Genomic DNA, 115,343 nt, shown 5'->3' on the forward strand with positions numbered 1-115,343 from the left:
GCCTAGAAACTTCCATAAACTCATATCTAGCAAGCATAAAAGAGGACATACCAACGCTAGAATATGAGTCATTTGTATGCTCTGGTGTGGCAAATATCTCGTGTGCTACGCACTATATCGCACTAGCTGGCGAAGTGCAAGCTAGAGAAGTTTCTCTAGGATTTGGCTCACTTGGGGACAAAAAGCGACTAAATGCGTGGATAGAAACAAAAGAAGTAGAATTTATCAAAGACACGAGCACGCATTCGCTACTAAGGGTGTTTTTTGCGCTGCCAAAGGTAGATTTGAGTGATATTTTGTTCCCCACTTACGGACTATGTGAGCTAGAAAATATCTTGCTAGATTCTAGTGATTTTAAAGTCGCTAAAACAGAACAAAACACCCCCATACAAAATCCAAAGATAGACTCTCGCACACATATCACACACATCGCCAAATGCAACCTAAAAGCCCAAAATATGAACTACACCTTTAAAGCCCAAGCCGAGCAAAGCCTAGAACCAAATCAAAGCCTAGACACGCAAAGCATAAAAGACATACTCCTAGAAATATATGATTCTTACACGACCACGCCAAATGCTTTTATGGAGGAATCTAGGATATGGATAGATAGCATAAGCCTAAATCTCAAGCCAAACAAGCTAGATTCTACCATAGCACAATGGCTAGAAAAACTAGAGTATGGCAAATCCCCAAATGAAAAATCCACAAAAGAGCAAGCAAAAGCCCTAAAAGAGCGATTTGATAAAGCCATAACAGAGAGTGCAAATATCGCAACTTATACATTTTCTTTTGTCAGCTCCAATAAAGACACGCGCAGAGCGATAATGGAGGGCGTAAATAGCTTTAGCAACCTTTTGCAAGGAGAAAGCACAGAAGTGAGATATGAGCTACTTCCAAAACACACACGATATTTCCGCTTAAGCGACTTAGTAAGCGCACCAAGTGCAGTGCTAAACCTAGCAAACTTCGCGCTAAAAGTAGAACAAACTCAAAAACCAAAAGAGCAAAAAGCTACGAAAGATTCTAATGATTCTAGCGATTCTAGCAAAATCACTCCACAAAAGTAGCAAATCCCTAAGCGCAAAAACCATAGCAAACACAAAAATACACACAAAAACTTAAAGGAAGCAACAATGTCAAAACACCAAAAAAAACTCCAAAAACGCAATCACAAAAAAGGACGAACAGGACTTAAGCGCATACTAAATGCTGCGAAATACTCACAAGATGGCTTCATAAGTGCGTGGAAAGAAGAAGAAGGATTTCGCCAAGTAAGTGTGCTTTTTGTGCTTTCACTTGGGCTTGGGCTCTGGCTTGGCGAGGGGTTTTGCCAAAAGATATTGCTTGTTTTTAGTGGCACTCTTTGCGTGCTTGTAGAGCTATTTAACACCGCGATAGAAAACGCTATCGACCACACAAGCCTAAAGCCCCACCCTTTTGCCAAAAAGGCAAAAGATATGGGTAGTGCAGCACAGCTTTTAAGCCTACTATTTTTTGCACTTGTGTGGGGGGTATTTGTCTATGAGCATTTTGCTAGCTAGATTTGGTTACAAAATCTAAAAATCTATACGACAAACAAATCTCACCACATAGCAAGACACGCTATGCAAATTTATTTTTAATTCCCCTTTTTGGAGTATTGCTCGATTTCTTGCTTGGTTAGCACGATAAAGTCTGTGCCTGAATTGTGCCTAGATTTTCGCGCTACTTCTATTAGCTGATTTGGATTGCTACGAATAGTTGGGTCTATGTAGCCCTGCTCTATCACGCTTGAATTGATATGTGAGATAAACTCCCCATCAGTCTTTGCGATAACGACTTTATTTTCCTTTGACATTGTCATTATCTCGATTTTTAGGGCTAGCTCGACTTTGAAATTTGTCGTATATATCAAAAACAGCTTTTCGTGGGATTTCATATATCGCTGATAGAAGTTATATCCTGCTTTTTCTGCATCAGATATTTTGCTTTTGTCAAGTCGCTTTAGATACTGCCAATAAAATGTCATCGTGCAATAAGGGCTATTGACATCGTGGCGAAAAAATCCATTATGCACCGAGACAGATTCCATACCGATTTTCCACATTTTGTTATCAAGGTGCGTGGCGATGAGATTTAGTGCGTTTCTTACTTTGTCTACTAGCTCTACGCGAACTGCTTGAAACGAGCCTACAAAGTCATTCATATAGCTTGCCTTAAAATTCTTTGTAAGCGATTCTAATCTCTCTTGGGAAGCATAGAGGGTTTTTGCTTCCTCCTCTGCTTTTGCTGCGATTTTGGTTTGGGTGTCGATTTTGGCTGGAAGTGTGGGGTCTGCTTTGTTGATTTCTAGCTGTGCACGGAGCTTTCGCGCTTCGTTGTTTGAAAATTTTGCTTTATTATTTAGCTGCATTATTTGTTCTTTTATGTTTGAAATCGCCTTTGTCGCGCCTTTGTAATGCAGCTGCTTATCCAAAAACACATCTGTGTAGATATTTTCTGGCTTTGTCATCGCACTTTGAGCAAGCTCTTTGAAAGAATACTCTAGCCCACGAATCTTTTGTAGCTCAATAGCAAACATATCTGAAGTGATTTTTTTATCACAAAAAACAAGAAAATCCATAGCCTTTACCAAAAACCGCTTGATAGCCAAATAGTTTAGCTGGTCTTCTTGGGGAATCTCCTCTACCTCATCTAGAGCAAATTTTACCGAATTTGCCTCCGCTGCAAAATGCTCTCTCACGCACTCTTCCGCACCTTTTGAAATGCTGATAGATTTCATATTTAGATAATCTGTCTTTTCAAAAATCTCTTCGGCTTGCTTGTTTAGCCTATCAGATTCGATTGCCTTTAGCTCCTCATCGGTATTTGTTTTCCAAAAATCGATTTCTTTTAGCAGTGAGTCCTCGCCGAAGTCTTGAAATTTGGAGCTATGCGCATCGACAATATGCCCTCCATCATCAAGCCTAAACTCCACAAACATACCCGATACGGGCAAAAACTTCCTATCCTGCCAATTTTCTTTGCGTAGCTCAAAGATTTTTTTGGAATAATTTACTATCACTCCTGACTCTGTCGCCATTGAATACCGCGTGATTCTGCCGTGCATTTGTCGCCCCTTTTTGTGTTGTAAATGCGCTATGATATACTATTTTTTAGAAATTTTCTCTTAAATGCGCGATTTATGCGGGCGAATTTTTGTGATTTTTGCGCAAAGATTTTTGCCAAATCTGCTTAATGCCACATTTTATGAAATGTATAAAAAAGCGGATTTTGATATACCTGATATGCTTTAAGTGATGATAATTTTGAATAGCTAGGATTTTGCTAGCCACTTTTTACTCCTAGCCACTACCTCATTGCAAGAATGCAAGACAAGTGCAACAAATTCCCATTAAGCACTTTTCTATCATCATTTTTTATCATTTTTATCATTGTTTTTTACTACTTCTCTTTATCATCGCGATAGTAAAATCCAAAATACCTAGCCCATTAAATTCCCATTTATGCTTTATTTTTGAGAGTATCCATTCTCATTATACCTTTCTTTTTGATAACTTTTAGAAATAATTACCATTTTGTAAAAAATTAAGATTTTTTTAAGAGTTTTTGCATTATTATCGCGTTCGTTTTTTAGCCCCACTAGGGCAAATATCTAACCAAAAAGGACACCAAATGCAAACACGCAAACTATCTGCAAGCATACTTGCAAGCCTCCCTCCACATTTACCCATACAGCCACTTGGCAATCCACTTAAAAATCAAATCCACTCACGCAAGCCACTTACACAAGCAACTTTTAAGCGAAATATCGCTATATCAGCCATAGCTTTTCTAAGTCTATCTAGCGTGCTAAGTTCCAACCCAAATGAGATTAACTTACAGGGGGGGGGGCACAAAATACAACACAAAATGTATTAGAAAAAAATAGCACTAAAGAGCATTCCACTCAAACCACCTCGCAAAATTCTCAAACCACTTTGCAAGATTCCACCCAAAATCCTATCTCTACAAATCAAAGCGATTATCAAGCAAACTCCTCCCAAGATATGCAAGATACGCTAGATATGCAGTCTCCACCTCCTATCAAAAACAAAAAAGATAAACAACACAAAAAATCCTACAAGGAAATAAAACACGAAAGCAAATATGACGACCTCCAAGCAAAGCAGCTTGATAGAGTGGTAGTAACCGCAGGTGGCTATGAGCAAGACATAAAAAACGCTCCCGCTTCAGTTAGCATTATCCCAAAAGAAGAGATTCTCACGCGCCCAGTGCGTGATATTGGCGAAGCGGTGCAAGATGTGCCCGGCGTGTATGTGGAGAGTGATAAGACAGGGTTTAACAAAATTTCAATGCGTGGGCTTAGCTCTGCTTATACGCTTATTTTGATTGATGGCAAACGCCAAAATGTCGCGCAGGGCTTTAGCTCTAATGGTTTTGGTGAGGCACTAAATGCCAATATGCCTCCTCCTTCTATGATTGAGCGAATCGAGGTTATTCGCGGTCCTGCTTCTACGCTCTATGGTAGCGATGCTATGGGTGGGGTAATCAACATTATCACCAAAAAACACAGCGATAGGGTAAGTGCGGGAATCCAGCTTGATAGCAGAATCTCTAATCACAGAGAAGTGTTTGGCGACCAGCACGGTGCAAATGGCTATGTAACTGTGCCAATCATTAAAGACACGCTTTCTATAAATGTGCGAGGCGGGTTTAGAGACGGTGGGCAAAATGCCTTTTATAAACCCGGATTTAACTCTGGCTATACGGGGGCAAATGTGCAACGATTTACCACTGCGCCAAAATATCAACCCATACTATGGGCACAGCTCCACTGCTTATACGAATTGGAATGCGGGATTTAGGCTGAATTACACGCCAAATACGCACAACTTCATATACCTAGATAGTGAGGTTATGTTTGTCCGTGCGGGGAGCTTAAATACAGCGAGCGAAAACTACACAAGTGTGAGGGATTTTTATAAAATCAATAATGTGCTAAGCTATGATACAAACTATGATTGGGGCAAAATAAGCTCTTATGTGCAATACTCCGCTACGCTGTGGGCACAGCATTATGATGACTACCGCAAATCTCAAGGCTGGAATGGCTTGCTTCCGGGCTCATATAAAGGTAGCGGTGTGGATTGGAGCGACCCAACGCGCAATCAAGACATAGTGCTTCAAAGCGCGTATAACAACGACTTTGATTTGGGCAAAGCGGGTGCTATCATCTTTAATGGCGGGGTGTATTATTTGTTTGAACATATACACGGAGGGAGCAATAACTCTAGCTACACAGGACCTGCCAAGTCGCTAGGAATGCACCAAGCTGCGATTTTTGCCGAAGGAGAATACCTCATCAATGACTATGTCTCTACAACTCTAGGCTTAAGGCTCAATTACAGCGATAAGTTTGATTCATTTGTCGTGCCAAACCCGCGCTTTTATGTAAATCTCAATCCTACGCAGTGGCTTACCCTAAAGGGCGGTATAGCAAGCGGTGTCTTAGCCCCTACGCTAAGCTATGTCTATGATGGCACGATGATAAACACAAGAAATAACACCACTATTTATGGCAATACAAACCTTAAGCCTGAGCAAAGCTGGAACTATGAGCTAAGCGCGATATTGGACTTAGAGCCTACTATGCTTATTTTGACAGGTTTTTACACAGATTATAGCAACAAAATCGTTACAGATTCTACCATAGCAAGCGGACAAGTAGTAGATGGCGTGCAATGCTCTCCACTTGCAGGGACTACGGGGTGCACATTCTATCGTAATGCCGATAAGGCAGAAATCTATGGAGCGGAGCTTACTTTTAAGCTTAAGCCCGTGTGGTTTGTGGGATTTGATGCGAGCTATGGATACACGCATTCTAAAACCATTAGCGGTAGTGGTGCGGGCGAGCCTATAAACGCCGTGCCCGAGCATAGATTTACCCTTAAGCCAAGCCTTAGAATCTGGAATTTTGATTTTTATGTGCGATACAGCGGGAACTTTAGGACACCTATCATCACACAAAGCACGCGAACAACGCTAGGTAGAAGTTTTTATAAAGACTATCAGCTTGTAGATTTAGCCCTTACTTATAAGTTTTTGAAAAACTATTCGGCTACATTTGCGGTAAATAATTTGCTTGATGTCAAAACTTACACAGAATTTGTTGCTAACACCAACATATATCAACGAATCCTGCCAAGCAGAAACTTTTGGCTAAGCATCAAGGCGGATTTTTGAGATTATGACAAATCACACACCCCTTCATTGCGAGAATTTGTGTTAGCATATTTGTAGTAATCCACCACGCCCCCACCCCATCATTGCGAGGCGAATCACAGAGTCGCGCAAAGCAATCCCACGAATCGTCATTGCGAGCGAACGAAGTGAGCGTGGCAATCCACAGATTTCAAAAATAGATTGCCACGACTTGACTTTGTCAAGTCTCGCAATGACGGATAAAAGCGCGTGGATTACTAAAGAAACTTCGGCTTAGCCTTGTTTTCTAAAGAAACTGCGCTTCGCTTGTTTTGCCACGCTCGCTTCGCTCGCTCGCAATGACGATTGGTGTATGGATTGCAAAAAAACTTTGGTTTCATTATAGATTGCCACGCATTTGGAATGCTAACGATTCCAAATGCTCACAATGACGAAGCCTTAAAGCCTAAAAATCCAAAATCCACTAAGCCACCCTCCATATCAAATGGTTACCCACCCCCTTTATCCCCCTCCGCAAGGGAAGGGGAAATAATTTGCTTGTCCTCATTCGCAATGGAGGGAGAAATAAGTAGAATCGCTACCTGCAAGGGATGGGAATTATGGTGTTGCCTTCCTTAAATCCAAATTATAGATTGCCACGAATCGCTTTGCGATTCTCGCAATGACGGACAAAGATATAGATTATCGCAAAAATCCTTGCGGATTTTTGCGCAATGACAAATTACTTTATAGCTTTTAGTGCGGATATTATGGCTTTTGGATAGATAGTGTATTCTAGCGCGTGGATTCTTTTTTCAAAATCCTCCATACTCTCGCCTTTGATTTTAGGCAATCTCTCTTGCAAGATTATTTCCCCTGAATCTAGTTCTTTACTTACCCAATGCACGCTAACGCCACCAAAATCCTCGCTTGAGAAGTAACTATCTTTTATAGCGTTTGCGCCTTTGTGGAGTGGCAAAAACGATGGGTGGATATTTATAGCGTGGATTTTAGATACTATCTCTTCTCCCAAAATCCGCATAAATCCTGCCAAAATCACTAAGTCTATCTCTTTTTTATGCAAAATATCTAGTAGTGCTCTATCAAACTCCAAGCGAGTGGCAAAATCCTTGTGAGATAAAATCTCACATTCTAGTCCTAGATTTTGACAGCGCGTGATGCCAAAGGCTTCTTTTTTGTTGCAGATAGCAAGTGTGAAATTTGCTTGGATTTTTAGGCTTTCTAGCTCGCTTTTTATACTATCTTGGCGAAAATATCTAACAATATTTTCAAGGTTGCTACCATTGCCACTAAAAAGCAATGCTATATTGATATTTCTTGCCAAATCCGCACTAGAATCTTTATGTATTTTTTTCATCACTATTTTTTGTATCGGTGTGGCTAGGATTTCGCATTTTTACGCGCTTATAGGTAGTTTACTAGCGACATTTGATTTATGCGACTTGTGGAGTTCATCACCGCGCTTAGATTTGTGGTTAGGTTGCTAAATTTATTATAAGTTTCGGCAATGTCTGTGCCGATATTTTGTCCTTTTAGCCCCTCTATTTGTGTTTTTAGCACTTCGTGGCGGTGGATTACATTGTCAAATGTCCTGCCACGCGAGCCATTTAGCGCGATTAGTTTTTCGATATGGTCGCTTAGGTGGTCAAATGAAGCGATAGCGTTTTGTATGCCTTTGTTGCGCAAGTCTCTATTGTAAGTGTCTTTTGCTCCTGCGCGGTAGATTCCCTTGCGCACGGCGTCTATGATTTCATTTATCTCTTGGAAATAATTTACTTCAGGAGAATCAATAATAAGCGCGTTGTTTGCATTTAAGCGGATAGAATCCACATCGCGATAGAGTTTGTCCTCTGAAAAATCACTGCTACTAGAATCATAAAAAGACATATTCATTCGCGTGATAGAGCGGAGTTTGTCTTGGATTTGGATTTTGCCATCGGGCGACATTTTTAGCTCTACCATATTTTTTGCTCTCTCTAGTAGCTCAGTGTAGGCGTCCTTTGTATCTTGGACTACGCCACCTCTTGGTGGCTCGATAGCTCGCAGTGAGGGCTCATCTATATTTGAGTAGATAAGCGCAATACTCATCGCATCCATAAGCTGCCTATAAGTAATGTCATCTGCTTTTGTTATGGATACAGGCTCATCTGCAGGGTCAAATAGTGGAATCGTATAATCTCGTCCGCCTGTATGGTGTGGCAAAAGCATATATGCACCCGCTGGGTCAAATACGATACGAGATTCTACCATTACACCATTTATGTCATTTAGTTTCATTACATAGCTTTGTCCTTCTATGCTAGCACCCGTTACTTGAGATAACCTTGTATCAGCAGTGGCATATCCTCCGACATTTGCTAGCACTTGAGATACGCTAGAAGTGAGCTTTGAGCCCTCTACTTTGAAAAATGTCCTATCATATTCGCTTCCATAATCGCTAGCGATTCCGCTTACTTCCGCACCTTTTTCATCAAGCGTAGTAAGCGAGATAGAAAATCCGTGCTCCCCATCAAAAGGCGGGTCTTTAAAGTCGCTAGATTTATTTCGCACATTGTTATCCACGACATACAACCGCCCTTTAGAGATTCCCACATCTATATCCCCACCGAAGTGTTTTTTTATCGCTCGGGCTAAATCCGCTGCGTTTGCCCCTGCTATGTCAAATCTCAAAGGCTCTAGCGGATTTTCCTCATCATTATTTATCGTGCCATCAGCATTGTTTGGACGAGTGCCCTCTATGAGTAGGGTAGATACATTTGGTGGGAAAACATCTTCTAGCTTGGTGGTTGCTTCTGCGGCTTTGTTGTCTTTTGTGATAAATGCAGTAGGAAGCGTGGTAAATCTAAAATCTGCATTGCTTGTTACGCCACTAACGCTAGAGTGTGTTCTCTCTGTGATAAAATCGCTTTGGATATAGTTTGTTACCCTTGCTCCCATATTTGCTAGCTCATCGACATTATCCACATCGACATCGCTAGAGATGAGATGAAAATCTATGCTAGATTTTCCAGCTTCTAAGTCTTTGATTTCGATTTGTCCCCATTGATTTAGGCTGACTTCGACAACCTTATTTATCGCACTATTGCCAAACTCTTTGCCGATTCTATCAAGCAAATCTTGCACTTTTGTCGCTCTCTCTTCGTTTTCGTAGGCTTTATCAAGGGCAAATTTCGCTTTAAACACCGAGCCATCAGAGCGCACACCGCGCATATAAAAATATTCTGGGCTATCATTGCTTGTATCTGTATCGTTATCGCCGATTAAATCACGCAGTGTGTCATTTGCCGTGATATAGACTTCCTCGCTTATATTTTTGCGATTTGAGCTATCCATCATCGCAGGGTTTAGCTTGGATTGATTTAGCATTTTTATATTTGTAGTGATGATTTTGTGCTTGTCAGAATCCCGCCCATAAAAAAGCTCACTTCCTGTGATATTAAATGGCACTAGATTATCCGCACTCACTAGCACACTTAGCTTCTCATCATTGCCATAGTAGTTTCCTTTGACATCAAAGGGCGGTCTATCTGTCCTGCTTCCCCCAAAGATAAATTTCCCACCGATAGAAGTGTTTGCAAGTCGCAAAAAGTGGTCGCGCAAGCTCTCCAAATCATTTGCCAAAGCCTCTCTAGAAGTGGTGTTGTGAATGTCATTTGCCGCGTGGATAAGTTTGGTTTTAAACTGCACCATTGTCTCTGAAAGGTCTGAAAGCGTTTTGTCTGTGTTTAGCGTGGCAGTGCGGGCGTGCTCGGCTAAATCCACGCCTTGAGCTAGGTTATTTACTTCTTTTTCAAATTTTAGATTTTGGTTATATACGCTTGCATCTTGGTAACCGTATTGGATTTTTAGTCCTGAAGCGATTTGGGCATTTTTGTCATTTAGCTTGCGCTGCAAATGCCCTTGGTCCCCCATCATTTGATTGTATTTTGTGCCAAATGTGATGCGCATCATCGTGTCCTTAAAATCTCTAATCTATCTTGCAAATATTTGCAAAATCTAGGCATATTTTGCGACTTTTTCGCCACTTTTTGTAGTAAAAATAAAGCAAAAATAATGCCAAATAGCCACCAAGCAAATTCCAAATAAAGAATCAAAAAGAAAAACTAGCCAAAATTTACAAGACTAAAAAATCAGCATATATTCTTTAAGTCTTGTGGATTTTTGCAGGAAAACGCTTGCAAAATATTGGCTTATAAGCAAATCTACGAATTGAAATCGGCGTTTTTCGTGTTTTTTGCGTATTTTATTGTGTGTTTATCACTAGGTTTTGTGCTAGATTTTGCGCTTCGTATTTTTGGTGTGGTTAAGAGAAATGCAAAAAATATTAGATATACTCATACATTTTTTAATTATGCGTTTTAAGGATTTGGTGCTTTTATGCAAGATTTTGCTTTAGATTTGTGTCGTGTGCGATGCGCAAAGATAGCGCAAAAATAACAAAAGGAGTTTATATGAGCTGGAGTGTCCTTAAGAGCTGGAGTGTCATTTTTGGTGGAGTGAGTTTTGAGCACGAGATTAGCATTGTGAGTGCTATTAGCCTAAAAAAAGTGTTGGGCGATAAAATCAAGCATTTTATTTTTTTGGATTCTAGCCATAGTTTTTATGACATTGCACCTGAAAAAATGCAGGCAAAAACATTTGCCTCTGGCGAGTATAAATCGTGCAAAAAACTTTTTCTAGGGCTTGGTGGATTTTATGAAAAAGGATTTTTAGGAGCGCAAAAACCACTAAGTGATTTGGGAGTCGCACTAAACCTCATACACGGAGCAGACGGCGAAGATGGCACGCTAGCAAGTATATTTGATTTTTACAAAATCCCTTTTATCGGTCCTAGAATCGAAGCAAGCGTTATTAGCTTTAATAAAATCCTAACCAAAATCTATGTCGATTCGCTAGATAAATCTCGTGTAAAAACCCTGCCTTTTTGTCGCTACCATAGAGATGAGTTGCCCTATATTTTGGATGGGAGTAAGCCTATTGCATTTCCATATCCTTTCATCATCAAGCCCGCAAGACTTGGTAGCTCCATAGGCATAGCCATAGTCAATAAACAAAGCGAGGTAGAATACGCGCTAGATTCTGCATTTGAGCTTGATGATAGTGTGATTGTCGAGCCGTTTTATAAAGGCGTGAGAGAGTATAATCTAGCAGGATTTTTGGGAATAAAAGACGGGCAAAAAAATACTTTTATCTTTTCTCAAGTCGAAGAGCCAAGCAAAAAAGATTTGCTAGATTTTAACGATAAATATTTGGATTTTTCTCGCACAGATAATGCCCCCAAAGCCCAAATAGATTCTAAGCTAGAATCCCGCTTGCAAGAGGCATTTAAAATTATCTATGGAAAAGTATTTGAGGGGGCATTGATTCGGTGTGATTTTTTTGTGATAGATGATGAAATCTATCTAAATGAGATAAACCCAATCCCCGGAAGTCTAGCAAACTATCTCTTTGACAATCTAGAAAAAGCACTAGAATCTATCCACTTACCTAGAAACAAAAATATCCCAATAACTTACGCCTATGTCGAGCATATCCGCAAGACTAAAGGCAAATAATCAAAATCTAAAAGCAGTTAAGCAAAAACGCAAAAAGGGCAGAAATGGCATTGCGCGAAGTGGTGTATAATGGAGTAAAGTTTGGCATAAGCTATGAAAAAATCCCTGCCAAAATCCACACAAATGAAAAACCAAACACGCAATCAAATACAAATCCCAACACACATTTCACAACTTCCACACAAGATTTTACACAAGAATCTAAAGAATCCAAAAATATCATTTTTTTGCACGGCTGGGGAAGCAACAAAGAGCTAATGAAAAAAGCCTTTGAAAATGCGTTTTTGGAATACAATCATTTCTATATAGATTTGCCCGGCTTTGGCAAAAGCCCAAATGAAGTGCTGCTAAGCACGCACGATTATGCAAAGATTGTGTCTTTATTTACGCACTCGCTAGATATTGTCCCTCATATTGTTGTGGGGCACAGCTATGGTGGCAAAGTCGCGGTATTACTTGAAGAAGCGTGTGAGATTATCTTGCTTAGCTCGGCTGGAATCATTGTGCCAAAGCCACTAAAAGTGCGCACAAAAATCGCCCTTGCCAAACTAGCAAAAATCGCTCATATTCGCCTGCCATTTTTGCGCTCAAAAGATGCACAAAATCTAAGCCCCATAATGTATGAAATCTTTAAAAATATCGTAAATGAGGACTTTAGCGAGATATTTCGCAAGTGTGAGAAGCCTACAAGTATTTTTTGGGGTGATGAGGATAGTGCTACGCCACTTTCAAGCGGGCGCAAAATCCACTCGCTTATGAAAAATAGCAAGTTTTGTGTCTGCAAAGGAGGGCATTATTTTTTCCTAGCACAAAATCCAAACGCTCATAATCAAGCCAAAAATCAGGCAAGGACTATCCAAACAATGTATAATATGCACAAAATGATGAGAGAATCTGTAAGAGTGCAATCTCAAAATGAGGAACAAATGAAAATTTTACACATCATCGCACAGGGCAAGGTGCAGGGCGTGGGCTATCGCAAATTTGCCAAAGCAAGCGCGGATAAAATAGGCATAATCGGTAGCACCCAAAACCTAGAAAATGGCGAAGTAGAAAACTACGCACTAGGCGATGAAGAGAGATTGCTAGAGTTTGTGGGCGAGCTATGGAGCGGACCTGCTAGAGGCGAGGTAGAAAACCTAGTCATTAGCGAAGTAGATAGCACAAAGTGGGCGCAACAAGAACAAAAAATTTTGGAGTTTTTGGATTTGTCAAAAGATAATTTGACAAAAGATTTTACAAATAATGCAAATTCTCTTGCTCATTCTGCACAATCGCAAATTGCACAATCGCAATCCACGCAACCACAAAAAGAGCTAGAATTCACACAGGCACAGAAGCAAGCAAAATCCACTCTATCTACTCTGCAAGATTTTGTGATTTTGCGATGAGGTGCGGACTTGGAAGTGCTTGAGGCATAAAAGAGTATAAAAAGACACAAAATAAAAGGACATAAAAATGATTGATTTTACGCCACAAAGATAAAACCTATACACAAACTAAACAAAAAATTGGCAAAATTACATAAAATTACATAATGAAATCACACAAAAATTAGGAGTATAAATGTTGTTTGATATTTTGGATTTTATCTCTAGAGTGTTGTTTATCCTTGCTATTTTTTATTATTCTATTTCTTTGCTTCAGTGGTATAACTACAACCCTTGGCGAGTGCTTACTAAGCACCACAGATTTAGCTGGCATTTGAAGTATTTTGTCTTGCCCATTGTGGCATTTATCGTGTGTTTTCATTTCGGGCAGAAGCTGATTTTTTATATTTATTTGTATGTGGTGTATTTGCCTATGCTTATTTATTGGGCTAGTAGGCTTGATAAGCGCGTGGTTTTTACTCGCAGGGTGTGGCGTTCGTTTATCATTACTGCGGCTTTTGCAGGGCTAAATGAAGTTCTTTTTTATATCTATAATGACGAGCTATATTTCTTGTGGCTTATGCCACTTGTGTTTTCATTTGTGATTTGTGAGGTGTATGAAGCAGTGCTTATGCGCAACTTTGTCGCTCTAGCAAAAGAGAAACTCTCAATGATGAGCGGGATTAAAATCGTAATGATAACAGCGAGCTTTGGCAAGACGAGTATCAAAAACTTTCTTTTTCAGATTTTGCAATCCCAATACAACACCTACTGCACACCTCGAAGCGTGAATACCTTTAAGGGTATCGTTATGGATATAAACCAAAATCTAGCCTTTGGCACAGATGTCTATATCGCTGAAGCAGGTGCTAGACAAAAGGGCGACATTTCTCAAATCGCTACCTTTCTAAATCCACAATACGGAATCATAGGCGAAATCGGCAAGGCACATATTGAGTATTTTAAAACCATAGAGCAAGTGGCAAAAACCAAGTATGAATTGTTAGAATCCGAGCGATTGCGCAAAGTATTTATCTACCAAAAAAACGAACTACCAAAGCTAGATGCGAGGCTAAAGCGTATCGTGCAGACATATCCACCCAAAGTGCGAAATATCGAGGCTACTTTGGAAAATACAAAGTTTGAGCTAGAAATCGATGGAGAGTGGGTAAACTTCAAAACCAATATTTTGGGGAGGTTTAATGTCGATAATATCGCTGCGGCGATTTTGCTAGCTAGGGAGTTTTCTATCAATGTTGATTCTCTAAAAAAACTTGTAAAAACACTAACCCCTATCGAGCATAGGCTAAATCTATCTATCTCAAATGGCAAAACAATCATTGATGATGGGTTTAATGGAAATCTAAATGGAATTTTGGAGGGAATCTATCTTTGCTCACAATACAAAGGGCGCAAAGTCATCGTTACGCCCGGGCTCATAGAAAGCGATGAGGAGTCAAATATCACTCTAGCAAAGGCGATAGATTCTACATTTGACTTAGCAATAATAACAGGCGAGCAAAACTCTAGGCTTATCGCCTCATATCTCCACCACACGCGCAAAGTCCAACTACGAGAAAAGACACAGCTAGAAAATGTGCTAAAAGGAATGGTAGGCGAGGGAGATTTGGTGTATTTTGCTAATGACGCTCCAAGCTATGTGTAAAATTGCGTTTTTTGCGTTTCTAAGGCATTTTTTTTATATAAAGTGTGGATTTTTGGGATTTTATTTTAAGATTTTTATGCTTTAGGATTTTGCGTTAGGCACAAAATCCTAGAATCAAACTAGAACGAAGCATTTTATTTTAGTAGCAAAAATTCTCTAGCTTTTTCTTTTGGATATGGCAGGATTTCATAAATCCCTTCGCCTATTTTGACTTTTTGCGCGTTTTTGTTTTGGGTTTGATTTTGTGGTAGTGATACTTCATCGTTATTTTCTTTATTTTGCGCGTTTTTATCATTTTTGGCATAGCCTAGAGTTATGCGAGCGGCTAGGATTTTATCCTCTTTGCTCGCGTCTTTTTCTACTAGCCCTAGAGGTCCTATGGATTCTAGCAGGATTATTTTTTCCATAGCGGGATTTGGCTCATCTAGCTTTGTGTTTTCGCTCTCATTGCGCCCGATGATAGCACGAGCACCATTTGGCAAAACCATATACCGCCCGACTTTGACTATGGTGCTATCTTGGAGTAGCATTTTTCTATGTGTGCTTAAGTCTTTTAGCTTTTTTGCCACACTTATGTCTGTAAGCAAACAGCCCCCACCCGGATTCTCATAGTATTTCCACCCCCATTTTTTTACCATTTCTAGCTGTCTAGTGCGTCCTCTCCCGCTTATATCTAGTAGCTTTTCTCTATCTACCCAGCCTGCCTTTTCAGGAAAGCTAGGTGGCAGTAGCTTTGCGCTCATCGGGCGCAAAAGTAGCTCATCTAGCGATTTTGGTTTATTTACCCCATCGCCTTTTGTATCCAAAATCTTATCAAATCGTCCGCTAGATTTTCCCTCTCTATCATCTGTGCTACCACTGCTCTTGCTATCTTTTTTGCCCACTTCGCGCACGAGGCTTCTCACTTGGTCTAGTGCTTGTTTGCGCTGTGATTTTGGTCGCTGTCCTAGCACCTCTCCACTTACTACAAAGCTCGCCCCAAAAGATTCTAGCAGATAAAACGCATTGGCAAACATATTTGCGTGGCAGTCTATGCAGGGGTTGAAGTATTTGCCATAGCCGTATTTGGGAGTGAAAAGCACTTCATCAAAAAACTGCTTTCTTATATCCACTACTTCTAGTCTAGCCCCTACTTGTGCACTTGCGTTGCGTAAGTATTCTAGTTTGTCTTTGTTGCCACCAAAGCCTATGTTGAAATGAAGTGCGATGACTTCTATGCCCTGCATAGTAAGTAGTTTCATAGAAATGAGGCTATCACAGCCACCGCTAAATAGTGCCAATGCTCTCATTGCCTAAAATCCTCCTTTATTTTTGCTCTAAACATTGATAGATTCTACTCTTGCAGATTCTAGTTTTGTGGGAATTTGCTTTATTAGATTTTCATATCGTTTGTAGCTCGCCTTTATTTAGCTTGGCGATTTTGCTCCTTAGCCGTGTGATAAGCGATATATCTGTGGCTAGCTTTAGCTCTCGCTCCAAATATCGCCTAATAAAATATTTTAGCTCTTCTTCAAAACCTTTCCCCTCATCATCATTTCGCAAAGGCAAAGGGTCTAGCGCGATTCCTAGAAGCAGTGGGTGATTTTTGTTATCCGCGCACAATGCTTCAAAAGCCTCTCTATAATCCACAAAAATCCGCACATCAATAAAATCTAGCGCACGATTTAGCAAACTCTCATTTTCTAGCATATAGCGCAGTATGAGCCGCTCTAGCCTATCTCCGCTAGATTCTAGCACGGCGGTGTTTTTGTAGATTTTGGATTTTGTGTTTTGGAGATTGATTAGTGCGCTTTTGTCATACTTGGTAGTGATAAGTCGCTGTGGGATATGCAAAAGATTTGCTAAAAATCCTACATATTCTTCTTGCATTAGTGGGCTAAGTGAGTGCAAAAACTCACTAGATTCTTTGAGAGCGTCCTCTTTTTGAAGTGGGTTTTTTTCTATGTCGTGCGCTTCTATGATATGCCTGAAGCAAAACTCTATAAAAGGCGCAGGCGAAGCAAAAATCTGCTCTAGCTCGCTTATCCTGCCTTGTGCTACCATATCAGCAGGGTCTGCACCATCTGGGAAAATCACTACTCCGCCCTTTTTGCTAAGCGGGGCAAGCAGCTTAGAAGCTTTAAAGGCAGCATTTATCCCTGCTTTGTCGCCATCAAAGCCTAGTATGATTTCGGGCGAACCTTTATCAAGCAGTGGTATATGCTCTTTTGTGAGTGCTGTGCCAAGCGTGGCTACGGCGTTTGTGATACCTGCTTTGTGCAGCATTATCGTATCTAGATAGCCCTCTGTGATAATGATTTGCTTGCGCTTAAAAATCGCGCTTTTTGCGATATGGTAGCCATATAGTAGCTTTGATTTATTAAAAATCGTGCTTTGAGGGGAATTGATATATTTACCTATCTTTCCCTCTTTGACTGCGTTGTCATTTAGCGTGCGCCCGCCAAATCCTACGATTTTGCCATTTGGCGAGTGTATAGGAAAAATCACTCTATCACTAAATCTCGCATACATTCGCTCATTTGCTCTTAGCCCTGCATTTGTCTTTAGTCCTGCGCTATTTTGCACGCTTGCGTAGCTTGAACTGCTAGAATCTTGCCTTTTGCCTAGCACGCCATATTCTAGCAATTCCCTAAAATCCAATCCATTTGCGTTTGCAAAACCTAGATTTTGTGCACTTGTAGGGCAGTAGCCCAAGCAAAAAGTTTTGATTAGATTTTCATCTATCCCGCGTTGTTTTAGGTAGTCTAGGTGCAAAGGCGATTTGGATAGATTTTGAGCGTAAAATTGCGCGATTTTCTCTAGCGTGTCGTTTTTTTTGACTTCTTTTTTGTTGTCGTATTCTAGGGTAAATCCACACATATCAGCGATTTTCTCAATCGCTTCTTTGTAGCCTAAGTGCTCATACTCCATTACAAAACTTATAGCATCTCCGCCTTTTGAACACGCTCCATAGCAAAAATATATGCCCTTTTGTGGCGATACCTTGAAGCTAGGGGTTTTTTCGCTATGAAAGGGGCATAATGCCTTAAACCCACTGCCATCAGGCACTAGCTCAATATAGCTGCCGATGATTTCGACAATGTCTATGTAGTTTTTTAGATTTTGTATGCTTGCTTGACTTATCACGCCTCACCTTTTGGAATACTTTGGGACTTTTTGTATTGTCTTTTGTGTTTTTGCAAAATTATAGCACAAGTATTTTTCTTAAAGAAAATGTCATTTATTTAGGAATGTATTTTGCTTTTTGAATTTTTGTAGAAAAATCTTGGATAAAAGTTTTTGACAAAACCGAAAATACAATACAAAATAGCGGAGAATCTCGTGCGTGCTTACAACTTGCAACATATCGCTACATTTTTCCTAAATCTTTTTAGGCAGATTTTTTCAAAGCCACAAAAACTACGATTTGGACTAAAACTTGGCTTAGTCTCTAGCCTAGCTCACGCTGTGGGCTTTGCTACGCTATTTATGCTTGGTTTTAGTGGTTGTTCGGGGAATTTTGTGCAAATGCAATATCTCTCATCAAAAGAGCATAATTATCTTTTCAATCTGCACGCACCCACGATTATCGCTTATCAAAAGGGAGATTTGCTTGCCGCTTCGTATGTGCCTTTTGTAATGGAGGAGCTATCTAAACAAGGCTTTACTGCACTATATGCACAAGGACAGCTTCCGCGCAAAAAGGCTAGAAATATTGTATTTATAAGCCTTACAAAACTTACCAAAACCATACCCACTTCAAGCGTGTCTTATCTGCCCTCAAAAATGATAGACCAATCATCGTGCGTGAATTATGACGGAATGTATTATTGTAGGGAGGAGACTTATCCTATTATCACGGATTATACAACTAGCTTGGAAGTAAGCTCGGGGTATCATTTTATTATGGATTGGTATGATTTACCGACAAAAAAGCGGATTTTTTACATTGACGGAAGTATAGATGATAGTCCGTGCGTGTTTGAGGGGATTTACAAGGATTTGATTTATCAGACGATTGCGCGGATAGATATTTCGCGTGGCGAAGTGTATAGCTATCCCACCACGCTATCATACTATGATGCAAGCTGTCTGCTCGCACAGACAAAAAAACTTGGCGTAAAAAGATAGAATCAAATCTAAAGCTATTTTTTGGTTTTTTAGATTTTAGGCTTGCGCTTTTCTTTGCTCTTTTTATGGTTTTGCTTGACAAAAATTCTACAAAACTTTATAAAATTCCACAAAAATACTAAAAATATTTAGAAAATCACACATAAAATTGTTATTTTTGGCGCACTTTTAGGGCATTTTGCACATTTTGGAATCAATTTTGCAACAGTATAAGCAAACTTTTGGCATAAATTAAGGCTTTTTCAAGCCAAGCTAGGTTATAATGCCAAACATTTTTTAAGATTAAGAGGTTAAGATGTTAAAAATCCTAGATGATGTCGAAGATAACGGAGAATTTGCAAGACTGCTTGAAGAGAGTGAAAAAAAAGAAGAAAAAGGACAAATAAAAATCGGCAAGGTTATCGCCGTGCGCGAAGATGGGGTGCTTGTCGATGTGGGAGAGAAAGTAGAGGGCTTTTTAGGTTTGGGCGAAGTGGCTGACACTTCGGGGACTATCAGCCTAAAAAAAGGCGATGAAATAGAAGTGTTTGTATCCTCTAGCAGAGGGGAGCGACCCAATATCTCGCACAAAAAAGCAGTTAAGATTGGCAAAATCCAAGCCAAGATAAAACAGCTAGGAGAGAATTTCAAAGATAGCGTTGTCGATGGCAAAATCACACGCAAAAACAAGGGTGGTTTCATCGTAGAATCCGATGGTATAGACTATTTTATGCCAAAATACGCTTCTGCGTTTAGAGACCCTGCTAAAGCAGTGGGGCAAAGAGTGAGGGTGTGTATAACCGATGTGCGACCAAACGAGAATAGCATACTTGTATCTCGCAAGAGATTTTTTGAAATTGATGACGCAAGACAGACAGAGGGCTTACAAAAACTAAAAGACCACGACAAAGTCTATGAGGGGATTATCCGTTCTATCACTAGCTTTGGTATGTTTGTCGAAGTAGAGGGGGTAAAGGGGCTAGTGCATTATAGTGAGATAAGCCATAGAGGACCTGTAAATCCCTCCAAACTCTACAAAGAGGGCGATAAAGTTTCTGTAAAAGTTGTCCAATTTGACGAGGAAAAAAAGCGTTTATCTTTTTCTATAAAAGCTGTTAGCCAAGACCCGTGGCAAGAAGTGCAAAAAGAATTGCAAAAAGGCTATGCTATCAAGGTTGTGGTTACAAATATTGAGCCTTATGGCGCGTTTGTAGACATTGGCAATGATGTAGAGGGCTTTTTGCATATCTCCGAAATCTCTTGGGACAAGAGCATCAAGCACCCTGAAGAGCAGCTAAAAGTAGGGCAAGAAATTGATGTCGAAATCATAGAGATAGATACCAAATCACGCAGACTTCGCGTTTCTCTTAAAAATCTACTACCAAAGCCATTTGCTAATTTTGCGAAATCACACAAGGTAAATGACATTATCAAGGGCAAAGTTGCTACTATTACGGATTTTGGTGCGTTTATCAGTCTTGGCGAGGTTGATGGACTTTTGCATAATGAAGACTTCTCTTGGGAAAAGGGCTCAAAATGCAAGGAGCATTTAAAAGTGGGCGATGAAGTCGAAGTCTGCATAATCAAAATAGACACCGCAAATGAGCGTGTAACGCTTAGCAAAAAAGCCCTAGAAGAATCCCCTGCACAAAACTTTGCCAAAAAGCACAAAATTGATGAGGTTTTAAAAGGCAAAGTGATTGATATTAAGGATTTTGGTGTGTTTATCCAAGTAGATGGTATGGACGCGCTTATCAAAAACGAGGATTTGTATCCTATCAAAAAAGAAGAGTTAAAGGTTGGCGATGAGATTGAGGGAGTGCTTTTGCCTATCGACAAAAATAGAATCCGAGTGTCTGTCAAAAAGCTAGATAGACAAAAACAAAAAGATGAACTAAAGGCTTTCAATGCTAATAGTGCCAATGATGACAAAATGACACTAGGCGATAAGCTAAAAAACAAAATACAAGGAAAATAAAAGCCCCAAATTTTGCGATAGGGGCACAAGTGCATAAAAGTTATGAGATTTGCTAGCTTTTATGACAACATAGCAAAAAGGGGAGAGTGATGAAAGGTAGATATGTCTTAGGTGGGATTGCGCTCATAGGGACTATCGTGGGCGGCTCTCTAGCGTGGCTATCCCACTACAAAGAAAATCTATCAAAAAATGGCATTGTGCTTAAGTTTTTCAACGAAGCACCTATCGCAAAATCCCCCGAAGACACTTCTGAGCATTGGTTTGATAATGCCAAAAACTTTAGAAAATCCTACACTTACCCCGCACAAGAATTTGAAGTGTTTGTAGATTTTGTAAATCCAGACATACCCCCCGTGCCTCAAAAACTCCTAATCACTGCGATAAACCCCTACTATTTAGCTTGCCTAAATGAAGTTTTCAAAGCGCAAAATATACACTTTGCATATAGCAAAAACCATAACTCCACCGACATAATCGTCTATTTACCAAAAGAACACAAAAAAGCGACAAATCTCATACAAGAGTTGCGATATTATGAGATTCCATTCACTTATCAATAGTTCTACCAAATCCACCACAAAACCACAAAAGGAGAATCTAAAATGAGCAAATACAAAATCGCTGTATGCGACCATATCCACGAAAAAGGCTTGCAGCTACTATCAAATGAAAGCGACATAGAAATGCTAAATCTAGCTAGCTTGCCAAAAGATGAGCTACTAAAACATCTAAGCGAAGCAGATGTAGCTATCACTAGGAGTTCTACGGGTGTGGGCGATGCGTTTTTAAGCAGTGTGCCAAACCTAAAAGCTATCGTGCGAGCGGGCGTGGGTGTGGATAATGTAGACATAGAAGCCTGCTCTTATAAAGGTATCGTAGTGATGAATGTCCCCACTGCAAATACAATCGCAGCAGTTGAGCTAACGATGACTCATATCCTAAGTGCGATTCGCAATTTCCCAAGTGCAAATCATCAGCTAAAAGATGAGCGCAAATGGAAGCGTGAGGATTGGTATGGCACAGAGCTAAAGGGCAAAAAAGTGGGAATCATAGGTTTTGGGAATATCGGCTCACGCGTGGGAATCCGCACCAAAGCATTTGAAGCGGAAGTCATCACTTACGACCCATATATATTGCCATCAAAAGCTACAGATTTGGGAATCAAATACACAAAAGATTTTAATGAGATTCTCTCTTGCGACATTATCACTATCCACACCCCCAAAAATGCCGAAACAAAAAATATGATAACGGCAAAAGAAATCGCCAAAATGAAAGACGGCGTAGTGCTAATAAACTGCGCTAGAGGCGGGCTATACAACGAAGATGATTTGTATGCTGGGTGTGAGAGTGGCAAAATCCGCTGGGCTGGAATCGATGTCTTTGACAAAGAGCCCGGCACTACTTGCAAGCTACTAGATTTGCCAAATGTCTATGTAACGCCACATATCGGTGCAAACACACTAGAATCCCAAGAGCAAATCGCTATCCAAGCAGCACAAGCTGCTATGCAAGCTGCGCGAGGAGCTGCATATCCAAACGCGCTAAACCTCCCCACAAAAGGCGCAAATGTCCCTGATTTTGCTGCGTGCTATGCCGAGCTTATGCAAAAAATGGGATTTTTGATAGCCCAAATCGACAAAGGAGCGATAACCTCGCTAAAAATTACTACACAAGGCGAGATTAGTAGCCATATTGACGCGCTAGAGACTTATGCGATAGTGGGTGCGCTAAAACCATCTCTTGATAACAAAATCAACTATGTAAATGCGCCATTTATCGCCAAAGAGCGCGGTATAGAAGTGATAAAATCCACCAAAGAATCATCTACTTCTTATAAAAATCTAATAACCCTCACTGCTAGCACTAGCAAAGGTAGCCTAAGCGTGAGTGGAACGGTGTTTGAGGACAAAATCGTCCGCCTTAGCGAGATAGATGGATTTGAGATTCTCTTTGAGCCAAAGGGGCGAATGATATTTTTCAAAAACACCGATGTGCCCGGTGTAGTGGGAAGTGTAGGGCAAATACTAGGCAATCACGGAATCAATATTGGAGATTTTCGTATGGCTAGAAATGCAAAAGGCGAAGCACTCGCTGTAATCCTTATTGATGAAGAAGCTCCCAAATCCGTAATGGAGGAAATATCTAAGATTCCAGCCTGCATATCGCTAAATGCTGCGGTAATTTAGCAATTCTTAAAGGGGGTTTTATTTTTTGTTGCCTTTTTAGATTTTACCCCGTTATTTGAGTGAATACGGGGTAATCTTGTTTTTTTTTTTTTTTTTTGAGCTTATAAATTTTGCAGTTGTTTTATAGTCCACTTTACCTGCCATAGATTTAAAAAATACGCTTTTTGCAATAAAAAAAGCAATAAAAATTTTATAGATATTTTTTTGACTTCATAAACTCTTTCAAGTTTTTGTATTCATCTTTGCTAAAAAAGCGAGATTTGCCAACGGGCAAGGCATTTAGATGGACAAATCCAAATCGAACGCGCCGCAAGTCTAGCACCTTAGCATCAAAATGCGCAAAAAATCGCCTAAGTTCTCTATTTTGTCCCTCATTTATCACTACTTTTAGTCGCGAAAAAGTGTGTGTATTTTTGATAATCTGCACGCTAGAAAATGGTGCAAAATCCATAGAAATAATCTTACTAAGTCGATGTCCACCTGCTTTTGCGTTTTTTAGGCTTAGTCCATTTTGCATAGCTTCTAGCATTTTTGGTGAGATTTTAGAATCGATTTTTAGGATATATTCTCGCTCCAAATCACTACCAATTAGTGCGTTTACCACGCCTTTTGAGTCGCTTAGGATTAGTAGCCCCTCACTTGCAAAATCTAGTCTGCCAACAGGTGTAAAATGCCTAAATTTCTCTCCTAATCCATCATAAACCACGCGTCTACCGCGAGAATCCACCCTGCTTACTAGCTCGCCTTTTGGCTTGTGATAGACTATCGCGCTAAAGTGTGCTTCGCTTTTTTCGCGCACCAAATTCCCATCGACAAACACTCTTTCCCCACCTGCTAGCACTTCTCCTAGTGTGGCAATCTTGCGCCCTATTTTTACGCGCCCGCTAGTGATGACTTCATCTGCTTGTCGCCTAGAGTAATGGCAATGTCGCGCTATGTAGGCATTTAGTCGAATTGCCTTTTGTTCTTTTTGCGATTTTGTTTCTACGCTAGATTTTGCGTGCGATTTTGCGCCAAATTTTTTGCTAGATTTTTTTTCAGTTTTTTTGCTAGATTTTGCGTTGCTAGATTTCGCGTTTGATTTTTTGTTTTTTGTCATTTTTTAGTTTTATTCTAGATTTTGGATTTTGCTAGCATTTGTGCGACTTCTTTTGCGTGATAAGAGATGATGATGTCTGCCCCCGCTCGCTTAAATCCCACAAGCGTTTCTAACACGATTTTATCATAATCAATTACGCCTGCGTTTTTGCCCGCCTGCATTAAAGCATATTCGCCACTGACATTATACACAGCTAGTGGTAGCAGTGTGCGCTCCCTCACATCTCGCACAATGTCTAAAAACGCCAATGCTGGCTTTATCATCAAAATATCCGCTCCCTCCGCTTCATCGGTTAGACTTTCATTGATTGCTTCTTTGCGGTTGGCTATGTCTTGTTGGTAGGATTTCCTATCTCCAAAGCTAGGGGCAGACTGCGCCACATCACGAAATGGTCCATAATACGCGCTTGCAAATTTCGTAGAATAGCTCATAATAGGTGTATTTGCAAAGTCAGCACTATCTAACCCTACTCGAATAGAGCGCACCATTCCGTCCATTGAAGCACTTGGGGCGATGATGTCCGCTCCTGCACTTGCTAGATTGATAGCTTGCTTGGCTAAAATCTCTAAAGTTTTGTCATTATCCACGCTTATATTTTGACTTGGGTTTTGGCTTTGATTTGATTCTAGGATTCCGCAATGTCCGTGGCTAGTGTATTCACAAAAGCACAAATCCACACTTACCAAAAAATGTGGATATGCTTTTTTGATAGCCCTCACACTTTCACACACAATATTTTGCGGGTTTAGGGCTTGGTTACCTACTTCATCTTTTTGCTTTACAATCCCAAAAAGTAGCACCTTATGAAGCCCTAGCAAATCTAGCTCTTTGCATTCTTTTAGCAGTGTATCTAAACTCATTTGATACACCCCCTGCATAGAGGCTATTTCATTTTTTATCCCCTCTCCTTCTACCACAAAAAGCGGATAGATAAAATCCCCCACTCTCAAATGCGTCTCACGCACCAAATCACGCAATATCTCTCTACTTCTTAGCCTGCGAAACCGCTTAAAATCTAACTCCGCCATTTGTTTTTGTGTGTTTTGCGTCATTTTCTCTCCTTAAAGCTACTTAGATTGCACGAGATTTTGCAGCTACTTCAAGTCTGCAAAAGCCTTGCAAAAATCTACAAAAGCCAAAAATATCGTAGAAATATAGCATTTATTTGATAAAATTTTGGTTATTTTTATACCAAATGCAATGTGCTAGCCTTTTTGCACAAATAAAATCCTTTACGCGCTTAAAAGCAAAATCTATAAGGAAAAAAATGCTATCAAGCCACGACTTAAATCTAATGACTTCTTATCTCAAATCCAAAGGCTACACGAAAGAGCAAATCGCTTCAATGAATGATAAGCAAATCTTGCGCGACTATGAGGAAAAAACCAAAGAGTTTCTCTACCAAGCAAAAAAGCAAATCGACATTATTCCTCAAACTCCCAAAGAAGTGCAAAGAAAGGATTTGCAACACCTCCAAATCCCATTAGAGCTTGCCCAAATTATCGAGCAAGATAATGTCAAAATCTATGAAATGCTTGATGAATACATAGAAAATTATAGCGTGCGAGAAGTCGCAGAAGTGATTTTTATGAAAACAAAGCACACCAAAATCGCTAAGCTAGAAAAAATGATGAGAATTAAGCGAAGTCAGCTCCAAGAGCTATGGCTAGAAGCCCTAGAGCGAAATCTAAGCACACTTCCTACGGAGGAAGCGCAAACGCTACTGAAATTTTACTACGACAAAAAAGATAATCTAATCGAGCTAAAAGACATATACACCCGCTCAAACGACAAAAAATACTTAAGCCAAATTTATGAAATTGCGTGTATGAAGCTACATATCGTGCGGGACTATATGCCTAAAGAATTAGAAGAAACTTATCGTGTGTATTATGATAATAGTCAAGAAAAAATTGAGCTTATTAAGCAGATTTTGAATATTTCAAATGGCTTTGAAAAAGGCTATCTTTTGGGGCTTTCTATGCACGATTTGGGAGAGCTACTTATCCAAATTCAAGAAGAGCTACAAAAAAAGAAAAAAGAGGAAGAAGAAGTCAAAATGTATTTTGATGAGTTCAAAGACGCGCTTCATAGCACAAAAGAAGAAATGTTTTTGGAAGTCTGTATAGATGCTGCTAGCGCACTCTCACGCGAGAGATTCCAAGAGCTGTGTGCCAATCTTGCCAAAAAGTTTAAAACCTTTCGGCATAGATTTACTGATATAGCTAGACATCACAAAGAAATAAGCAACTTGCAAATTGTGTTTTAGGCGTTTTATAAATTGTGTGTTTTTTAGATTTTAGGATTTGTTGGGTAAAAATCGTATTACTTGCTTTTTTGAAAAATCATTTTTTTACAAAAATAGAAAACATTACAAAAAATGGATTTTATGTAATGTTCGTGTAAAAATCACTTTTGCGATGATTTTTGCATAGAGAGGCTAAAGTATTCGTTTATTTCCTCTCTAGGATTGGATAAGTATTCTATTTTTTGAGGGAATCTATCTTTTAGATACATCCAATGCGTGCGCTTGTTTTCGCTAGTATTTAGCGTCATATCTGCAAACGCGACAAAGCCATATTCACTAGGCTCGATATGCTCGATTTCTATGCCATTTGCACGAGCATAGTCCCATAGCTTAGCATTGTGGTAGTTTATATCATCAACCACTTCATAAAATCCTATTTCGCCAAATTCTCGCTTTAGCCTTGCGATTTCGACTTCATCAAAAGAAATGTGGATAATGCACCGCTCGCAATGCACGATAAACGCCTGCATATTTTGTGGTGTTGCAGTGGTATTTGGTTGTGGTTTTTTGCGTAGTTGTGTTTGCTTTGTGGTTTGCTTGGCAGTGGCGAAATCCACAGCACAAAAAGAAGCCAAAAAAATAGCAAAAAAAATGTTTTTCATAGAATCTAAGCCTTTTATTTATTTAACCTTTGCTTGCAAAAAATCTCGCTAAAATGTTTGCCAAAATCTTATTTGTAGAATTTACTTTGCTTTTTTCTTGTTAGCTCGCTTAGTGGTTGCTTTGGTAGGACTTGAGCTAGGATTTTGGCTAGAAGCATTTGCTCTTTTTATGCCTTTAGATATTTCTTTTATCGCAGAGTCCATAGCCTTGCGCACTAGATATGCTTTGTCCTTTGGCTCTATACTTACGCGCTTGCCGATTTCTAGCACTTTTTTGCTTTTGATTTCCATTTGTGCATTTGCTCTCGCACTAAACCGCTTTCGTTCGCCATTGAAAAAATCAGGGATAAATTCTAGCTCTAGCTTTACACTAGCTTGTTTTATGCTTGTAGCGACAAATGTCCCCTTAGAAGTGCTCTCTGCCAAATCGCTTCCATATCGCAGGCTTACTACATACATTTCCTCTAACTCTTGGCATAAGTCATTTAGCCCTGCTAGAAGTGCTTGCTCTGCTTCATCTTGTGTGATTTCTAGCTCATTGTTAGTGGGGTTTGGCTCACTCTGGCTAGACTCATCTGTGTTTGATTCTTGCGCTGGTTTTTTGGACTTTTTAGAATCTTTTGTGGATAGTGGCTTTTCTAGCTCTTTTATGCCGTCTTTTTGGGCGCAGTCTTCACAAGGAGTGTCATCTAAAAGCCCGATTACTATTTGCTGGACTTTTGGACACTTCTGTGGAGTGGGATTTTCAGGGGGATTTTTTACACTTGGTAGTGCTTTGTATCCAAAGCACCCACTAAGTCCAAAAACGCTTACAAATACTATGGTAAGCATTAGTTTTGTTTGGTTTGTGTATGAAGTTTTTTGCGAAGTTTGATAGGATTGTTTTGCTAGTTTTGTTTGCAGATTTTTCATCGCCATTTTTTGCCTTTTTGGAGATTTTGAAGTGTTTTTGTGGTTTTATATTTTGCCATTTTTATGCAAAATCTTTTTTAGAGATTTTGCACGCCACCACATTATACACAAAAACTTTAAGGATTTTATTTTTGCATTGATTTTGCATATATTTTACTTGGATTTTGTTTCTTGGTGTTTTTGGAGTTGTTCGCAGGCTTGTTTATCGCCGTTTTGACACATAGAGTCTAGCATTTGTCGTATTTGCTCTAGATACTGCTCTTGCTCTTTTTGCTTTTGTTGAGTGGCTTCTTTTTGTGCTTTTTTTTGGGCTTGCTCCTCTTGTATGGAGGCAAATTGCCATTTATACACAAAGTATAATATGACACACATTATTATCATAAAAATAAAATCCGTGCTACGCACTTTTAGCTTTTTGCAAAAATTACACCACGCCATTTTGTCTCCTTAGAGCATTTTTATTTTTTACGCTTTTTTAAACAAAATCAAATTTTACTCCAAAAAATCAAAAATACGCAAATACTATTGTATAATACGCGTTTTTGCATTTGACTATTTTGGATTCCAAGCAATTAGATACCAAGCAAGCATTTTAGATTTTGTGGGATTTAGTCATTTTGCAAATGTTTTTTTGCACGGAGTATGGCGCAGCCTGATTAGCGCGCACCCTTGGGGTGGGTGAGGTCGTGGGTTTGAATCCCGCTACTCCGACCACTGATGATAAGCCACTATGTTTATCAAATCGTTTTAAGATTTTGCTTGATAGAATCTCATAAGTTTTTTTTCACATTTTCCCCACATTTTTTCCGCATTTTTTTTTGCAATTTTTTGCAAAAACTCTTTCCGCAAAAATTTTCCATAACTTCCACAAACTCACACAAAACTTCACACTACAAAAAACCCAAACAAAATATAAAACTCCTTGCAATTTTTATCCGCTTTTTTATCTGCCAATTTTTCTGCAATATCTATCTTTGTAAAATCTTTTTTTACCTTAATTTGCTTGTGTTTTTATTTTTTTTGATTTTTTTATCTTTTTTTGCAAAATCTAGCTTAGATATTTACATATTTTTTTGATAAAATTTTTCCGTAGCCAAAGGGCTACCAACTCTTAGAACTCCATTACGATTGCTTTGTATGAGGCGTGTCAAATGCCATAATATCAGCATTTGTAACTTCTGCCAAAAGCCTTAGGCAAAGCCACCCACTTAAGAACTTATGTGGATATGCGACTTTTTACACGACTTCTTATCAAAGCATTGTTAGGATTCTTTACTTTTGCCAAAAACGGCGAATGAGAAAACAAAGGAACGACAATGGATTTTGTAAATACAAGTTTCATAATGCTGTGCTCACTTTTAGTCTTGCTGATGACGCCTGCGCTGGCGATGTTTTATTCTGGTATGGTTGGCACAAAAAATACGCTCAATACCATTATGAACGGCTTCATCGTCTTTGGCGTGATTACTTTGCAGTGGATTATCGTGGGCTTTAGTTTGAGTTTTAGCGGTGATAATGCGGGCATTATCGGGGATTTTGCCAATTTCGCGCTCGCTGGTATCGCTGGCTATAACGATGATGGCGTGCCAAACATTTTGTTTATGCTCTTTCAAATGATGTTTGCGCTCATTGCTTCAGCGATTATCACAGGCTCGCTTGTAGGGCGCGTGAAGCTCGGCGTGCTTGTGGTGTTTTTACTTTTTTGGAGCACGATAGTGTATGACACGCTAGCGCATATGGTTTGGGGCGGCGGATTTCTAGAATCTAGAGGTAGCCTAGATTTCGCAGGCGGTGGCGTGGTGCATATCAGCTCTGGCGTGGCTGGGCTAGTTGGTGCGCTGCTCGTAGGTGCGCGCAAAACCCCTGCTTCTACGAGTGGAGCGCACTCTGTGCCTTATGCGTTTTTGGGCGCGATTTTGCTTTTCATCGGTTGGCTAGGATTCAACGCTGGGAGTGCTGGCGCAGTCAATGAAATCGCGGTAAATGCTTTTATCGTAACGATTATTTCAGCGGCAAGCGGATTTTTAATCTGGGTGCTCCTAGAGTGGGTAAAGCACAAAAAACCAACCGTGCTAGGTGGTTTGAGCGGACTTGTGGCTGGGCTTGTTGGAATTACCCCGGGTGCAGGATTTGTAAGCATTTGGGCGAGCGTGCTTATCGGTATGATAAGTGCGCTGGTGTGCTACTTTGGGCTGTTTTATATCAAATACAAACTCAAATGGGACGATAGCCTTGATGCGTTCTCACTACACGGAATCGGCGGAATCTGGGGTGGCGTAGCTGTGGGGCTTTTTGCCTCTGGCGAGGTAAATCCCGCAGTAGTAGAGCAGGGTGCGCTAGGCGAGGGACTGCTTATTGGCGGTTCTTATGAGCTCTTTTTTGAACAGATTTTTGCTATCGTGGTGTGTGTAGCACTCTCTGGCATTGCAAGTTTTGTGATTTTTAAGGGCATTGGCTTGATTACGGATTTGCGCGTCAAAGAGGAAGTAGAGCAAGAGGGGCTAGACTTGCGCTTACACGGCGAAAAAGCCTACGATATGAAAGAATAAAATAGAGTAGGTAAAATTCTCCACAAAGCACAAAAAGCAAAAAATCTAAAATGGAGTAGCACGATGACAAAACATAGTGGCATAAAATCTATTTTTGTTTGCGCTATGTGCTGCTCTATGGCTTATGCGGGAGCGGTATGCGATTATAAAATTGACAAAGCAATGGAGGGGGTGCGCTCCTATCAAGCCTACAAAAATAGCAAAAAATTTGATGAAAATAAGCTAAAAGAAGCAAAATCTAAGCTTGACTCTCTCCTAAAATCCTGTGATGATGAGGCAGTGCTAAAGGAAATGGAGGAATACATAGCCAAAACAAAAAAGCGATATGAGGTAGCAAAGCAAAATCTAGCGATTTTGGATTCTAGCAAAAATCCTCATCAAATCACTCAAGCAAAGCTAGAATGCAAAATCGCCCACATAGAATATATAGCTGCTAAGCAAGAGGAGCTACGACTAAAAGATTTGCAAAAATCTAATCGCTAGAATTTAGATTTTGCTTTGATATGATTTGTTTTAATCGCTAGATTTTGTAGCTATGCAAAATGCCAAGTATAAATAGGTTTTTTGTTTGGATTTATTTTGTGGGGAGGTTAAAATTTATTAAAATCGTTTGCGGATTGATTTTAGTATTTTAGAGTTTTTGTAGCGATTGAAATAAGTAGAGTTTTAGCTCATTGAGGTTTTTGCGTGTGATTGCAGAGATGGGCAGGATAAAGGCTGGGGGAGATTGCAAAGAGTTGGCAAAATCGCTTAATTGCGCGATTTGTGGCGCGATTTGGGCTTCATCTTGCAAGGCGTCAATCTTGCTAAGCACTATTCCAAAAGGGCGCGTAGCTAGCGTGCTTGAGTAGGATTGCAGCTCATTCCTTAGGGTGCAAAACTGCTCTTTAAGGCTTAGCCCCACCTCAAATTCTAAGTGTGCAAGCTCTAAATGCCCAAACTCCAAACGCGTGCAATCAAGCACAAAAAGCAAAAACTTCGTGCGCTCAATGTGTCGCAAAAACTGCAAGCCAAGCCCTTTGCCCTCACTCGCCCCCTCTATAATCCCCGGAATATCCGCCATTACAAACGATTCTCCAAAGCCTTTAAGCCCGTTTGCCCCATTTTGCGTGCTTTCTACCACGCCCAAATGTGGCGTAAGCGTGGTAAATTCATAATTTGCCACTTCGGGCTTGGCGTTTGAGAGCGTAGAAATAAGCGTAGATTTCCCCACATTTGGATAGCCCACAAGCCCCACATCTGCGATGAGTTTTAGCTCCAGCCTTATGTGGAGCGACTCGCCTGCTATGCCTTTTTGCGCGTAAGTTGGGGCTTGGTTTGTCGCGGTTTTAAAATGTGCATTGCCTAGTCCGCCTTTGCCACCCTTTAGCGCGACAAAGCGCGTATCTGCCATTTTAGAATCCTTGCAATCTATGCCAAAATCGTGCAAAACCCCCCCGCTCTCAATGTCTAAAATCTGCGTGCCAAGCGGGACTTTGATAACGCAGTTTGCGCCACTTTTGCCCGCGCACCGCTTTGGCTTGCCAGCCTCGCCATTGCCCGCTTTGTGGTGCTTTTTGCCACGAAAGTTTGCGAGCGTGTGGGCGTTGTTATCCACTTCAAAGATGACATCGCCGCCCCTGCCGCCATCTCCGCCATCAGGTCCGCCCTGAATGACAAACTTTTCGCGCCGAAAGCTCACGCACCCAGCACCGCCACTGCCCGAAGTGATAAAAATATCTACGCTATCAACAAACATTTGTGTAAGGCTTTGTGGCTTTGCATTTTAGATGAGTAAATCTATTGTTGCAAAATCGCTTGGAATTTTTCTTGGAATACGGGGAGGTGCTTTTGGAGGATTTGTATCATTATGGGCGTTAAATCCTCATTTACCATTGAGAATTGCATTTTGGCGAGTTTTTTACCTAGTGGCGTTTGGTAAAATTTCGTAAGTTCTTGTAAGTCGCTAAGAGAGAGATATTTTTTATACACACTTGGCATTATCGCCATCATATCGTTGTATGCGCCGTTTATGTATTCTTGGTAGGCTTTGGCGATTTGCTGTTTTTGTTTGTTGCTTAGTTTGTTGCCATATTCTTTATACAGCGCGTCAAGGGCTTGTTTGTCATTTAGAAGTTGATTAAGCGCGGCATTAGTTTGTGAGGTTTCCAAAAACTTCTCTAAGGCTTTTTGATACTCATCAGCCAAAGCCACGCCAAAGCAAAACACACCAAGCAATGCACCAAAACTAAGCGCACGCAAGGCACTTTTTACGCTGAAGTGTTTTAGCCTTTTCATCGCCCCTTGCCCTTGCCTAGCTTTTGGTTGCTTCTTTAGAGATTCTTTATGCTTTGCTTAAGCCTTTTGCGCTTTTGTCGCTTTTGCGCTTGACTTTGTTGTGCTTTTTTGCGCTGTCGCAGTCTTTGCGCTCTTTGCTTGCTTTGGGCTAGCTTGTGCTACAAGCTCGCCTTGTGCGATGACAGAGACTTTTTTGCGGAGTTTTGATTTTTGGGTAAATTTCACCACGCCATCGATGAGCGCGAAAATCGTATGGTCTTTGCCAATGCCTACATTATCGCCTGCGTGGATTTTTGTCCCGCGCTGACGAACGATGATATTGCCCGCTCGCACAAATTGTGAGCCAAATTTTTTGATTCCTAGTCGGCGTCCTGCTGAGTCTCGGTTATTTTGGGTGCTACCCTGTCCCTTTTTGTGTGCCATTTTTGCTCCTTTTAGTGTATTTGCCTTGATTGCGCTTTTTAAGGTCTCTTAAAAGCCTCCCATAAGGCTTTGCAAAAACCCTAAGATTTTGCTTTGTTTGCCTTTATGTTCTCTAGATTCTAGAGATTTTGCCCTGCATAAGTTTTCTATGAACTAACTTTTACAAACTTTTATGCGACAAAATCCAATCGCAAGAATCTACCCCGCAATGCTTAGGATTCGCACGCGTGTGAAATCTCGCCTAAATCCGCGCTTTGTCTTGCTGTCTTTGCGTCTGCGCTTTTTAAACGCGATGACTTTCTTGCCTCTGCCCTCGTTTATGACTTCTGCTTGCACTTTCGCGCCTTTAAGGAAAGGCGTGCCAATGCTTAGCTCCTTGCCATTATGCAAGGCTAGCACTTCGTCAAATTCTAGCTTTTCTTTTGGCTCTTTGCCTAGTTTGTCAAGTAGCAAAATATCGCCTTGCGCGACTTTATACTGCTTACCACCATTTTTAAATATCGCGTAATTTTCACTCATCGCGTATCCTTAAAATTTGGAAATAAAAAATGGCTATTTTACCTCAAAAATATTTAATTTAGACTTTATTTGGCAAGTTTTTCGCATTATGCTGATAGATTTTGGCTTAAAATTTTAAAAAATTTATCAAAAAATTTCACAAAATCCCTTGACTGATAGTTGCTATCAGGTTTTATAATTGCGTTTTTAGATTTTATGAATATGGAATGCGTCAAATAACAAAAACCACGCACAATAAAGCCACGCATAGAATCTAAAAAATCTAAAAACTCACTAAAAGGAGACACAATGTTACTTCAATCAAATCTAACCGAAGCCAAAGAGGGCAAGCGAATCAGCGCAAAAGGCTTTGCAGTCGCGCACAAAAGCGATACATTTAAGCCTTTTGAGTTTTCACGCCACGCGCTAGGGGAGGGCGACATACTCATAGAGATACTCTATGCGGGAATCTGCCACAGCGACATACACAGCGCACGAAGCGAGTGGCACGATGGCATCTACCCTATGGTGCCCGGGCACGAAATCGCAGGGCGCGTAGTCGCAGTGGGTAGCGAGGTGCGTAAATTCAAAGTCGGCGATTACGCGGGGGTAGGCTGTATGGTAAATAGCTGTGGCGAGTGCGATTCGTGCAAGGCAAGCAGGGAGCAGTTTTGCGAAAATGGCAAAATGGTGCTTACTTATGACTGCCTTGATTGCTTCCATAACAATGAGCCAACTTACGGCGGATATAGTAACAATATCGTGCTAAGCGAAAAATTTGCCATAAAAGTCCCACAAAACGCCCCACTAGAAAAAGTCGCGCCACTGCTTTGCGCTGGAATCACTACTTATTCACCACTTAAATTTAGCGGCGTGAAAAAGGGCGATAAAGTCGGCGTGGCAGGATTTGGCGGGCTAGGGGTAATGGCACTCAAATACGCACTGCAAATGGGCGCGGAAGTGAGTGTGTTTGCGCGAAACAAAAACAAAGAAGCAGACGCACTCAAAATCGGCGCAAAAGCCCTCTACACCACCGATAAACTAAGCGAGGTAAAGGAGCGATTTGACTTTATCATCTCTACGATTCCTACGCGCTATGACCCGTTTGAGTATGTAAATCTCCTCAAAAGTGGCGGGGAAATGGCAATAGTAGGGCTTCCACCAACCGATGAGTCAATCAAAAACGATATGACTCGCCTCATCTTTAATGCCAACAAAAAGGTGTATGGCTCGATGATTGGCGGGATAGAGGAAACCCAAGAAATGCTAGATTTTTCACTCGCACACGAAATCTACCCCGAGACTGAAATCATCGCGCCAAATGAAATCAACACCGCTTATGAAAATCTTACTAATGGCAAGGCGAAATTTCGCTATGTGGTGGATATGAGCAAACTTTAGTGGGAAAGAGTGCAAATCACAAATACTCTTGACAATTCAAATTATAAGAGCACAAAGCGTTATATAAAAATTTTATGTAACGCTAGTTGCGTTTTTAAAGCACAGTTAGCAAAATTTCATAATCTAAATTTTGCCTAAAAAATCCTAGCGTTTAATCCCATTTAAGATTCGTCATACCTTAAATTTACCCTAGTTTTTCTTTTAGCAGTTCATTCACTCTTGCGGGATTTGCGCCTTTTGCGTTTTTCATCACCTGCCCTACAAAAAAGCCAAAGAGCTTGTCCTTGCCACTTTTATACTCTGCGACTTTGTCGGCATTTGCGCTTAGCACAGATTCGATTGCGCTTATAATCGCGCTATCATCATTGACTTGCGCCAATCCTAGCGAATCAATTAGCGAATCAACTTCTAATTTTGCGCCACTCTCATTGACACCGCGCTTTTCTACCAAAACATCTAAAATCTGTTTTCCGCTTTTGCCACTTATCGCACTTGATTCGACACGCTTGACAAGCGTAGCCAAAGTCGCGCTATCCACACCGCAGGTTTGCAAAGTATTGCCCTCTTTTAATCGCCCCAAAAGCTCGTTGCCAAGCCATACAAACGCGCCTTTGCCACTTGCACCACTCGTTACCATTGATTCAAAGTAAAGCGCGAGTTCTAGCTCGTTTGTCAGCATTGCCGCGTCTTTTGGCTTTAGCCCAAAATCACGCACGAACCTAGCGCGTTTCTCATCGGGCATTTCAGCGATATTGCGCCCTTCACGCATTAAATCATCATCAATAAACACGGGCAGTAAATCAGGGTCAGGGAAATACCGATAGTCCGCAGCCTCCTCTTTGCCACGCATAGAGCGCGTAACGCCCTTTTGTGTGTCAAAAAGGCGTGTTTCTTGCACGACTTCGCTTTCATATTTGCCGTCCTCCCACGCTTCGCGCTGTCGCTGCACTTCATATTCGATTGCTTTTTGGATAAATTTGAAAGAATTGAGATTTTTGATTTCCACGCGCGTGTATAGCTTGGTATCGTCCTTTGGGCGTATGCTGACATTGGCATCGCAACGGAAACTCCCCTCCTGCATATTGGCATCACTAATGCCTAAAAAGCGCACGATAGAGTGGAGTTTTTTAAGATACGCTACCGCTTCATCGCTAGAGCGCATATCTGGTTCGCTTACGATTTCTAGCAATGGCGTGCAGGCGCGGTTTAAATCGACTTTGGAGAAATTGCTTTCGTGGATATTTTTTCCCGCGTCTTCCTCTAAGTGGGCGCGAGTAACGCCGATAACTTTTTGGCGCGGGTTTTGGGACTCAGAATCCACCTCGATTTCGATTTTCCCGCGCCCCACGATTGGAATCTCATATTGCGAGATTTGATACGCCTTTGGCAAGTCGGGGTAAAAGTAGTTTTTTCGCGCGAAAATGGAGTTTTGGTTGATTTGCGCATCGATTGCTGTGCCAAATTGAATCGCCTTTTTTACCGCCTCTCTATTAAGAGTGGGCAACGCCCCGGGCAGTGCTAGACAAGTGGGGCAGACATTTTTATTTGGCTCCTCCCCAAAGCTCGTAGCACAAGAGCAAAAAATCTTAGTTTTGGTATTTAGCTGGACATGGACTTCCAGCCCGATAATCGTTTCAAAGTCATTGTTTGCACTCATTTTCTCTCCTTGTGATTTTGCAAGTTGTGGTAATTTTGAAATTGTGGATTTTGAGGCCAAAAAGATTTTACTTAAGCAAAAATCTTCAGCCCTTTTGCTTTTTACTAGATTTTGTGGCGGTATCTTTTGCCTTTTTCGCATTGCTATGAGATTTTTGCTTGGATTCCCCTTGCGAGCTAGACTCTTTGCTAGATTCTTGTGTGATTACCCCAAAAGTCAGCTCGGCTATTTCAGGATGGGATTTTATGTAGGCATTTAGCGTTTTTAGCTCAAGGTTTTTTATCCACTCTAGCTCTTGCTTATAAAATCCTATTTCAAGTCCCAAAAAATATTCATTAAAACTTCGCCCTAGTCGCTGGGATAGTGTCTCGTTGCCTAGTGGCTCACTCCCTAGCAAAAACTTCTTTGCATCATCTAGCTCTTTTTGTGTTGCGCCGTTTTTGACAAAATCACTTATCACTTCGCGCACGACTTTTATAGCTTCATCTTGGGATTCTAGCTTGGTTTGGAGCTGCCCTATGCCATAAGATATGAGCGAGCTTGTGGCATAGCGGAAATACGCACCATAAGCTAGCCCGCGCTTTACGCGCACTTCCTCCATAAGCCTAGAGCCAAACCCACTCGCACCCAAAATAAACCCCGCTACTCTTGCAAGGTATCGCTCCTCTTTTAGATTTTGCATTTTTAGTGGCGAGCCAAAGTAGATATATGCCTGCTGTGTAGGTGCGTTTTCACTCACAAAGCTAGGCTTTGTGCTTACCTCAAAGTGCTTTTTGGTGTAGGGCTCTCCATTTGGTAAATCCTGTAAGATAGATTCTAGCATTTTTAGTGTAGATTCTAGCTCTATGTCCCCTCCTACTACGATGATAGCATTGCTAAGATTTAGGGTAGAATCTAGGCTTGCTTTTATGTCTTTTTTGCTTATAGCTTCTACATCTTTTTGCGTGCCTAGAGATGGATTGGCTAGTGGCGTGCCTGCAAAAAGTTGCTTGTTTAGTAGCTCGCTAGCAAGGTAGTCAAAATCACTTTTGTTGCTTAGGATTCTTGCGTTTAGCGCGGTTTTTGCTTTGCTGATTTCTTTTAGATTTGGGTGGTGGATTAGCTCGCCTAGCAAGTCTATGGCGTCTTTTTGGTATTCTTTTAGGAATGATAGGTAGAAATTTAGCGTTTGAGAGCCACTGCTAGCACTAAGTGAGATAGCTTTCTCTTCAAGTGCGTTTGCAAAGCCTACATTGCCCTTTTTGCTACTGCCAAGCGAGAGGATTTCATCTTTTAGCGCGGTTAGTGCGATTTTATCAGAGTTTATAGAGCCACCGCCTTGAAACACTAGCTGGATATTTCCCGCAGGGATAAGCGCGGAATACTCATAAATCACGGGGATTTGGACGCCTTTTATCTGTGTGTGCGTAAGTGTGGTGGTGGATTTTGTATTTTGCGCGTTTGCTTGGGTTGTCATTATGATAGCTCCTATGATGAGGGGTTTTAGCGTGTTTGTTAGGATTGATAGGCTTTGCAAGCAAAATCTATGTTTTATTTTTGCAAAAAGACTAGATTTTATCAAAGAGTCTTTTTTGTCATATTGAGGGAAAGCGAAATATCTCTTATTTTTGGATTTTAGCAAGACTTTGCTACGCTTACTTTTTTGAGATACTTCGCTTTGCTCAGTATGACAAGCGGTTGAGTTTTTTTGCAAATCTTGCTCACTATTTCTGCCCACAATCGAAGTATTTTGCGGTGTGGCTTTGCTTAATCGTTTTTTCGTGCTGCCGCAGATAGAATGTGAAAATTCATCAAGACGAGCGCGGAAAAAGGATTGAGAAAATTGCATACCCAAAGACGAATTGCCAAAACTACGCGCAAACACATTGCCAAAAATCCCCAAAACCAAATTACCCTCAAAACTACAACTTCTCATCTAAAACCTCTCTAATATATTATACGCCGTATCCCTCTTAGCAGGATTTTCCCCCACATCTTTGATAAGTGCTATCATCTCTTCTTGATTCATTGAGTTTCTAGCTCCAGCTGCAGCCACGACATTTTCCTCCATCATCGTGCTTCCCAAGTCATTTGCGCCAAATAGCAGTGCAAGCTGCCCGATATGACTACCCTGCGTAACCCAGCTACTTTGGATATTTTTGACATTATCAAGGTATAGGCGCGAGCAAGCTAGCAAGCGCAAGTAGCGATTTGAGCTTGCTTTTTGGAGGTGGGGGAGTTCCTTTTGCAGTGGTGTATTATCAGGCTGGAAGCTCCACAAAATAAACGCGCGAAATCCACCGCTTTCATCTTGCAAATCCCGCACCCTACGCCAATGCTCGATAATGTCATCATCATTATCCACACTGCCAAACATCATAGTCGCAGTGGATTTTATATCTAGCTTGTGGGCTTGGCGATGCACTTCTATCCACTCATCAGAGTCCAGCTTGCGAGGGGCGATGATGTCGCGCACTCTATCGCTTAGGATTTCAGCTCCAGCTCCCGGGATAGAGCTAAGCCCCGCTTTTTTTAGCCTCTCTAAGACTTCAGGGATACTTAGATGAGAGACTTTTGAGATATAGTTTATCTCTATGGCAGAAAATCCGTGTATGGTGATAGTGGGGAATTTTTGTGCGATATGTGATACTAGATTTTCATAGTAGTCAATCTTTAGCTTTGGGTGCACCCCACCTTGAAACAAAATCTGTGTGCCACCGATAGCGATTAGCTCCTCGATTTTTTTGTCAATCTCTTCAAAGCTAAGGATATATTCGCCCTCTTGCCCTAGCTTGCGCTTAAATGCGCAAAATTTGCAATCCACCCAGCAGATATTTGTATAGTTAATATTTCTATCCACGATAAAAGTCGTGGTTTTGCTTGGGTGAAGCTCTGCTTTGACTTTGCTTGCTTCTTGCCCTAGCTCGCGTAGTGTGGCTTCTTTCATTAGTTGTTTGATTTCTTTGTCGGTGTAGCGTTTCATTGCTTTTGTCCTTGAATTTTTTCTTGTTTTTTAGATTCGCCTTTTGGGTATTGTATTGCATAGATTTTGCTATGTTTGGTTTTTTTACTTGTCTTTGTCTTTTGCTTGTTTTTCACTTTTTATATTGAGTTTAATTTGTCATATTGAGCGTTAGCGAAAATCTCTTGCAATGTTTGCAAAGATCTTTTTTGAGATACTTCGCTAACGCTCAATATGACAAAGGGTAGGGCAAGGGATACCCACCCCCAAACCCCCTCCGCAAGGGAGGGGGCTTATTTTGGATTCTGCTTCGCAAGGGAGGGGGCTTAAGATTTTGCTTCGCAATGGAGAGATTAAGTGAGCTTATGACAAAATAACACAAAGCACAAACAAAACATTGCAAAATGCAAAAAATCCCCCAAAATACACAAGTGGGATAGCAAACAATTATAAAAGTCTTGCTCATCAAAATCTCGTGCCCATTGAGAATTCAAACTGCGAGGTATAATCGCTCCGTTTTTGATTAAACAGCTTAAATGGGAAAATCAGCACGATAGGTCCCATAGGGCTTATCCACTCGATAGCCGCACCGATGCTTGCCCTCCACTCCATACCATACTGCCCAGAGCCTACTATACCATAGCCTTGAAAATCTGCCACTCCGCCACCCAAACTTCTATAAGTCAAAAATCCATAGTCTCCATATAGTGCTACGCGCATTTTTGCTGCTTCTAGTAGTCCATAGCTTAGCTCTACGGAGTTTGTAAACATACCATCGCCACCTATCCAAGATAGCCCATTAGGTCCAATAGGCGAAACCGTGCCTGAGCGAAATCCACGAATAGTGGTAACCCCACCCATATAAAAGGTATTATTTAGTGGCAAAAAGTCTTTTCTACTGAAGCGGAAAATATAGCCACCTTGCACCTTATAGCGAGCGATTAAGTCGATTTTTAGGTGCTTTTTTAGATGATAGTAAAAGGCAGCTTTTCCATATAGCTTGACATTGCGCACATCGCCACCAAGTCCGTTGAACTGCGCATAGGCTGAAGCTATTATTCCATTTTTGGGGAAGTAGTAGTCATCGGTGTTGTCAAAGCTGATACTTGGGCTAAGCGATGAAGTCATAGGCCACTCATCTATATAGCTTTTCCCCCACATTCTATCACTATAAAAATCCTCATACAAGCCACTTATAAATCCATATGTATTTACCCAATTTATATCATAGCCAAGTGAAGCACGCACTGTTGGGGATAGCATACGCCCCACGCTAAAGCTAAGCCCGAAGCTCTGCTCGATATAGACATAGTTTACATAGTAGTTGCCATATACGCTTGCAGAAGTAGAGTAGCGAGAGTCAAAAATACGCGGATTACTTAGGGATAGATTTCCAGAGAATTGCCTCCCTGTAAAAGTGCGTTGTTGTCCTAGATAATTTATATTATAGGCATTGCCACCTGTGGCGATATTTGCATATATAGAGCCTGTCTGCCCCGTGCCAAATAGATTTCGCTCACTTATCGAGCCATTTATCATTAGCCCCCCATAGCTACCATATCCTAGTCCAAATTGTAGCTGTCCTGTCCTGCCCTCTGTTACAGTGATTAGCAAATCCATAGAATCCGCGCTTACGCGTCTTTCATCGATTTTGACATTTTCAAAAAACCCAAGTCTTTGCAGAGCGTTTTGGGATTCTGCGATTTTGGATAGGCTGTATTCATCACCGGGGGCTAGCAAAATCTCACGCCGTATGATTCTGTCATTTGTGCGGTTATTGCCAGAGATAAGCACATCACTTATGTGGACTTTTTCGCCCACTTCGATATGATATAGCACCTTGACCGTGCCTTTTTGTAGTGCTTCTTCTTGGATTTTGCGCAAGCCTTCCGCCTCCTCTTTCTCCTCTTTCTCCTCTTTCTCCTCTTTCTCCTCTTTAGAAGCTAGCTTGTGGTGTTTTTTTGTGCCTTTGCTTGAGATTTTTGCCTCATCTGCTTTTTGGCTACCCTCCTCTTTGTCTAGGTCGGGGCGCACTTGGGCGTAGGCATAGCCTTTGTCCGCTACAAGTCGCTTTAGCACCTGTGCATCGGAGCGCAAATCCTCGATATTAAAAACTTGTCCTTTTTTGACTTGCAAGGCTTTGTGCAGCTTTTCTTTTGGGACTATGTCCTCTTTGTCGATATTTATGACGATGTCGCTTACGGTGTATTGCTTGCCCTCGCTTATGTTGTAGTGTAGCTCGGCTCTTAGGTTGTTAAAATTCGCACTTAAAAACGGCGAGGATACTTTGGCGTCCAAAAATCCATTGCGCATATAGACATCTTGGATTCTCATCGAGTCGTATTCTAGCTCTTGGAGGTGTAGCTTGCCGTCATTTAGTCCCCACATCCAGCCCATAAAGTCGCGCTGCTTGTTGGCACTAAGGGATTCTATTTTGTTTCTTTTTAGCTTTTGGCTACCCTCATAGTGTGCTTTTTTGATTAGGATATTTTCCCCACGATTTACATTAAATACGATATTGTAAGCACCCTCATTGACTTTGGTAAGCTCCTCTTTGACTAGAGAGCCATAGTAGCCCTGATACTCAAGCACGGTTTTTAGGATAGTCTTTGCGCGCTCTATCTTTTGCTCATCGAAAGTTTCGCCTTTTTTGATTCCCATTTGGTTTTGGAGAGTTTGCTTTTCGTTATCGCTTCCGTAGCCTTTGATTTCTATACCTGCTACGCGTGGCTTTTCTACGAAGTGAAATGTCAGCACACCAGAATCAAACTCCGCTACAATGTCGCTAAAATATCCTTGGTCATAAAAATCCGTTACCGCAGAATCGATTTTTTCCTCATCTAGCTCTTCGCCTACTTTTATGTCTGCGATTTCGTTGGCTAGGTGAGTGGATAGAGACTGCAATCCCTCATATTTGATAGAAGTGATAGTGTCTTTTGCGCATAAGGGTAGAAAAAGTGCGCTTGCAAGCGCGGCGCACAAAGTAAGTCTAGATAATGCTAAGCGCATAGTCTCGCTAGCAGTGGCGAGCGCGTGCGTTTTGCAATCTTTGTGAGTTGCTTTTTTGCAAGCATTTTTGTGAGCCAATCTATAAGCTAGAAAAGTCGTAAGAATATTAGAATACCAAAGCAATGCTTATGCCTTTGTCATAGAATCTATAAGTAAAATAAAAGTCGATATTATACAAGCCCAAAGTATTATTTTGACCATATTTGGCAAGATATTTGGCAAGATTTTAGCAATTTTTTGGTTTTTAAGTGGATTTTGCAAATATTTTGCGAAGTTTTGGGTGTGGCTTTTGGCTTTTTGTGCTACGCTTGGATTTTATTTTGTAAGTGCTTTAGGAAATGCTTACAAAATTGCGGTAGAGGGCTTAATAGAATGGACTTAAGAGCGATAAAATAACAATTATAAAGAGAGCGAATTATGGTTTTATACATTCATATTCCTTTTTGTGAGAGCAAATGCGGGTATTGTGCGTTTAGTTCGGTGGTGGCAGGGCAAGATTTTGCTAGCCAAAAAAAGCGATATATAGACGCGCTTATTTGTGATATTTCTCACTCTTTGCAGAAATATCGTGCGCGTGGGGGTTTTGCCAAAAATTCTAGCAATGATAAAAATGCCAAAAAACTTAAAAATCTAACAAACACCCAAAACACCCAAAAACTCACGCTTGATTCTATCTATATCGGTGGAGGCACGCCAAATACGCTAGATGAGTGCGATTATGAGAGAATCTTTGGCGCGATTTTTGATAATGCCACAATCACAAAAGACGCACAAATTACTATTGAAGCAAATCCAAATTGCTTAAGTAAAAATTGGTGTGAAGCACTGCGCTCTTTTGGAGTAAATCGTATAAGTATGGGGGTGCAAAGTTTTGAGAGCGATAAACTTCGCTTCTTAAGTAGAAGCCACACGCAAAAAGACATAGCCAAAGCTTTAGAGCTAGCAAGTGGATTTAAGTATTCAAGCATTGACTTAATCTATGGCACGCCACTAGATTCTAGCACGGTGCTAAAGCGTGAAGTGGCAAAAGCTGTGAGTTTGCCCATCTCGCATATTTCGGCGTATTGTCTAATGTATGAGCAAGGGGCAAAAAATGCTAATAAATATGCCAAACTAGAATCTAAAATGAGTGGCGAAGTGCGTAGTTTTGATGATTCTAGGGATTTGGATTTCTCTAGCACGGAAATAGCTTCTAGCGATATGAGTAAAATCGTGTGCGAAGAGCTAGAAAAAAGCGGATTTAGCCAATATGAAGTATCTAGCTTTTGCAAAGATTCTCACTCAAAAAGCCTGCACAATCTTAGCTATTGGCGTGGAGAAGAATACCTAGCTTGCGGGGTTTCAGCAGTAGGCAGGGTAGGGCAGTGCCGATATAGTGGGGCAAAAGAGCTAGATAGATATATAGCTTATCCTTTGCAAAAAGAGTGCGAGGATTTGAGTGTAGAGGATTTGGCGTTTGAGAGAGTGTTTTTGGGATTTAGAAGTGAAGTTGGGGTTGCACTAGGGGAGCAGATTTTGCGTGATTTGAGCTCTCATTTTAGCACTTGTAGCGCAAAAGTGCTAAAATCTGCCGCAAAATCTAGCAAAAATTTTTATAAAGACTTTATCACAAAAAATTGCACCAAGTCTTTGAGTGATTTGGAGCGAAATATCACAAATGCCCTAAATCATCTCATAAATCCTGCTAGAGTGGCAATCCTTTTGAGAGAGAAAAAATGCACTTTGAGAGGAAATACACTACATTCTAAAGATTTTTTTTTAGCCGATGAGATAGCTCTATATATCACAAGCCATTAGGGATTTGTTTGTTTTTTTGCTTTGACATAATCGTGCTTTTTGGGTATAATCGTGCTTTTTGCATTGCCTAAAATTTCTCAATTTTATGCGAGCAAAATTTTATGCTTTTATGAAATCGTTGCAAACAAAGCAAAGATTTCACACCAAAAATCGCTTCATCAAAATCGCTACTAAAAAATCACTGCGCAAGGGAGATTTAATGAGATTTCAACACTTCACAAGATTTCGTTTATTTTACTTCACAAGATTTTGCTTAAACAATTTTACTTTGAGATTTTACTCTATAAAAATACCAAAAATGTCTTTACCATTTTTATTTGGTGCTGCGATGATTTCTTTGCTTTGCTTGCAAGGCTGCAAAGATAGTAGCACGATTACTATGGCGACTGCTGCGGAGTTTCGTCCATTTGAGTTTATGGAGGGCGAAGAGGTTAGAGGGATTGACATTGATATAGCAAGAGAGATAGCCAAGCGACTAAATAAACAACTAGAGATAAAAAAGATGAAGTTTGATTCTATCATCGTGGCTACAAGCAGTGGCACAGCAGACATTGCTATAAGCGCAATAACTATAAACCCTACACGCGAAAAAATGGTGGATTTTACCACACCCTATTATGAAGCAAGTCAAGTAGCCATAGTCAAAAAAGGAGATTCTCGCTTCATAAATATCGCTAGCAAAGATGAGCTACTAGAAAAAATCGCTTCCATAAAAGACATAAAAATCGCCGTAGCCGTAGGCACGACAGGGCATTTTTTTGCCGCAGGCGATAAGGAGCTGGACTTTGGCGGGTTTCAAAACGCAGAAGTGAAAGCATATTCTAATGCTTCTGTCGCTATGAAAGCACTGCAACACTCTCAAGTAGATATTATGATAATTGATGAAATGGTAGCTACCGTGCTTTCTAGGGCTTGGTGGAATCCTAACGCCACTCTTTTGCCTTTTAGGCTCACACAAGAGCAATACGGCATAGCTATCAACAAATCAAAAACCAAACTAAAAGAATCCATACAAAAAGCCCTAGATGAAATCAAAAATGACGGCACGCTAGAGAAAATCATCACTTCATATTTGTAGGGATTTTTATAGATAGTCGCGTAGAGTCGTAGAGATTTATATGCTTTATTAAGGATTGGCAATAGTGCGCTTTTTGGCACACTTTTGCATTCTCGCTATATTTGGATTTGACCCCAAAAGCACAAAAGGCTATAAATGCGTGAAATCGTGCTAGTAAATTCTAAACCATTTAGAGATATAAAGACTTTGGTGGTAAATGAAATAGTGCATTTTCCACTACATAGCGCACTTATCGAAGCACATATATCTCCTGCAAATCCAAAACGAGATATTCAAGCTCTCATTTTCACTTCCAAGCACGCCATAAAAGCCCTTGCCAAAGAGATAGATTCTCGCCCGCAAATGAGTGAGTTTTATCAAATCCCTAGCTTTGTCATCGGGGCAGGTAGCGCACAAAGCTTGCAAAAATACAACTTCACCCTTGAGTATATCTCGCCTGATTCGCACGGAGAGGGATTTGCAAATGAGTTAGTAGAAAAGCTAAAAGGCAAAAACGCGCTTTATATCCGCGCCAAAAAAATCGTATCAAGGCTTGATGAGAGACTAAGCGAAGCAAAAGTCTCCCTAAAGCAAGTCATCGCCTATGAAAACAAAACCAAAATCCTCCCCCAAGAGCTAAAGCCCGCTCCTCGCTCTATTGTGATATTTACCGCACCGAGCAATTACTACTCGTTTGTGCAAAATTTTGGCTGGGATGGAAGCTATGTGGCTATCGCTATTGGAATGACGACTTTTGGTGTGCTAGCAAAGGAAATCACGCGATATGTCGCTCCAAAGCAAAGTATTGAGAGCTGTGTGGAGTTTGCCCAAGAAATCGCACATATTTATCCGTAAATAGTTTTTTTTGAGCAGCTTTGGATTCTTGCGTTTTTGAGATTTGGCAAAAATGAGTTGTGAAAAGCTATAAAATCTTGTAATGTAAGGGGTATAAATGGCACAAATCTATGTCGCAGGAATCCACACAGACGCGGGCAAAACCCACTTTAGTGCGGCATTTTGTAAGGCGTTTGGTTATAGCTATTTCAAACTTATCCAAGCAGGCACACCCACAGATACACAGCGCGTAAGCGAGCTACTAAAGCTATCGCAAGACAAAGAGTGCAAACACCATAGTGTAAGCACCATAAGGCATAAAAATCAAAAAAACAATAGCGACACAAAAATGGCAAACAATTCTCAAACAAAGATTTGCCAAACAAAAATCAATCAAACAAAGATTCATAAAGCAAAAATTCATAAAGAGGGCATAAGTCTAGCCACTCCCACTTCCCCACACATAGCCAAAATCCGCGAAAATATTTACTATGACAAAATCCCTTTGCCACAAGATGAAAACTGCCTTATTGAGCTAGCAGGTGGGCTATACACACCATTTGATGAGCACTGCTGTATGATTGACTTTATGCGAGAAAATCCTGTTGCGACCGTGCTTGTGGGGCGATATTATCTAGGGTGTATAAATCACATTTTGCTTAGCTTGCAAGCATTAAAGCAAGCTAACATAAAAGTGCTATGCCTTGTGATGAGTGGCAGAGATTCTGCGCAAGATGATTTGGCAAATGAGAGTGATTTGATTGATAGATTTATCAGCGATTACGCGCTTGTGCCTATCGTGCATCTGCCCTTTTTTGAAGATAGGGTAGATGATTTTGTGCATAGTGCAGAGGTGCTGTATGAAGAAATAAGTGAGAAAGTGGATTTTGGATTTTAGGCAAAATCTAGTCAAAATCTAAAAGCACAAAAAATCAACACAAAATCCACTAAAAAATCTCGCAAAAAAACATTGTAAAATTTTTTGCGCAAAATTTATACAAAATCTTTAGGGTGTGAAAAATCGATATTCCAAAAACGCCTTTCCATAGCTTGTGTTTGTGGGTGCGCTTGGTTCATCGCGCATTTTTTGCTCCATATACACACCTACTAAGCCTAAGTGCAAGCCTTTGTAGATATTCCACCCAAAGCCAAGTGCGATTTGGAGTTGCTCGCCTCCTAGACTTCTTTTTTCTGTGCCTTTGGAATGTCGTGCCGTGAGGCTAAAAACCACAGGATTTATCTTTAGTGCACCAAACCCCCACCAAGAATCAGTATTTCCTTGAAACATATTTGTTTGTTGAGTGCCGTTATGGTAGCCACCGGGTGCGATGACATTATACATAAATGGCGTTTCATCTTCTGCTTCAAATATGTATAGATTTCCTCCCATATGCGCTTGGAGAAAGTCATTTGCTCCCGTGCGAGCATAGCCTATGCCTAGCTTGTATGCCACTCTAGATTTCTCATAGCTTATGCTTGGCTGCAGGGTAATGAGATAAGTATCGCCTAGTTTTCTAGATTCGTTGATAGAGCCGATTGCCCAGCCTTTGCGCTGTGAGGATAGATAGTTGCCGTGCGCTAAAATATTTAGGCTAAAGGGCGAGCTACCAAGCGCAATATCTTGGGAAATCTTAGCCCCCAGCATATAGAAAAAATCCGTAAGATAGTAGGCATATATATCGCCCAAGCGGTATTCCCCACGCCCAAGTTTCACTCCTAGCACAAATTCATTTCCGCCATAATACAGCTCTTTGAATTCCACAAAATTGCTTGTTTCTTCGCGACTTGAGTGAGCGTATTCATTTACCCACGCGCCATAGATTTCGCCGTATTTGAAATCATAAGCGATATGCGCCCCTTGCATATGCTCCCCTACCCAATCCACCAGCGCATCAAACCTCCCTGCTTGCACGCTAAAGCCCCTATATGAGTAGCGCAAGAATGCGTTGTTGTTATTCCAATCATTGCCGACTTCATCTCCGATATGGTTGCCAAGATATTCGTGTGCGTTGTGTCGCAGTGCTCCACCTAGAAGTGAAGTAGCCCCCCAAATGCCTATGGTGGCGTTTAGCAAATGGTCATTTTTGGCATAGAAATCATAAGAGAGATTTGCAGCGAAGTGTAGTGTGAGGTAGGAATCTCTGTGTTTGCCAAAAGAGGATTTGCCAAATGTGCCAATGTGTCCATAGAATTGTGTGCGATTTAGGATTTGGGCGATTATTGTGGGTTGTGAGGATTGCAAGGCTTGTGAATCTTGTGATGATTGTGTGGGCTGCACGCGCGAAATGGGAGAGTCTACAAAATCTTGCGAGTTTGCAGACTCTATCAAGGTAGAATCTATGGGAGTAGAATCTGTGGCGGTGGAATCTTGTGTGGCGTCATTTTGCAGAGTGGGATTTTGCGAGATAGAATCTAGCACCTTAGCACCTAAGCAAAAATGGCTAAAAGCCACAAGGACAGATAGAGTAAGCACTTTTGGCAAGGAGTTTTTAAAACTTTTAAAACCATAAGCAGACATTTTCATTTCCTTTTTTTTAGACTTTTGTCTATTTTTTGTGTGTATTTTCATAATTTGAAAATATTTATGAGTAATATTAGCATTTTTGTATAAACGCATAATGATAAAAATTATGATAAAAGTTTGGGTTTTTTTTGATTTTATTTGAAAATAAATGCTACACTCCCAAGTTATGAAATTTATAAAAAATCTAAAAAGCAAAGAGGGCAAAATGACTTCAAACACAGCAAATGCACTAGACACACTAGAGACAACCACGCTAAATGCAATCACACTTGATGAGTGCAAGCCAAATCACTGCTACAAAATCACTTCTATCCATTTCACAAACCAAGCTATCAAAGAGAGGCTTGCTTCTTTTGGTGTCGTGCGTGGTGCGCTTTGCACGATACTATGTGCCGCACCAAACAAAGCTACACTATCTATACAAGTAAACCAAACGCTTGTCGCACTGCGCGGGGAGGAAGCAAAGCTGATTTTTGTCGAGCCCATTCATCGCTAGAAATTTTTAGCTAGATAGATTTTTGTGATATGATTTTGCAAAATCTTTGTAAAAGCAATTAGCAGTAATCTAAAAGATTTGCAAAATCTAAAAAAGGGCAAGAATGTGTGCTTTATCAAACAAAAAACTAGCAAACCAAAAATCCTCCACACAATCCAAAGCACTGCAATCCAAAAAGACACAATCCAACAAATCAAAAACTACCATAAAGCCTAGCGACATTGCCACTATCAAGTCTCGCTTCTTATCCCACTACCCAAATGCAAAAACAGAGCTAGTCTATGCAAACACATATCAGCTTTTGGTATGTGTGATGCTCTCTGCCCAATGCACTGATAAGCGTGTAAATATCGTTACACCTGCACTTTTTGCTAGCTATCCCACACCTGCCGCACTCTCTCAAGCAAACATTGATGAGCTAAAAGAAATTATAAAATCTGTTTCGTTTTTTAACAACAAAGCTACAAATCTAATCAAAATGGCAACGCAAGTAATGGATAGATTTGGCGGGGAAATCCCAACCACTCAAGAGGAGCTAAAATCTCTCGCAGGTGTGGGGCAAAAAACCGCAAATGTCGTGCTGATAGAAAGCCAAGAAGCAAATGTAATGGCGGTAGATACGCACTGCTTTCGCGTAGCCCATAGACTAGGACTAAGCAATGCAAAAAGCCCGCTAGATACAGAAGCGGACTTGACAAACGCCTTTAGGGACAATCTAGCCACGCTACACCAAGCATTTGTGCTATTTGGGAGATACATTTGCAAAGCAGTAAAGCCACTATGCCAGCAGTGCTTTTTGCAAGAATTTTGCCTAAGCAAAAGCAATTTTAAGCCTGCGTAAAAGGCGATGAATTTTGATGAGTCTTTTGATGAATGTTATGCGTAGAATTTTGCACACTATATGTGGCTAAATCCCAAAAAGGCACAAATATTGCTAGGTTTTGTTTATGGATTTGGTGTGTAGTTTAGTGTGTTTGTGTGGAGATTTTCTTTGGGTTTTGTGTTTGATTTTCGTGTGGATTTTTGTTATGTTGTTTTTGCGCTGGATTTTGCATAGATTTTGTCCAAATTTTGTGCGAAATTTTGCAAAAAGGCGTTGCAAGTAGCCTAATAATGATATAATGACAAGCATATTTTGCGCTTAAGAGAAGCAATCTAGTGCTAAATTAAGCTACTTATGACACAAAAGGACAGGACACAATGGAAATCATCAAAGAAAGCTTTTTTGAAGTCATCAACAACTCTATCGGAGTTTCCCCACAAGAATCCATAATCCCCGTGAAAAGAGGGTATCTAGCCTCGATAGATACTTTTAGCAGGCAACGCGAGCTAGAAGTCTATCTTGTGTTTAATAAGAAGTTTTTGCACTTTATGTGTGAGAATTTTTTGGGCGAGGAAAATCCTAGCTTAGAAGCACTAGAAGATATGGCAAAAGAGCTTGCAAATCTCGTAGTAGGGCACGCAAAAGTTTTAGCACAAAATAAAAACCAAAATTTCACTATCTCCACACCACAATATCTCGGCGTGCGCGTGATAAAAAACTACAATCACGGCTTGCATTTTCGCTTAAAAGGTGGCGGGCATTGCAGTATCTTTATGCGAAACAAAGACTAGCAAATCTGCAATTCCGCAAAATAGCGCAAATACAATAGCTTAAAACGAGCTAAACAAAACAGCTAAGGACAAAAATGGCAAAAGAGCAAAAATCTATCCTTGATAGAAAGCGCACCCACACTCCAGAGGAAATCGAGCTTGCTACATATCTAGAAGAGATGATGGAGGATTATGAGGGATTGCTTGATATGGGTGTGGTTTTTACCGCCGATTTGGGCTCTACTAAGATTCCGCTTGCAGAAATACTAAAGTTTGAAAAAGGCTCAATCATTGATTTGCAAAAGCCAGCAGGGGAGAGTATAGATGTGTTTGTAAATGGCAGAATAGTAGGCAAAGGCGAAGTAATGGTGTATGAAAGAAGCCTAGCGATTCGCCTAAATGAAATCCTAGATTCCAATGCGATAATCTACTATATCGCTAGGACAAGTCCTTACGAATAAGCCCTACAAAAAGCAAACAAAGGGGAAAGATGCTATTTGAGCAAAATAACTTCAGCAAAATTTTTCATAACTTTTTTGATGATTTTTGGTGCTTTAAAAGAGCGCGACTAGCTTTTTTTGGCTTTTTTGGCAGTGCTTTTGGTAGCACTCTTTGCGCTTTCTTGTTTTTTGCACTATTTATACTAAACGCACTTTTTTTATCCTTTGCCTTTGCTGATTCCAAAACCTCGCAAAATCTCTCAATCGTAAAACAAATCCAAGCATATCCCGATTCGGCACAAGATAGACTTGATGTTTTGTTGTTATTAGATTCTAGCTTTAGAGGCGAAGTGGGGAGTGCCACTATCGCAGATGAGCGACTTAGTGTGATTTCTAGCGTGGGCTTGCAAGAGAAGTGGAGCAAATCTTTTGCTAACTCGCCTATTTCTAAGCTAGAGATTATCCCGCACAATAACAATCTCTACATAAACGCAAAAGGTCGCAAACGCTACTATCTAAAACCAAGTATTTCTAAGGATAAAAGCACGCTTAGACTTAGCTTTTATGCGGCGGATTCTCAAGTGCTAGATTCTTTGTTATCCACTACTCCTACGCTAAAAGCCACTCCCATAGAGGAAGTTTTTAGTGATTTGCAGGCTTCAAAGATTTCTAATAAGATTTCTCAAATATCTAGTGATTCTCCAAATGGTGCAAATCCATTTGCTTACACAGCGCAAAACACGCAAACAAGGACAGATATAGGGCTTGATTCTGCCTTGCAGCCTAGCGCGAAGCCAAGTCAAGCAAATTCTCAAAATGCCAAAAATGCCCAAGATGATAACTTGTTTAATTGGGCTGCTATCGCACAAGGTGCGGAGTTTAACGCAAGCGATTATGCACTATATCTAGCCGTATTTGCTTTTGTGATTGCGCTTTTGCTGCTACTGCGCTATCTCATTCGCAGAAGTGGCAGTGCAAATGCTTCGCTAAAGGTCGTTTCCCAAAGTCAAATTGATAGCAAAAACAAAGTCGTAATCTTTGAAACAAAAGACTATTTTTATATGGTGCTTTTGGGCGAGAAAAATAATATTTTGATTGACAAAATCCCTCGTAGTGGAGCTTCTCTCTCTGCAAAACCACTTACCGTAGGCTCTGTGCTAGAATCACTAGGCGAGCCAAAATCCACTCAATCTCGCCTAAAATCCACCCCAAGCACTTCCCAAAGTGCTTCAAGGGTAGCAGCTACCCCCTCTGCGCTATCCTCCCCCTCCCTAGCCACACCAAAGCCAAGTGCTAAGCCTAGAAGTGCTACTCCTCAAGCAGCCGTGCCAAAGCCCTCTCCACTAGAATCGCTTACCATTGGAAATGAAAATTCTTTCAATCAAGATTTTTGGGACGCACTAAAAAGTGGCAAAAGATGAGAATAGACTATGAGACAAGCAGAAGCTCTTAGTGTGGGGTATAGCAATAGCGAGGATAGATTTTGGGTTTCTTTGCTTTTGTCTGTTGTTTTGCATTGCTGTATCATAGCGATAGTTTGGTTTATAAACGAGCAGCTAAAAAAGCCAAAACTCCACAAAGTCGAACTAGAAAATATTTTGTTTCTAAAGCGTGGGGATAGCCTAGATAAAAACGACAACAAAGAGGGAATGACACCACCCTCTCTTGCAAGTCCAGATAGCGCACCGACAACCCCTCCATCTAAGCCCACGCCAAATACTCAAGAAGCGGAGTATAGAGAGCAAAGACAAAGCAAAAGAGTGCCACTCCCAAAGCAAGAATCCAAAAAAACATATCAATCTTTAAACCAAATGAGCCAACCCGCACAGCAACCTTCCAAAGCGAGAGACCGCACTACTTCGCGTGCTATTAGCGAGCTGTATGGACGAGAATGGGGGGATTTGGGCAGTGAGGAAAAAGACTTCGTAACGAGCAATCTACGACAAATCGCTCGCATAACCCAAAGCTACTTAGAATACCCACAAGCTGCGGGCTATCTAGGACAGCAGGGAGAAAATGCCGTAGAATTTTACCTCCTACCAAATGGCGACATAGAGGGGCTTAGGCTTATTCGCAGCTCCAAGTATAAGCTACTTGATGATAATTCTACAAAAACCATACGAATTGCTTTCAAAGATTATCCTCGTCCCAAAAAACGCACGCTTATTAGATTTCATATCACTTATAAACTGCACTAGATTTTACTTCAAGGACTTGCAAGCAAATCAAAAACCTAAAAATCTAGCCATAAATTTTACAAGGAGAAATATGCGCTTAAAACTTACAAACCCGCTTGATATGCACTTGCACTTACGCGATGAAGCTATGCTAAAATCCGTGCTACACTTTAGTGCGAGTAGGTTTGCGGGTGCACTGATAATGCCAAATCTAAATCCCCCAATCGATTCGCTAGATTTGGCTAATGCGTATAAAAGTAGGATTTTGGACGCGCTAGATTTTCTCTCAAAACACCAACAAAAGCAATCAAAAAAAACACAGCAAGACACACAACCCACAATCAAAAATTTTTATCCATTTTTGGCTTTGTATATTACCGATAATCTTAGCCTAGATGAGCTAGAAAAATGTGCTAAGAACGGATATAGGATTCTAAAACTTTATCCAAAAGGTGCTACCACAGGGAGTGAAAGCGGCGTAAAATCTATCCTTAGTCAAAAAATGCGTGATATTTTTGCTTGTGCGCAGGACTTGGGTATGATACTTTGCATACACGGGGAGAGCGCGGGGGAGGCTTTGCAAAGAGAATATGAGTTTGGCGAGATTTTTGCCTATATTGCCTCGCATTATCCCAGACTAAAAATCATCATTGAGCACCTTAGCGACCACCGCTCTTTGCCACTTTTAGAAGAGTTTGACAACATTTATGCCACTCTTACGCTACACCATATCACACTTGATATTAGCGCACTTATAGGCGGGAGTTTGCAGCCTCATTATTTTTGCAAGCCCGTGCTAAAGCGCGTGATAGATAGGGAGGCTTTGGCACGATATGCTTTGAGTGCAAATCCAAAAGTTAGCTTTGGCTCTGACTCTGCTCCGCATAGCTTGTATGCCAAACTCACACAAGGTGCGGCAGGGATTTTTAGCGCACCGTGTCTTTTGGAGCAGTTAGCGGAGTTTTTTGAAGCACACGATTGCTTGCAGAATTTGCAAGCCTTTGTAAGTGATAATGCGATGAAAATCTATGAGCTACAATCCCACTTTTCCTCGCTTCCACCAAAAATCATCACGCTAGAAAAATCTACAAACGCGATTCCAAATGTCGTGCATATCAAATCTAGCTCGCACGACACAAAAGCAAGCCACGCTAAAGAATGTGATTTTACAAAATCTAGCGATTATGATAAGTTTGCCACAGAGTGTGTTATTCCATTTCGCGCAGGCGAGCAAGTAGGGTGGAAACTCTGCTAAATTGCTTATAGCCCGCCTAGCAAACTCGCAAAATCACTTAAAGGCATAATATGCAACTAGATAATTTCACAAAAAATCTCTCTGTCCTGCAAAGCATAGACCCAGCACTTTTTTGCGCGCTAACAAACTGCAAGCCAAATGAAAAATATGAAGTGTTTATGGATAGCGACCCTGCTAATTATAATATTATCGATAAAGGCGACACAGATAAAAATCCAAGCAAAAACCCAAATGAGATTTTGGATAAACACACACAAAGCAATATAACTCAAAATGATTCTGCGCTAAATAACCAAACCTCTGATAATCCAATCCCCAATAACCCCACCCCCAATAATCCCACTCCTATGTATCTCTCCAAACCCATAGATGAGATAATGCAAAAAAACACCGAGTTAGTAGGCTACTCATATTACCCGTTTTTGTATATTTATGGGCTTGGAAATGGCGTGCTACTAAAGCTACTTTTTAATGAACAACGACAGCGCATTGTCGTATTTGAGCCAGAATTGGAGGTTATTTTTATCGTGCTAAATCTGCTTGATTTCTCAAGCGAACTACAAAGTCAAAAGCTAGTGATTATCCACTCTAAGCAGGCAAATTATATTCGTATAGATTCTCTATTTGATAGCAACAAATACGCTAGAATCTTTGTAAAAACCTATGATTTGCTACTTTCGTGCAACTATTATGAAAAATACCAAGATGATATTTTGCGCATAAATGGTTATTTTATCAAAGCCATTGAGCAAGCCGTAGTGAGTGTAGGAAATGATGCAAAAGATTCTCTAGTAGGAATTTTGCATCACATAATAAACCTACCAGATGCCCTGCGCTCGCCAAATGTCGATGCGCTATATAGCGCACTGCGCGGTAGAGATACGGCTATCATCATATCCACAGGTCCTAGCCTACACAAGCAGCTTCCATTGCTAAAATCTATTACACCTTATGCGACTTTGCTTTGCATTGATGCGAGCTTCCCTATCCTATATAAGCACGGCATAAAGCCAGACATTGTAATAAGCCTAGAGCGCGTAAAAGAAAGTGCTAAATTTTACACTGATACACCAAAGATTGCCCAAGAGGGCGTGATATTTGCACTTACTTCTATCGTGCATAGCGATACCAAAAACGCCATAACAAAAGGCGTAAAGCAATTTAGCTTCCGTCCATTTGGCTACACGAGCCTTTTTGAATTTCACGAGTATGGTTATCTAGGTGTGGGAATGAGCGCGGCAAATATGGCGTATGAAATCGCTAGGGGAGCGAAATTTAAGCGGTGTGTGTTTATCGGGCAGGATTTGGCTTTTGGCGATGATGGAAACACACACTCACAAGATGCGATATATGGCACAAAAGAGAGGCAATACAAGCAAGAGGGCATAATGATACCCAAATACGGCGGTGGAGGCGAGGTAGAAACTAGCAAGGTTTGGAAGCTGTTTTTGCATTTTTTTGAAAAAGACATAGCCCACACGCAAGGTATGGAAGTGATAAACTCCACAGAGGGCGGCGCACGCATACACGGCACAAAAGAAATCCCCTTTGCCAAAGTATGCGAAATGATAAAATCTAGCCCAAAATCTAGCCTAAATCTAACCCCTCCAAGCCAAAAGATAAGCCAAAAAAATATAATCCTAGCTTACAAAAAATGCCTAGATATAATCAACTACGGCACAAAGCAAAAAAAGCGCATAGAGAGGTTGTTTTTGCGACTTGTAAAAGAGCTAGAAAAGGTAGAAAAGCTAAACAAAAAAGGACAGCTAGATAGGATAGATTTTGATAAATTAAGTGATTTGAGCGAACAGCTAGAGGGGATAAAATCCCTCTTTAGTGAGCTAAAATTTACCAACTATTTTTTGGACGCGATTCAGTCTTACATTTTTCATCAAGAGCTAGACATAGCCAAAGTCGTGGCGACATACACCCAAGATGATGACGCGCTAAAAGCAAAGCAACTAGAGTGGTTGTATTATCATAAGTATTGGCTTTTTTCGCTTGCAGGTGGGATAGACTGCGTGATAGAATCCATAAAGCGTGGGCTAGGGCAGTGGAGTGAGGAGGATAATGCTATACTAAAAAAAGCAGGTGTGAAAATACTAGAAATACAATCAAGCGCGAAATCTAGCGATTAGCTTTGGTGCAAAAATCATAAGGTAACGCAATCACTAAAAACAATCCATTTTGCAAATGTGGCAATTTAACACACCTATACAAATTTAATCAAAGCTAGTAGCAATCCTGCGATAGTGAGCCGTGCAGTGATGAGCCATTTAACAAATCATATTTAGATTCTAGTATTTTTAGCTCTAGCTTCTTAGTGTCATCTCTAGCAAGCGCAATTTTATCTAAAACCACGCGCCGTATTTGAGTGAGAGGGCGTTAGAAAATCCTTGCAAGGATTGCCTAGAAAATCCGCCTACAAAGTAGATTCCGCCATAGCCTAAGGTTAGCTCGTGGTTTTTGTGTATGCTCCACACAAAGTTCAAATCCAAATTTGCATAAGCAATCGGTAGATTTATATCGCCCTTGCTTTGCAAGTTCGCTATGGTGAAGCTCGCTTTTTGAGTGTTTAGGATATTATACTTGCCACCAAGTAGCCAAAACATTCTAAAGCTCCCGCTTTTACCAAAACTTTTGATTCCTCGCAAAGATAAATTTATCTGTGGGAAATGCCAAAGATGAATGGGATAATCCTCATTTGCTTGGTTTATAAATTCTTTATTTAGATGAAAACTTGGCAATATTAGCAAATCATAGCTTATCCCTAGCTCTGGGGCGATATAGCTAGCGGCTTTTTCTTGATAAAAAGCTGTGCCTATCCTTGCATCTGCGCCAAATCCGTAGTTAAAAGATTGTGTTTTTAGCGCACCTGCATAAGTGCTTGTCTCAAAAAATGGCACACTCATATCGCCCCTTAAGATTCCTTTGAAATAAAATTCTCTCAAACTTTTGCTTCTTAGTGCTTTTGAGTTGAAATAAGTCGCACCGACTTGGACACTATGGGTTTGTAGATTTATGTTTTGGGTGTATACATCTGCTAGAGTGTAGGAGTATTCATAGCCTAGATAGCCACCCAAGATTCCTTTTTGTCCTAGATTTTTTTGCACTCCTCCTATGCCTCCTCCTACAAATTCGTGCGCCCTAGATACGCTTGCATCGCTAAAGTAGCTATGCCCACCATAAGGCGCAAAAAATCCTATATGATTTTTGTTTTTCTCATAAGATAAAAATTTTTTCTCTAGTCTTGCTTTGCCTCTTGTTTGTCTTGAGGTTGTGGCAAGTTTGCGCATCTGTGGAGCATATCTTGGTGGTGCACCCGGTGGAGTTCTAGCAGAGGGTTGCTCATAGATTTTGGGCTGATTTGCCTTGCTAGGTGTGGAGCGGAAGTTTTTTTTCATAAGAGAATCTAGCACATTTGACACCATTGTATTTTTGCGCATATAGCTTAGGGTTATGGTTTTTAGGATAGTAATCCCATAAGAGCTAGCCACATCAGCTTCTAGACTAAATCCCGCTGTGCTTGCAGGGATTAGCCTGATTCCGGGAGTTGGGGTTAGGCTATCAAAGTTTGGCGTTACGCCCTTGCCACCTGCAATAATTTTGCTATACTCATATATATCGCCTACTTTTGCCCCACTGCCACTCTCGCCTATACCCACTCCTACGATGATTCCACCTTTTGTGATACTAGAGACATTTATCCCATCGCCATTTAGATAGATATGCTCTACGGGAGTTCTTGGGATTCCTGTGTAGCCTTGATTTCTAAAAGTATGTTGCGTTTTTGTTCCCCAAGTTGTCCCATCGCTAGAGATAGCAATCGTCCATTTGTTTATGTTTAGGTTATTGATATTGCCATTTAGATGATAGCCGAAGTTTAGCCCGATTTGTCCGTCATTTATATTCATAGTGTTTATGGTTTGTTTTGCTGTCCCACCGCCAGAGGTGTTTTCAAAGTAGGGGATTATCCCGCCATTTAGATTTAGCGTGTTTATCATTCCACCTGCGTGGTTTAGTGATAGTTGCCCACCGCTATTTATAGTGATAGTAGATACAGTGCCACCATTTACGGTGTAGTTTGTGATATTTCCACCGCTATTTACTTCTACTAGACGCACAGTGCCGCTATTTGTGGTAAGTGTGCCGATATTGCCACCTCTATCGACATATAGAGAATCCGCATTCCATTGCTTGGATGGGACATAGCTAGTGATATGCTCATCTGCTGCGTGTGCTATGACACCTAGCCCAAGCATTGCTACAAAAAGCATTGCTACAAAAGCGTAAGCAAATCCCCCCCCCCATTTATGTATCATCATATTTGCAATTTTTGTAGCTACTGATACGCTAGAAGACATATATTTATAAGGTTTTTCAAAATTACAAACTAATGAATGTTTCATCATATTCTCCTTAAAAATTACTTAAAAACTAGCATTATATAATAAAATTTATCAAAAACCACCAAAACACGCCAAAATCGTGGATTTTGCGCTTTGTCTTTGAAGCAAACACGATAGCCGCAAAACAAAATCATCTAACAAGCAAAAATAAATGTGTAAAATTGACACTTTAATGAGAATTTCTACACGCAAATTCCATAAGGTTAAGTTTTTTTTTATCACTTTTGGTTATAATCTAGCTCGTTTAGCAATGGCTTAGATTGGCTTAGACATTGCTAGGAGCGACACTAAAACAACAACTAAAAAGCACCAAACAAAAGGAATATAAATGCCATTAGATGAAAATTTGCAAAATCTAGATTCTACCCTAGATAATTTTACCAATAACTTGACTTATATAGGACTTAAGCCAGAATTTAGTGATTTGCTAACAAATGATATAGCTTCATCACACGCGTATTTTGGTGTGTTTGTGCTGTTTGTGTTTAGCTTTATTGCGTTTAACTACACGCTAAAAATCCAGCGATTTATCTCACGCAAGCTCGCTACAAAATCCCGCGACAAACTAAAACTAGCCCCTTATGAGTGCGGACCCACTCCACTAAAGCAACCAACCAAAATCCCTCATCAGTTTTTTATCATCGCATTGCTTTTTGTGCTTTTTGACATTGAAGTTGTGTTTATGATTCCTTGGGCGGTGGTGTATAAAGAGGCTTTGGGAAATGGCTTTGGTGTGCTACTTTTTATAGAGATGATAAGTTTTATAATTTTGCTTGTCATCGGGCTAGTGTATGCGTGGAAAAAGGGTGCTTTGCAGTGGCACACTTCAAGTCAATCAAGCCAACCATTTAAGTGGAATCCACAAAATCAGCAAACTAGCATTAGCTCTAGCATAAAAGAAGCTACTCAAGGGGGGAATCTATGAATCCTACTATTTCTACGCATTCTGCTTTCACACATTCCACACGCTCCACACATTCTGCGCATTTTGCGCAAGCCATCAAAGCTCCAGCGCATTTCAACCCTATGACGCCGCTGCGTGATGCTAGCTTGCCAATCGCACTAACCACGATTGATAAGCTACTAAATTGGGGGAGGAGTAATTCTCTTTGGCCACTTACCTATGGGCTTGCTTGCTGTGCGATAGAGATGATGGCGACAGGGGGAAGTCGCTTTGATTTTGATAGATTTGGCACGATATTTCGGGCTAGTCCTAGACAAAGTGATGTGATGATTATCGCAGGCACACTTACCAAAAAGCACGCCGAATACACTCGCAGACTATATGACCAAATGCCAGAGCCAAAGTGGGTTATTTCTATGGGTAGTTGCGCGAACACAGGCGGAATGTTTAACACCTATGCTACCGTGCAAGGAGTAGATAGAATCATACCTGTGGATATTTACTTGCCCGGGTGTGCCCCGCGTCCAGAGACTTTGCAATACGCCCTCTTGGTGCTTCAGCGCAAAATCCGCTCAAACAAGGCAGCCCCACAAAGCCTAAAAAACCCTAGACGCGTGATTTAGCTTAAAGCCTTTATAGAGATTTTATTTTTAGATTTTTATTCTAGGAAAGACAATGCCACAAAATACTTATCAGTCCACCGACACCACTTGCCAAAGCACTCACACAGCCACTTGCCACAAACCTCACAAAGATGTCCAAAGACACTCTTATCATACTCCTAGATTTTATCAGCCAGCCCTCACACCAAAAGCCGCGATAGAGGGTAGCGCGTGGGAAGTGATATACAATCATATCAGCTATTTTCACAAAGTGGATTTAGCTTATGTCGAGCTAGGCTGTGCGGTGCTGTGGATAGAATCAAGCGATATTTTACCTGTTTTGACTAGACTAAAATCTCTAGGCTATGAGACTTTGAGTGAAATGAGTGCGATAGATAAACTAGCTTTGGAAAAAGATGAGAGTGGCGCAGATAAAAGTAGCGGGCAATTTGAGCTATTTTATCAGCTTCACGCGTTAAATTCTAGCTTCAAAGACAAGCGCAGAATCCGCATAAAATGCGCTATCAATGAGGGAGAACAAGTAGATTCTATCCACTCGCTTTTTTCTCTAGCACTTTGGAGTGAGCGTGAAGCGTATGATATGTTTGGGATAAGGTTTAGAAACCACCCCAATCTATCACGACTACTTATGCCGCGCGATTGGGTGGGACACCCGCTTTTGCGCTCATATCCTTTGCAGGGAGATGAATATGCTAGCTGGTATGAGGTGGATAAAATCTTTGGCAAAGAGTATAGAGAAGTCATCGGCGCAGAGCAGCGTGATAGTGCTAGAATCGATGAAAGTGAGGTGAGAAACTTCGCTAGAATCGATGAGCTAGGAGAGCAGAGCGACCCGCTATATATAGAAGCGTCCAAGTCGCTATTTGTGCGAAATATCTCCAAAGAGAAAAAAGAGATTTTAAGCAAAAGAAAATAAAATCTAGCAAAAACAATCCTAAGAGAGAATAGTGAAAGAAAAATATTTTAAGGAAACAAAATGGCACAAATCTATACACGACTAAAACCACAATTTGAAAACATAGCGTTTGAAAAGCGCGATGATAACTCTATGGTGCTAAATTTTGGACCACAGCACCCTAGCACACACGGACAGCTACGACTTGTCCTAGAGCTAGATGGCGAGCAAGTCAAAAAAGCCCACCCAGAAATCGGCTATCTCCACAGAGGCATAGAAAAGCTCGCTGAAAATATGATATACAACGAATTTATGCCAACAACTGATAGGCTTGATTATATCGCTGCAAGTAGCAACAATTATGCGTTCGCACTCGGTGTGGAGCGACTTATCGGGCTAGAAGTCCCGCGCAAAGCTCAAGTGATACGAACCACGATTTTGGAGCTAAATCGTATCATTTCGCATATCTTTTTTATCGCCGTGCACGCTATGGATGTGGGTGCACTCTCACTATTTCTCTATGCGTTTAAAACGCGTGAATACGGACTTGACTTAATGGAGGATTATTGCGGTGCTAGACTTACGCACAATGCTATCCGCATAGGTGGAGTGCCACTAGATTTTCCACAAGGCTGGCTAGAAAATCTAGCAGCGTTTCTAAAAGAAGTGCAAAAAAGCGTAGAGCTTTTTGAGGGATTGCTAGATAACAATCGCATTTGGAGGGCTAGGCTTGAGGGCGTGGGCGTGATAGATGCAGATAGGGCAAAATCTTGGGGGGCAAGCGGGATAATGCTTCGCGCCACAGGGATAAAATACGACATTCGCAAGGAAGAGCCTTATGAACTATATGATGAGTTGGATTTCTGCGTGCCTGTGGGGCATAATGGCGATAGCTATGATAGATATAGGCTATATATGCTTGAGATTAGAGAATCTTGCAAGATTTTAGAGCAGCTCATTGCGCTATATCCCTCTGCTTCTAAGCAGTGTGAGAATTTACGCGGTGGTGGACTTTTGGCAGATGCACCTAGCTTTATCTCTGCTCCCAAAGAAGAGATAATGACACAAAACTATTCGCTAATGCAGCATTTTGTGCTTGTTACGCAGGGTATGCGACCACCAAAAGGCGAAGTGTATGTCCCCACAGAATCCCCTCGTGGCGAGCTAGGATTTTTTATCCACTCTTTGGGCAACCCATACCCACAGCGCGTAAAAATCAAAACTCCTAGCTTTGCTCACACTGCCTTACTGCAAGAAATGCTCGTGGGGGAATATATCGCAGATATTGTTACCATAGTTGGCTCGTGCAATGCGATATTTGGCGAAGTAGACAGATAAAAACAAAAAGGAAGTAAAATGAAGCGGTTTGATTTGCGACATTTAGGAGCGGATTTTTATACCAAGATGGGCGAAATCCTAGAATCTCGCTTGCAAAATGGCGAAGTTGGGATTTTGCTTTTTGAGCTAGGCGAGTTTAGCAATGTCGCAAAAAGCGCGGAGTTTGCCCAAAAAAATGGCTGTGAGATTCTAAACTCGGTGCGATTTAATCACTGCGATTGGACGCTTGTAGTGAGAAAAGGCTCAAATCTTGTAAGCCAATCAGATAGCGCGGACTTAGCAAGTCAAGCATAAATAACGGACGATACGAGGTAGTAAGGTAGTGAAATCCCGCAGACAAGTCATCATTATTTTGGGTGCTATGCCACACGAAGTCGAAGCTATGGTTGCTTCAAACACCTTAGTGCCAAAATCTAGTTTGGTGCAAAAAATCATTTTGCACCCCATAGCTGACACGCGCTATGATGATTCCACTTTGCAAATCCAATACGAAATCGGCACGGAGCTAGGAGTAGCCACACTGCTAGCAAAAGCGATTTTGGCAAAAGTTGTTTTGCACATTTCGGGGGCAGAGCTAGATTTTGCTACAAATGTTTTAAAAAGATTTTCTAGCTTTGATTTTGGGTATATCTCTAGCGAGTCCTCACTAAGCGAGGAGGAGCTAGAAAACATTGTGCAAGATTGTGAGGAAGCGCAAAAATGCTGCATCTTTCTAGGAAATGCGTTTGCTTACCACAAAGACAAAGAGCTGATTTATGAGGTTGTGAGATTGCTTAGCAAGGTAGCAGACATACCAATCATTGCAAATAATAATGCACTTGATATGCCAGATTTAGCTTTTTTGGATAGGTTAGAATCTAGCTTGGAAGATTTGCCAGAGAGTAATGGTGCGTTTGTGTATTTCACGCCAAATGCCCTAGATATTGGGGATTATAGGATTTATGCCACAAAGCAGTTTTTAGCCCTAGCCAAAAGCAAAAATGGCGATAAAATCACGCTAAAAAATCAAAATATGCCTTATGAAAATATATCTTATGAAGTGGTAGAAGTGCCATATTTGCGCGGTGTAGTGGGTGTGGCACAAGGTGTTAGTCAAAGTGCTAGTATGGACTTCTATCCATTTAACACATTGCAAAGTGTGAGAATCTAAACAACCACAAAAACCACAAAACAATAGCTAAAACACAACAAAAAGGAGAAAATATGAGCCAAGCAAATCTAGGGCAAAACTCGCAAGAAACTTCCCAAAATCTAATCACTATAAAAATCAACAATCAAACCTTGCAATGCGAGGAGGGCGATAGCATCATCGAAGTGGCTCGCGCAAATGGCATATTTATCCCTACGATTTGCTATCTATCTGGCTGCTCTCCAACCCTTGCTTGCAAAATGTGTATGGGCGAAAATGCGGAGGGCAAACGCGTATATACTTGCAACACAAAAGCAAAAGACGGCTTAGAGATTTTCACCGATACGCCATCAATTCGGCGTGAGAGAGAAATGATAATGCAAACCTATGATGTCAATCACCCGCTAGAATGTGGCGTGTGCGACAAAAGCGGGGAGTGCGAACTGCAAAATCTAACCCTCTACACAAAAGTATCTCATCAAGATTTTGCCCTGCCTGATGATGAAAAGCACTCCAAATTTTGGGCACAAGCCGAGTATGACCCAAATCTTTGTATCGTATGTGAGAGATGTGTAACCACTTGTAAAGACAACATAGGCGAATCAAAGCTAAAAGCAAACAAAGCCGAGCTGCACTCCCCCGATGAGTATAAAGATAAAATGGAAAAAGACCCATATAGCGTGTGGAGCAAAAAGCAAAAATCCCTAATCGAATTTGTAGGAGAGACACCCTGCCTAGATTGTGGCGAGTGCATAGCAGTGTGTCCTGTGGGTGCGCTCACTTACAAAGATTTTAGCTACACAGCAAATGCGTGGGAGCTAAAGTCTATCCCAAGCACTTGCACGCATTGCGCAGCAGGCTGTCAAGTCATCTATGAAAAGCGGCATTGCGACATAGAGGGCAAAAGCAAAATCTATCGCGTAAAAAATGACTTTCACTTCGCACCGATTTGTGGGGCAGCTAGGTTTGGGTTTGGCTTGCGCTCACATTTTGATGAGAGCAAAGAAGCGATTGGCACTCACTTAAATGAAGTGCTAGAAAACGCTCTAGAAGCATTACAAAAAGCCAAATCCATACACATAGGCTCACAAGCCACCAACGAAGAAGCCCTAATCACTCAAAATCTAGCCACACATTTTGGGCTAAAAATCTACAATGCTGAGGCTTACGCATATCAAAGACTTATAGGCAAACTTCCGCTAAATCATAGCTTGCAAGAGCTAAAAAGTTCTAGCGTGATTATCGCGCTTGGTGCGAGCGTAAGATTACATATCCCACAGCTCCAATACGCCATAAACAACACTATTCGTATCCAAAAGGGAGTGAAGTTTTTTTATGTAAATCCTATTTTTGATACTTTGCTTGCTAGCTTTTCTCGCTCGGTAGAGAGCATAAGCTATGGCGCGGATTGTGAGGGGGAAGCACTGCTAGGCTTACTTTTTGCTCTGCAAGAAGCGTGCAAAGTAGACGAAAAAGATGTGTGCAAAGATTTTGGTGCGAAGTTTGCAAACGAGATTGCAAATGAAAATGATAGTGTCGCAGGCGAGGTGGCAAATGCACTAAAGCACATAAAAAGCACACAGCAAGAAATCCAAATAAACAAAGAGCAAGATAGGCAAGAATCTAGCACAGATTCTACTCAAGCACAGCAAAGCACAGATTCTAGCACTCCACCTAGCGCAGAGTCAAGCGCACAATCTAGCCCACCAAAAATCATCTATCAAGCATTACAAGAAGCGGGCATAGAGCTAGATGATTTTGCCAAAATCGCCACCGCCCTGCTAGGAACACTATCAAGTGAAAAATCTAGCTTTTGTGGTGCTAGCTTGGTGGTGGGCTCTGAAGTGCTAAATGCGATATTGAGAGAATCTAGCGAGCAATCTAGCCTAATAGTAGAAATCTTAAGTTTGCTAGAAAAATTTGGCTTAAAAGTCTTTGTAATCCCAAATGGTGCAAATGTCGCAGGAATCGCAAGAATTTGCACGCTAGAAGCACCACAAACAACAAACGCGCTAAAAGACTCCATAGGAATCCGCGCTAATGGGGAGTGGGTGTGGGATAGCTATTTTTGTGATGATGAGGGACATATTGCACAATATCGTGGCAAAGACACAGATGACAAAACCACAAAGCCACATTTGATTTTACCCTCTTTTTCGCAGATGAATGCTAGCATTACCAACTATGAAAGCCGAGTTTTGCCGATAAATCGCGTGCTAGATTTTGCGGGATTTGATTTGAGTGATATTGCCAAATTTGTAGCAAGCAAAGATAGGAATTTTGCCCTAAGCTACGCGGTGTGTGAGAATCTAGCAGGATATATTTTGGAGCTACCAAAAGATAAAGGCTATCAGGCAATCTTGCATAGCTCACTAAAAAATCACTACACTCAAAGTGGCGAGGACAAAAGGGGCTACGCACTAGAATCTATAAGCGATTTTAGTGATTTAAAACGCGTTTTTTCTAGTGATTTATCTAGCACACAAGAGACAAATGCAAAAGCCAAAAATCCACAAAAAGCAAAAACTAAAAAGATAAGCGAGTTTAACGCTTATCTTTCATTTCCTCAAAATCTATTTGATACCCAAACTGTGCTAGATAAAAATATGCAGCAACAAGATGGATTCTACACTTCTAGGGAGTATTTTGAGGAGCTGGGCTTAAAAGAGGGAGAAGAGATTTGCCTAAGAATAAAAAGTATAGATGAAGCACAAGATTTTGGCAAAATCAAAGCGCGGGCATATATTGATTATGGGCTTTCTCAAAAGATTTGGCTTATTAGCCCCTATCTTTTTTCTAGGGAAGTTTTGGCTAGAGATACTTTTGCAGAAACAATCTCTAGCAATTATTTGAGTGCGACACTTATAAAGTAGGCAAAATATGAGATATGCTAAAGACGCAAAAATTACCTTATTGGCACAAAAACATAAGCTAATTCCAAAGCGTAATCTAAAGCAAAAATCAAAAGGCGAATAAAAGCGAAATATCTTAAGGAAAATTAAGGAGCAAAAATGAGTGGCTTTGTCATTGAAACGATTGTAAAGATTCTAGTAGTGGTGCTAGTATTTTCGTTTTTGGGTGGGTTTGGCACATATATTGAGCGCAAAGTGCTAGCGAGATTTCAGCGCAGACTTGGACCTAGCTATGTGGGACCTTTTGGGTTGCTACAATTCCTAGCTGATGGGGTAAAACTCTTTACCAAAGAAGATATTTGCCCTCAAGGCGCAAATCGCTTGATATTTATGCTAGCACCTGTCATAGCAATGATGAGCGCGTTTATCGCTATGGCTCCTATTCCGTTTTTTGGAGATATAGAGATTTTTGGGCTAACGATTTCGCCTATCATTTCAGATATAAATGTCGGGTTATTGTTTTTCCTCTCTGTGGGCGCAGTGGGGATATACGCTCCACTTCTAGCAGGGCTATCAAGCGGCTCAAAGTATTCACTTCTAGGAGCGGCTAGGGCGTGCGTGCAGTTGCTTAGCTTTGAGGTTGTATCCGTGCTTAGCGTGCTACCTCCGCTTATGCTTGTAGGCTCACTATCTTTGGTAGCTATGAATGACTACCAAGCGGGTGGATTTTTTGATTGGCTGATTTTTAAGCAACCACTAGCTTTTATCATATTTTTGGTAGCAAGCTATGCCGAGCTAAACCGCACGCCATTTGATTTGCTAGAGCACGAAGCCGAGATTGTCGCAGGATTTTGCACGGAGTATAGTGGGCTTAAATGGGGAATGTTTTTTGTAGCAGAATACGCACATTTATTTGCCTTTGCGTTTGTGATTTCGCTTATATTTTGCGGTGGATATGCCCCGCTGTGGTTTATCCCCGGTGGGCTAGCTATCGTGCTAAAGGTTTGCTTTTTTGTATTTTTGGCTATGTGGGCTAGGGCGACATTCCCACACATTCGCCCCGACCAGCTGATGAGTATGTGTTGGAAAGTATTGCTTCCACTTGCGTTATTAAACTTAGCCATTACAGGCGTTATAATGTTGCTATAATTACAAAGTTAGGAGAATCTAAATGAATAAAAACTACGCGCTAATACCTCACAACAAACCACCCAAAAGCGCGTTTGGTGCGTTTGCAAAAAGTGTAAAAAGAATATGCGGACTTGACTTGCTAAAGGGGCTTGGACTTACGCTAAAAGAGTTTGTATCCACTCCTGCGACTATCCACTATCCAGCCCAAGTGATTCCATTTTCTCCACGCTACCGCGCAGTTCATAGCTTGCAGCGATTGCTAGAATCAGGTAATGAGCGGTGTATCGGCTGTGGGCTATGCGAAAAAATCTGCACAAGCAACTGCATACGAATCATCACACACAGAGGGGAGGACAATCGCAAAAAAATTGATTCTTATAGTATCAACTTAGGTCGTTGCATATTTTGCGGACTTTGCGCGGAGGTGTGCCCAGAGCTAGCTATCGTTATGGGACAGAGATTTGAAAACACAAGCGAGGCTAGAGCGCAGTTTGCTACCAAAAACGAATTGCTTGTAAGCAAGGAGGAAGCTAGAGCGCATTCTTTGGTAGAATTTAGTGGATTTGGCAGTATCTCACAAGGTGCAGATAAACGGCTAAAAGGCACGCCCGTAGCGTTTGATTTGCCAAGTAATGAATCAAGTAGCAATCCAAATGGAGAACCAAACGGAGTGGATTCCACTTTGGATAATAAAAATTCGCTATTATCTAGCACAGATTTAGCCCAAAATCCACAAGCCCCAAAAGGAGATGACTAATGTTTGAAGCCGTTGCTTTTTATCTTTTTGCGTTTTTGACACTTAGTGCGTTTTTTGCAGTCATCTCTACAAACAACCTCCTTTATGCCCTAACCGCCCTTGCAAGCGGAATGATTTTTATCTCAAGCTTCTTTTTTATCTTGGGTGCGGAGTTTTTGGGTGTGGTGCAAATCGCTGTATATACAGGTGCAGTTATAGTTATGTATGCTTTTGGGCTTATGTTTTTAGACATTTCACAGGGCATAAAAGAGCATTACAATGGGCAAATGAGGATTTGCATAATGGTGCTTATGATAGCGTTTTTGCTACTAGCACTTTTTGCTTTTCCTATCTACCACCAAAATGTATTATTAGAAAAATCCACTATTATCATAAATGAACCAAATACATTTGGTATCGGCAGAGTGCTTTTTAGCAAATACTTAATCGCATTTGAAATCACAGGTGTGCTACTTCTAGTCGCCCTTATCGGTGGTGTAGCACTCGGTCTAAAAGACAATCTAAACGCGCTTATCCACTCCAATGCCCTAGCACAAATAAAAGAAAACATAGAAGCAAATCTAAAGAGCAAATCTAACTCGCAAGATTCTGCCAAAAAGGCAAAATCCACCCCAAAATCTACCAAAATCCCAAAATCTTAAAAAGGAGAAAACTAATGGAATCAATATCTACACATTTTGGCACTTATCTAAACATTCATCATTTTTTATTCCTTGCTACGCTTATTTTTGCGCTAGGGCTTTTTGGTATGCTTAGACGCAAAAATATCCTTATGCTATTTCTCTCAAGCGAAATAATGCTAAATGGACTAAATATCGCTCTAGTCGCGCTTGGTAGAATGTTTGGCGATGCAAATGGCGAGATTTTCGCACTTTTTGTCATCGCTATCGCTGCTAGCGAAGTGGCTATCGGGCTTGGGCTAGTGCTACTGTGGTATCGCAGTGGTATAAGCGGCTCAAAATCCCTTGATATTGATACGCTAAATAAAATGAGGGGGTAAAATGCAAAATTTTGAAAATCTAGCACTGCTTTTAGTCGCGCTATTTGCGCCACTATGTGGGTGTGTGTTTGCCGCGCTATTTTCTGCAAGCAAACCAAAGCTAGCACTTGGCGTGATAAATTCACTTTTTGTGGGGTTATCTTTTGTGGCAAGCGCGATACTGCTATATCAAGTGTGTGGCTTAGCACGATTTGGAGATTCTCATTTGGCAGAATCTAGCTTGGTAGATTCTTATACGCTAGTAAATATCTCACTTTTTGAATGGCTAGTTTTGGGAAATTTTGGAGTGGATTTTAGCTTTAGCTTAGATAGGATTAGTGCGGTTATGATTTTTGCCATTTCGCTAGTTTCTATGCTTGTGCATATCTACTCTATCGGCTATATGAAAGATGACAAAGGTTTTAATCGCTATTTTAGCTTCCTAAGTGGCTTTGTGTTTTCAATGATGTTTTTGGTGCTAAGTGATAATTTTTTGGGACTTTTTGTCGGCTGGGAGGGGGTGGGCGTTTGCTCGTATTTACTCATTGGATTTTGGTATCAAAAAGCAAGTGCAAATTTTGCAAGTATAGAAGCATTTATTAGCAATCGTATTGCGGATTTGGGAATGCTACTTGGCATATTTTTGATTTTTTATGCCTTTGGTTCGCTTGAATATGAAGTGGTGTTTGGAAGCATTGATGAGAGTGAGATAAGTCAAAAGATTTTGCTTTTTGTGGGGATTTTGCTTTTTATAGGAGCTATGGGGAAATCTGCGCAGTTTCCATTCCATACTTGGCTTGCAAATGCTATGGAGGGTCCCACACCTGTATCCGCGCTTATCCACGCTGCGACTATGGTAACTGCGGGTGTGTATCTTGTGATTCGAGCAAATCCTTTGTATAGCGAGATTCCACATTTTGGCGAGATTATCGCATATCTTGGGACATTTGTAGCGATTTTTGCAGCTTCTATGGCGGTGGTAAATAACGATTTAAAGCGCATTATCGCTTATTCTACACTATCCCAACTTGGCTATATGTTTGTGGCTGCTGGGCTTGGGGCTTACTCAATCGCTCTTTTTCATCTCTTTACTCACGCGTTTTTCAAATCGCTACTTTTCTTGGGTGCTGGCAATGTAATGCACGCAATGCACGATGAACTAAATATCAAAAAAATGGGGAATCTAGCCCGCCCGCTAAAATACACGATGATTTTTATGCTTATTGGCAATCTTGCGCTGTGTGGGATTCCACCCTTTGCAGGATATTTTTCTAAAGATTTGATTTTGGAATTTAGCTTTAGCGCAGAGTATAAAATCTTGTGGATTTTGCTCGTGTTTGGGGCATTTCTCACAGCGTTTTATAGCTTTAGATTGTTTATGTTGGTTTTCTTTTGCAAGGGTTCATCTTGCGATTTGGCACACGACTCATCGCATAATCTTTCTTGTGATTCATTGAATAATTTGCCTAGCCACTCTACCCCGCACGAAGCAAGCTCCCTTATGCTTCTTTCAATGCTTCCACTTGCGATTTTGGCTATCATTGCTGGGTTTTTTAATACTAGCTTTTTTGCCCTGCTTTCTCAAGCGATTCCCTTTGAAATGCCACACGGGGATTTAAGCGAAGAGATTTTGGCACTTATCGCACTTGGTGTGAGCGCGTTTGGGATTATCTTTGCGATTTTGCGATATGCGAAAAAATCATCAAAGATTTCACAAAACACCACACAAGAATCCACTCACAAAAACCCTAACAACTTGCTTTATGATTTGCTATCAAATCAATACTATATCCCCAAAATCTATGAGTGGATTTTTGTCAAAGGATTTTCTAAGCTATGTGATTTTGTAGCGTGCAAAATCGAAAAAGGAATTATGCTAAAAATCATTAGCCTACTTGAGAGATTTTTGGTATTTCTTAGCAAGATTCTCTCACTGCTACAAAACGGCTCGCTTAGTAGTTCGCTTAGACTTATGAGCTTTGGTGTGCTACTACTGCTATGCAGTGTGGTATTTTTATTTATTGGAGGTAGATAATGGAATATTTACTATCCGTGATTATTGCTTTTCCGCTGATTGCAAGTGTGATAGGATTTAATCTCGAAGAGAGAGTGGCAAAAATCTTTGGCGTGGTGGCAAGTGCTATTGAGCTAGTGCTGGTTCTTGGGCTTTGGGTAGGGTTTGACTCCTCAAGTCCGCAGTTGCAGTTTGAGCACTATTTCGTGCTAGTAGAATCGCTTGGGATTCATTATCATATAGGGGTTGATGGGATTTCGCTATTTTTGGTGGTGCTAAGTGGGATTGTGGTGTTTTTGTGTGCGATATATATGGCAGAACGCATCTTGCCAAATCATTTCATCGCTTCGCTACTTGCGCTAGAGGGCATACTTATGGGCGTATTTAGCGCACAAAATGTGTTGCTGTTTTATGTTTTTTGGGAGATTTCACTTTTGCCACTGCTATATATGATAGGTGTGTGGGGAAGCGCAGAGAAAAAAGAAAATATCAAAGCCGCACTTACATTTTTCCTATATACATTTTTTGCCTCTCTTATTATGCTACTAGGCATTATTTATTACGCGTATTTGTTTTTCTTACACAATCGATTTTGGAGTTTTGAGCTTAGTGATTGGTATGCCTTTAGTTTGCCTAGTGAGTATCAGTGCTTGCTATTTTTGGCGTTTTTCTTTGCTATCGCAGTAAAAATCCCTATGATTCCATTTCATTCTTGGCTACCAAAGGCTTATGGCAATGCCCCGACTATCGGCACGATTTTGCTTTCAGCACTATTGCTAAAAATGGGAACTTACGCGCTTGTGAGATTTAGCGTGCCGTTATTTCCTGATGCTAGCGTGGATTTACAGCTACTTGTGCTGGCACTTGGGCTAGTGATGATAATCTATGGTGGGCTAGTAGCTTATGCCCAAAAAGACATAAAACAAGTGATAGCATATAGCTCTATCTCACATATGGGCGTGGTGGTGCTTGGCGTGTTTTCTTTTAGTGTGATTGGGGTAGGGGGAGCGGTGTTTATGATGTTTGCTCACGGCGTGGTAAGTGCTATGCTATTTATGCTTGTGGGGATTATCGAGGATAGATACGCAAAAAATTGTGCCCTGATAGATTTTGCGTCTATTGATGAAGCAAAGCTAAACAAAGCAAGACTAGAGGGGAGAAAAATCGCAAATCTTGGTGGGCTAGCTTCTATCGCTCCTGTGCTTTGTGGAATCTTTGGCGTGGCGATGATGGCAAATGTGGGATTGCCTCTTAGCATAGGATTTGTAGGGGAGTTTTTTAGCTTGCTTGGGGTGTTTGAGCATTATCCTATCATTGCTTTTCTTGGTGGGCTCACTATCATCATTTCTGGAGCTTATATGCTAGTGTTGTATAAAAAAATCTTTTTTGGCGAGATAAAAAACCAAAATCTTACTAACTTCAAAGATATAGATTCTTCTCAAAAGGGCATTATGGCGGTGTTTGTGGTGCTAGTGATATTTTTTGGTGTCTATCCTAAGCCAATCCTAAAGCCCATAGAAACAAGCTCCCAATCCATCCTCCAAATCGCCTATGAGCGCACTCATAACGATAAAAGCAAGGAGCGCATAGAATACAGCCTCTATCCATATTCGCGCAAAGCAGAGATAATCCCAACTATACCAAGTGATATTTTGCAGCTACAAGAGGAGGTTATTTTACGAGAGTCTAGCGATATAGACGCGCTAAATCAATCCATACAATCAAGCGAAAATATAGAATCTAGCCTAGATTTTGCACCAAGTCCCACAAACCCAACAAATCTCACAAACACACCGAGTGTAGCAAACCCAAGTGCGACAAAATCTGTAAATGGAGAAAACAAATGAGTTTAGATATTTTTGAACTAAAAGTGTATGCGATTTTGCCTGTGCTGATTTTGCTATGCGGTGCGCTTTGTTTGCTTCTTATCAATGTCTTTTCTAGCGTGTTTTCACGCGGGCTAAATGTCGCTTTAAGTGTGCTATTTTTGGGTGTTAGCTCGATTTTTAGTCTAAACTTAAAAGTAGGAAGTAGCTTTTTTGGGCTTATCAATATCAATGGGATTAGCATTTTAGGGCAATTTAGTATGGAGATTTGCGCACTTATTTTTATCGTGCTTTTTGGTGCAAATGCAGGGGCAAACGCATTGCAAAAACTAGAATGCAAAGAGTTTTTTGACAAGTCGTTTTTTTCCAAAGAATTTTATCCGCTATTTTTGTTGATGATTGCTGGCTTTGATATTATGGTTTCAAGCACGCATTTAGTGGTGATTTTGCTTGGGCTAGAGATAGGCTCGCTATCATTGTGTGTGCTTATCGCGCTAAATGGTAGGAGCAAGGGAATCGAAGCGGGGATTAAGTATTTTGTGATGGGCGTGCTTGCTAGTGTGTTTTTCATCTTTGGGGTGGTGTGCTTGTATTTTGCGTGTGCGAGTATGGATATTGCCCATATCCACGATATGCTACTAGATGACAAATACACCTCTGTGTTTGCGCTTTTTGGTGGACTTGTGTTTATACTCTCTGCCATAGCTTTCAAAGCCTCTGCCGTGCCGTTTCATAGCTGGATGCCCGATATTTATGAGGGCTCAAATTCTATTATGGCAGGCGTGGTTTCTATTATCCCCAAAATCGCAGCCTTTAGCGTGGCTATCACACTACTTGGTGCGTTTTTGAAAGTGGGGATTATTTGGCTAGAATCTGCTATGTATGTTTTGGTGGTTTTGACTATCACGCTACCAAATATCGCCGCACTTATCCAAAACGATGTCAAGCGAATGCTTGCCTTTAGCTCGATTTCTCATAGTGGATTTGTGCTAGCTTGCGTGATGATAGGCACACAAATAAGCCTAAGTGCTTTGTATTTGTATTGGTTTATGTTTATTATCACAAATGTAGGGACATTTGGACTACTTTGGCTAAAAGAGCTAAAATCTCCACTAAAATCCTCGCTAAATTCGCAAGATTCTAGCGCGTATTTTGATTCTAGTAAAGCCAAAGGCGTTTGTAGTGAGACTAGCGAGAAACTAAACTGCAAATGTGCAAAAATCGCTAGTAAAATACAATCCCTAGTAAAAACTTCAGCAAAAACACCTTATGACATTCCTTTTAGTGCGTTTAATGGACTTGTGCGCACTTCCCCGCTAAAAGCATTTTTGGGTGCGATTTTTATGCTTTCTTTGGCAGGGATTCCACCTTTTGGTGTTTTTTGGGGCAAACTTTTGGCGATTATGAGTGCGTATAGTGGAGGATTTGTAGGGCTTGCGCTTATAATGATGATAAATAGTGCGATTGCTGGATTTTATTATTTGCGCTTAGTTGTGGCGATGTTTTTGCTAGATTCTAAAGATGCTAGTGCAATCGCTACAAAATCTCAAATATCAAATAACCAAGTATCAAATGATGAAGCGGGCAACTTCGCGCATTGTTCCACACTTGGCAAAATCATTGTTGGGATAATGGGCGTTTTATGTGTTGGCTCAATTTTTATGGCTCAATTTTTGCTTGATTTCATAGGAAAATATGTTATCGGGGCTTACTAAATTGCGCGTAAAATGGCTATGCTTATGTTTGTTGTTATTCCAAAGTGCGGGTTCGTTAGAGATTTCTACGACCTTTGGCAAGCAGGACAATGAGGGGTTTTCTGTCCTCACGCTAAGAAATCAAACCCCCTTTGCGTGCCAAGAAATCTTTGATGCGGCAGGGACTGATATTTCCATAGAATGCAAGATTGATAGCGTGCCTGATAGAGGATTTTCAGGGCTTGAAAACGATTTTTTCAAAGTTACTTACAAAATGATAGAGAAGCAGTTTTATCTCTATATATACCCCAAATATCGTCAAAAACTTTTTTCTATCCCCAAAAACCCCAAGCAAGGCTTTGTGATTGATAAATATCCTGCTATGGTTGCAGATGTGTGGCAAATCGTGGGCTTCAAAGAGCAAATACCGTTTTTAAGCCCACAAGCCGAGCAAAGAAATGGGCTAGATTTCCCCGTGCGCATCGAGGGAGAAGCGATGCCTATGATGCCCGAGCTAAATTCTGATAATCGTCCGCTAGTTGCCACAAAAAACCGCGATTTTGAGGCGTATTCTGATGTGATTAAACTTATGGAGCGCAAAGCATACATAACCGCTATCAATGACATAAACTACGCACTAAAAGAAAATCCAGATTCTGTGTTTCGCAGAGATTTGACTTATTTGCGAATCATTGCGATGATAAATTTGGATTTAGAGGAGCAAGAGCCTATCATCAATGCCGCGCAGGATTGGCTAAGAGCATTTTCTGCTGACCCTGATGTCCCAGAGATTCTCTACATACTTGCAAACTCATACAACAAAGAAAATATCCCCTCTGAAGCAGAGCATTATTATAAACGCATTAGCGATGAGTATCCGCAGTCGCGCTTTTCTCCGCTTGCCAAAATGCAGCTAGCCATTATGCAGCGCACAAGCTCTTCGCCAATATATGTTCGTATGAATTTTCAAGGTGCTTACACAGAGGCAAAAGATTTGCCAAGTGCTAGCGAGGTGGCACTGCAGTGGGCTCTTTTTGAGCTAGAGCAAAGCCCACAAAATCCCACCTCACTTGATAGAGGAAGAGACTTGATAAGCAAAGTTTTGCAAGTCTATCCAGCGTTTTTCCTCGATGAGAAATCCCCCACGCTAGACATTATAGAGGATTTGCTAGATAATAAACTATATGATTTGGCTGCAAGGCTTACGCTATATTTGCACGATAATTCTGAAGACGCTCAAAAAGAGCAATACGGCTTTGATTTGGGCGAATACTACGAGCTGGCAGGGGGCCCACAAAGCAAATCAAGCATTTTTGCAAGATTATCCAAAATCTCAATTTGCCAAAGAAGTCCAAGAAAGAGATGATGCGATATTATTTAGCGTCAAAGGCGATGATGATGACAAGCTAAAGCACTATGCTTACCTAATGGAAAAATACCCAAACGGAGAGGAAGCGAGTAAAGCACGCGATTTGAGTGCGGAGATTTTGCTAAAAAGGAGCGAATTTCACAAAGTGCTTGAGCTGTATGGAAACGCATCTAGCCCGCACAAGCAAAAAGCCCTAATGGAAATCATAAAACTTGCCTTAGAGAAAAAAGACTGCAAAGAAGCAAATACTTATTTGATTCGTGCTAGTGTGTTTGATTTGTCCCCAGCGCAAAAAATGCAGAGCTTTGATTGTCTAGTTTCTAGTGGGCTTATGAGTGTGGCAAAGTCTATCTCTGGCGGAATGGTAGAATCTAGCTCCCTGCCAAAAGAGCGACTAGAGTGGCTACGCAGAATCACCAAAAATCTCTACACGCTAGGCGAGTTTAAGCCCGCTGTAATGGCTGCAAGAGATGGCTTTAGCCTAGCTCAAAGCCTAAAGACACATTATGATATTGCATTTAGCCTTTTTGACGCGCTTGTGGCACTAGACTCGCGTGATGAAGCAAAAAAAGTCGCGCCATTTTTGCGAGAGCATTTTGGCAAGCAAGAAAAAATCCTGCCCGTGTATGCCAAGCTCCTAGAATACGCGCTTGAGAGCAAAGACCAAACTCAAATCCAAGTCTATGCAAATAATATCATTGAGCTACAAAACGCGCTAAAAATCGAGGAATACACGCCTTATGCGGAGTTTGCACTTGCTACTTCGCTAAAAGAAACAAGCAAAGCCACCCAAGCCCTAAATCTGCTTCAAAAGCTAGAATCTAAAAGGCTAGATAATCCCGACAAACAAAGGCTTTTCTACCAAATCGCAAGCATTTACAACACGCAAGGCAAGGATTCTAAAGCACTAGAATACTTCAACAAATGCGCAAGTGTAAATCTCGCTACCCAATGGCAAAGCCTCTGCAAAGAAGCCATTAGCTTTATAAACTCCCAAAAGAAAAGTGCGCAAGATTCTAGCTTCGGGCTAGCCCAAAGCGAAAATCCATAAGCAAAATCTAGGCAAAATCATTGAAATAATGCTTTAGATTTTGCTTATATTTGTTTAAGATTGTGTTTTAAAGTCGATTCTATGGGTTGCAAGACAAAATCTTTGCTTAGATTTTTTAAGAAGTTTTTGTCTTAATCCAAACAAAAAGGATACAAAATGAAAACTCTAAAAACAATGACAGCAAGCACACTTCTTGCTTCTTGTGTCGCTACCTCTATGGTGGGTGTAGCAAGTGCTAGAAGTTCTGGCGTAGAATTATTTGGGCATTTGGGTGTGGCGTATAACCACGCACTTGGCGACAATAGAAAAGGAACTGATGGCAAAGATGTCGGCTTTATGGGTGCGACAGGACATTTTGGGGCAGACTTTGGCTCTGAAGAGTTTGGCGCAGGACTTGGTGTCTGGGCTGGCTCGCAAGTATTTAGCCTATCTAAAGATGCTGGGAAAAGCAAATACGGAAGCGAGTATTATGATGTTTCTGATTTGTATTTCCGCTATACAGGGGCGTTTGACTTATATGTCGGGCGATTTAGCTCTAGTTTCCTAAAAAGTGATTGGATTGACTTATACACTCAAGGTGTAGGGCTAAGCATAGACTTTGGCAAAGATTCCAATTTTTGGGCATCTTGGGCAAATGATTCTGCCAATTTTGGTGTATTGCCAAATAGAATCGGTTCTGAGCTTATGGCTTATTCTCGCTTCCCATCAAGCTTTGATAACTTCAACATTGGCAAAAAAGACTTTGTAGGTGCGGGCGCAAATATCGGGCTAGGGATTTTCCATATAGACCCATTTGCACACTACTACATAAACAACTACTACAACAACCAAGACACTATCCAAGCAGGTGCGAGACTAGCCATAATCGCAGGCGATAAATCCACCATAGAGTCTACAACTTCTGTGCGCGGAATGTATCAATACAATAAGCAAAACTCCTATCTAGTGTGGGCTGAAGAAGAGCTATTTTTTGCTAAATACTTCAAGCTAGGCGGCGGATACTATATGGTAGGCAAAGATGCTAGCATATATTCAAACTCTGACCATACAAGATTTTATGGACGCTACACCACACCAAGCACAGCAAGCTACTTCGCTGCTGGTGCTAGCTCTTGGTATGGTTTCGCTGGCGTAGAGCACGAAAGAGTAAAATTTGATGTGCTTTATGCAGGTGGAGACTACAAAGAATTCTCTGCTGTGGTAAGTGTGCGCGTGCTTGACTTGAAGCTAGGCATTATGCGTGAGGGATTTGGAATTGATGTGGGTGCAGGATATGTAAGCAATGGCTTTGATTCCACACGCCAAAGACACAACGCAATCGCATTTGCAAAACTTGTGTTCTAGTTTTTGTATAGCGATAAAATCCGAAAACTAGCCACACAACGCTACCCCGCATAGCAAAATCCGTTGCTATGCGGGGTTTTTTATTTTTCTGCATTGCTTTTCGCGCTTTTTCTACATAGAATTTTCCTCTACGAAATTTTACCAACAAAGATTTTTACAAAATTTTCTACCCCGCAAACTTTTCACTTCCACTCCCTCTCCACACAAAAAACTTCTCTCATATAAAATCCACTTAAGATTTTCTTTTTGCTTAGGTTTTTTAAATTGTTAGGTAAAATAAGCAAAAAAGCAAAAGGATAAAAATTGTGCTTTCAAATCATTGCCATCACTGATAGAAAACTCTGCAAAAGCCAAAGCACAAACACAAAAAACACTGCAAAAGACATTGATAAATTTTTAGCTAGGCTAGAATTGCTCGCAAAAAGTGGGGTAGATAGCGTAATCTTGCGCGAAAAAGACTTACGCGAAAGTGAGTATCTAGCCTTAGCAAAAGAAGCGATAAGGATTTTTGAAAGCGCAAACAAAGCAAATAAAACAAACAGCGCAGACACAAATAAGGCAAACGCAAATAACTCTAGCAATGAGTGCAAACTTATATTGCATAATTTTATAGAGGTAGCTTACAAGCTAGAATATCCGTTTTTCCACGCACCTTTTTGCGTGCTAGAGGATTTGGTAAGTAATAAGATTTCCACCCAAAAAATAAGCGAAAATGGCGTGCTTGGTGTATCTATACATAGCTTGGAGGAGCTAGCAGTGGCATTAGATTTTGGGGTGGATTATGTCATAGCGGGAAATGTATTTGAAAGTGCTTGCAAAGAGGGGGTGCAGGGCAGGGGAGTGGAGTTTTTGCGCGAAATATTAGCTAGGCTAGGGCAGCATAAAAATGATTTGACAAAAGATTTTGCTAAAAATCTGCCAATCTATGCAGTGGGCGGGATTTGCAAAGAAAATCTTGCAATGCTATGCAAAGACATAAAAAATGCCCTGCCAAATAGCCGCACACAAGCTAGCAATAACGCAAAGACAAGTGTGCAAGAAGTAAAAACAATGGAAGCAAAAAAAATAGCGAGGGCAAAAATAGCGGGCGTATGTATGCGCTCCGCCCTTATGGAGTGTGAGAATCCAAAAGCATATATTGCACAATGCAAAGAAATTATCACAAAAGAGATTTATAAGGATTTTTGAGCGATTTTGGCGCAGGTTTTCAAAGTTTTAGTATAAAGCATATCAAAGTGATTTTACAAATGATTTGATAGGATAAAATCTTTAGGGAAATTTGGATATAATGATTTCCTAAAAAACTACCAAAAATGCAAAAAGGATAAAAATGCAAAAGGGACACAAATGTGGGAAGAACTAAATAATGGGTTAGAAGTGCTAGAGGGCGACCCTGTGAAAAAGTGGTGTGAGATAATGCTAAATGCCTCTCCCACGCTTGCAACAAAAGAGCTAGAAAAACTGCTTGAAATGCTTGCCACTTATGAGCTAGCTTATGAGGAGAGCGGTGGGGATTTGCGTAAATTTGTCCATAGCAACAAAGAATCCATAGAAGCAAAAAAGCGTGATATAGCACTGCACTCAAGTGCCAAAATCCTAAGCGAAAACGAATAATCTAAAAAGCAAAATAAAGGGAATCAAGTCTATGAAAAAACTTTTTTGCACGATATGCTTTGCTTTGGTGTTTTTTGAGATGCTTCATAGCGCACAGCCTGTGTGGGACTATGAGGAAAATCTCGTGCTAAAAAAAGATGAAATCTACAAAAAAAGTTTCCAAATCGCAGGACTTCAAAAAGAGCTAAAATTTTATTGGACATTGTATAAAAACTACGGACTTGTGATAAATCTAAACTATGACAAATTCCCCTATCAGTTTATCCTCTACACAGACTATGCACGCAAAAGTTTCAAACTCCCTATATCTAGGGCAGGGGATATACGCGATATAGAAGTGTTTTTGAGTTTTGTAAAATACGATTATGAAAGCAAAGAAGCGAGCCTGTGGCTAGGCGTGCTATATCCCCAAAAAATAAAAAGTGGCAGTTAGGGGCGGACAAAATATGGGGCAAGATATGAAACAAGATAGCGCAGAGATTTTGGAGTGTGTGCGTAGGCGGTGTGATGAGTGGATAGCTAGCCTAAAAAGTCCAAACATTGATAAAATCTACTCTAGCATAAAATCTGGCAAAATGCTACGAAGCAAACTGATTTTGGCTATTTTGGAATCATCAAAAGTGGATTTTGCTAAAGACTTTAGAGGGGATTCCAAAGTAAGTTTTAAAGATGATTCCAAAGAGGATTCTAAAAAAACAAATTCCAAAAAAGTAAATTCTAAGGCGGATTCTACTCAAGGCTTATCTAAAGATTCTAGCATTTTAGATTGTGCTATTAGTCTTTGTGCTATCATTGAGCTAATACAATGCGCCTCTTTGCTGCACGATGATGTCATAGATGAAGCGCACACACGCAGGGGTGTGCCAAGTGTAAATGCTTCATTTGGCGATAAAAATGCCATTATGCTAGGTGATGTGCTGTATTCACGAGCTTATTTTTATCTAGCTGATTTTCCACAAGCCATTGCCAAAAGTGTCTCAAACGCCGTGTGCGCTCTCTCTAGAGGGGAAATTGATGATGTGCTTTACTCGCGTGATTTTCAGCCAAGCCTAGAAGTGTATTACAAGATTTTGGAGGATAAAACCGCCTCCCTTATCGCCTCTAGCGCAGAATCTAGCGCGATTTTGGCAGGGCTTGATTCTGCTAAATACTATGAATATGGCAAAAATCTAGGGCTAGCTTTTCAAATTGTTGATGATGTGCTAGACATTACCCAAGATGAAGCGACTTTGGGCAAGCCAAATATGAATGATTTGCGCGAGGGAAAAAGCACTTTGCCATACATTTTGCTATACTGCGAGCTAGATTCTCACAAAAAAGAGGAGTTTTTGGCTCATTTTTATGCCCGAGATAGCGTGGCGATAGAGTGGTTTAGAAATGCTTTTTGTGAGCAAAACACCATACAAAAGTGCCAAAATATCGCAAAAGATTTTATCACAAAAGCCCTAAATGCGATACAAGATGAGCGCAATGCCACGCTAGAGCAAATCGCAACTTCAATGATAGAGAGGAGTTTTTAATGCAAGTGCAATACCTAGCCCTAAGTTTTTCGCACAAAAACACGCCAATAGAGTTACGCGAAAAACTAGCTTTCCCTGCCAATGACTTTGCAAGCGATTTTGCGCAAAACAATGCAAACGAACCATTTCAAAAAAACTCCTACAAAAAAGGTTCAATACAAGATTTTCTTTTGTCCCTAAAAGCAAAAGTCCAAAGCTTAAAAGAAATCCTTCTCCTTAGCACTTGCAATCGTGTAGAATTCTACATAATCACACACAGCCCGCAAGAGTGCATCACTGCCGTGCTTGATAGCTTTGCCACTTCTAGAAAAATCCCACTAAAAGAGCTAGAAAAACACTGCAAAATCGCTCAAAATGCAGAAGCCCTGCACCACCTTTTTAGCGTGGTTAGCGGGCTAGATAGTGTAGTCATAGGAGAGACACAAATCGTAGGACAAATAAAAAGCGCGTATAAGCTATGCTATGACTTGGGTGTGTGCGGACAAGAAATCACTCGCTTAGCACACTTTGCTTTTCGCTGTGGTGGGAGGGTGAGAAGCCAAACTCAAATCGGCAAAACCTCTCTATCTGTGGCTTCTGTGGCAGTAAAGAGAGCATTGGGATTTATAAGAGAAAATGACAAAGATACAACACCAAAAAAATTAAAAAATCCACAAATAAGTGCACTTATCATCGGCGCAGGGGAAATGGGCAGGCTTGTGGTTAGGCATTTGCTTGATTGTCCTATATCTATTGCCTTTACCAATCGCACACAAGAGAATGCAAGCAATTTTGTGTGCGAATTGCAAGAAGAGGGCAAAGACATTAGCAATATCACGGTTTTGGACTATACAAGCATAGAATCCACGCTAGATGATTTTACACTTGTGTTTTGTGCTACGGGGGCTAGCAAAGCTATCATAAAAGAAGCAAAATCTAGGGATTTCAAACGAGCGTGGTTTGATTTATCTGTGCCTAGAAATATCGAAGTGGCGAGCATTCCAAAAGGCTTGCATATCTTTTGTGTAGATGATTTAAAACGCACCATAGATGAAAATCTAGTCGGCAAAAAAATCCAAGCCCATCAAGCCTATGCTATCATTGGCAACGCGGTGGGTGAGTATTTTTCGTGGGTGCAGAGCTTTGATGTGTTGCCACTTATAAAGACTATGCGAGAAAATGCCAAAGAAGCAAGTCTGCAAGAATTGCAAAGAGCTATCAAAAAAGGCTATCTCCCAAAAGAGCTACAAGAAGAAGTAAAAATCATACTACACAACGCATTTAATGTGTTTTTGCACAATCCTACGCTAATGCTAAAAGAGCTAGCAAATAATGAAGAGGGCGATAGCATCATTGAAGCAACAAAGAGAGTGTTTGAGGAATTGCCACAGGACAAAAAGCAAGCAAGGGAAAGTGAAAAAGCAAAAAATCAAACTAGAAAAGAGATAGAATCAAGGGCAAAAAGGTTTTTTAAAGTAGATTCTACACAAGAATCAAAAGAATCACAAAATACAAACCAAAGCAAAAGAGCGGATTTTGTCAATCGCTACAAATGCGAATATGACACAACTTCTATGCCCTAATTCGTTGTGCCATATATTTCATAAAAGCACAAAAAAACTTAACTAAGATTTTTAAGAGGACAAAAACAAAAAGGACAGAAATGCTTTTTTCAAAAACGCTACTACCCACTTCAAAAGAATCCCCAAAAGATGCAATCCTAAAAAGTCATCAATACCTCGTGCGAGCAGGCTATATCCACCAGCTAGGGAGCGGAATCTATAATTTTCTCCCGCTAGGCAATATCGTGCTAAAAAAGATAGAATCTATCGTGCGAAAAAGGCTACAACAAGCAGGAGCGCAAGAAGTTTTGCTAAGTTTTGTAACGCCAAAAGAACTATGGGATAGAAGCGGACGAAGCGAGCAATATGGCAAAGAGCTATTGCGATTTAGCGATAGAAAAAACGCACCATTTTTGCTCGCTCCCACGCACGAGGAGAGTATCACAGAGCTAGCTAGGACATACATAAAGTCTTACAAATCCTTACCGCTAAATCTCTATCAAATCCAGCTGAAATTTCGCGATGAGCTACGACCGCGCTTTGGGCTACTCCGCACACGAGAATTCATAATGAAAGATGGATATAGCTTTCACTCAAACGATGTGGATTTGGATAGGGAATTTATCCTTATGCACAAGACATATAGCGAGATTTTTAGCGATTTGGGGCTAGATTTTCGCTGTGTGGAGGCAGATAGTGGCGCGATAGGTGGGAGTGGTAGCAAGGAATTTATGGTATTGGCAGATAGTGGGGAGGATACACTTGTGGTGTGCAAATCTTGCCAATACGCAGCAAACCTAGAAGTAGCAAAAAGGGCAAAAAGACTGCCACCGCGTAATGAAAAGGGCGAGGAAATCTTGCCACCAAAAGCAGATTTTGCTAAATTCTCTACTCCAAATGTGAAAAGCATTAGTGATTTGTGTGCGTTTTTTCATATTGAGCCTTTTTGGAGTATCAAAGCAGTTGTAAAAAAATACACCAAAAAATCAAGCCAAGAAAGCCAAGCAAATAAAGAAAATAAAGAAAATAAAGAAAATGTAGCAAAAAAAGAGAATACAAAAGAGACAAAATCAAAAAATTCCAAACTAGAATCTGCAAATAATGATAGTGCAGAATCTAGCAAAAATTCTAGAGAGGATTTTGCTGTATTTTTCTTGCGTGGCGATGACGAGCTAGAAGAGACAAAGGCACTAAACGCGCTAAATGCAAATGGCTTTGAAGCACTAGAGCTACTTGAAGCAAGTCAAAGTGAGCTAGAAAATTTAGGGCTTATCGCAGGTAGCATTGGTGCTTATAGCTTGAGGACGATTGTCGGGGAAAAAGCGATTATTTTTGATGAGGATTTGCGCGGGGCAAGCGAGATGATATGTGGCGCAAATGAGCGTGAAAAGCACTTCGTGGGCGTGGATTTGGATTTGTTTGAAAATCTTTGCTTTGCGGATTTGGCAGTGGTAAGGCAGGGGGATATTTGCGCTTGCTGTGGGGCGGAGCTAGCGCACAAAAAAGGCATTGAAATCGGGCATATTTTCAAACTTGGGACAAAGTATTCTGCTCCATTGCAGGCGAAATTTTTAGATGAAAATGGCAAAGAAAAGCCTTTCATAATGGGCTGCTATGGCATAGGAATTAGCAGAATTCTAAGTGCGATATTGGAGCAAAAAGCCGATGATAAGGGCTGTGTATGGAGTGCTAGCACCGCTCCTTTTAAGGTTGTAATCATCATTGCAAATGCCAAAGACAAAGCCCAATATGACTTTGGATACGCGCTATATGAGAGCTTAAAGCAAGTGGGTGTAGAAGTCGCGCTAGATGATAGGGATTTGCGATTTGGTGCGAAAATGGCAGATTTTGAGCTTATGGGTGTGGCAAATTTTGCTGCACTTATTGGCAAAGGATTAGAATCAAACCGCGTAGAAATCATTAAACGAGATGGTTTGCAAAAAAGTGAGATAGATTCTGCCAAAGCATTAGAGCAGATTCTAAAAATGATAAAATAAATATTTTTGCTAGAAAATCTAATAAAGCAGAATTCAAAAACTATAAAATCTCTGCTAGCTTTGCTAAAAAGTGTCTTAAAAAAACAACTAAAAGGAAGTGTAAATGCCGACACTAGCACTATTTTTTCTCATAGGCTACATTGCTTTTGAGCTACTTAGCTTTAGTATTTGGGTTAGTTATTTTGGGTTTTTTAGCCTTTTTTGTGAAATTGTTTTTAGCGGGATTGCTGGGCTTTGGCTTTGGAATTCCCGCACTCGCTCCCTTAGCTCCTCGCTAAATGAGATTATACATTTTGTGTATGAGGGGCGGATTTTGGATTTGCTAAAAAGTAATATGTTGTTTTTTTTGGGAGCGATTTTGCTTATAGCACCGGGGTTACTAAGCGATAGTGTGGGGATTATCTGCGTTGTGGCTAGCTTTGTATCCCAGCCAAAACCTAGTGATTTTGTGCGCGACTATCGTGCGCGAGAGGATTTTCACTTCAATGAAAAACCTAGCGATGAGGACATTATCGAGGTGGAAATCATTGAGGAATCTAGCAAGCAAAATAAGGCGATACAAAAGGATAAAAATGACTAGCAAAAAATTCATAATCGGCACTCGTGGTAGCGCACTCGCACTATGGCAAGCCGAGCATATCAAATCGCGACTAAAAGCCGAGCTAGGAGTAGAATCTACCTTAAAAATAGTAAAAACCAAAGGCGATAAAATCCTAGATGTTCCCCTTGCCAAAATCGGTGGCAAAGGGCTTTTTACCAAAGAGCTAGAAGAGCTGTTGCTAAGTGGGGAGATTGACTTAGCAGTGCATTCGCTAAAAGATGTGCCTGTGGAGCTACCAAGTGGGCTAACTCTAGCTAGCATAACCAAGCGCGAAGATGTGCGAGACTGCTTGCTAAGCTATAAGTATGAAAGCTTAGATTCTCTTCCACAAGGCGCAAAAGTAGGCACAACCTCGCTAAGACGCACGATGCAAATACTTGCCAAACGCCCTGATTTGGAAGCACTATCCCTTAGGGGCAATGTCCAAACAAGGCTAAAAAAGCTAGAATCTGGCGAATTTCACGCCATAATGCTAGCAGCTGCTGGGCTAAAAAGACTAGGTATAACAAATGAGCAAATCCCGCATATTACGGCTTTTGAAGTAGATGAGATGATACCTGCTATGGGGCAAGCAGCACTTGGCATAGAGTGCAGAAATGATGAAAAGATAACCTCGCTGCTAGAAAAACTAAGCGACAAAGAAGCGATGATATGTGCTAGCGCGGAGAGGGAGTTTATCCGCGCTCTAGATGGCGGGTGTCAAGTCCCTATTGGCGTTCACTGCAAGATAGTGAGTGATTCTCACAAAGTAGATTTACTCAAGATAAATGCAATAGTGGGGATACCAAGCGGAGAAAAAATACTAAGAGAATCTCTAGAAATATCTATCAAAGAGATTCCACAAAAATGCTCGCAAAAATCTTTGCTAGAGCTACAAAAAACAGCAAATGATATGGCAAAAAATCTAGCAGACAAAATGATAGCACAAGGTGCGAAAGAGATTTTACAAGAAGCCCTTAGCTTTTGGGGGTGATATTGTTTTGTTGCCTTGAAGCAATGAAGTAGTTTAGGCACAAATTAGCAAACGAAGTTTTTTCATAAAACAAAGGTAGTGAATTTTTTGAAAAAGTCTTTTGAATTTTGTTTTAATAAACGAGGTAGCGCATAGCCCTTTTGCAGAAAATATCTCTATTTTTTGCATATTTGATAGAATCTTTTTGCTAAAAACCCGTATCAATTCCGCTAGAATCTAGGCTTTTACTCATTATTTCTTGAGATTTTTTTATCGCTTCTAGTCGCTGGGCTTGAGTGATTTCATTATTTTGATTTTGCGCTTGATTTGGTGGGGTGATTGTGGGTTTGGGCTGTGGGCTTGGCTGCTTTGTAGATTTGCTTTGTGGGCGAACTCCCGCTGGCATTTTGACAAAGACATCTTCATAGTTTTTGCCACCTTTTCTAAACCTCACATACACATCGCCATTTTGGGTGTTAAACAAATATGTATCCACGCCATCGCTAAACATTTGCCAATCAGCAAGTGCTGGCGATATACCTAGCAACACAACTGCAAAAACCCCACAAAAAATCTTGCAAAAAAACTTGTGATAAAACCGATAAAAGTGCTTCATAAATCCCCTTTATTTGTGTTGTCCTAAACATTTTGGCTTCTTTAGCTTTGCCTAAAATCTTTGCGCCTAGCCAAAATAAAGCAAAATAAGCAAAATTCTAGCATAAAAAATATTGTAAAATTTGCCAAAATCTTAAAAAAAGGTAAAAAATGCCACCCCAAAATATAGCAATCACAAAAACAACCCAAAAAACACCAAAGCAAAAAATATCACATAGTGATAAGTCCAGCAATAGCGATGAATCCGTATTTTTCTCAAGCAAGCAAAGCGCGGTTTTTAGGGATTGTGAGATTGATTTTGTGCTGACTTCTAGGCTTTGTGGGGTAAGCACTCCTCCATATCATAGTCTAAATCTAGCCTATCATACACGCGATAATCCCACAAATGTAGCCCATAATCGCGCTAAGATTCTCTCTACTTATTTTCCGCAAAAAACGCTTATCTTTTGCAATCAAATCCACTCAAGTATGATTCTAGCGTGTGATAAAACGGATTATGACAAAGCCACCGATTCAGCGCAAAACTTGCAAAATCAACACAATCTGCAAGAATGCAATTTAGGGCAGGGCGATGGGATTTTTTGCACACATAAAAACCTAGTCGCGCTTATTTTGGTGGCTGATTGCAATCCTGTGTTGATTTTTGATTGCGTAAATGGTGCGTTTGTCGCACTTCACGCGGGTAGGGCAGGAGTATGTGCTCATATCCTTACAAACGGCATAAACACACTGCTTGCAAATGGCGCAAAGACGCAAAATCTGCGTGTATTTATCGGGGCGTCTATACGAAAATGTTGCTATGAGGTGGGGGAGGATTTGGCAATCCAAATACAAAAAGATTTTGGCAAAAAATACATAGAAAAAAGAAGTGGGAAATATTTTTTGGATTTGATTTTGATGCTGCTAGATGAGTGCGATAGGGCTGGGATTTTTCGTGAGAATATCGAGGTTTTGGAAGTGTGTAGCTGCTGTGAGGATAGGCTTTTTTCATATCGCAGAGCATATAAAGAAAGCAGAGGGCAAAAAGCGCAAATCCGTAGCCAAAAGACAAGTGAAAGTTGTGAGAAAACTCTCATACAAACGGGTAGATTTGGGCTTTTTGTAAGCCTAAGATAATTGCTTCCTTGCACGGGGTTTCACAAAAGCAAAACGCGCTATTTTGCCTAAAATCTGCATAAAAATTGCTTATTTTGTATATAATAGCGAGGTTTTATTAGTGCTAGATTTTTAGCTAGCACAAGTGAAGTGTTGCGCGTTTTTTTGCGGTTTGATTAGCGCATTTTAGAGAGGTGTCCGAGTGGTTGAAGGAGCACGCCTGGAACGCGTGTAAAGTGCAAGCTTTCGAGGGTTCGAATCCCTTCCTCTCTGCCATATTTAAGCAACTTGCAAAATACATTAGACATACTTTGAGAAATAAAAGTCTAAAAACTTTTCTTAAAAAATCTTACAAGATTCCCAAAAAGTGTGCCCAAAAAGTGTGATAGTAGGGAATTTGCTTCTAGCATTAAGGAGTTTATCTATGTGTATAAATGGAGAAAATTTCACGCAAAAAAGCCTTAGCCTTATGGAATATTTAGAGCTAAAGGGACTAAACCCCGCGCTTATCGCCCTAGAGCTAAATGGCAAAATTGTCCCAAAAGATGAGTTTGAAAAAGTGATTTTTAAGCAGGGCGATAAGGTAGAAATCCTTAGCTTTGTAGGTGGTGGATAATCCCCAAATGCAGAGCAAATCTAACACAACACTAAAGCAACACAATGAAAAATATACTATTTAATGGCAAAAAGCACCAAACCAAAATCACAGATTCCCTAAGTTTTTTTACTAGCCAAAACTGCGATGAAAACGATGTGTGGATAGTAAATGGCTTTGCAAGCAAAGAAGCAAAAACGCTAGAAAATGGCGATGAGCTGTGGTGTATCCCAAAAGGGAAAATGCCTCCACAAGACGCATTAGAATCAATGATGAGCGCACGACACACACCAAAAGTGCACAACGCCCTAAAGCAAGCAAAAGTAGCAATATGCGGGCTTGGAGGGCTTGGCTCACATATTGCAATAATGCTAGCTAGAAGCGGGGTTGGGCATTTGGTGTTGATTGATTTTGACATTATCGAGCCTAGCAATCTAAACCGACAAGCCTACAACATAAGCGACTTAGGCAAGCTAAAAACTCAAGCTCTACGCTCTCACATAAAAGAGATAAACCCTTTTATCACTACGCAGATTTTCACTACCAAAATTGAGCCTAGCAATATCCCAACACTTTTTGAGGGCTGTGAAATCGTGTGTGAAGCGTTTGATAATCCTTTCGCCAAAGCTATGCTTGCCCAGAATTTTCACACACACTTTCCAGACTCCACGCTGATATGTGCTAGTGGGCTAGCAGGCTATGGGGACTCAAACGCGATACAAACACGCAAAATCAACGATAGATTTTATATTTGTGGGGATTTGCTTAGTGCAGCAGGCTATGGCAGAGGACTTATGAGCCCGCGTGTAAATATTTGTGCTGCTCATCAGGCAAACCTTGTGCTAGAGATTTTGTGTGCCCAAAATGGATTATGAAGCAAGGGATTATGAAGCGGGGATTGTGAGGAAAATCTACAAAAGCAAACTTATAAAGCGACAAAACTACTACGATAAAAGGTAAAAAAATGAGTAAAACAAGCGACAAAAAAAACAATACAACTTCCATAGATTCCACAAGGCAAACAGATTCTACAACCTCGCTAGATTCCACAAAACTAGATTCTATCAGGCAAGTAGATTTTGCAAAATCTAGCGATATTTTGCGTCTTGGCAAATATTCATTTAGCTCGCGCTTCATACTTGGCTCGGGCAAATACTCACTTCATCTTATAGATTCTGCTATCAAGCAAGCAAAAGCCCAAATCATCACCCTTGCTTTGCGCCGAACAAATCGTGGTGGGCTAGAAAATATCCTAGATTTTATCCCGCCAAATATCACACTACTGCCCAACACAAGCGGTGCTAGAAATGCCAAAGAGGCTTTGCGTATCGCCCTTTTGGCGCGCGAAATCTGCCAAAGCGATTTAGTCAAAGTCGAAGTCATAAGCGATAGCAAATATCTTTTGCCAGATAATTATGAAAGTGCCAAAGCTACTGAAATGCTAGCAAAAGAGGGCTTTACTCCACTTGTTTATATGTATCCAGAGCTGTATGCTGCGCGAGATATGGCAAACGCAGGAGCGTGCGCGATAATGCCACTTGGCGCACCTATCGGCACAAACAAAGGCTTACAAACAAAGGCGTTTATAGAGATTTTGCTTCGTGAGATAGATTTGCCAATCATTGTAGATGCAGGTATAGGCTCTCCAGCCCAAGCCTGCGAAGCTATGCAGATGGGCGTAAGCGCGATAATGGCAAACACAGCCATTGCTAATGCCAAAGACATAGCACAGATGGCACACGCTTTTAGGCTAGGTATAGAGGCGGGTAGGCTAGCTTATCTTGCGGGCTTAGCGCAAGAATCCGCTCCTACGCCCTCTTCGCCGATAGAAGACATTTCGCCTGCAAGCAAGCCTAGCCCACTTACAAGTTTTTTGCAAGATTGATTTTGTAAAATCATTTTTTAGGATTGCTTTTGTAGGGATAAATTTTAGTGATTTTGTATTTTTACACGCTTTTTTTTGCACACTATTTTAGACAAGATTTTAGATAAAGGATAAAAATGGTAAATCCTAGCAGTGTATGGGAATTTCAAAGCACAATGCAAGACATTGATTCTAATATTTTAGAGTGCGTGCTTGAGATAAGAGAATCCTACAACCCTGATGCTTATAGCTCAAAAGAAGTAAAATCCGCGCTTAGCAAGCACTACCTAGATATTGGCGATTTATGCGCCCTACTAAGTCCAGCAGCACAGCCTTTTTTAGAAGAAATCGCCACCCAAGCTCAAAAAAGAGTGAAATCCTACTTTGGCAACTCCATAAATGTCTTTACCCCGCTTTATCTTAGCAATCATTGTGCAAGTAAATGCGTGTATTGTGGATTTCAAAAGGGGAATAAAATCAAACGCGCAAAACTAGAATATGACGAAATCAAAGCCGAGCTAGAAATCATCGCCAAAAGTGGCTTGCAAGAAGTTTTGTTTCTATGTGGCGAGGGTAGAGAATACGCAAGCGTAGAATACATAGCCAAGTCCTGCGAGCTAGCAAAGCAGTATTTCAAAGTCATAGGCGTGGAGATTTACGCACTAAATGTTGATGAATATGAGCTGCTACACAAAAGTGGCTGTGATTTTGTAACGCTTTTTCAAGAAACTTATTGCCCCAAAAAATACGCTAGAATCCACATAGAGGGCGAAAAGAGGGCGTTTGCATATCGGTTTTATGCACAAGAGAGGGCGTTGCGAGCAGGAATGAGAGGTGTTGGATTTGGTGCATTGCTTGGCATAGATGATTTTCGCAAAGACGCGCTAAGCTGCGCTCTGCACGCGTATTTTTTGCAGCGCAAATACCCACACGCAGAAATCGCGCTATCAATTCCTCGCTTGCGCCCTATCATAAATAACCCCAAAATCCACCCAAAAGCCGTTACAGAATCTAGGCTTTTGCAAGTGCTATGCGCGTATCGCCTCTTTTTGCCTTATGCAAGTATTACGATTTCTAGCAGGGAGGGGGCGAGATTTCGCAACAATGTCATAAAACTAGGTGCAAACAAAATCTCTGCAGGAGTATCTGTGGCGATAGGAGAGCGAAGCGCGGAGGAGAAAAAATCCCGTGGCGATGACGCCGAAAAAAAGGGAGATGAGCAATTTAGCATAAGCGATAATCGTAGCGTGGAAGAGATTTTATCTATGCTAAAAATCGCTCATCTCCAACCTGTGATGAGCGATAGTGTCTTTGTAGGGTAGATTTGTGCAAGCCTTTTGTAGGGAATATTTATATGGCATATTTGTGAGGTAGATTTTATAAAAAATCTAAAAAAGCCAAAAATCCCTATCTCTTATAGACAGAAGACTGCCTTTGCTTGTTTGGACGAGGTTTTATGTTGTAAGTTGGCTTTGGATTGATATGCAAGTCTTCTTTTAGTATGCGATAGTTATCGCAAGCTTGTTGTAGTCCTGCATTGCACGAGTAGGTGTATAAGTCAAGTGCGTATTTTGTATCTTGGGTAACACCTAGCCCTTTTTGGTATAGCACGCCTAGATTGCTACACGACTTGACATCTCGCGCTTCACACGCTCTTTTAAAATACTTCGCTGCATAGGCATAGCTTAGAGGGACATCATCTACGCCATTTGCATACATCCACCCTAGATTGCTACACCCTACTATATCTCCTGCATTGCACGCGGCGTAGTTTAGGTCTGCTTGGCTTAGCTCGGATTTTTTCTTGCCATATATGTTTTTGGTATTGCTTAGTAAGCCTAGATTGTAACAACCTAGATTGCTTCCCCCCTCGCAAGCTAGTTTATAGTATTTTATCGCAGTGAAAAAGTCCTTTGCCATTCCATCGCCATTTGCATACATAAATCCTAGATTATTGCACGCTATAGCATCTCCTCCCTCACACGCACTCATATAGTATTGTGCGGCTAACTCTTTGTCATCTTTTGTCGCAGTTTTGTCATCATTATATAGCATTGCTAGATTGGTGCAAGAGGTAGGGTCGCCTGCAGAGCAACCGATTTCATAATATTTTTTGGCGCGGCGGATATTGGTATCTACGCCCTTTCCTGTGGCATACATAGTTCCTATGGCAAAGCACCCGCTAGGATTTCCACCCTTGCAAGACTTTTTGAAAGAATCATAGGCGTTTTGGTAGTCGCCACTTTTGGCAAATTCTATCCCCGCTTTTAGCTGTGCTGTGGGAATATCTGGCGAGGTAAGCCTATCAGCAGAGGGATATTCGTGCGGAAGTAGGTTTGATTGCTGTGGTTGCGCTCCATTTGTGCCATTATTTGCTTGGGTGGCATCTCCATTACCACCATTACCATTGCCATTACCATTTCCTTGCGCGGTAGGCGTATTGCCATTTAGTGCTGGGTTTTGCGAGGGTGGGGGGAGATTTTTATCATCATATTGTGAGCCCATTTGTGCTAGCTCATCTTCGCTCAAATCCCTATCAAGCCCATAAGTAAACCTGCCATTTTGGTTTGGCTCTTGTGCTTCATCTGCGTGGCTTATGCCCATAGATAGCACGCCTATAATCCCTAGCAAAGCTACCGCTAATAAAATCCTTTTTGTCTCTTTGACTTCTCTCATACTGCGCTCCATTTGTGCATTTTGTGGCATTTGCCTGCTTGTTTGATTTCTAAGGATTCTAGCAAAAGCCGTTCCTTTGCTAAGTCCTAGTAATGTTTGCGCCACAAACAAAAACCTTATATACTTGATTTTGCTATACTTCACATTTGAAATTTTTGCCACATACTAGGTATTTTTTATTTGAGTTGATTTTACTTTAGATTTTAGCACCAAAGGATTTGCAATGCCGCACGACACACTCACCAAAAGAAGCGATTTACACAAAAAATTTTGCATAGCTGATATGGATTGCGCCCTTAGTAGTCATAAACTTAGCAAAGATGATTATAGTGAGATTTTAAGGATTTTGGGGCGTGAGCCAAACCTTGTAGAGCTAGGGATTTTTAGTGCTATGTGGAGCGAGCATTGTAGCTATAAATCTAGCAAAATCTATCTAAACGGATTCCCCACAAGCGCGGAGTATGTGATACAAGGACCGGGCGAAAACGCAGGTGTAATCGACATAGGTGGAGGTATGGCAGCGGTATTTAAGGTAGAATCACACAATCACCCAAGTTTCATCGAGCCAACTGCAGGAGCTGCCACAGGAGTAGGTGGGATAATGCGTGATATATTTACGATGGGAGCGCGACCTGTGGCAAGCCTAGATTCTATCCGCTTTGGCGAAGTGTGTAGAGAGGACACCATAGGCAAAAAGCACAAATATTTGCTCTCTGGCGTTGTAGAGGGAATCGGCGGATATGGGAATTGTATGGGAGTGCCAACTATCGGGGGGGAGAGCACATTTGAGCCTTGCTACAATGGCAATATTTTGGTAAATGCTTTTTGTCTAGGGCTAGCAAAAAAAGAAGAGATTTTTTATGCAAAAGCAGAGGGCGTGGGCAATCCCGTAATCTATGTAGGAAGCAAGACAGGGCGTGATGGGCTAGGTGGGGCAGTGATGAGTAGCGATAGCTTTAGCGAGGATTCTACCTCTTTGCGTCCTACTGTGCAGGTGGGCGACCCATTTACAGAAAAGCTATTGCTTGAGGCGTGTTTGGAGTTATTCAAACGCGATTTAATCGTAGGAATCCAAGATATGGGCGCAGCAGGACTTACAAGCTCTAGCTTTGAAATGGCAGGGCGAAGTGGTAGCGGTATGCGACTAGAGCTGGAGAAAGTGCCTATGCGAGAATCTCAAATGAATGCTTATGAGCTAATGCTAAGTGAGAGTCAAGAAAGGATGCTAATCTGTGCCAAAAAAGGCAAAGAGAGCGAGATAAAAGAAATATTTGAGAAATGGGAGCTTGATTGCGCGATTATCGGTGAGGTAACAGATAGTGGGATTATGGAGCTACTTTGGGAGGGAGAGTGCGTGGGGAAAATCCCTATTGCACCTCTAAGTGAAGCCTCCCCCGTGCTAAAGAGGGAAGTGCAAAAGCCAAATTATCTAGACAAAATCAACAAGCTAGATTCTAACTTCATAAAAAACCTAAATGGCAAATCAAACAACGAGCTTTTTAGGGAGCTTTTGGGGCATATAGATATTTGTGATAAAAAATGGATATATAGCCAATATGATAGCACCGTGCAGACAAATACGATAGTGCCAAGTGGCAAGCTAGATGGCAGTGTGGTGCGCGTAAAAGAAAATGGCAACGCACTAGCAATGAGTATTTATTGTGCGCCACAAATATGCTATCTAAACCCACGCGAGGGTGGCAAAATCGCCGTAGCCACAGCAGGACGAAAGCTAGCCACAAGGGGTGCAAAACCACTTGCGATAAGTGATTGCCTAAACTTTGGTAACCCTCAAAATCCTGAAGTAATGTGGCAGTTTAGCGAAGTGTGTGAGGGGATAAAGCAGGCGTGCAAGGAGCTAAAAACGCCTGTGGTAAGTGGCAATGTATCGCTTTATAACCAAACCGATGAAATAGACATATATCCTACGCCCACTATCGTTAGCGTGGGTATAAGTGCTACGGGCACAAATGAACGCAGTGGTGCAGACTACATAATCGATTCTGCGTTAAAAGAAAATGGAAATGTGATTTTGCTACTTGGCAATATCTGTGATATAAGCGGATTTAGCGGGAGTGTAGCACAAAAAATAATAGGTGGGGACTTGTGCGGGGAGGTGCGTATAGATTTGGATAGAGAGAGGGCATTGTGGGAGTTTCTCCACAAAGGCATAGCAAGCGGGCAAATCCTAAGCGCAAAGGCAATCGGCAAAGGTGGGCTAGCTATCGCACTTGCAAAAATGGCAATACTTGGAGGCAAGGGCGTAGATGCAAGGGGGTTTGGCAAAGTGCTAAAATCTATGGAATCTAAAAATCCTAGTAAGGATTTTGGTTGGGGTTTTAGCAAGGATTTCAGTAATGATTTTGAGGCAGAATCCAGCAAATGGCTTTTTGCCCAAACTCAAAGTTGCGCTCTAGTGGAGTGCGCTCCTAGTCAAGTCGCGGCATTGCAAAAAAGCGCGGATTTGCTAAATATACCGCTTTATGAGGTGGGGAAAGTTTGTGGCGGGGTAGTTTGTGAGGAGGCAAGCAAATCAAACTTGCGCATTTGCATAGCCGACATAGATATAGATTTAGGCAAAGCAAGCAAAATCTATTTTGAAAGTTTTGAAAAATACATACACTGAAGTAGTTGCGCAAAAATCTTACGCAAAAAATAATCTAAAAAATAATTTAAGCTAATGAATTTTGTATATATTGCGTAGAGGGGGTTTGTAAAAGGTTTTTGCCAAAAAATGTTTTATAGAGATAGTTTTTGTTGAAAACAGCTTTAAGGTATTTTTTGCAAAATTCTTGGGTTTTTGTTTTTAGCACACGATTTAGTTAGCCTCTAATTCTATCGCTTCAAAACCTCACTCTCCCAAAAAATATTTTCTCTCTTTATCCTCATCAAACTCATTTTCTAAAACCCACATATCTCTTTCTCTCCTTGCTTCGCACTCCTTTTTGTCTGTGCTGATGAAATCTAAGCAATCATAATACACTTTTTCTATTGCTTGCACTCGCTTATCGCGCAAAAAATATTTTTCTTTTTGAGCTATATAAAAATCCAAGCAAGAGGTTTTGTCATTATGTATGCGAGATTTTTTGTAGGTCAATATCCGCTTCGCTCTAGCTGGGTCTTGCGTGGCTACTATGGATTCTAGCGTGGCGTAAAAATCCTCGTTGTATTCGTAATTTTTTCCATTGATTTTAGGGCAGATACCTAGCTTTATTTCATATATTGGCTTAGAATCTTTGATAAAAAATATCGCCACGCCATTATCTAACCCAATCATATCTTTGTTATTTTCTAAAAGCATTGTTTTTTGTGTTGGAATTTTTTTGGGTATTTTTGCGTTTTTTAGTGCTTCGTTGTATTGTCCATAGCGGATTTTGTGATAGTATAGATTTTTTTCTTTTTTATCCGTGCAAAAAGAATAAATATTGTTTAACATTTCAGCGTTTTTTTGCGAGTTCATAAAGTAGCACACTTCCATATCTAGCTTTTTATCCTCCACATCTTGCAAGAGCGCGTAAAATGGCGACTTTGAAAGATAGATAAAGTGATAAGATAAAATCACAGCTATTAAAGCAATGGTGAAGCAAACAAGCACACAAAAAGTTAATCGTTTTTGTTTATTTTGCATTATTTTTTCCTTTGATTTTTATGCACTAATCAAGCGAGAAAATACATTCTCCTTGTATATTTTCGTAGTATTTATTGATAAAATCCATATCCTTTTTTCTTTTTATTTCACATTCGCTTTTGCTTTCCCACCAAAAATCCAAGCATTCGTAATATGCTTTTTCAATCATTTGTCTTTGGCTTTGAGGAGAGCAATATTTCACACTTTCGGATTCATAAGAATCCACACAAGACATACTCTCAATATGATATATATCATAATAAGATGAGTTTGATTTTTTGTAAGTCAGTATCCGCTTCGCTCTAGCTGGGTCTTGCGTGGCTACTATGGATTCTAGCGTGGCGTAAAAATCCTCGTTGTATTCGTAATTTTTTCCATTGATTTTAGGGCAGATACCTAGCTTTATTTCATATATTGGCTTAGAATCTTTAGTAAAAAATATCGCCACACCGCTATAAAATCCCTCTAAAGTTTCTATATTACTTTCTAGTGGCTTTGCTTTTTTTTGTGGGGAGTTTTTGCGTGCTGTTTTTTATGGCATTTTGGAGGGTGGATTTGTAAGTGTCATAGTGGATTTTGTGGTGGTGTTGCTTTAGGTTATATTTTGCTTTGTTTGATTGTTTGTCATCATTGCAAAAGGTGTAAATATCAGGGATTTTTCTAAAATTGTGCAAAGCATACTCAAAGTAGCACACTTCCATATCTAGCTTTTTATCCTCCACATCTTGCAAGAGCGCGTAAAATGGCGACTTTGAAAGATAAATAAAGTAATAGTAATAAACTAAAACTAGCAAACAGACAAAGACACAAAATATAGCAATGTAAATTTTTTTGATTTTTTTCACTATTGTCCACCTGTATGATAGTAGATATAAAGTTCTTTTTCAGACCTAATAGCCTCTATTATTAAGAGTCGCCTAAGCTATTCCGTATCGACAAAATCCCAATCTATGACTATTCCACTTCCACCATAAAATCCCTTACTCAAATCTGCTATGACATATTCTTTTGGCGATGCTTCAAGGGCTTTTACAGCTGGTTCATTTTCCAAACCCATAATAGTATCATTTCCCCATTTAATATCAGGGCTAGAGGTGTCATCTACTCGCAACATAATTTGTCCTTTTGATTTAGATTTTGACAGCAATAATATTTCTAAAAAGTAAATATTTTAGAAATGCAAATCATTTTGTAAGTTTAGTAAAAAATAGCTAGATTTTGGGAATATTAGAGAAGTAACGCAGATTTTAAAGCTAAAAAATCTATAAAAAAATATCAAAGTTTTTAGGAAATATTTTTAAAATCCAAAAATCCATTGGCTTGGTATAAGCCGAGTTCTGTCGAGGGTGGCTATTTATCTAGGGTGCATTTCACAACACACCTCAAGCAAAGGGCAAAATCTAAGACATTTACCACGCCCTTTTTGCTACGGATTGGGTTTGCACGGCACTGCTAGTTGCCTAGCAGTCGGTAGGCTCTTACCCCACCTTTTCACCCTTACTCATTTGTGCTTATCCTTCTTTTAGCGGTGCTTTTTAATGCTTGCAAAAACATTTTTGCAAAAAATAAGCACAAATGAGCGGTTATTTTCTGTTGCACTTTCCCTTAGGTCGCCCTAGCCATTCGTTAAATGGAATCCTTGTCTTATGTAGCTCGGACTTTCCTCTCTTAAATCTTAAAGAGCAGCCACCACCAAACCAATGGAAAATGGAGAAAAGCGATTATAGCATAATCTAAAAATATGCTTAAGGTATTTTAATATGAAAAATAAAGTTTTTAGCCCTTACACGATAAGTGATTAAAAAGTTTGCAAAGGTAGATACGCCGTTTTTTTTTTTTTTTGTATTATACGAACCGAATCAATATATGTAGAGGTATTTTTATGGCGAACTTAAAAATATTAAAAGTCATACACGGTTTTCCGCCAGATTTTATGGCAGGGAGCGAAGTTTATTCGGCTACGCTTGTAAAAGAGCTATCTTTAAGAGGGCATAATGTTTTTGTTTTTACTCGCATAGAAAATGAATTTTTAAAGCCTTACGCCCTCTATGATGAGGTAATCAAATATAAAAAATGCAATCCAATACATATTAGACGCATCAATAAACCAAAAGATTATCTATATAGAGATAAATTTCTTGATACAAATATAGAACAAGCATTTTTAGAATACATAAATGAAGTAAAACCAGATATTGTGCATTTTGGGCATCTTAGCCATTTATCCATAAATCTTATTTCTATTGCAAAATCTTTGGGTAAGAAAGTGGTTTTCACGCTACACGATTTTTGGCTGTTTTGCGTAAAAGGGCAACTTATCAATCAAGACAATGAAATATGCCTAAAACCAAGTGTGCAAAATTGTCAAAAATGCTCTCCATACAAGCCAGAGATAAAAGAAGTAGAGCAAATATTCAAAGCAATGGATAAAGTGCGAGAGCAAATAGATATTTTTATCTCGCCCTCTCATACCGTGCGTGATTTTTTCATTCAGCAGGGCATACCAGAATCTAAAATCATCTATCAAAAATATGGATTTGATAAGCAAGCCATAAAATATAAAAAAAGAATCTTTAGAAAAAATTCAAAAATTAGATTTGGATTTATGGGGCGGATTATCCCTACCAAAGGTATTAGCGTGCTATTAAATGCTTTTAGGGATTTGCCAAATGATGATTTATATATTTATGGAAGTGTCGCTAAGTCGCAAATGAGGTTTTTAGAGCTACAAAAAAATGTAAAATTTATGGGCAGTTATGATAATTCTGAAGTTGATAAGATTTTGGATTTTATTGATATTTTGATTGTCCCATCGGTTTGGTTAGAAAACTCTCCGCTTGTAATCCAAGAGGCGTTTCTATCGGGCGTTATAGTTATAACCTCAAATATCGGTGGTATGAAAGAGCTTGTAGGTAATAATGATGGATTTTTGTTTGAGGTTGGAGATTCTAATGATTTAGTTAAAGTCATCAAAAAAATCAAGCAAGATTGCAGAATACTTAATAAAATCAAAGACAATAGAGATAAAGTAGATTCTAAACAAAAAGATGTGAATAAAATAGTTAGCATATATCATAGCCTTATCAAAGGAGAAAATATATCAAATTTGCCAACCTCTCTAAAAAGAATAACTATTGACACAAATCCAGATACTTGCAATTATCAATGTAAAATGTGCGATACTCATAGTATTTATAACGCGCACTTTAGAAAATGCCGTCCTGATATGCCACTAGATATATTAAACAAAACGCTAAATCAATCCAAATCTATGGGCGTAAGCGAAATTATCCCCACAACAATGGGAGAGCCAACCCTATATAAATACTTTGATAGGATAGTGGATTTTTGTTTGCATAACGATATAAAACTTAATCTAACCACCAATGGCAGCCAGCTTTTTAACAAAAAATATAACCAAACATATATACAAAATAGACTTTTGCCCGCATTAAGCGATATAAAAATTTCTTTTAATAGTTTGGATTCTGCGGTAAATGAAGAAATTATGCGCAATACAAATACAAAAAAGATTTTAGATAAAATCCAAAAGCTATGCTATTTGAGAGACACATTTTATCCCAAAGTAAGCATAACGCTACAAATGACATTTATGAAAAGCAATATGGAATCTATAAAACCGCTTATCAAATATGCCATAAAACATAAAATAAATCGTATAAAAGGGCATCAATTATGGATAACTCACAAAGAATTAGAAAATGAAGCTATCTATAAAGATAAAAAATATATAGATTTGTGGAATAAACTCATAATGTCATTGGAGAGTTATAGGAAAAAAATAAAATTAGAAAATTTTTATTTATTAGAATCTAGCGGAATCACAAAAGGGGAGTGTCCATTTTTGGGCAAAGAGCTTTGGATAAATTACAAAGGAGATATTGCGGTGTGTTGCGCCCCAGATAAAGAGAGAAAAAAATTAGGAGATTTTGGCAATATAAATCAAGTAAATTTATCCCAAGTATTAAATTCGGCGCAATATATAGAGCTTTTGCAAAACTATACCCATAAGGAGGTTTGTCAAAAATGTCTAATGAGAAAATAGAGATTTCACTTGATGAAACGCACCATACAATAGGTAATAAACCGCTTTATACAAAGAGATATGCTAAAGTCCTAAGTTTTCATAACGGAATAGCTCCCGTATATGAATTGGCTAATAAAAAAGATAAACTACTAAAAGCATTTTTTATAGATAAAAATAATACAAAGCTATTTGGAAGAGAATTTAAACAGGCTTTTGGATTTTATGAGGGATTGGCTTGTGTGAGTGATGAAAGCGGGTTTTATCATATTTTAGAAAATGGTAAAGATGCCTATAAAAGCAGATTTCTTTGGTGTGGAAACTTTGTTGAAAGATCTTGTGTAGCGAAAGATAGCAAAGGTAAATATTTCCATATTGATAAATCTGGCAAACCGCTATATAAAGAAAAATTTTGTTATGTAGGCGATTATAAGTATGGCATCGCCGTTGCGTTGTTAGAAAATGGCAAATGCGTTCATATTTTGAAAAATGGCAAGAGACTTTATAATAAAGAATATGAAATTTTAGAACCATTTCATAAAGGCGTAGCTGTCGCAAAAGATGCAAAAGGATACTTTCATATTGATAAGCAAGGAAACGAACTTTATAAGCAAAGATATGCAAGGTTAGAGCCTTTTTACAATTCAAAAGCGTTTGGGTTGGATTTTGACGGAAATAAAATCGTTATTAAAGAATCTCAAAAATATCAACATAAGATTTTGGCTAATAATGAGGATTTTATCAAGAATTACATATCAAATGAAGCGTTTTCTTTTTTCAAAATGCGTATTCTTCATAGCATTTTAGAACTTGGCGTATTGGATAGCTTAAAAAATAAATCAAAAATAAAATTAGAAAGCTATCCTAAAAAACTTATCTTGCAATGGCTTATAGCCAATAACTATATCACAAACAAATTTGAACTTACGACAAAAGGGAATATTGCTTTAAGCCTCAAACCGCTTATTTGCTATTGGCAGGGATTGCCATTTATCATAAGCGAAAATTTAGAAAAAAGTCTTAAATATAATAAAGAGTTCTTTAGCGAACAATTTGGTATGCCTTATTTTGATTATATATCGCAAGAAAAAAATAGCGATGAAGCAAAAAAATTTAGTTTTATTTCTCAATTTTATACAAAAGATTATCATATTTCTAATCTTGCATTTGATAGAGAAATAGTATGTGATATTGGGTGTGGTAGCGGGGTTTTGCTTGATAGTATTTATAAAAATTTCCCTAATATTAAGCCTGTTTATGCGGACAAAAAAGATTTTAGAATTATCAAAAATAAAACATTTAAGAAAATTGATTTTTTCAAACCTTTTAATATTAAAGCAGATGTATTTATTATTAGCAGGATTTTGCACGACTGGGACGATGAAAATGCGATAAAAATTTTAAAAAACATTTCCAAAAATATGAGTAAAAATAGCGTATTGCTTGTTTTTGAAAGTTTTGTAGATATAAAGACTTTAAGCAATTTGGATATTTGCTTTCATTTACTAAATTTTTTGGGAGGTAAAGAGCGTAGCTTAAAAGAATTTAAAAATCTTTTTAAAAAAAGCGGTTTAAGGATTGAAAATATCATAGAGGGGAAACTTATAAATATCATAAAAGTGAGGAAAAAGTAAAATGCTAATATATGAAAGTATGATAAAAAATTTACAGCTCGTTCCAAACGGGACAAATGCTAAATTGCTATTAAGACATTCTATCCGTCCTCAAGACAATGACGGAAATGCTGATTTTAGCTTGGGATTGACACGAGAGGGAAAAGAATTTGCCAAGCTGTTTGGAAAATATTTAGGCGGGCATTTAGATAAAAATTTTAAAGTAGATATACAAAAGGTAAAAACAAGTATATCGCCTCGCTGTAAAGAAACGGTAGAAATGATTTTGCAAGGTTACCGCAAGGAAATCCCTATACAAGAAGAGAAAATTTTGCATACTATGTGGATAGAAAATAAAGAAAAATGGGATAAAGTTTTTAGGGACTATGATAAAAAAATGAAGATTTTATTACAAAAAATGCTTGATGGGGAGTATTTTGATGGAGTATATCCTGTCAATTTAAGTGTGGCAAAAATGCTGCAAGTAATGGACTTCTATGACAATACCGCAAAGAAACAAACAGATAAAAAGAGCTTGTATAGGCTTGATATATTTGCAACGCACGATTCACTCATTATGCTTTTGCTTGCATATTTGCTCGGTAAAAATATCGCCGAATTTAATGAATGGATATATATGCTTGAGGGTTGTATTTTATGGCTTGAGGAATATAAGCTTTATGTTGTTTGGCGCGGTGATAGATATGAGATAAAATTAGAATCTTCTATTTTAGAATTACTAAATCAAAAGGATATTTGATTATGGGTGTATATAATCGCTATAAAACACTTAAAAATCCTATTTTTATGCAGAGATATATAAACCAGCATTGCACTATGCTAAAATGGGGGTGTGTATTTGGTTTTGATAGAGATAAAAAATTATACTACAAAATTTCACACAATATGACTAGATTTATTTTTATTAAACTAAAATTATTGTTTGTTTATAAGCTATATATTATGGCAAGATTTTTATTTGGAAAAATTGATTTGCCATATTTGCAGATTGTCGTAACGACAAAATGCACTTTGCGATGCAAGGATTGCCACGATTTAATGCCACAAATACCAAATGAATCTCACTATAACGGAGTATTAGAAAATATAATAAGAGATTTCAATATAATACTAAATAGCGTAGATAGTATAGCTTCTATAAGAATTCTTGGAGGCGAACCTCTTTTGTTTAAAGATTTACCAAAATTGCTTAATTTTATAAAAAATCAAAATAAAATTAAAAGTTTTGATATTATTTCTAATGCGACTATACCATTTAATCATAACTTGATTTCAGAGCTTAAAAACTGCCATAAAGTAAGGATTTTTATAGATGACTATACAAAACATACTAATAAAACCACAAAACAAAAGCTAAATGCCATAACAGATGAGCTTGCTAAAAATAAAATAAAGTGTTTTGTTCTAAATAGTGGGGGAGATGATAGTTGGTTTGAAGCTGGCAAAGTTTTTAAAAGACATAGGAAAAGGGAGGATATAATAAAAAACTTTCTTATGTGCGGAATGTATTGCGTATCTTATATTGGCTCAAACAGCGATAAAAACGGCGGTATATTTATATGCCCGAGAGCAAGCTCTATGAGTAAAATATTTGGTTTAGAAAAATTTAGTGGGGATTTTATCGCTTTAGATTCCAAGACACTAAAGCAAGATTTTGTAGATTTTTACTCCAAAGACTTTTTTGAATGTTGTGATTATTGCCACGATATGGATAAACCTAAAAAAATGATTCCAGCGGGAATCCAAATAAGCAAATAATTGTTTATATAGGATAAAATTTATGAGGTTTTTTATATTAGGAAATATCAATGCAGGGAAAAGCACATTTGCTAAGAAAATCCAACTATATCTTAAAAGTAAAGGATTAGAATATCCTATTTTATCGATTGATGATTTTCGCAAAAAATATGGAAATGGCAGCAAAAAAAGCGAAAACATAGCCCAAAATAAATTTTATCTATCCATAAACAAAACTCAAAACGCCATTATCGAAATGGTTGGATTTGGAGATATAGCCACAAATATTATAGAAAGTTTGGATAAAAATAGCTGCATTATCATATACATAGAATCTCCCCTAAATATTTGCCTAAAAAGACTAAAAACCAAAAAGAAAATGTTAGAGAGCATTCCATACCCAGAATCTATAAATAATATAGAAAAAACGATTCACAATTTGAATGCTTATTTTACTCGTGGAAAATTGCAAGAAAAATGGAAAAAGGTATATCTAATATTTTACAAAATAAATACTATGGATAATTTAAGTGATTTTATCAAAAGACTACCATTAGAGCATTATCATTATTTAAGCGAGGTTATCCACATACTAAAATCAAATAATTATAAAAAACTTGTTTCTTTTGGAGGACTTGGCAGATGCGATATAAATATTTTTTCCGATTTGGATTTAATCCTCATAACAAAGAAAAAAATTTCACAAGTATACGAATTGTTAAAAAACTTTTTTGAAAAAATGAAATATTTTAAAATATACGCGTTAGATGAAAAAATCATTATAAATATTCATAGCCATATTGTCATTGAAATCGCTGTTGTCCATAATTTTTGCGAGTATATACAATTCTACCACGGTTCAAGCATAACAAATATTTCTAAAAGTATTTTATTAGGAAACGAAAAATTAGACAAAGAAATAAAGCATCTAATCATAAATTATAAGCCAAATGTGATTAACCGAGATATTTGTGAAAAAAAGATAAACTATTATGTAGAGTTGCTACAAAAAGCATATTTGGCAAATGATGATTTTAGATTTTATTTTATGAATAATCTTATCGTAAATCAAGTCGTGAGAGTGCTGTGTCTAAAAGAAAATATAACCGAATTTTTATATTGTCCAAAAAATATAAATACATTGGTTAAGAAATATAATATCAAAACAATTCTTTGGGATATGATTACCGATAAACAAAAACACATTGATAAATTATTTAACTTTTTGAAAAATATTGGCTTAAGAGATTATAAATAATGTTACTTTAGTTTTATTTGTGTTTATTTGCCTCTAGCTATTTCACACCATTTTTGCGCGATTCGCACGGCGTTTGTAGCAGCTCCTACGCGGATTTGGTCAGCTACACACCAAAAATGCAAAATCTTTTTATCAAAATTATCCACACGCACTCGCCCCACATAGGTTTCATTGGTATCTGTGGCGATTGTAGGCATAGGGTATAGACCATTTTGTGGTTCATCAATCAGCACGATATTCTGCGCAGATTTTAGCGCGTCTTTTGCATCTTTTGCGCTTACTTCACAAGAGAATCTAACAGTTATGCTCTCGCTATGGCTTCGCAGCACAGGCACGCGCACGCAAGTCGCGCTGATAGGGAAATCCGCGTGCATAATCTTGTGCGTTTCTTTTATCATTTTCATTTCTTCTTTTGTGTAGTCATTTTCCATAAACACATCAATATGTGGGATAACATTTAGCGCGATTCTGTGAGGAAACACGCTAGGCGAGGCAGAATCTAGCTCAAAAGCAAAGAATTTTTGCATTTGCAAGACTAACTCTTCCATTCCTTTTTTGCCAGCTCCACTTACTGCTTGGTAGGTGCTGACATCCACGCGTTCTATGCCAAACGCCTTATGCAAGGGGGCTAGGGCTTGCACCATTTGGATTGTAGAGCAGTTTGGATTGGCGATGATATTTTTTTTGGCAAAATCGGCTATGTCTTGTGGATTTACTTCAGGGACTACTAGAGGGACATCTTTATCTAGACGGAAAAAGCTCGTGTTGTCAATGACTAGCGCACCAGATTTTGCAGCACTTGGTGCATATCTCTCGCTTACGCTTCCGCCTGCGGAAAAAAACGCGATTTCTATCCCTTGCTCGCTAAATACTTCATCGGTAGTTTCTAGCACAGCGACTTCTTTGCCTTGCACCTCTATGCTTTTGCCGATACTATTTTTGCTGGCAAGTGGGACGATTCTCTCTAGTGGGAAACCCACTTCTTCTAGCACGCGGACAATCTCTTCTCCCACCGCACCTGTCGCACCAACTATGCCTACGACATATTTTTTTGCATTACTCATTTTTTATCCTCCATTTTGCAGATATTTTTAGGCAAAATCTTGTTAGCTTGTTGATTTTCATTGCATTAAATTTTGCTTATTAGCAGAAGTTTTAGTTTCGCTCTTTGTAGTCATTGTAGCCAAAGGATTTTAGCAAGCGAAATCTGCGCTCTTTACCCGATTCACTTGATTTGCTAGACTTGCTTGTTTCTATTATGCCAAGACTTGGCAAAGGCACGCCATTAAAGGTTGTGTTTTTCACAATCGTGTAGTGTAGCATATCCAAAAAAGCCACTCTATCCCCCACTTCTAGCGGAGTATCAAAGCTAAAATCCCCGATAATATCGCCCGCTAAGCAAGTAGGACCACCAAATCGATAGGCATATTTACCGCCACTTTTGCTAGTGCTAGAATCACACTCGCCCTTGTCTGCTTCGCATAGCACTTTTTTGTCATTATTATCGCTAGTGCGATTTTGGTTGCGTGAGATTTTTATCACGCTTGGACGATATGGCATTTCTAGGCAGTCAGGCATATGTGCGCTGGCACTTACATCTAAGATAGCGATTTTTTTTTCATTTTCTACTATATCTACCACTTCTCCTAGCAAAAACCCACTCTCCCAGCCCACAGCTTCACCGGGCTCCAAAAACACCTCAATATCATCATACTTTGATTTTATGTCTTTGATAAGTGAGATAAGCAAATCAGTGTCATAGCCTTTTTTGGTGATATGATGTCCGCCACCTAGATTTATCCATTTCATCTGCTTAAGTGCGCTAGAGAAGTGCCTATGTATGTGCTCTAGCGTCCGAGCTAGTGCATCTGCACCTTGCTCACAATGTGTATGGAAGTGTAGCCCCTCAATTCCCTCTAGCGCAGAATCTACACTATGCTTTTTGTTTTCTTCACACTTTTTGCTAGATTTTGCTAAGTCTTTTAAGCCTTTTTCAAATTCGCTAGGAGTAATCCCAAGCCTAGAATACTTAGCGCAAGGATTGTAGATTTCAGGCTCTACCTCGCTAAAAAGTGGATTTAGTCGTAGTCCCACACTGATAGGGCTTAAGCCGAGTTTTGCTAGTTGTGCATTTTTGGATTCTATTGAGGGTTTGTATTTTTGCCATTGGGCAAAGGAGTTAAAAATAATATGCGTAGCTATGGATAGAAGTGCGTTTATCTCGCTTGGCTTGTATGCAGGGGAAAATACACATACTTCTTTGCTGCTCTCTCTGCCACCGATTTCCTCAAACCCTAGTGTAGCCTCATAGATTCCACTTGCGCTACTTCCAGCTAGCACTTCGCGCACTTTGTCAAATTTGCGCCAAAACGCATAGCCCTTCAGTGCAAGCAAGATTTTCGCACCACTTTGTTTTTGGATATTATCTAAAATCTCAAGGTTTGATTCTAGCTTATGATTTTCTAGCACATAGCAAGGAGAGGGCAAAGCAAAGTAGTCAAAATCCTCGCTTAAAACTTTTTCTTGGGACGATAAATCATCTGCTAGCTTTGTGTTTTCTTGTTGCGACATTGTTAGATTCTCTAATTTTTGTGTGGGTTTATAAACCTTGCCCCCAAATTACTGCATTTTTCGTGCTACTTTATCATCAAGTCTTGTATCGCTCGCTCTATTTCTAGCGGATTTGACTTAGAGATGAAAGCATTTGCCTTTAGCGACATTGCCATATCCTCATTGCTTGAGCCACTCATAGATGAATTTACCACGATAGGAATCTTTGAAGTAGCAGAATTTTCTTTGACTTGCTTTATCACTTCAAATCCACTTGCTTCAGGCATTTCCAAATCCGTGATAATCATACCGATATTTTCGATATTAGTGCTTGGGTCAAAAAGATAATCCAAAAGCCGTCTACCATTTGGAAAATCGTGATGGATTACGCCGACTTTGTCTAGGATTATTTGCATTGTTTTTAGCACGCTTGGGCTATCATCAGCTAGCAAAATCTCTTTTCGCGTGCGGACTTTATTTACTTTTTCTAAATCTTGCTCTTTTTCTTTGTCTATCCAAGGGAACACATCAACAAGCATTTTTTCAATATCTACCACTTGGACTAACCGCCCATCAAAATAGCGAGTGCGAGATACAAGTTTGTTGCTAGGATTGCCCGCAGAGCCACCTGTGCTTTGCTCGATTTCTGTCCATTTTTTGCTTAGGATTCTATCTGCTTCATATACGCGCACGCCTATTGTCCAGCGTGAAAATTCACAAATCATCACAATGTCATCTTGCCCATCTTGCTTGATTCGATACGGACGCAAGTCTTTTGTTTTGTTGCTCGCATCATAGAAAAACCACTTGCGCATATCAATAAGCGGGATAGTAAGCTCCCTAATAGTGATAAGCCCTTCTACAAGCGAGCTAGGCTCGTGGCTTACGATAGTAATCACGCCACGATATTTCACAACCTCACGGATTTTGAAAACATTTACTGCGTATAAATCTCTACCTTTTTCTATGCGGAAGCAGAGTAGCTGAAGTTCGTTGTTTTTGTGGAGATTGGTGATTTTATCGACATTTGCAAGATTGGACATTTTGGATTCCTTTCGTGTAGAGATTTTGGCTTTTTGCCTTTTTGTATCTCTTAAAGCCTCTTTTTAGATTTTGCTATCATAGCATAAAAGTGCTTTATATAAGCCAAATGTGCGCTAAAATTGCTTCAAAAACGCTTTTAGATTTTTGGCAGCTTGGCGGATTCTGTTGCGATTTTCGATTAGGGCTATGCGGACATATTCATCGCCGTGGTTGCCAAACCCTATCCCCGGGCTTACAGCGATTTTTGCCTCTTGCAGGAGTTTTTTAGAAAACTCTAGACTGCCTAAATGTCTTGCCACTTGCGGAATCCTAGCCCATATAAACATACTAGCCTTTGGCTTACTCATATCCCAGCCAGCCACACCAAAACTCTCAATCAGCACTTCCATTCGCTCCTCATACTTCCTAGCGATTTCTTGGACACATTCTTGTTCGCCATTTAGTGCGATTGTTGCAGCGATTTGCATAGGTGTGTAGATTCCATAATCAAGCCAGCTTTTTATCTTTTGTAACGCCCCTATAAGCCTAGAATTGCCAACCACACAGCCGATACGCCAGCCCGCCATATTGTAGCTTTTTGAGAGAGTGTAGCTCTCTACTGCGACATCTAGTGCGCCATCTACTTCAAAGATACTAGGCGCGACATACCCCCCAAAGCTCAAATCCGCATACGCAATGTCATTTATGATATAAAATCTTTCTTTTTTTGCTAGCTTTACAAGTTTTTCATAAAACCGCTTATAGACAACGATAGTTGTTGGATTGTGTGGAAAATTGGTTACGACAAATTTAGGCTTTGGCATCGTGTTTTTTAGCGTTTCTTTTAGTGAAGCAAAAAACGCCTCCTCATCTAGCTCGTATTCATCATTCCATTTTAATCCAAATGTCGCTACATTTGCTCCTGATAGCATAAAAGCGTAGTAGTGTATAGGATAAGCAGGCTCTGCGACTATGGCGGTGTCGCCCACATTTGTGATAGCTTGGATAAGATGGACAAAGCCCTCTTTACTTCCCATAGCTATGCAGACTTGGGTTTCGGGGTCTAATTCTACTCCGTATTTGCGCTTATAGGTATCACTCACTGCTAAGCGAAGTTTGTAGATTCCTTTGCTTGCAGAGTAGCCGTGATTTTTGGGTTTTTGGGCTGCTTCACAGAGTTTGTCAATGATATGTTGCGGTGTAGCACCATCTGGGTTGCCCATACTAAAGTCAATGACATCTTCGCCATTTTGACGCATTTTTAGTTTGATTTCGTTGATAGCTGCAAAGACATATTTTGGTAGTCGCTTGATTCTCTCAAACTCAATTTCCTCAAACATATTCTCTCCTTTTTGTTTTTGTAATGGTGCTTTTAGATTTTGGCTTTTTAATGGATTTTATTTTGCCAAAGTCTTTGCAGCATTTTCTCCTACGCCTTTGTAGTGCTTGTTTTGAGGATTTTCAAAGTAGCCTTTTAGCTCATTTGGATTTAGTCTTTCTATTTTTTCTCTTTCGCGCTTATAGATAGCATCTTCATAAAACTGCACTTTAGATTCTAGTTTGTCAAGGGCGCGTTGGTATTCGTTGATGATTTTTAGGGTTTCATCGCGTTGTTTTTGGATTATGGCTAGCCTTGCTTCAAATGTAGATTCTCCCTTTAGGCACAAGTCTACATATTCTTTGATTTGCCCCACACTTAGCCCGCTTTGCCTAAGGCAATGCACCGTAGCTACCCAGCCCAAATCATTCTCGCTGAAGTAGCGTATATTGTTATCATCTCTTTGTATAAACGGAAACAAGTTATTTTTCGCCCAAAATCGCAAAGTATGACTTGAAATGCCTGTCTTTTCCTCTACTTCTTTTATCGTGTATGCCATTTTGCACTCCTTAGATTTATCTTGCTTCTTTGCGCTTTTGCGTGAAGCGATTATCAAGCATTGCGCGTGCATTATAGCAAAAATTTGCATTTAAATTTTCTATATTGTGAGGTTATAAGCGTGTAAGCAAAAAGCCTAAATTTAAGATTTTGGTGTAAATAAAAAAAGCGTGATTAAAAAATCTGATTAGTTAGGGTAAGCAAAGATTTTAATCGTAAGAATTTAACAGCATTATAGAAGTGTTGTGTTTTAGGCTATCGCAAAAAGCGTTTTTGCACCAAAAGCAATACTTTATAAGTAAAACACCTTTTTGTATTCGCTTAGAAATCATTTGTAGCAATTCGCGCAAGAAGCATTAAATAGTCTTGCGCGTAAGAAAAATTATTATTGGATAACTCCGCAGGCTACTCTTGCTCCACCACCACCAAGAGGTGCGGGGTGGTCGCTGTGATTATCCCCGCCGAAGTGAATCATCAAAGCGCGATTTTTGATTTCGTTTATATTTTTGATTTTGGGGGCAAGCACAGGCACATTCGCGCTACCATCTTTTTCTACAAACAATGAAGGTAAATCCCCTTTATGCCCCTCATTATCCCAAGGGAATGAATGTCTATTTGTTTTCTTTGGGTCCCAGTGTCCCCCCGCTTGCATACCTAGCCCTTTTTCATTGCTACCACAGTTTGGATTTTCGTGGATATGAAATCCGTGAAGCCCAGATTTTAGTCCCTTTAGATTTGGGAAAAATGCTACTCCATAAGGTGTTTGCACCGCTACGACTTCGCCTGCTTCTTTGTTGTTCTTGTTATCTAAAATCTCCATTTTAATAACTAAGTGATTTTTTGCACTTTTTGGGTCGAAGTTTTGTGTATTTTCTGCTAGGGAGATTGTAGATAGCGCGAAAATACAAGTAGCCAAAAATCCGATTTTGCCTTTTGCTCTGTGTGAGAGATTCTCTCTCATTTGCATTTCCTTTTGCATTTGTTTCCTTTATAGTTTGATATGTGCTTTATAGACAAAGCAAGGAATTGTATAGGATTTGTATAAGATTTTGGTTACATTTTTGCAAAATCTAAAATCTTTTTCCTAAAAACTTTTGCTACACAGCTACATATTTGGAAGCACCAAATTTGAAGTGCTTTTAAATAGATTCTAGGCTATAATACACACCAATCTTAAAACTCCAACTACAATTTCTAAATATCGCACAAAGGCACTTTTAATGCACGCCAAAAGCAATTCAAATAACACCAAATATGACACACAAAACCATTCCTTGCAAAGCCATTTTTCGCAAAGCCATTCTCCACAAGCCCACTTGCCACAAAGCCATTATGGCAAGACAATTTTTAGAGAGAAAAACTTAGCCTTGCTTTGTGATTTTTATGAATTTTTGATGAGCAATGGCTACTTAAAATCAAGCATAAAAGACACGATTTGCTACTTTGATGTGTTTTTTAGGCAAGTGCCTGATAATGGTGGCTTTGTCATCGCTAGTGGGCAAGATAGTATTGTGGATTTTATCACCAACCTGCAATTTAGCTCGCAAGACTTAGAATTTTTGCGCGTGCAAAATCTTTTTAGCCCTGATTTTTTGGCATATTTAGCAGAATTCAAATTTAGTGGGGATATTTATGGTGTGCGTGAAGGGGAAGTAGTTTTTGCAAACGAGCCGATTTTGACCGTGCGGGCAAAGGCTAGCGAAGCACAGATTTTAGAGACTTTTATCCTCCTAGCACTAAACCACCAAAGCCTAATCGCCACCAAGACAAATCGCATAGTTCGCGCTGCCCAAACTCCTAGCACAAAAGACACTAAAGACAAAAAAAGCAAGACACAAAATAGAGCGATACTAGAGTTTGGTTCACGCAGAGCACAAGGCATAGATGCCGCACTAAGTGGAGCTAGAGCGGCTTACATAGGAGGTGTGCAAGCCACTGCTTGCACGCTTGCAGGCAAAATCTATGGCATAAAAGTAGCAGGCACGATGGCTCACAGCTGGGTGCAGGCTTATGATAGCGAGCTAGAAGCATTTAGAGAATATTGCAGGCTATATCCAAACAACGCGATTTTACTCATTGACACCTATGATAGCCTAAATAGTGGCATACAAAACGCAATAATCGCGCTAAAAGAGTTGCTACAAGCCACAAGTGGAAAGGCAAAAAATTATGGCATTAGGATTGATTCTGGCGATTTGTGTGCGCTATCAAAGAGATTAAGAGATATGCTTGATAGGGCAGGGCTAAATGAGGCAAAAATCGTAGCAAGCGGTGCGCTAGATGAGATAAGAATCAAGCAGATTTTGCAAAATGGCGCGTGCATTGACGCATTTGGTGTAGGTGAGCGGCTAATCACTGCAAAAAGTGCCCCCGTGCTTGGCTGTGTGTATAAGCTCGTGGCAAAAGAGCAAAATGGCAAAATCACACCTACGATAAAAATAAGCGAGGAAGCAAGCAAAATAAGCCTGCCACATTATAAAAAACTCTATCGATTTTTTGACAAAAATAGTGGGGAAGCGGTATTTGACAAACTATATTTGCACGATGAAAATCTAAATGAGATTTTGGACGACAAAAACTATATGGCAAAAGAGCTACATATCCCATATTTTAAAAACGGCGTGCGAGTGTATGAAAAACCAAGCCTAGAGCAAATACGAGTGTATGCACAAAAAGAAGTATCAAAGCTAAATGAAAATCTAAAACAAATAGATAATCCACAAGAAAATCAAACACCAATCCCAACTTATGAGGTAAGGCTAAGCCAAAATCTAAGCGCATTGCGAGAGCAACTGCTAGCAAAAGCACCACAAAAATAACCACTGCAAAAAACTACAAAGCAAAATCCACTACAAAAAAAATACACAAAAACCCTCGCAAAATACGCTTATAAGATTTTGCAAAACCTCAAAACCACTTGCAAAATCACTAAAATCTGCTACAATCCAAAACTTTTGTTTTATCACACTTTTGCGTTGCTATTTTGCTGATTTGAGCGCAAAAAAGCGCGAAAAGCACAATGCAAAAACACCAATATTTTTACGCTTTTTTAAGGACTTTGCAATGACAAACAATCTAAAAAATCCACAATACCCCACGCTACTTTTTATCGCTGATTGCTACAAATACACGCACGCGAGTATGTATCCACAGGGCTTAGAGTCTGTGTATAGCGTGCTTTATTGTCGCAATCCTAGACTTGATTTGAGCGCGCTAAATGGGCATATCGTAGCCTTTGGTATGCGCCAAGCAATCGCCAAGCTAAAAACGCTTTATGCAGAATTTAAAGCCGCTAGTGAGGCAA

General features: G+C 40.0%; 98 protein-coding genes, 2 tRNA genes, 1 other RNA gene and 4 pseudogenes (2 of these 105 cut by a window edge). 68 read left to right on the forward strand and 37 right to left on the reverse strand.

Annotation, left to right across the window (positions count from 1 at the left end; translation table 11 throughout):
• On the forward strand, nt 1–1,070 hold the 3' portion of the coding sequence (locus HMPREF2086_RS04420; RefSeq protein ID WP_023927564.1) for a hypothetical protein. 190 nt of this gene lie to the left of the window's left edge; the window shows 1,070 of its 1,260 coding nt (coding positions 191–1,260); the start codon falls outside the window, past its left edge; it ends in the stop codon at nt 1,068–1,070.
• Nucleotides 1,071–1,136: 66 nt separating this feature from the next.
• Nucleotides 1,137–1,544, forward strand: a complete 408-nt coding sequence (locus tag HMPREF2086_RS04425) for a diacylglycerol kinase (RefSeq protein WP_023927565.1) — start codon at nt 1,137–1,139, stop codon at nt 1,542–1,544.
• Between the two features lie 77 nt (nt 1,545–1,621).
• Here the strand turns inward: HMPREF2086_RS04425 and HMPREF2086_RS04430 are convergent, their stop codons facing one another.
• Nucleotides 1,622–3,091, reverse strand: coding sequence for a hypothetical protein (locus HMPREF2086_RS04430; RefSeq protein WP_023927566.1), 1,470 nt, complete (start codon nt 3,089–3,091; stop codon nt 1,622–1,624).
• Nucleotides 3,092–3,164: 73 nt separating this feature from the next.
• The gene (locus HMPREF2086_RS11495; RefSeq protein ID WP_156921313.1) at nt 3,165–3,317 is read right to left on the reverse strand and encodes a hypothetical protein; all 153 of its coding nucleotides are present in this window, start codon (nt 3,315–3,317) and stop codon (nt 3,165–3,167) included.
• Nucleotides 3,318–3,657: 340 nt separating this feature from the next.
• Between HMPREF2086_RS11495 and HMPREF2086_RS04435 the strand changes: the two genes are divergently transcribed.
• Genes HMPREF2086_RS04435 through HMPREF2086_RS10750 form a run of 3 tightly spaced genes read left to right on the forward strand, consistent with a single transcriptional unit; the run spans nt 3,658 to nt 6,228 of the window.
• Nucleotides 3,658–3,903 (forward strand): hypothetical protein, encoded by a 246-nt coding sequence (locus tag HMPREF2086_RS04435; protein ID WP_023927567.1) that lies wholly within the window; start codon nt 3,658–3,660, stop codon nt 3,901–3,903.
• 59 nt (nt 3,904–3,962) lie between these two features.
• Nucleotides 3,963–4,850 (forward strand): TonB-dependent receptor plug domain-containing protein, encoded by an 888-nt coding sequence (locus HMPREF2086_RS10745; protein ID WP_051397604.1) that lies wholly within the window; start codon nt 3,963–3,965, stop codon nt 4,848–4,850.
• A complete protein-coding gene (locus HMPREF2086_RS10750) occupies nt 4,762–6,228 on the forward strand; it encodes a TonB-dependent receptor plug domain-containing protein (protein ID WP_084330308.1) in 1,467 nt (488 codons plus the stop codon). The genes HMPREF2086_RS10745 and HMPREF2086_RS10750 overlap by 89 nt, the downstream gene beginning before the upstream one ends.
• Before the next feature lie 236 nt (nt 6,229–6,464).
• Here HMPREF2086_RS10750 and HMPREF2086_RS12350 read toward each other — a convergent pair whose 3' ends face one another.
• The 3 genes from HMPREF2086_RS12350 to flgL all read right to left on the reverse strand — a co-directional run bounded on the left by HMPREF2086_RS12350 (nt 6,465) and on the right by flgL (nt 10,155).
• Complete coding sequence (locus HMPREF2086_RS12350; protein ID WP_267902074.1) at nt 6,465–6,587, reverse strand: hypothetical protein; 123 nt, start codon at nt 6,585–6,587, stop codon at nt 6,465–6,467.
• 341 nt (nt 6,588–6,928) lie between these two features.
• Nucleotides 6,929–7,564 (reverse strand): phosphoribosylglycinamide formyltransferase, encoded by a 636-nt coding sequence (gene purN / locus HMPREF2086_RS04445; protein WP_023927570.1) that lies wholly within the window; start codon nt 7,562–7,564, stop codon nt 6,929–6,931.
• Nucleotides 7,565–7,611: 47 nt separating this feature from the next.
• The gene (gene flgL / locus HMPREF2086_RS04450) at nt 7,612–10,155 is read right to left on the reverse strand and encodes a flagellar hook-associated protein FlgL (RefSeq protein WP_023927571.1); all 2,544 of its coding nucleotides are present in this window, start codon (nt 10,153–10,155) and stop codon (nt 7,612–7,614) included.
• Between the two features lie 503 nt (nt 10,156–10,658).
• On the opposite strand from flgL, the gene HMPREF2086_RS04455 reads away from it, so the two are divergent.
• From HMPREF2086_RS04455 to HMPREF2086_RS04465, 3 genes are all read left to right on the forward strand, one after another.
• Nucleotides 10,659–11,762 (forward strand): D-alanine--D-alanine ligase, encoded by a 1,104-nt coding sequence (locus HMPREF2086_RS04455; RefSeq protein ID WP_023927572.1) that lies wholly within the window; start codon nt 10,659–10,661, stop codon nt 11,760–11,762.
• A 44-nt stretch (nt 11,763–11,806) separates the two neighbouring features.
• Nucleotides 11,807–13,153: an alpha/beta fold hydrolase gene (locus tag HMPREF2086_RS11900; protein ID WP_023927573.1), complete on the forward strand. Its 1,347-nt coding sequence runs from the start codon at nt 11,807–11,809 to the stop codon at nt 13,151–13,153.
• Nucleotides 13,154–13,328: 175 nt separating this feature from the next.
• Complete coding sequence (locus tag HMPREF2086_RS04465) at nt 13,329–14,798, forward strand: Mur ligase family protein (RefSeq protein WP_023927574.1); 1,470 nt, start codon at nt 13,329–13,331, stop codon at nt 14,796–14,798.
• 134 nt (nt 14,799–14,932) lie between these two features.
• On the opposite strand, the gene HMPREF2086_RS04470 is transcribed toward HMPREF2086_RS04465, so the two are convergent.
• Both HMPREF2086_RS04470 and dnaG read right to left on the reverse strand, forming a co-directional pair.
• Entirely contained in the window at nt 14,933–16,087 is a 1,155-nt protein-coding gene (locus HMPREF2086_RS04470) for an argininosuccinate synthase domain-containing protein (RefSeq protein WP_023927575.1), read from the reverse strand.
• 91 nt (nt 16,088–16,178) lie between these two features.
• Complete coding sequence (gene dnaG / locus HMPREF2086_RS04475) at nt 16,179–17,924, reverse strand: DNA primase (protein ID WP_023927576.1); 1,746 nt, start codon at nt 17,922–17,924, stop codon at nt 16,179–16,181.
• A gap of 153 nt (nt 17,925–18,077) precedes the next feature.
• Between dnaG and HMPREF2086_RS10755 the strand changes: the two genes are divergently transcribed.
• The 4 genes from HMPREF2086_RS10755 (at nt 18,078) to serA (ending at nt 23,054) form a co-directional block, all read left to right on the forward strand.
• Entirely contained in the window at nt 18,078–18,908 is an 831-nt protein-coding gene (locus tag HMPREF2086_RS10755) for a hypothetical protein (protein WP_148374470.1), read from the forward strand.
• Nucleotides 18,909–19,203: 295 nt separating this feature from the next.
• Nucleotides 19,204–20,865 carry a 30S ribosomal protein S1 gene (locus HMPREF2086_RS04485; protein ID WP_023927578.1) on the forward strand — a complete coding sequence of 554 codons (1,662 nt, stop codon included), beginning with the start codon at nt 19,204–19,206 and terminating at the stop codon, nt 20,863–20,865.
• Between the two features lie 89 nt (nt 20,866–20,954).
• Nucleotides 20,955–21,425 (forward strand): hypothetical protein, encoded by a 471-nt coding sequence (locus HMPREF2086_RS10760; RefSeq protein ID WP_023927579.1) that lies wholly within the window; start codon nt 20,955–20,957, stop codon nt 21,423–21,425.
• Nucleotides 21,426–21,467: 42 nt separating this feature from the next.
• Nucleotides 21,468–23,054 (forward strand): phosphoglycerate dehydrogenase, encoded by a 1,587-nt coding sequence (gene serA / locus HMPREF2086_RS04495; RefSeq protein WP_023927580.1) that lies wholly within the window; start codon nt 21,468–21,470, stop codon nt 23,052–23,054.
• Nucleotides 23,055–23,244: 190 nt separating this feature from the next.
• On the opposite strand, the gene HMPREF2086_RS04500 is transcribed toward serA, so the two are convergent.
• On the reverse strand, nt 23,245–24,009 hold the full coding sequence (locus tag HMPREF2086_RS04500; RefSeq protein WP_034561039.1) for a pseudouridine synthase: 765 nt from the start codon (nt 24,007–24,009) through the stop codon (nt 23,245–23,247).
• Nucleotides 24,010–24,167: 158 nt separating this feature from the next.
• Nucleotides 24,168–25,205 (reverse strand): porphobilinogen synthase, encoded by a 1,038-nt coding sequence (gene hemB, locus HMPREF2086_RS04505; protein WP_023927582.1) that lies wholly within the window; start codon nt 25,203–25,205, stop codon nt 24,168–24,170.
• 215 nt (nt 25,206–25,420) lie between these two features.
• On the opposite strand from hemB, the gene HMPREF2086_RS04510 reads away from it, so the two are divergent.
• Nucleotides 25,421–26,422 carry a hypothetical protein gene (locus HMPREF2086_RS04510; protein ID WP_023927583.1) on the forward strand — a complete coding sequence of 334 codons (1,002 nt, stop codon included), beginning with the start codon at nt 25,421–25,423 and terminating at the stop codon, nt 26,420–26,422.
• Between the two features lie 140 nt (nt 26,423–26,562).
• Here the strand turns inward: HMPREF2086_RS04510 and HMPREF2086_RS04515 are convergent, their stop codons facing one another.
• From HMPREF2086_RS04515 to HMPREF2086_RS04525, 3 genes are all read right to left on the reverse strand, one after another.
• On the reverse strand, nt 26,563–27,063 hold the full coding sequence (locus HMPREF2086_RS04515) for a hypothetical protein (RefSeq protein ID WP_023927584.1): 501 nt from the start codon (nt 27,061–27,063) through the stop codon (nt 26,563–26,565).
• 81 nt (nt 27,064–27,144) lie between these two features.
• Nucleotides 27,145–27,981 (reverse strand): hypothetical protein, encoded by an 837-nt coding sequence (locus HMPREF2086_RS04520; RefSeq protein ID WP_023927585.1) that lies wholly within the window; start codon nt 27,979–27,981, stop codon nt 27,145–27,147.
• A gap of 147 nt (nt 27,982–28,128) precedes the next feature.
• Nucleotides 28,129–28,413, reverse strand: a complete 285-nt coding sequence (locus HMPREF2086_RS04525; RefSeq protein ID WP_023927586.1) for a hypothetical protein — start codon at nt 28,411–28,413, stop codon at nt 28,129–28,131.
• A 198-nt stretch (nt 28,414–28,611) separates the two neighbouring features.
• Between HMPREF2086_RS04525 and HMPREF2086_RS04530 the strand changes: the two genes are divergently transcribed.
• The 3 genes from HMPREF2086_RS04530 (at nt 28,612) to HMPREF2086_RS04545 (ending at nt 31,007) form a co-directional block, all read left to right on the forward strand.
• Nucleotides 28,612–28,689 (forward strand) — tRNA-Pro (locus HMPREF2086_RS04530).
• Nucleotides 28,690–29,291: 602 nt separating this feature from the next.
• Complete coding sequence (locus HMPREF2086_RS04540) at nt 29,292–30,524, forward strand: ammonium transporter (RefSeq protein WP_023927587.1); 1,233 nt, start codon at nt 29,292–29,294, stop codon at nt 30,522–30,524.
• A gap of 63 nt (nt 30,525–30,587) precedes the next feature.
• Nucleotides 30,588–31,007: a hypothetical protein gene (locus HMPREF2086_RS04545; RefSeq protein WP_023927588.1), complete on the forward strand. Its 420-nt coding sequence runs from the start codon at nt 30,588–30,590 to the stop codon at nt 31,005–31,007.
• A gap of 148 nt (nt 31,008–31,155) precedes the next feature.
• Here HMPREF2086_RS04545 and obgE read toward each other — a convergent pair whose 3' ends face one another.
• The 4 genes and pseudogenes from obgE to rplU form a co-directional block, all read right to left on the reverse strand.
• Nucleotides 31,156–32,262, reverse strand: coding sequence for a GTPase ObgE (gene obgE, locus HMPREF2086_RS04550; protein ID WP_023927589.1), 1,107 nt, complete (start codon nt 32,260–32,262; stop codon nt 31,156–31,158).
• A 41-nt stretch (nt 32,263–32,303) separates the two neighbouring features.
• Nucleotides 32,304–32,801: a DUF2059 domain-containing protein gene (locus HMPREF2086_RS04555; RefSeq protein ID WP_023927590.1), complete on the reverse strand. Its 498-nt coding sequence runs from the start codon at nt 32,799–32,801 to the stop codon at nt 32,304–32,306.
• 177 nt (nt 32,802–32,978) lie between these two features.
• A pseudogene (gene rpmA / locus HMPREF2086_RS04560) lies at nt 32,979–33,224 on the reverse strand (50S ribosomal protein L27); the annotation flags it as partial.
• A 198-nt stretch (nt 33,225–33,422) separates the two neighbouring features.
• Nucleotides 33,423–33,743, reverse strand: a complete 321-nt coding sequence (gene rplU / locus HMPREF2086_RS04565; protein ID WP_023927592.1) for a 50S ribosomal protein L21 — start codon at nt 33,741–33,743, stop codon at nt 33,423–33,425.
• A gap of 288 nt (nt 33,744–34,031) precedes the next feature.
• On the opposite strand from rplU, the gene HMPREF2086_RS04575 reads away from it, so the two are divergent.
• Nucleotides 34,032–35,123, forward strand: a complete 1,092-nt coding sequence (locus HMPREF2086_RS04575) for an NAD(P)-dependent alcohol dehydrogenase (RefSeq protein WP_023927593.1) — start codon at nt 34,032–34,034, stop codon at nt 35,121–35,123.
• A gap of 184 nt (nt 35,124–35,307) precedes the next feature.
• Here HMPREF2086_RS04575 and gatB read toward each other — a convergent pair whose 3' ends face one another.
• The 4 genes from gatB to bamA all read right to left on the reverse strand — a co-directional run bounded on the left by gatB (nt 35,308) and on the right by bamA (nt 42,853).
• The gene (gatB, locus tag HMPREF2086_RS04580) at nt 35,308–36,780 is read right to left on the reverse strand and encodes an Asp-tRNA(Asn)/Glu-tRNA(Gln) amidotransferase subunit GatB (protein ID WP_023927594.1); all 1,473 of its coding nucleotides are present in this window, start codon (nt 36,778–36,780) and stop codon (nt 35,308–35,310) included.
• An 85-nt stretch (nt 36,781–36,865) separates the two neighbouring features.
• A complete protein-coding gene (locus HMPREF2086_RS04585) occupies nt 36,866–38,695 on the reverse strand; it encodes a M16 family metallopeptidase (protein WP_023927595.1) in 1,830 nt (609 codons plus the stop codon).
• The gene (locus HMPREF2086_RS04590) at nt 38,696–39,742 is read right to left on the reverse strand and encodes a dehypoxanthine futalosine cyclase (protein ID WP_023927596.1); all 1,047 of its coding nucleotides are present in this window, start codon (nt 39,740–39,742) and stop codon (nt 38,696–38,698) included.
• A gap of 444 nt (nt 39,743–40,186) precedes the next feature.
• The gene (gene bamA / locus HMPREF2086_RS04595) at nt 40,187–42,853 is read right to left on the reverse strand and encodes an outer membrane protein assembly factor BamA (RefSeq protein WP_023927597.1); all 2,667 of its coding nucleotides are present in this window, start codon (nt 42,851–42,853) and stop codon (nt 40,187–40,189) included.
• A 294-nt stretch (nt 42,854–43,147) separates the two neighbouring features.
• Between bamA and hemW the strand changes: the two genes are divergently transcribed.
• The 4 genes from hemW (at nt 43,148) to bioD (ending at nt 47,316) form a co-directional block, all read left to right on the forward strand.
• A complete protein-coding gene (gene hemW, locus HMPREF2086_RS04605) occupies nt 43,148–44,527 on the forward strand; it encodes a radical SAM family heme chaperone HemW (protein ID WP_023927598.1) in 1,380 nt (459 codons plus the stop codon).
• A 199-nt stretch (nt 44,528–44,726) separates the two neighbouring features.
• Nucleotides 44,727–45,605, forward strand: coding sequence for a transporter substrate-binding domain-containing protein (locus HMPREF2086_RS04610; RefSeq protein ID WP_023927599.1), 879 nt, complete (start codon nt 44,727–44,729; stop codon nt 45,603–45,605).
• 135 nt (nt 45,606–45,740) lie between these two features.
• Nucleotides 45,741–46,439 carry a uroporphyrinogen-III synthase gene (locus HMPREF2086_RS04615; RefSeq protein WP_023927600.1) on the forward strand — a complete coding sequence of 233 codons (699 nt, stop codon included), beginning with the start codon at nt 45,741–45,743 and terminating at the stop codon, nt 46,437–46,439.
• A gap of 97 nt (nt 46,440–46,536) precedes the next feature.
• Nucleotides 46,537–47,316, forward strand: coding sequence for an ATP-dependent dethiobiotin synthetase BioD (gene bioD / locus HMPREF2086_RS04620; RefSeq protein WP_023927601.1), 780 nt, complete (start codon nt 46,537–46,539; stop codon nt 47,314–47,316).
• A gap of 108 nt (nt 47,317–47,424) precedes the next feature.
• On the opposite strand, the gene HMPREF2086_RS04625 is transcribed toward bioD, so the two are convergent.
• Nucleotides 47,425–48,936, reverse strand: coding sequence for a hypothetical protein (locus tag HMPREF2086_RS04625; protein ID WP_023927602.1), 1,512 nt, complete (start codon nt 48,934–48,936; stop codon nt 47,425–47,427).
• A gap of 211 nt (nt 48,937–49,147) precedes the next feature.
• Between HMPREF2086_RS04625 and HMPREF2086_RS04630 the strand changes: the two genes are divergently transcribed.
• Nucleotides 49,148–49,438, forward strand: coding sequence for a FeoA family protein (locus HMPREF2086_RS04630; protein WP_023927603.1), 291 nt, complete (start codon nt 49,148–49,150; stop codon nt 49,436–49,438).
• A 103-nt stretch (nt 49,439–49,541) separates the two neighbouring features.
• The gene (gene nth, locus HMPREF2086_RS04635; RefSeq protein WP_023927604.1) at nt 49,542–50,279 is read left to right on the forward strand and encodes an endonuclease III; all 738 of its coding nucleotides are present in this window, start codon (nt 49,542–49,544) and stop codon (nt 50,277–50,279) included.
• A 93-nt stretch (nt 50,280–50,372) separates the two neighbouring features.
• On the opposite strand, the gene HMPREF2086_RS04640 is transcribed toward nth, so the two are convergent.
• Nucleotides 50,373–50,570, reverse strand: a complete 198-nt coding sequence (locus HMPREF2086_RS04640) for a hypothetical protein (protein ID WP_034560376.1) — start codon at nt 50,568–50,570, stop codon at nt 50,373–50,375.
• Nucleotides 50,571–50,638: 68 nt separating this feature from the next.
• On the opposite strand from HMPREF2086_RS04640, the gene HMPREF2086_RS04645 reads away from it, so the two are divergent.
• From HMPREF2086_RS04645 to HMPREF2086_RS04670, 6 genes are all read left to right on the forward strand, one after another.
• On the forward strand, nt 50,639–51,052 hold the full coding sequence (locus HMPREF2086_RS04645) for a chemotaxis protein CheX (RefSeq protein ID WP_023927605.1): 414 nt from the start codon (nt 50,639–50,641) through the stop codon (nt 51,050–51,052).
• 74 nt (nt 51,053–51,126) lie between these two features.
• On the forward strand, nt 51,127–51,492 hold the full coding sequence (gene fliN / locus HMPREF2086_RS04650) for a flagellar motor switch protein FliN (RefSeq protein WP_023927606.1): 366 nt from the start codon (nt 51,127–51,129) through the stop codon (nt 51,490–51,492).
• A 29-nt stretch (nt 51,493–51,521) separates the two neighbouring features.
• Nucleotides 51,522–52,892: a hypothetical protein gene (locus tag HMPREF2086_RS04655; RefSeq protein ID WP_023927607.1), complete on the forward strand. Its 1,371-nt coding sequence runs from the start codon at nt 51,522–51,524 to the stop codon at nt 52,890–52,892.
• Between the two features lie 9 nt (nt 52,893–52,901).
• The gene (locus tag HMPREF2086_RS04660) at nt 52,902–53,669 is read left to right on the forward strand and encodes an energy transducer TonB (protein ID WP_023927608.1); all 768 of its coding nucleotides are present in this window, start codon (nt 52,902–52,904) and stop codon (nt 53,667–53,669) included.
• A gap of 70 nt (nt 53,670–53,739) precedes the next feature.
• Nucleotides 53,740–54,903, forward strand: a complete 1,164-nt coding sequence (gene pyrC / locus HMPREF2086_RS04665) for a dihydroorotase (RefSeq protein WP_023927609.1) — start codon at nt 53,740–53,742, stop codon at nt 54,901–54,903.
• Nucleotides 54,904–54,953: 50 nt separating this feature from the next.
• Complete coding sequence (locus HMPREF2086_RS04670; protein ID WP_023927610.1) at nt 54,954–57,041, forward strand: motility associated factor glycosyltransferase family protein; 2,088 nt, start codon at nt 54,954–54,956, stop codon at nt 57,039–57,041.
• 94 nt (nt 57,042–57,135) lie between these two features.
• On the opposite strand, the gene HMPREF2086_RS12355 is transcribed toward HMPREF2086_RS04670, so the two are convergent.
• Both HMPREF2086_RS12355 and HMPREF2086_RS04675 read right to left on the reverse strand, forming a co-directional pair.
• Nucleotides 57,136–57,264, reverse strand: a complete 129-nt coding sequence (locus tag HMPREF2086_RS12355; protein WP_267902075.1) for a hypothetical protein — start codon at nt 57,262–57,264, stop codon at nt 57,136–57,138.
• A complete protein-coding gene (locus tag HMPREF2086_RS04675) occupies nt 57,255–59,312 on the reverse strand; it encodes a hypothetical protein (protein WP_023927611.1) in 2,058 nt (685 codons plus the stop codon). Before HMPREF2086_RS04675 ends, HMPREF2086_RS12355 begins: the two co-directional genes overlap by 10 nt.
• A 424-nt stretch (nt 59,313–59,736) precedes the next feature.
• On the opposite strand from HMPREF2086_RS04675, the pseudogene HMPREF2086_RS11175 reads away from it, so the two are divergent.
• The 25 genes and pseudogenes from HMPREF2086_RS11175 to hemC form a co-directional block, all read left to right on the forward strand.
• Nucleotides 59,737–60,132, forward strand: a pseudogene (locus HMPREF2086_RS11175) (NAD(P)H-quinone oxidoreductase subunit 3); the annotation flags it as partial.
• Nucleotides 60,133–60,338: 206 nt separating this feature from the next.
• Nucleotides 60,339–60,839: a NuoB/complex I 20 kDa subunit family protein gene (locus HMPREF2086_RS04685; protein WP_034561064.1), complete on the forward strand. Its 501-nt coding sequence runs from the start codon at nt 60,339–60,341 to the stop codon at nt 60,837–60,839.
• A gap of 52 nt (nt 60,840–60,891) precedes the next feature.
• Nucleotides 60,892–61,755, forward strand: coding sequence for an NADH-quinone oxidoreductase subunit C (locus HMPREF2086_RS04690; protein WP_023927614.1), 864 nt, complete (start codon nt 60,892–60,894; stop codon nt 61,753–61,755).
• A 60-nt stretch (nt 61,756–61,815) separates the two neighbouring features.
• Nucleotides 61,816–63,072, forward strand: a complete 1,257-nt coding sequence (gene nuoD, locus HMPREF2086_RS04695; RefSeq protein WP_023927615.1) for an NADH dehydrogenase (quinone) subunit D — start codon at nt 61,816–61,818, stop codon at nt 63,070–63,072.
• Between the two features lie 18 nt (nt 63,073–63,090).
• Entirely contained in the window at nt 63,091–63,366 is a 276-nt protein-coding gene (locus tag HMPREF2086_RS04700) for an NADH-ubiquinone oxidoreductase subunit E family protein (RefSeq protein ID WP_023927616.1), read from the forward strand.
• A 28-nt stretch (nt 63,367–63,394) separates the two neighbouring features.
• Entirely contained in the window at nt 63,395–64,222 is an 828-nt protein-coding gene (locus HMPREF2086_RS04705) for a hypothetical protein (RefSeq protein ID WP_023927617.1), read from the forward strand.
• Nucleotides 64,223–64,275: 53 nt separating this feature from the next.
• Nucleotides 64,276–67,074, forward strand: coding sequence for an NADH-quinone oxidoreductase subunit G (locus tag HMPREF2086_RS04710; protein WP_023927618.1), 2,799 nt, complete (start codon nt 64,276–64,278; stop codon nt 67,072–67,074).
• 138 nt (nt 67,075–67,212) lie between these two features.
• Nucleotides 67,213–68,202: an NADH-quinone oxidoreductase subunit NuoH gene (gene nuoH, locus HMPREF2086_RS04715; protein ID WP_023927619.1), complete on the forward strand. Its 990-nt coding sequence runs from the start codon at nt 67,213–67,215 to the stop codon at nt 68,200–68,202.
• Nucleotides 68,203–68,224: 22 nt separating this feature from the next.
• Nucleotides 68,225–68,941 (forward strand): NADH-quinone oxidoreductase subunit NuoI, encoded by a 717-nt coding sequence (gene nuoI / locus HMPREF2086_RS04720; protein ID WP_023927620.1) that lies wholly within the window; start codon nt 68,225–68,227, stop codon nt 68,939–68,941.
• Nucleotides 68,941–69,435, forward strand: a pseudogene (locus HMPREF2086_RS04725) (NADH-quinone oxidoreductase subunit J); the annotation flags it as partial. The gene nuoI and the pseudogene HMPREF2086_RS04725, both read left to right, overlap by 1 nt.
• A gap of 161 nt (nt 69,436–69,596) precedes the next feature.
• On the forward strand, nt 69,597–69,941 hold the full coding sequence (gene nuoK, locus HMPREF2086_RS04730; protein WP_023927622.1) for an NADH-quinone oxidoreductase subunit NuoK: 345 nt from the start codon (nt 69,597–69,599) through the stop codon (nt 69,939–69,941).
• Nucleotide 69,942: 1 nt separating this feature from the next.
• Entirely contained in the window at nt 69,943–71,955 is a 2,013-nt protein-coding gene (gene nuoL / locus HMPREF2086_RS04735) for an NADH-quinone oxidoreductase subunit L (RefSeq protein WP_023927623.1), read from the forward strand.
• Complete coding sequence (locus HMPREF2086_RS04740) at nt 71,955–73,781, forward strand: NADH-quinone oxidoreductase subunit M (protein WP_023927624.1); 1,827 nt, start codon at nt 71,955–71,957, stop codon at nt 73,779–73,781. Before nuoL ends, HMPREF2086_RS04740 begins: the two co-directional genes overlap by 1 nt.
• A pseudogene (locus HMPREF2086_RS04745) lies at nt 73,778–75,265 on the forward strand (NADH-quinone oxidoreductase subunit N); the annotation flags it as partial. The gene HMPREF2086_RS04740 and the pseudogene HMPREF2086_RS04745, both read left to right, overlap by 4 nt.
• Before the next feature lie 238 nt (nt 75,266–75,503).
• Nucleotides 75,504–76,820, forward strand: coding sequence for a tetratricopeptide repeat protein (locus HMPREF2086_RS04750; protein WP_148374471.1), 1,317 nt, complete (start codon nt 75,504–75,506; stop codon nt 76,818–76,820).
• Nucleotides 76,768–77,874: a hypothetical protein gene (locus tag HMPREF2086_RS04755; protein ID WP_023927627.1), complete on the forward strand. Its 1,107-nt coding sequence runs from the start codon at nt 76,768–76,770 to the stop codon at nt 77,872–77,874. The genes HMPREF2086_RS04750 and HMPREF2086_RS04755 overlap by 53 nt, the downstream gene beginning before the upstream one ends.
• A 156-nt stretch (nt 77,875–78,030) precedes the next feature.
• Nucleotides 78,031–79,218 (forward strand): hypothetical protein, encoded by a 1,188-nt coding sequence (locus tag HMPREF2086_RS04760; protein ID WP_023927628.1) that lies wholly within the window; start codon nt 78,031–78,033, stop codon nt 79,216–79,218.
• Nucleotides 79,219–79,521: 303 nt separating this feature from the next.
• The gene (locus HMPREF2086_RS04765) at nt 79,522–80,406 is read left to right on the forward strand and encodes a thiamine phosphate synthase (protein WP_023927629.1); all 885 of its coding nucleotides are present in this window, start codon (nt 79,522–79,524) and stop codon (nt 80,404–80,406) included.
• 159 nt (nt 80,407–80,565) lie between these two features.
• Entirely contained in the window at nt 80,566–80,832 is a 267-nt protein-coding gene (locus HMPREF2086_RS04770) for a DUF2018 family protein (protein ID WP_023927630.1), read from the forward strand.
• A 31-nt stretch (nt 80,833–80,863) separates the two neighbouring features.
• Nucleotides 80,864–81,265, forward strand: a complete 402-nt coding sequence (locus HMPREF2086_RS04775) for a hypothetical protein (RefSeq protein WP_023927631.1) — start codon at nt 80,864–80,866, stop codon at nt 81,263–81,265.
• A gap of 25 nt (nt 81,266–81,290) precedes the next feature.
• Nucleotides 81,291–82,352, forward strand: coding sequence for a polyprenyl synthetase family protein (locus HMPREF2086_RS04780; protein WP_034561077.1), 1,062 nt, complete (start codon nt 81,291–81,293; stop codon nt 82,350–82,352).
• On the forward strand, nt 82,352–83,914 hold the full coding sequence (hemA, locus tag HMPREF2086_RS04785; protein ID WP_023927633.1) for a glutamyl-tRNA reductase: 1,563 nt from the start codon (nt 82,352–82,354) through the stop codon (nt 83,912–83,914). The genes HMPREF2086_RS04780 and hemA overlap by 1 nt, the downstream gene beginning before the upstream one ends.
• Before the next feature lie 80 nt (nt 83,915–83,994).
• Nucleotides 83,995–85,890: a proline--tRNA ligase gene (locus HMPREF2086_RS04790; RefSeq protein ID WP_023927634.1), complete on the forward strand. Its 1,896-nt coding sequence runs from the start codon at nt 83,995–83,997 to the stop codon at nt 85,888–85,890.
• A gap of 103 nt (nt 85,891–85,993) precedes the next feature.
• Entirely contained in the window at nt 85,994–86,470 is a 477-nt protein-coding gene (locus HMPREF2086_RS04795; RefSeq protein ID WP_023927636.1) for an FxsA family protein, read from the forward strand.
• Nucleotides 86,463–87,464 (forward strand): hydroxymethylbilane synthase, encoded by a 1,002-nt coding sequence (gene hemC / locus HMPREF2086_RS04800; protein WP_023927637.1) that lies wholly within the window; start codon nt 86,463–86,465, stop codon nt 87,462–87,464. Before HMPREF2086_RS04795 ends, hemC begins: the two co-directional genes overlap by 8 nt.
• A 187-nt stretch (nt 87,465–87,651) precedes the next feature.
• Here hemC and HMPREF2086_RS10765 read toward each other — a convergent pair whose 3' ends face one another.
• Nucleotides 87,652–88,059: a hypothetical protein gene (locus tag HMPREF2086_RS10765; protein ID WP_023927638.1), complete on the reverse strand. Its 408-nt coding sequence runs from the start codon at nt 88,057–88,059 to the stop codon at nt 87,652–87,654.
• A gap of 149 nt (nt 88,060–88,208) precedes the next feature.
• On the opposite strand from HMPREF2086_RS10765, the gene HMPREF2086_RS10770 reads away from it, so the two are divergent.
• From HMPREF2086_RS10770 to thiH, 6 genes are all read left to right on the forward strand, one after another.
• Nucleotides 88,209–89,174, forward strand: coding sequence for a purine nucleoside phosphorylase YfiH/LACC1 family protein (locus HMPREF2086_RS10770; RefSeq protein WP_023927639.1), 966 nt, complete (start codon nt 88,209–88,211; stop codon nt 89,172–89,174).
• A gap of 167 nt (nt 89,175–89,341) precedes the next feature.
• Nucleotides 89,342–89,429: transfer RNA gene (locus HMPREF2086_RS04815), tRNA-Ser, on the forward strand.
• Between the two features lie 148 nt (nt 89,430–89,577).
• The gene (gene thiS / locus HMPREF2086_RS04820; RefSeq protein ID WP_023927641.1) at nt 89,578–89,769 is read left to right on the forward strand and encodes a sulfur carrier protein ThiS; all 192 of its coding nucleotides are present in this window, start codon (nt 89,578–89,580) and stop codon (nt 89,767–89,769) included.
• Between the two features lie 44 nt (nt 89,770–89,813).
• A complete protein-coding gene (thiF, locus tag HMPREF2086_RS04825) occupies nt 89,814–90,623 on the forward strand; it encodes a thiamine biosynthesis protein ThiF (protein WP_023927642.1) in 810 nt (269 codons plus the stop codon).
• Nucleotides 90,624–90,712: 89 nt separating this feature from the next.
• Nucleotides 90,713–91,633, forward strand: coding sequence for a thiazole synthase (locus HMPREF2086_RS04830; protein WP_023927643.1), 921 nt, complete (start codon nt 90,713–90,715; stop codon nt 91,631–91,633).
• A gap of 116 nt (nt 91,634–91,749) precedes the next feature.
• Nucleotides 91,750–92,934: a 2-iminoacetate synthase ThiH gene (gene thiH / locus HMPREF2086_RS04835; protein ID WP_023927644.1), complete on the forward strand. Its 1,185-nt coding sequence runs from the start codon at nt 91,750–91,752 to the stop codon at nt 92,932–92,934.
• A gap of 85 nt (nt 92,935–93,019) precedes the next feature.
• Here thiH and HMPREF2086_RS12360 read toward each other — a convergent pair whose 3' ends face one another.
• Nucleotides 93,020–94,117, reverse strand: coding sequence for a tetratricopeptide repeat protein (locus tag HMPREF2086_RS12360; RefSeq protein WP_148374499.1), 1,098 nt, complete (start codon nt 94,115–94,117; stop codon nt 93,020–93,022).
• 394 nt (nt 94,118–94,511) lie between these two features.
• Here HMPREF2086_RS12360 and purL point away from each other — a divergent pair, with 394 nt between their 5' ends.
• Nucleotides 94,512–96,914 (forward strand): phosphoribosylformylglycinamidine synthase subunit PurL, encoded by a 2,403-nt coding sequence (gene purL / locus HMPREF2086_RS04845; RefSeq protein ID WP_023927646.1) that lies wholly within the window; start codon nt 94,512–94,514, stop codon nt 96,912–96,914.
• Nucleotides 96,915–97,139: 225 nt separating this feature from the next.
• Here purL and HMPREF2086_RS04850 read toward each other — a convergent pair whose 3' ends face one another.
• From HMPREF2086_RS04850 to rnpB, 5 genes are all read right to left on the reverse strand, one after another.
• On the reverse strand, nt 97,140–97,916 hold the full coding sequence (locus HMPREF2086_RS04850; RefSeq protein ID WP_023927647.1) for a hypothetical protein: 777 nt from the start codon (nt 97,914–97,916) through the stop codon (nt 97,140–97,142).
• 25 nt (nt 97,917–97,941) lie between these two features.
• Nucleotides 97,942–98,364 carry a hypothetical protein gene (locus tag HMPREF2086_RS04855; protein WP_023927648.1) on the reverse strand — a complete coding sequence of 141 codons (423 nt, stop codon included), beginning with the start codon at nt 98,362–98,364 and terminating at the stop codon, nt 97,942–97,944.
• Between the two features lie 31 nt (nt 98,365–98,395).
• Nucleotides 98,396–98,617, reverse strand: coding sequence for a hypothetical protein (locus HMPREF2086_RS11500; protein ID WP_148374472.1), 222 nt, complete (start codon nt 98,615–98,617; stop codon nt 98,396–98,398).
• Between the two features lie 221 nt (nt 98,618–98,838).
• A complete protein-coding gene (locus HMPREF2086_RS04865) occupies nt 98,839–99,030 on the reverse strand; it encodes a hypothetical protein (RefSeq protein WP_023927650.1) in 192 nt (63 codons plus the stop codon).
• Between the two features lie 196 nt (nt 99,031–99,226).
• Nucleotides 99,227–99,618: RNase P RNA component class A (gene rnpB / locus HMPREF2086_RS10925), an RNA gene on the reverse strand.
• Between the two features lie 180 nt (nt 99,619–99,798).
• Here rnpB and HMPREF2086_RS04870 point away from each other — a divergent pair.
• Genes HMPREF2086_RS04870 through HMPREF2086_RS04890 form a run of 5 tightly spaced genes read left to right on the forward strand, consistent with a single transcriptional unit; the run spans nt 99,799 to nt 106,590 of the window.
• A complete protein-coding gene (locus HMPREF2086_RS04870; protein ID WP_023927651.1) occupies nt 99,799–101,982 on the forward strand; it encodes a glycosyltransferase in 2,184 nt (727 codons plus the stop codon).
• Entirely contained in the window at nt 101,964–103,595 is a 1,632-nt protein-coding gene (locus HMPREF2086_RS04875; RefSeq protein WP_023927652.1) for a methyltransferase, read from the forward strand. Before HMPREF2086_RS04870 ends, HMPREF2086_RS04875 begins: the two co-directional genes overlap by 19 nt.
• Nucleotide 103,596: 1 nt before the next feature.
• A complete protein-coding gene (locus HMPREF2086_RS04880) occupies nt 103,597–104,334 on the forward strand; it encodes a histidine phosphatase family protein (RefSeq protein WP_023927653.1) in 738 nt (245 codons plus the stop codon).
• A 2-nt stretch (nt 104,335–104,336) separates the two neighbouring features.
• Entirely contained in the window at nt 104,337–105,353 is a 1,017-nt protein-coding gene (locus HMPREF2086_RS04885; RefSeq protein ID WP_023927654.1) for a GTP 3',8-cyclase MoaA family protein, read from the forward strand.
• Between the two features lie 22 nt (nt 105,354–105,375).
• Entirely contained in the window at nt 105,376–106,590 is a 1,215-nt protein-coding gene (locus tag HMPREF2086_RS04890; RefSeq protein WP_023927655.1) for a hypothetical protein, read from the forward strand.
• A 23-nt stretch (nt 106,591–106,613) separates the two neighbouring features.
• On the opposite strand, the gene HMPREF2086_RS04895 is transcribed toward HMPREF2086_RS04890, so the two are convergent.
• From HMPREF2086_RS04895 to HMPREF2086_RS04920, 6 genes are all read right to left on the reverse strand, one after another.
• A complete protein-coding gene (locus HMPREF2086_RS04895; protein WP_023927656.1) occupies nt 106,614–107,654 on the reverse strand; it encodes an aspartate-semialdehyde dehydrogenase in 1,041 nt (346 codons plus the stop codon).
• Between the two features lie 91 nt (nt 107,655–107,745).
• Nucleotides 107,746–109,161: a carboxynorspermidine decarboxylase gene (gene nspC / locus HMPREF2086_RS04900; RefSeq protein ID WP_023927657.1), complete on the reverse strand. Its 1,416-nt coding sequence runs from the start codon at nt 109,159–109,161 to the stop codon at nt 107,746–107,748.
• Between the two features lie 65 nt (nt 109,162–109,226).
• A complete protein-coding gene (locus HMPREF2086_RS04905; RefSeq protein ID WP_023927658.1) occupies nt 109,227–110,183 on the reverse strand; it encodes a chemotaxis protein in 957 nt (318 codons plus the stop codon).
• A gap of 114 nt (nt 110,184–110,297) precedes the next feature.
• Nucleotides 110,298–111,503, reverse strand: a complete 1,206-nt coding sequence (locus HMPREF2086_RS04910; protein ID WP_023927659.1) for an LL-diaminopimelate aminotransferase — start codon at nt 111,501–111,503, stop codon at nt 110,298–110,300.
• 57 nt (nt 111,504–111,560) lie between these two features.
• Nucleotides 111,561–112,040, reverse strand: coding sequence for a MerR family transcriptional regulator (locus HMPREF2086_RS04915; RefSeq protein ID WP_023927660.1), 480 nt, complete (start codon nt 112,038–112,040; stop codon nt 111,561–111,563).
• A 384-nt stretch (nt 112,041–112,424) separates the two neighbouring features.
• A complete protein-coding gene (locus HMPREF2086_RS04920; protein WP_051397655.1) occupies nt 112,425–113,000 on the reverse strand; it encodes a superoxide dismutase family protein in 576 nt (191 codons plus the stop codon).
• Between the two features lie 382 nt (nt 113,001–113,382).
• Here HMPREF2086_RS04920 and HMPREF2086_RS04925 point away from each other — a divergent pair, with 382 nt between their 5' ends.
• Together HMPREF2086_RS04925 and HMPREF2086_RS04930 are read left to right on the forward strand one after the other, a co-directional pair.
• Nucleotides 113,383–114,858 carry a nicotinate phosphoribosyltransferase gene (locus tag HMPREF2086_RS04925; RefSeq protein WP_034561098.1) on the forward strand — a complete coding sequence of 492 codons (1,476 nt, stop codon included), beginning with the start codon at nt 113,383–113,385 and terminating at the stop codon, nt 114,856–114,858.
• 244 nt (nt 114,859–115,102) lie between these two features.
• On the forward strand, nt 115,103–115,343 hold the 5' portion of the coding sequence (locus HMPREF2086_RS04930; protein WP_023927663.1) for a nicotinamide phosphoribosyltransferase domain-containing protein. Its footprint extends 1,199 nt past the window's final position; the window shows 241 of its 1,440 coding nt (coding positions 1–241); the start codon lies at nt 115,103–115,105; its stop codon lies beyond the right edge, outside the window.

The sequence above is a fragment of the Helicobacter macacae MIT 99-5501 genome (assembly GCF_000507845.1).
GTDB classification, from domain to species: Bacteria; Campylobacterota; Campylobacteria; order Campylobacterales; family Helicobacteraceae; genus Helicobacter_B; species Helicobacter_B macacae.

What these genes read in the sequence shown, in the direction of transcription:
- HMPREF2086_RS04780 (WP_034561077.1), top strand. Translation starts at nt 81,291, where the DNA reads ATGAAACAAGATAGCGCAGAGATTTTGGAGTGTGTGCGTAGGCGGTGT.
- HMPREF2086_RS04910 (WP_023927659.1), bottom strand. Translation starts at nt 111,503, where the DNA reads ATGTTTGAGGAAATTGAGTTTGAGAGAATCAAGCGACTACCAAAATAT.
- HMPREF2086_RS04525 (WP_023927586.1), bottom strand. Translation starts at nt 28,413, where the DNA reads ATGGCGTGGTGTAATTTTTGCAAAAAGCTAAAAGTGCGTAGCACGGAT.
- HMPREF2086_RS04660 (WP_023927608.1), top strand. Translation starts at nt 52,902, where the DNA reads ATGAGACAAGCAGAAGCTCTTAGTGTGGGGTATAGCAATAGCGAGGAT.
- HMPREF2086_RS04700 (WP_023927616.1), top strand. Translation starts at nt 63,091, where the DNA reads ATGAAGCGGTTTGATTTGCGACATTTAGGAGCGGATTTTTATACCAAG.
- thiH (WP_023927644.1), top strand. Translation starts at nt 91,750, where the DNA reads ATGGTAAATCCTAGCAGTGTATGGGAATTTCAAAGCACAATGCAAGAC.
- HMPREF2086_RS04425 (WP_023927565.1), top strand. Translation starts at nt 1,137, where the DNA reads ATGTCAAAACACCAAAAAAAACTCCAAAAACGCAATCACAAAAAAGGA.
- HMPREF2086_RS04555 (WP_023927590.1), bottom strand. Translation starts at nt 32,801, where the DNA reads ATGAAAAGGCTAAAACACTTCAGCGTAAAAAGTGCCTTGCGTGCGCTT.
- purN (WP_023927570.1), bottom strand. Translation starts at nt 7,564, where the DNA reads ATGAAAAAAATACATAAAGATTCTAGTGCGGATTTGGCAAGAAATATC.
- HMPREF2086_RS10770 (WP_023927639.1), top strand. Translation starts at nt 88,209, where the DNA reads ATGCCACCCCAAAATATAGCAATCACAAAAACAACCCAAAAAACACCA.
- gatB (WP_023927594.1), bottom strand. Translation starts at nt 36,780, where the DNA reads ATGAGTGCAAACAATGACTTTGAAACGATTATCGGGCTGGAAGTCCAT.
- HMPREF2086_RS04645 (WP_023927605.1), top strand. Translation starts at nt 50,639, where the DNA reads ATGGAAATCATCAAAGAAAGCTTTTTTGAAGTCATCAACAACTCTATC.
- HMPREF2086_RS10765 (WP_023927638.1), bottom strand. Translation starts at nt 88,059, where the DNA reads ATGAAGCACTTTTATCGGTTTTATCACAAGTTTTTTTGCAAGATTTTT.
- HMPREF2086_RS04770 (WP_023927630.1), top strand. Translation starts at nt 80,566, where the DNA reads ATGTGGGAAGAACTAAATAATGGGTTAGAAGTGCTAGAGGGCGACCCT.
- hemC (WP_023927637.1), top strand. Translation starts at nt 86,463, where the DNA reads ATGACTAGCAAAAAATTCATAATCGGCACTCGTGGTAGCGCACTCGCA.
- purL (WP_023927646.1), top strand. Translation starts at nt 94,512, where the DNA reads ATGCCGCACGACACACTCACCAAAAGAAGCGATTTACACAAAAAATTT.
- HMPREF2086_RS04905 (WP_023927658.1), bottom strand. Translation starts at nt 110,183, where the DNA reads ATGTCCAATCTTGCAAATGTCGATAAAATCACCAATCTCCACAAAAAC.
- HMPREF2086_RS10760 (WP_023927579.1), top strand. Translation starts at nt 20,955, where the DNA reads ATGAAAGGTAGATATGTCTTAGGTGGGATTGCGCTCATAGGGACTATC.
- HMPREF2086_RS04430 (WP_023927566.1), bottom strand. Translation starts at nt 3,091, where the DNA reads ATGCACGGCAGAATCACGCGGTATTCAATGGCGACAGAGTCAGGAGTG.
- HMPREF2086_RS04435 (WP_023927567.1), top strand. Translation starts at nt 3,658, where the DNA reads ATGCAAACACGCAAACTATCTGCAAGCATACTTGCAAGCCTCCCTCCA.
- HMPREF2086_RS12350 (WP_267902074.1), bottom strand. Translation starts at nt 6,587, where the DNA reads ATGAAACCAAAGTTTTTTTGCAATCCATACACCAATCGTCATTGCGAG.
- HMPREF2086_RS04465 (WP_023927574.1), top strand. Translation starts at nt 13,329, where the DNA reads ATGTTGTTTGATATTTTGGATTTTATCTCTAGAGTGTTGTTTATCCTT.
- HMPREF2086_RS04585 (WP_023927595.1), bottom strand. Translation starts at nt 38,695, where the DNA reads ATGAGAAGTTGTAGTTTTGAGGGTAATTTGGTTTTGGGGATTTTTGGC.
- nuoI (WP_023927620.1), top strand. Translation starts at nt 68,225, where the DNA reads ATGAATAAAAACTACGCGCTAATACCTCACAACAAACCACCCAAAAGC.
- HMPREF2086_RS04870 (WP_023927651.1), top strand. Translation starts at nt 99,799, where the DNA reads ATGGCGAACTTAAAAATATTAAAAGTCATACACGGTTTTCCGCCAGAT.
- HMPREF2086_RS04865 (WP_023927650.1), bottom strand. Translation starts at nt 99,030, where the DNA reads ATGTTGCGAGTAGATGACACCTCTAGCCCTGATATTAAATGGGGAAAT.
- rplU (WP_023927592.1), bottom strand. Translation starts at nt 33,743, where the DNA reads ATGAGTGAAAATTACGCGATATTTAAAAATGGTGGTAAGCAGTATAAA.
- nuoH (WP_023927619.1), top strand. Translation starts at nt 67,213, where the DNA reads ATGAGTGGCTTTGTCATTGAAACGATTGTAAAGATTCTAGTAGTGGTG.
- nuoD (WP_023927615.1), top strand. Translation starts at nt 61,816, where the DNA reads ATGGCACAAATCTATACACGACTAAAACCACAATTTGAAAACATAGCG.
- HMPREF2086_RS04890 (WP_023927655.1), top strand. Translation starts at nt 105,376, where the DNA reads ATGAGGTTTTTTATATTAGGAAATATCAATGCAGGGAAAAGCACATTT.
- HMPREF2086_RS04920 (WP_051397655.1), bottom strand. Translation starts at nt 113,000, where the DNA reads ATGAGAGAGAATCTCTCACACAGAGCAAAAGGCAAAATCGGATTTTTG.
- HMPREF2086_RS04690 (WP_023927614.1), top strand. Translation starts at nt 60,892, where the DNA reads ATGCCACAAAATACTTATCAGTCCACCGACACCACTTGCCAAAGCACT.
- HMPREF2086_RS04710 (WP_023927618.1), top strand. Translation starts at nt 64,276, where the DNA reads ATGAGCCAAGCAAATCTAGGGCAAAACTCGCAAGAAACTTCCCAAAAT.
- HMPREF2086_RS04540 (WP_023927587.1), top strand. Translation starts at nt 29,292, where the DNA reads ATGGATTTTGTAAATACAAGTTTCATAATGCTGTGCTCACTTTTAGTC.
- HMPREF2086_RS04880 (WP_023927653.1), top strand. Translation starts at nt 103,597, where the DNA reads ATGCTAATATATGAAAGTATGATAAAAAATTTACAGCTCGTTCCAAAC.
- HMPREF2086_RS04610 (WP_023927599.1), top strand. Translation starts at nt 44,727, where the DNA reads ATGAGATTTCAACACTTCACAAGATTTCGTTTATTTTACTTCACAAGA.
- HMPREF2086_RS04485 (WP_023927578.1), top strand. Translation starts at nt 19,204, where the DNA reads ATGTTAAAAATCCTAGATGATGTCGAAGATAACGGAGAATTTGCAAGA.
- pyrC (WP_023927609.1), top strand. Translation starts at nt 53,740, where the DNA reads ATGCGCTTAAAACTTACAAACCCGCTTGATATGCACTTGCACTTACGC.
- obgE (WP_023927589.1), bottom strand. Translation starts at nt 32,262, where the DNA reads ATGTTTGTTGATAGCGTAGATATTTTTATCACTTCGGGCAGTGGCGGT.
- hemA (WP_023927633.1), top strand. Translation starts at nt 82,352, where the DNA reads ATGCAAGTGCAATACCTAGCCCTAAGTTTTTCGCACAAAAACACGCCA.
- nspC (WP_023927657.1), bottom strand. Translation starts at nt 109,161, where the DNA reads ATGTCGCAACAAGAAAACACAAAGCTAGCAGATGATTTATCGTCCCAA.
- flgL (WP_023927571.1), bottom strand. Translation starts at nt 10,155, where the DNA reads ATGCGCATCACATTTGGCACAAAATACAATCAAATGATGGGGGACCAA.
- HMPREF2086_RS04675 (WP_023927611.1), bottom strand. Translation starts at nt 59,312, where the DNA reads ATGAAACATTCATTAGTTTGTAATTTTGAAAAACCTTATAAATATATG.
- fliN (WP_023927606.1), top strand. Translation starts at nt 51,127, where the DNA reads ATGGCAAAAGAGCAAAAATCTATCCTTGATAGAAAGCGCACCCACACT.
- HMPREF2086_RS10750 (WP_084330308.1), top strand. Translation starts at nt 4,762, where the DNA reads ATGTGCAACGATTTACCACTGCGCCAAAATATCAACCCATACTATGGG.
- HMPREF2086_RS04455 (WP_023927572.1), top strand. Translation starts at nt 10,659, where the DNA reads ATGAGCTGGAGTGTCCTTAAGAGCTGGAGTGTCATTTTTGGTGGAGTG.
- hemW (WP_023927598.1), top strand. Translation starts at nt 43,148, where the DNA reads ATGGTTTTATACATTCATATTCCTTTTTGTGAGAGCAAATGCGGGTAT.
- HMPREF2086_RS04875 (WP_023927652.1), top strand. Translation starts at nt 101,964, where the DNA reads ATGTCTAATGAGAAAATAGAGATTTCACTTGATGAAACGCACCATACA.
- HMPREF2086_RS04740 (WP_023927624.1), top strand. Translation starts at nt 71,955, where the DNA reads ATGGAATATTTACTATCCGTGATTATTGCTTTTCCGCTGATTGCAAGT.
- HMPREF2086_RS04510 (WP_023927583.1), top strand. Translation starts at nt 25,421, where the DNA reads ATGCTATCAAGCCACGACTTAAATCTAATGACTTCTTATCTCAAATCC.
- HMPREF2086_RS04520 (WP_023927585.1), bottom strand. Translation starts at nt 27,981, where the DNA reads ATGGCGATGAAAAATCTGCAAACAAAACTAGCAAAACAATCCTATCAA.
- HMPREF2086_RS04685 (WP_034561064.1), top strand. Translation starts at nt 60,339, where the DNA reads ATGACGCCGCTGCGTGATGCTAGCTTGCCAATCGCACTAACCACGATT.
- HMPREF2086_RS04640 (WP_034560376.1), bottom strand. Translation starts at nt 50,570, where the DNA reads ATGCTTGTCATTATATCATTATTAGGCTACTTGCAACGCCTTTTTGCA.
- hemB (WP_023927582.1), bottom strand. Translation starts at nt 25,205, where the DNA reads ATGACGCAAAACACACAAAAACAAATGGCGGAGTTAGATTTTAAGCGG.
- HMPREF2086_RS04795 (WP_023927636.1), top strand. Translation starts at nt 85,994, where the DNA reads ATGCCGACACTAGCACTATTTTTTCTCATAGGCTACATTGCTTTTGAG.
- HMPREF2086_RS04775 (WP_023927631.1), top strand. Translation starts at nt 80,864, where the DNA reads ATGAAAAAACTTTTTTGCACGATATGCTTTGCTTTGGTGTTTTTTGAG.
- nuoL (WP_023927623.1), top strand. Translation starts at nt 69,943, where the DNA reads ATGCAAAATTTTGAAAATCTAGCACTGCTTTTAGTCGCGCTATTTGCG.
- serA (WP_023927580.1), top strand. Translation starts at nt 21,468, where the DNA reads ATGAGCAAATACAAAATCGCTGTATGCGACCATATCCACGAAAAAGGC.
- HMPREF2086_RS04615 (WP_023927600.1), top strand. Translation starts at nt 45,741, where the DNA reads ATGCGTGAAATCGTGCTAGTAAATTCTAAACCATTTAGAGATATAAAG.
- HMPREF2086_RS04895 (WP_023927656.1), bottom strand. Translation starts at nt 107,654, where the DNA reads ATGAGTAATGCAAAAAAATATGTCGTAGGCATAGTTGGTGCGACAGGT.
- HMPREF2086_RS04630 (WP_023927603.1), top strand. Translation starts at nt 49,148, where the DNA reads ATGACTTCAAACACAGCAAATGCACTAGACACACTAGAGACAACCACG.
- HMPREF2086_RS04790 (WP_023927634.1), top strand. Translation starts at nt 83,995, where the DNA reads ATGCTTTTTTCAAAAACGCTACTACCCACTTCAAAAGAATCCCCAAAA.
- HMPREF2086_RS04515 (WP_023927584.1), bottom strand. Translation starts at nt 27,063, where the DNA reads ATGAAAAACATTTTTTTTGCTATTTTTTTGGCTTCTTTTTGTGCTGTG.
- thiF (WP_023927642.1), top strand. Translation starts at nt 89,814, where the DNA reads ATGAAAAATATACTATTTAATGGCAAAAAGCACCAAACCAAAATCACA.
- HMPREF2086_RS04545 (WP_023927588.1), top strand. Translation starts at nt 30,588, where the DNA reads ATGACAAAACATAGTGGCATAAAATCTATTTTTGTTTGCGCTATGTGC.
- HMPREF2086_RS04670 (WP_023927610.1), top strand. Translation starts at nt 54,954, where the DNA reads ATGCAACTAGATAATTTCACAAAAAATCTCTCTGTCCTGCAAAGCATA.
- HMPREF2086_RS04575 (WP_023927593.1), top strand. Translation starts at nt 34,032, where the DNA reads ATGTTACTTCAATCAAATCTAACCGAAGCCAAAGAGGGCAAGCGAATC.
- HMPREF2086_RS04590 (WP_023927596.1), bottom strand. Translation starts at nt 39,742, where the DNA reads ATGAAACGCTACACCGACAAAGAAATCAAACAACTAATGAAAGAAGCC.
- bioD (WP_023927601.1), top strand. Translation starts at nt 46,537, where the DNA reads ATGGCACAAATCTATGTCGCAGGAATCCACACAGACGCGGGCAAAACC.
- nth (WP_023927604.1), top strand. Translation starts at nt 49,542, where the DNA reads ATGTGTGCTTTATCAAACAAAAAACTAGCAAACCAAAAATCCTCCACA.
- HMPREF2086_RS04850 (WP_023927647.1), bottom strand. Translation starts at nt 97,916, where the DNA reads ATGCAAAATAAACAAAAACGATTAACTTTTTGTGTGCTTGTTTGCTTC.
- nuoK (WP_023927622.1), top strand. Translation starts at nt 69,597, where the DNA reads ATGGAATCAATATCTACACATTTTGGCACTTATCTAAACATTCATCAT.
- HMPREF2086_RS04885 (WP_023927654.1), top strand. Translation starts at nt 104,337, where the DNA reads ATGGGTGTATATAATCGCTATAAAACACTTAAAAATCCTATTTTTATG.
- HMPREF2086_RS11500 (WP_148374472.1), bottom strand. Translation starts at nt 98,617, where the DNA reads ATGGAAGTGTGCTACTTTGAGTATGCTTTGCACAATTTTAGAAAAATC.
- HMPREF2086_RS12360 (WP_148374499.1), bottom strand. Translation starts at nt 94,117, where the DNA reads ATGGGCTCACAATATGATGATAAAAATCTCCCCCCACCCTCGCAAAAC.
- HMPREF2086_RS04655 (WP_023927607.1), top strand. Translation starts at nt 51,522, where the DNA reads ATGCTATTTGAGCAAAATAACTTCAGCAAAATTTTTCATAACTTTTTT.
- HMPREF2086_RS04830 (WP_023927643.1), top strand. Translation starts at nt 90,713, where the DNA reads ATGAGTAAAACAAGCGACAAAAAAAACAATACAACTTCCATAGATTCC.
- HMPREF2086_RS04915 (WP_023927660.1), bottom strand. Translation starts at nt 112,040, where the DNA reads ATGGCATACACGATAAAAGAAGTAGAGGAAAAGACAGGCATTTCAAGT.
- HMPREF2086_RS04760 (WP_023927628.1), top strand. Translation starts at nt 78,031, where the DNA reads ATGAAAACTCTAAAAACAATGACAGCAAGCACACTTCTTGCTTCTTGT.
- HMPREF2086_RS04470 (WP_023927575.1), bottom strand. Translation starts at nt 16,087, where the DNA reads ATGAGAGCATTGGCACTATTTAGCGGTGGCTGTGATAGCCTCATTTCT.
- HMPREF2086_RS11900 (WP_023927573.1), top strand. Translation starts at nt 11,807, where the DNA reads ATGGCATTGCGCGAAGTGGTGTATAATGGAGTAAAGTTTGGCATAAGC.
- HMPREF2086_RS04625 (WP_023927602.1), bottom strand. Translation starts at nt 48,936, where the DNA reads ATGTCTGCTTATGGTTTTAAAAGTTTTAAAAACTCCTTGCCAAAAGTG.
- thiS (WP_023927641.1), top strand. Translation starts at nt 89,578, where the DNA reads ATGTGTATAAATGGAGAAAATTTCACGCAAAAAAGCCTTAGCCTTATG.